Below are 115,343 nucleotides of genomic sequence, written 5' to 3'. Positions count from 1 at the left end.
TTCTGCAAAAGGAACCGGATATCATGGAAAAAACTTTCCTCGGAAAATCCGGAGACTTGACCTGGTATCGTTGTACAACCAAGAAAGCTCTCCCCAAAGAAGGACATACTCTTGCCGAACTACCCATGGCGAAAGTATTCAATGAAACGGGAATCGGTACGATGAATACCTCTTTGGGAGATATAGATAATAATGCCATGTTATCGTTCCGCTCCAGTTCTTATGGTTCCACTTCCCATGCACTGGCCAATCAGAATGCTTTTAATACATTCTATGGAGGTAAAGCCATTTTTTACAGCAGCGGACATCGTACAGGTTTTACAGACGATCATTGTATGTATTCTTACCGTAACACCCGTGCACACAACAGCATTTTGGTAAATGGAATGACTCAAAAGATTGGAACGGAAGGATATGGCTGGATTCCGCGTTGGTATGAAGGAGAAAAAATCGCTTATATGGTAGGAGATGCTTCCAATGCTTATGGTAAAGTGACTTCTCCCCTATGGCTAAAACGTGGCGAACTATCCGGTACGCAATATACGCCTGAAAAAGGATGGGATGAGAACAAACTGAATATGTTCCGCCGCCATATTATCCAACTGGGAAGTAGCGGAGTTTTCGTGATTTATGATGAACTGGAAGGAAAGGAGGCTGTTACATGGAGTTACCTTTTACATACTGTAGAATTACCGATGGAAATACAGGAACTGCCCAATGAGGTGAAAGTAACCGGAAGGAATAAAGCCGGTGGTATCTCTGTTGCCCATCTTTTCAGTTCGGCAAAAACGGAACAGGCAATGGTAGATACTTTCTTCTGTGCTCCGACCAACTGGAAAAATGTAACGAATGCACAAGGAAAAGCTGTGAAATATCCTAATCACTGGCATTTCTCTTCTACAACTATTCCTTGCAAAACCGCCCGTTTCCTGACTGTAATGGATACACATGGAGATAACCGTCCGGATATGCAGGTAGTTCGCAAAGGCAATATCATTCAAGTAGGTGACTGGACTATCACTTGCAACCTTACGGAAAAAGGAAAAGCTGCTATCCACGTTAGTAATAAAGTGGAGAAAGTTTCCTTAAACTACGATGCCGGTAAAAAGGAAGGTGCAACGACGGTAACAGATCAGGTGAAAGGGAAACAGATTAATAAAGTCCTGACAGACTATTTACCGGATTTTGAGATTTAATCTCCCCCCCCAAAAAAACTGTCCCGTTATTCAATCTTCTATAAATTGAATAGCGGGATATTTTTTATAGAGAATAAAAGATAAAGAACAGAGTATAAAGTACATGATCCTATGAATTGTAACCAAGAAGAGTTCTCTCTACAAACATATACTCCTTTAAAAACGTTATATTTGCAGAGTAAAATAAATTAAGAAAGAACAATGAAATATATCGGAGCACACGTTAGCGCCTCTGGTGGCGTAGAGTTCGCACCCATTAATGCGCATGAAATAGGAGCAAATGCTTTTGCGTTATTCACCAAGAATCAACGTCAATGGGTAAGTAAACCTCTAACAGAAGAAAGTATCAGTCTCTTCAAAGAGAATTGTGAGAAATATGGTTTCCAACCGGAATATATCCTTCCACATGACAGTTACCTTATCAATCTGGGGCATCCGGAGGAAGAGGGACTTCAAAAAAGTCGTGCCGCTTTTCTGGATGAAATGCAACGTTGTGAGCAACTTGGATTGAAGCTTTTAAATTTCCACCCCGGTAGCTCTCTCAATAAAATATCAACAGAAGATTGCCTGTCGCTTATTGCAGAAAGCATTAATCTCGCTTTAGAAAAAACAAAAGGAGTAACAGCTGTTATTGAAAACACAGCCGGGCAAGGCAGTAATTTAGGAAGCGAATTCTGGCAATTGAAATATATCATTGATCGGGTAAACGATAAGAACCGGGTAGGTGTTTGTCTCGATACCTGCCATACCTATACCGCTGGTTACGATATTGTCAATGAATATGATAAGGTATTTGATGAATTTGATAAAGAAGTCGGATTCAACTACCTCCGTGGTATGCACTTGAATGATTCTAAAAAAGCATTAGGCACCCATGTTGACCGCCACGACAGCATTGGTGAAGGATTGATTGGCAAAGCTTTTTTTGAAAGATTGATGCAAGATTCCAGATTTGATAATATACCGTTAATACTCGAAACTCCGGATGAAAGTAAATGGAAAGAAGAAATTGCATGGTTAAGAAGTATGGAATAAAAGATTAGAAAATACAAGTTATAGAACATATTTTGAAAAAATATTCAACTATTTTATGGTTGTGTTGAATATTATATATATCTTTGTACCCGTAAGCCTTTGAACTTCAAAGAACTTACGGGTTTCTTTTAAAAACAAAACGAACTAAAGTATCGCATAAACAAAAACTATTAGATATGAGAAGATTTTGGTTAGCATGCACAATGGTAATTGTAGTGGGTATAAGCAGTTGTGTGGATAGTGATAAAGACTTATACCAAGAAGCTCCAGGGGCAGAAATTAACACCTCTAATTTTTCTACTATACAAAAAGTACAAGTAGAAATTGATTATTCCGATTCCGAATCAAGAGTTCCTTTTTCCATTTATGATGGAAATCCATTGATTGAAGGTGAAAACACCACCATTCTAAAAGAAAACGTTCAGGCATTAGATGGTGCATGGACAGATGAACAAGGTAAATTCACCGCAACGGTTGAATTGCCGGCTTATGTATCTAATGTGTATATCGTTTCTACATCACCTTTTGCCAGACAGGCAATACCAGCAAAAATAGTTAATGGTGTTTTGAAAGTATCAGACACAGATGAACAACTTACTACCAGAGCATCTTATAGAGAATCAACCTCATTTGATAAAAACAGATTTAAGAATCTAGGATGGAATACTAATCTCGGTTCATTCGACGATCGCAGTGGAGTTATTAATTACGCTTATAAAGGTAATGATCCTAAACTCACTTTAAGTAAATCTGAAATGAAAGAATTACGTACTACTGTAAGTAAGGTATTGAATACATTAGGAAGTTGTCCAGAGGAATATCGTACTCAAGCCGACTTATATGTAGAGGAAGATGAAACAGCCGTAGTACTAACTGCATTAAGAGGATGGACCTGTTGGAACAGTTCATTAGGCTACTACTATTACAGATACGATCAAGCTCCTGCCAGTCTGAAAGACGTAAAAGTATATGCTGTATTCCCCAATACTCAAATGACCTGGAATAATGGAAGCCTTCAAGCCTCTCCCCAAGGTATAAAAGAAGGTACAGCTGTACAACTAAAATATTTTGATGATCCGGAATATCCAAAAGGCAAGAACTTCCCCAAAGGATACTACATTGGTTTTATTCTCGCTTGCAACGCATGGAACACCTATTTTACAGGTTTCAACAGTTATACTCTAACCGAAGGATTTTATGCCAGTTCCACAAAAGGATTTAGTACTAAAGTTAATAGCGGTATAGATGTACGTACAGCTATGTTTAAAGATAAAAACAGTAACATTGCTATCGCCTTTGAAGATTTCATGGATGATCAGAATTTTACAGATGTTGTATTCTCATTAAAAGCCAATCCTGAAATCACTAATGTTCCTCCTGTAGATGAAGACTTAAATACAACTATTAAAAAGACAGGTGTATACGCATTTGAAGATGAATGGCCTAAAGCTGGTGATTACGATATGAATGACGTATTGGTTCAGTATACTTATCAAAAAGTATTCAATATATTCAATGAAATCTTAAGCGAGTCATTTACATTTAAAACTTTATATAATAAATCGACTGTATTTACTAACGGATTAGGTTTCATTCTTTCAAATGAGGGAAATGCACAGTCAACTGAATACTTTATTAGAAAAGAAAATGAAAAGGACTTTACTGTAGCTTCGGGAGCTGACAAATTTACTCGTGAAAGCAATGCAATTATATTGACAGATAATGTTAAAACAAACCCAAATGCCGAATATAAAGTAACATTCAAATACGGAGATAAAAACTCGAATAAAAAGCAGGAAACATCAATCGATGCATTCATATACCGTCCTAGTAAAGAAGGTAATCGCTTGGAAGTTCATTGTCCTATGAAGAAACCAACTTCTAAAGTCGATACTTCTCTCTTCGGACAATATGAAGACTGTTCTAAACCTAATGAAGGCATTTACTATGTATCGAATCAAGAGAATATTTATCCTTTTGCATTCTATTTGTCAAATGCCAATGCTAATGATATTGCAGAACTAAAGAACTTCGATAAAAACGAGAAGAAGTCTATCAGCGAAATCTATCCTAAATTTATAGACTGGGCTAAATATGGTACAAACGCCGATTGGTATAAGAAAAAATAAGTACTTAATATACTGAAACAAGAATAGCTGGAAGAATCTCTCTTTCAGCTATTTTTGTATATATCAAAGGATAAGAGCCAGACACTTAATAAATATTCGCCATACTGACTAAAGGTTCATACAGTTTCTCTATATCCTGCGAATCCATCTCTATTTGCACCTGATCGCCGGGCATTAATGTCTGCCCTTTAGGAGGCAAATTCTTCCGGTCACGATGAACATTAATTATCACACAACGCTCCGGTAAACGAAGTTCATCTACTATTTTCCCGTCTAAATAAGAGCCGCTCATTATTTCTACAGACAATGTGTAACGCGGTTCTTCCTTAAATGCAGGCGAATGAATCATATCGTCATACAAAATAACATTGAACGGTTTAATTTGAAGCATTTCCGTAAAATAATAAGTTAATCCGCCTACAACAATAGAAGGATAAAAGACTTCCAAATGTCCCGTAATCTCGGTTATTAGTACAATGGCTGTCAAAGGGGTACGGATTACTGCAACAAGGAATGCAGACATACAAATCAACATGATATAACTAATATTCTCATAAGCAATAACACCCTGTTGAACCATAATTAATCCCACTATTTGTCCAAGAAGTCCTCCCGTCACCAGCGTCGGGATAAAACTTCCTCCCGGTAAACCCGAAGAAAAAGAAAAAGTGCTAAAAACAAAATGCAACAACATCATGCCGACAATCCAGAGAATATGCGTGTCCGGATGCATAGCTTGTGATAATAAGAACTGCTCCCCTCCTCCGGTCAGATTAAACTCAGCCATAGAAATCAGAAAAGCTATAAAAAGCAAATACAACATCTTTACGTATTCCGGATGCTTAATAGCAGGGTAAATACGTTTCACTTGAAGAGTGGTGACAGAAAAGAACTTTCCAAAAACAGAAACCACTGCTGCCAGCAAAAGAAACAATTTCACTTGCCCCCAGAAAGTCATCCCCGGTACAACAGCATCAATATGAAAATAAGGATTGATCGGGAAAATCCAACTGGCAACTCCACCTGCCACTACTCCTGCCAAAAGAGTGGTAATAGCTGTTTTAGGTGCATCGAATCGCTCGATAGATTCGATCACCAACAATGATGAAGCCAATGGGGCAGCAAAAGCAGCAGCTAACCCGGCACCGGCGCCGGCAGACAATAGTTGTTTCCGTTCACCACTAAGCACCCTCCCCCATTTGGATACCAAATATCCAACATACGAACCTATTTGCACGGAGGGACCTTCACGCCCCAAAGATAATCCAGTACTTAATGCAAGTATTCCACCTACAAACTTTGCCACCAATTCCAGAAAAGGATGTTTATAATCAACCCTGCCATTGATAACTCCACGTGTTTGCGGAATACCCCCACCGGTAATAAGCGGCATTTTCTTTACCAACCAGGATACGAATACAAGTATTCCCCACATCAAAAGAAAAAGAGGTATGTACCAATACCATTTGGGACGAGAATCAAAGAAATCGTGACGGAGATTAAAGAAAAACTGTAATAAGTAATGATAAGGCACAGCCACAAGTCCTGTCAGTAATCCTACGAAGATACTGACAAAGTACAGTCGGGCATCAATCAACTTCAGTTTAAAAATGCGCCAACGACCTTTATCTTTTATCTTTTTTATCAGTCGAAACATTCAGCCAGCCTTACATTGTTTTTATACGTAGGACATACAACAATCAAAACCCTGCTGTGGTTTTCAAACTAATGAAGATTTAATTTCTAATTATTTTCCCATCATATTCAAACGAAGTATAGCATGCACCATAAAGTAAGAACCTAATGCATTATAATCAGTGTCACGAATGGCAGTAGCGGTTATCGTGCGTATCATAGAAATGTCCTGATGAAGAATATCATATATTTTGAAGCGGATTAGTAACTGTTTCCTCTTCAAAAAGGCTTTTGACAGCTGGCAATTCCACATGAAATTTGCTTTGGCATAACCCTCATAACCATATCCGGTACGAAGGAAATAAGTCAGGTCATTATATAACTCCATCCCCCAGGGAAGATAAAGCTGCAATTCGGTTCCTGCCTGATAATCAAAAGTCTCAGTACGCTTCTCCCGTACATCATTATAAGAATTGTTATAAGTCAGACCAACAAGCCCTGTAAGTTCCATTTGGCGGGTACGATAAGTAATCCGTAGACGCTCACGTCCTGTTAAATGCTGTACGGAAGTTTTCACCGGTTCTTCTTTATTCAAGGTTGTATAGCCATTCTGATTCCGGTATTGCAGATAGGAATAAGTACGAAATATCCAGTTACGATTCTTAAAAGGGGTATTGAGAGAAAAAGAACCCATGGCCCGCCAATTACCATTCATATTGACCGGAGATGTAGTTCGTACACCGGTTTCACTATCATAAGTCACCTGATTGGTTACATTGTTAATAGTATTCTCGAACAAAGCGGTAGCTACGATATTTCGCTGATGTTTGGTATTATAAGAATTGAAATTCAACGTAAAAGTATTCATATATGAAGGCTTCAACGAAGGATTTCCGACACGGATATTCAAAGGGTTGGTACGGTCGGTCACAGGTTGGAGATCACGTATGTTAGGCTGTTTCCCTTTTCCCCTATACACAATTTGCAAACGGGTGCGTTTTGAAAACTTATAGCGGAAATTGACAGTAGGCGAAAAATTCATGACCGATCTTTCCAACTGATCTTCGGGAGCATCAGTCAACAATGAATGGCTAACAGACTTTTGAGGTTCAAAATCAACACCAATATTATAATTGTACTTTTTTTGCGAGGTACGTATCGCAAGATTTACTAAATGATTACTATATTGATTCTCAAAACGGTTACTGGATTCTTCATCAAAATCGGGAGCAAACTCTTCCAATTCCTTATCCCAGTCATAGACAAAGCGATCGGAATTATTCACTCTATACTGATAACTGTAACGTAGTTGCAGGAAATGCCGCCACGGTAATGGCTCTACATACACCAACTGCACCCGGTAATTGAATCCGTCAACATCATCCTCTATTTTCTGATTCTGAATCTTCTTCGTATTATTTTTGAAGTACCGGGTAGTAGAAAGGTTCGTCCGATCCGTAGCTGAAGCATTAGTACCATAGTCTACCTTCAAAGCAACATTTCTCCCCAGACGACTCAATTTCCGACTAAGCTGCAACATCAGTGCCAGATTATACCGGGAATTATGATTAGTGCCGGAGGACTCTCTCTCATTCAGCAACACATCATTCCCCCACCCTTCCTGGGAGCCATTGTTTTCCCTGTCATTGCTCGAGAAGCGATATTGAGGACGGAAAATCAATGTAGTAACAGAATCCATTTTCCATTCAAGAGAAGCATTGGCTACCAGTGCGTGATTCTGCTGCCGGCTATGGCTCATGCCCAGATTGATGGATTTGTCCTCACGGAGAAAGTTGTCGACTGTGGTACGGTTGTCTTCCAAACGATCGGTACCCACATATTGAACATTTGAGCGTAATTTAACGCGCTTCCAGTCATAAGTTGCATTAAGCCCCAATGAGCGGGAAGTAGTCAGTCCCATCCGGCTACGGATATTACCTGTTGAACTGGAAGATTCATTCTGTAATTCCGAGAATCCCTGGTTATTGGTATTATTCAGATTCCCGATAATGGTTAATTGAGAGTTTTCACGAAAACGGTTCAAGGTATTGGCTAATTCATAACGGTCTTTACTTCCATATCCTCCCATAAAATTCTCCATCCAGCCCCGTTTCATATTTTTTTTCACAGACAAGTCCAGAATCATCTCTTCCTCTCCGTCATCTATTCCCGTAAGACGTGCCAAATCTGATTGACGTTCATACGCTCTTAACTTCTCCACCATCTCCACAGGAAGATTTTTAAGAGCGGCTTTCGGATCATCAGAGAAAAACTCTTTACCGTCCACCAAAATCTTTTTTACTTCCTTGCCATGTATCAGCAACTTACCGTCTGCATCTATTTCACCTCCCGGAAGCTGTTTTACCAATTCTTCAAGCATTGAACCTTCGGGAGTACGATAGGCAGAAGCGTTGAATACCGTTGTATCCCCCTCTGTCACCGCCATTGGAGCCTGTCCTACTACCACTGCTTCATCCAAAGCATAACTTTCCGGAGTCAGATTCAGATCCCCCAATTCACAAGAAGAACTTTTGCTGGAAATGGAAACTGGATGAAAAACCTGCTTATATCCGATATATGAAACCTGTAATAATAAAGACTTCGCTTTAGTTGCATGATTAGGAATGGAAACGGAAAGTTGGAATTTACCGATAGCATCCGTAGCACCGCCGCCCAACAATGTACTATCCGGTAAAGCTAAAAGCCGGACCGTAGCAAACGGTACCGGCTGATAGGTTTCAGTATCAATCACACGACCGGAAAAACGCTCTTTGCCGGACTGAGCAAAAACAGTCAAACTAATCAGTAACAAGACATAACAAGTAATCAAACGGTACTGAAAAGAATAAATATGGCTGTCTATGTTCAAATTGTGTTGATTTAGTAAAATAAAACTATAATAAAATAAGCCTAATCTTTATTTCTGGTCCGGACGTGGAGCGCGAGGTCTTTGTCCCTGGTGATGTCCCTGTCCCGGTTTCTGTCCTTTTCTGCGGTCAAACTCTTTCTTAAACTTATTAGCATTCATCTTCTCCTGCTGATAAATCTTCAGAATCTGCTTCTGCGAAAGTATCTTGCTGAATTCATTGTAATACTTTTCACGAACATCCAGCATTTTACGGCTTTGAGTAAACTGATTCCGCAACATGGTCGCAATCTCGTCATCAGTCATGGACGGCCGTTCTTTTTTAGCATTAGCATCTGTTGCCTTAGCTTTTTCTGTTCTCGGCTTGTGATTCATCATACGGCATTCACGCAATTCTTTGAGATATTTTTCATAAACCGGAGTAAACTTGGCAGCTGTTGCATCATCCAGCATCAATGTTTTCACCATCTGGTCCACCTGCATTTGCATCATTTGCTGCTGTGTAGGACGCTGTTTTCTCTCTTTTTTATCTGAATTCTGTGCAGATAAAGTCATCTGGCTTCCCATCAGCAGAACAGCCATAACGACATAAATAAATTTAGTCTTCATAATCTTCACGTTTAAAATAATGATTGAGTTACTTAATTCAAAAATATATCATTTTCAGAGAAGTTGACGAGCTCTTCCAACTCCTCATCCGATAGTTCTTTAATCCATTTATCTACAGGTTCCGTACCATTGGCTAATACTTTCGAAGAAGGTGTTTTAACCTCATCTGCCTGTCTCAAAGATGAAACAAACAGAAATCCGACCCATACTGCTGCTATGGTAATCACCGTAGAAATAATCAGCTTCATGTGAGATTTCCGCTGTTGCTTCACTCCGGCGCGCTCCATCACCTTTCGCTGCACATCCTCGAAGAATCCTTCAGGAGTACGGTAGGGTGTCCGTTTACCAATATCGTCAAAATCAAAATCCTTTTTCATCATTCTATCTGTTTAATATATATTCCTTAATCTTCTCTTTCGCATAGTGGTAATTCACTTTTAGTGTATCCACTTTGCTATCCAGTACACGGGCAATCTCTTCATATTCAAGTTCATCGTAATAACGTAAGTTGAATACAAGCCGTTGCTTTTCAGGCAAACTTAGAATGGCCTCCTGAAACTTCACTGCCAGCTCATTTTCATAATCAATATAATCGGAAGCCTTCAACTTGCCCATCAACTCTTCTTGAACATCTTCTGCAGAAACAACTCCCTCATCTTTACGACCGTTCAGCAAGCGTAAACTCTCATTCGTGGCAATCCGGTAAATCCAGGTTGACAGTGAACTTTCTTCGCGAAACTGATCGATATGCCGGAACACCCGGATAAAGACTTCCTGAAGCACATCCTCCGCATCTTCATGAGATACGACCAGTCTACGGATATAATTATATATCGGTACCTGAAAAGAGTCCATCAACATCTTGAATCCCCGTTCGCGATTCGAGGCACAAGCTTCACGAATTTTATTCTCGTTTATCATCAATTCTTTTTCTGAGCTTTATTAGTTAGAACGAGGAAGAACAAGGAAGTTAAATACAGGAATCCGCATTTTGCATTTATTAACAAAAAGAGTAAGAGAGAAGCTGCGCATAAGATATAAAAAGTGCCTCCATATCCTTTGTAAAGGCGATGAAGGCACTTTTAGTAGTTTATCTATAAGTTGTAAACAAGAAAATGATTACCAGAACTTATTGTGTTCTACACTATATTCAAAGCCCACGGCTTTCAACTGATTCACTAATTCATCCTTGTCCACATTCATATCTTCACAAAGTTCGTCAAGTGAAGAATAACAATCACGTAACTTCATATTGATGACGCTGAACAACATCATCGGATCTTTTGGTAATTCCATAACATACAATCTTTTAAACCGGATGCAAAGGTACAGCAATCTCATTGAATGACAAAACAAATCAATCACCTATTTCTTCTATCTTCAAAGAGATCTTTTCTATCAGTTTACTGATTTCCTCTTCCAATGGGATCACGTTGAAGTCCTTCCAAAAGTTCTCATCATATTTGAAACAGGTGTCGGAGAAGATGGTACGGGTAGGCAATCTGTCTGTACGGGGAAATACGACCACTTGTTCGGTATCCACCTTGCAAGTAATCATCTCAAACCAGATATGAAGATCCCGGCTGCTGAACAGCATTTTTGCCCGTTTCACTTTGAAATGAAGATCTCCACGGATATGGTGTATGTAATAAGTCCCTTGCCACGGTTTGTAAGAAATAGTATATACCACCTTTTGAGGAATCATCCGCACGTTACGCGTACGCCTTTCGACAAACATACCTGCCGCATTCTTCACATATACAGGATGAATTTCCAGACGGGCTTGCAATAGAGCACTTGTCTCGGAATCAAGAAATAGCTCTCCACAAAAAAGAGGTTCGCTGATTCCCTTTTTCTGTTCAAAATGCACCACATTTACAAATCGGTCCTCTAAAAACGTTACTCCTTCTGAAGTATAGTCATAAATACCCTTCTCTACACTAGGAGTCAGGAACTCGGGCATATCTTTGATGATATCCATCTGGATACAGGCCTGAATTCCGGATTTTACTTTTACAAGCAAGCTGTCTTTTGCTTCTACATTACTTAGCCGGCTCATCTTCAACAACTTCACCTGATCCGGTACAGAAGAATATGAGGATGTCTTATAAACCTTAAACACAGCTTCTGACAAGTTTTGAAATTTGTTTTTCAACTGAACTCCTTCACGATAAAAAGTAGTCAGATATACCGGAGTATGCGAATAGTTCTTATTCCGCCGCTCAATCATTTCACGCAAAAGTTTCTTTGGATCACTTCGACGAATCACCACTTCCTGCAAAGGGACAACTTTAGGTTCGAGACTAAGTATATTGTGCCGTCCAATCAGCAAAGCAAACTCTATGTCCTGTGAAAGATAACCTATATGAGAAAAAGTAATCGAATCATTTTTCAAAGAATCGGGTAAAGACAGTTTAAAATCTCCATTCTGATTCGTTATACTGCCAATAGATGTTCCTCGCACTCCAACAGTAGCAGAAGAGATAGGTATTCCTGTCTCCTTATCCAGCAAAGTACCGATAATGACAAAGTTTGTTATCTGTTCCGGAACAAAATCTTGTTGCACACGTACCTTTTTCTCCGAAGGGAGAGTAATCAGGATGTGAGTGCCCATCACTTGAAACTCCAGACTGGTATTTCCTACGATGTCATACACTGCCTGACGAATGGAACGTTCGCCTCCCTTTATCTTCACTACTGCATCATTATCAATGACTTTACTATCATAAATAAACATATATCCCGACTGTTGAGAGACATCACTCAACAATGAATAAACAGTACCTTTTATCTTGGGAAGTCTGACTATACGCTCCAGCACATCACTTCCATCCGCTCTCATCATATCAACGAAGAAGAAGAGTATCAGCAGAATGGACAGATAATGATAAGCCTGTTTCATTTTTCCCAACTTTAATGAGTTCTATTCCGATAATAAAAGAATATCTCCTTGCCGGATACATTGCAGACCGAGCGCACTAGCTATCAGATTAGCTATAACTTCAGAAGATTCGTCAGAGAATTCGACAGTCAGCCGACGTTCCTCCAATGCCGGTGAGACAACTTGTATTTGCAAACTATCCGAATTCAAATTCATGACTTTCAGAATGTTCGCTAACGATTCATCTTTAAATCGTATATGCTTAAAGAAGCTCCCCCACTCTTCATTCTCCTTATCTGTATCCAAAACGACTAATCGTTGTGATCGCACTACTACCGTTTCCCCCGCTTTTACATAACACTCCTGATTTCCTTTTTTTAGAGTAACCTTCACTATCCCTCTTTGTACGGATAAACGGAACGGAGCATTTTCATCACTTTGCACACTGAAAGCAGTACCTAGCACTTCAATCTTAGCTTGCTCCGTATCAATCCAAAAGGGTTGTCCCTGCTTCTTTGCTACGTCAAAGAACGCATTTCCCTGTAGACTCACTTCCCGTTTATCAGCAATAAAATGTTTCGGATATAACAGGGAAGTTTCTTTTGCCAAGAGTACGACAGAACCGTCTTCGAGAGTCGTTGCCAAAGTGGAAACACCTTGATTTTCCTGTGTAAGAAGATGCTGTGCCAGTTCTTTATCAGAACCGGTCACCCAATACAAAGTTCCCCAAATGACGCCTATCAAAACGGCGGCAACTGCTCCGTACCTGATCCATTGTGAATATTTGCGTGTATGGTGGCCTTCATCCACTTTCGCAAGTAAACGGTCATTGTCCAAGCGATTATACAATCGATTCCACGCCTGATCTGTCTTTATTTTATAAATATCTGTTTTCATCACTTCATGTGAATATAAATTTCTACTTCTTCTCGCAATGTCCGGAGGGATTTTGTCATTTCAGCCTCTACTGTCTTAACAGAAAGCGAAAGCTGCGTCGCTATCTCGACATATTTCCGCCCTTCCAGACGATGCATCTCGAAAATCCGCCGTCTGCGAACCGGCAGCTTTTCAAGGGTTCCATTTATGAATCTCTCCAATTCCTCATACTCCATCTGTTGATGAGGATCTGTTGACTGCTCCGGGTTGGAAGTGGTCAATACAGTTTCACGGTATCTGTTCCGAACTTCCTCGTGTTCGCAATACTGCAAAGATTGATTACGAGTCGCTCTATACAAGTAACTTTTAACGGACTGAAAGATCTGTAAGCGCTCTCTTTCTTTCCAAAGTACATAAAAAAGTTCCTCCACAATCTCTTCAGCCACTTCCATTTGCCCGGTAATGCCTGCCGCATAACAGCAAAGAGGAAAATAGTAACGGCGAAAGAGTTCCTCAAACGCTTTTATGTCACCTCCCTTTATCTTTTTTAGTATGAGCAGTTCATCCAGCATACTTGCTTTTCTTTATTTGACCTCAAATATAAGAAAACTATCCCTGTTTCAATTCGATTGCTTTTTTAATTTATCCACTGCGTGCTCCAAAGATTCCGTAGGTTCGATGATATTGTAGTTTCCCCAAAAGTCCGGACTCCAATATTCGTCTACTTTATCATAGAATATTTGATTCAAGCTGAAGGCTTCTTTGTTGGGAATAGTCTCCAACATTCCTTCTCTCTTGTCGGTCACGACCATTTCGGAAGCTACTGTATAGCTTGTGGAAAACAGTTTCTTCTTCCAGTCACATTTGAAACGGATTGTGTTGCTAATGTAATTCAGATAAGTTTTTCCCTCCACATCTTTATAAGTGACCAGGTAGGACAGCTCTTGCGGCTTGAATCTTAAACCGAGAGGTTTTTTATATAGAATGGCAGTGGTTGCCTTCGATTTATCCTGCATGTCCAGACTCATCTCTATACGGGTAAATGACAAGCGTTCACGATCGATATATAATTTGCCATACAAGAGAGCATACATAAGGATTACCTTCGGGCGGAAATTAATAACATACTGCATACGGTTATCTATAAGCATGGATTCCGCCATCCAGAACTCATAATTATTCAATTCTTCCATATCGAGTAATGCTCCCTTGTTCTTCACAACATCCAAAGTGATGCTCAAGTTAGGGCCGCCAACAACCTTGACAGCTAATGTATCACTCGCTTTCTGGCTAAGCAGGCGACGTCCCTTCACCACCCTTACTTTGTCATAATTAGTATTTCTATTAGTGTAGGCTGTTTTGGACACATCGATCACAGCCTCCGATATACCGATATACCGACGCCCTTTCTGTACAGTCTCCCGATAAAATCCCGTCAGCATATCACGCTTATCACTATAATTTAGAGGAATCTTACTGATTGCCTTCTCTACAATCATACGTGGATTTTCAGCAAACACCACCACTTCATTCAGCAGGTTGGCATGAGGTGTCAGCCAAACCGTCAACTTAGAGGGTGTTTCTTTCTCCAGAGAGATATGATTATTTACATAACCTATATGTGAAATCTCCAGTTCGCGCAGCGCTTCTGTTTTTTTGATTTTCAAAGCAAATTCTCCTTCCGCATTCGTCACAGTGCCGATATTACTGCCATGCACAGATACATTTACGTTCTCCAGAGCTTTTTTATTTTGCTTGTCTTTCACCATACCAACGATTGTTAGATAATCTCCGGCATCTCCTTGCGCCCACACAGGAAAGCTACAAAGCAGCAAACAAACTGACAGCCATCCAACCAAGTGTTTTTCTACATTCTTCATACTGATGCTTTTTAAAGGTAAATAAATTACGTTTCTATTTATAAGAGCGCTCAGACTGGAAATACCCTACAGCTTTTACAAAAAAAAGAAAAAGAAATCATATTCCAATATTATATCCGGGAATTAATAGTAAATTTCCCGGCAGATTAATGATAAAAGCAATCGCCATGATACGCAAATTAGACAAGACCGAATATGACCGGGCTACCTCATTAGCATTGGAGGTATATATACAATGTGGAGCGGAAGACTTCGATGAAGAAGGTTTGAATTCATTCAAAAGTTTTATCTTTAGTGAGCAACTTATGAATGAATTAGTGATTTACGGGGCTTTTGACAATGAAAATCTAGTAGGCATTATGGGAACGAAGAATGAAGGGAAGCATCTATCCCTGTTCTTCATCGGAAAAGAACACCACCGTAAAGGCATCGGCAAACAATTATTCAATTTTGCAATCAAGCATTGCCCGGTAAATGAAATGACGGTTAATTCATCCACATACGCTATTCCTTTTTATCAAAGTCTGGGCTTCGATAAAATTGCCGGGAAACAATGTACCAATGGGATAACATATACTCCGATGAAATTTACGATAAGCAACTTCAAAGAATAATTCCCGGTAATCACTGATATAATTGTTAATTATGCTTGTGAATATGTATTTCATATAAAAATAGTTTCTACCTTTGCGGCCGTTATGATGAAGTACATATTTTGTATACTATTAGGCGTATTTCTGTGTTGGGGATTCCATCTGATTTTCAACGAAGCACAAGAGGCATACCGGTTAGAAGCCGGTAGTAACGGCATACAAACCTATTCCTATTCATATACCTCTAAAGCTAGCATTATACAACTGGATCAAGAACAGAAACTAGTCAAGACAAAAGAATACGCCGGAAAGCAAAATTACAATAACGATAACGGCGTTTTAAATCCATTTTCCTTCCGCCACCTCTCTCCCTTAAAAATACTAAGATTCAATATTCCTTCTGTCACTATCCGCATACTAAGCTCGCTAAAGATTCAACTTCCTAAAAATCAATGGACAGGTTTTTCATATTATACCAATCTTTTTAAATATTCCGATAGATATCATATCTATTCATTAGGACACATACTCATTTAGCCATTTTATATCTTTTTTCGGCATAGGACAATTCAAGTCTTTTATGCCCCACTTTCTGTTTGCCTCCACCATTTGAGTGAAAAAAGAATTCACTATGGTCTGGAAGCCTATAACATTCTTTCATTACAATAATAACCAAAGTATATAAAATGGACTTTTTATTGGATTTTATACTTCATATCGATCAATATATGGTGATGATTGTGCGTGATTATCATGCCTGGACATACGCCATCTTGTTTTCTATCATCTTCTGTGAAACCGGATTAGTGGTCACTCCTTTTCTTCCCGGTGATTCTTTACTCTTCGTTGCAGGAGCCATTTCAGCATTACCCGATATGCCCATCAGCGTGCATATACTTGTCATTATCTTATTTGCTGCTGCCGTATTAGGCGATTCCTGCAATTACATGATAGGACATTTCTTCGGCCGAAAGCTGTTTAATAACCCCAACTCCAGGATATTCAAACAAAGTTATCTGGAGAAAACACACGAGTTCTATAAAAAGTATGGTGGGAAAACAATTATTCTAGCCAGATTTGTCCCGATAGTACGCACATTTGCACCTTTCGTAGCAGGAATGGGAAAGATGAATTACTACTATTTTATGATGTATAATTTAGTTGGTGGTGCGCTCTGGGTTGCCGTATTCTGTTATGCTGGTTATTTCTTCGGCGACCTTCCGTTTGTGCAGGAAAACCTGAAATTACTGATTGTAGCCATCATATTTATCTCTGTATTGCCTGCCATTATAGAGGTAGTACGTGCCAAACTAAAATCTTAAAAACAGCAAACTATAATCTGTATTCATTTGTTACTAATATAAATAGAGAAGAAAAAAACAATTTAAAGTTTTTACACTTATGAAAAATTCTTTTTTTAGCCAGTTTACTCCAAAGGAGCCCAAATTTTTCCCTTTACTGAAACAGCTATCAGAAGTGCTCTGCGAAGCATCAGTTGTTTTAATAGAAAGCTTGCAACATGACTCACCTACAGAACGTTCGGACTACTACAAAAAAATCAAAGACCTAGAACGGGAAGGCGACAGACTGACACACCTGATTTTTGATGAATTAGGTACTACCTTTATCACTCCTTTCGACCGCGAAGATATTCATGACTTAGCTTCCTGCATGGATGACGTCATTGACGGAATAAACAGTTGTGCCAAACGAATCTCTATTTACAATCCCCGTCCTATTTCAGAGAATGGCAAAGAGTTGAGCCGTTTGATTCAGGAGGAAGCGATCTATATATGCAAAGCCATGGACGAACTCGAAACATTCCGTAAGAAACCGACTCTTCTCCGTGAATACTGTTCCAAACTGCATGAAATCGAGAACCAGGCGGATGATGTATACGAATTCTTTATCACCAAACTTTTCGAAGAGGAAAAAGATTGCATTGAACTTATCAAAATAAAGGAGATCATGCATGAACTGGAAAAAACGACCGATGCCGCAGAGCATGTAGGTAAGATTCTCAAAAACCTGATTGTAAAGTACGCATAAAGCAAGCCGGAACACATGGAATTATTAGTAACTATCATCATTCTGGCTCTGATATTCGATTATATCAACGGCTTTCACGATGCAGCAAACTCAATAGCTACCATCGTATCTACCAGGGTGCTTACTCCCTTTCAAGCTGTAATATGGGCTGCTTTCTTCAACTTCGTAGCCTTCTTCATTGCCAAATATATAATAGGTGGATTCGGTATCGCCAATACAGTATCCAAGACTGTGGTAGAGCAATATATCACCCTGCCCATTATATTAGCAGGAATTATAGCGGCTATCACTTGGAACCTGGTTACCTGGTGGAAAGGGATTCCGTCTTCTTCCTCACACACCCTTATCGGAGGGTTTGCAGGAGCTGCCATTATGGCAAACGGATTTGAAGCAATTCAGCTTAACATCATTCTTAAAATTGCAGCCTTTATCTTTCTGGCTCCTTTTATCGGAATGGTCATTGCTTTTGGTTTCACCCTGTTTGTCCTCTACATCTGCCGACGCGCACATCCTCACACAGCCGAGCAATGGTTCAAGAGGTTACAACTCGTATCCTCCGCCCTCTTCAGCGTCGGACATGGCTTGAACGATTCACAGAAAGTAATGGGTATTATTGCCGCTGCCATGATAGCCGGCCATTCAATGGGATTGGGCATGGGTATCAACAGCATCAATGACCTTCCCGACTGGGTTGCTTTTTCGTGCTTCACAGCAATTTCACTCGGTACGATGTCCGGTGGCTGGAAAATAGTGAAAACAATGGGAACAAAAATTACCAAAGTAACCCCATTGGAAGGAGTGATTGCCGAAACAGCAGGTGCTTTCACTCTCTACATTACGGAAATGTTGAAAATCCCCGTTAGTACTACACATACTATCACAGGAGCGATTATTGGAGTAGGTGCAACTAAACGCCTCTCTGCCGTTCGTTGGGGAGTAACCCAAAGCCTCATGACTGCCTGGATTCTTACAATTCCAGTCAGTGGACTCTTAGCTGCAGCTATTTATTATATTGTTTCCATCTTTTTATAGATGGAAACATATTATCTATCAGGAATGTTATAATAAATAAACCCACATCTAATGTCACACTTGCCAACTTTGATTGCCGACCTTGCGCTGATATTAATATCGGCCAGTATCATAACCTTGTTGTTCAAATGGCTAAAACAGCCTTTAGTCTTAGGTTACATTATTGCCGGATTGCTGGCAGGTCCTTATATTAATATTTTCCCTACAGTAGGAGATATTGAGAATATCAATATATGGGCAGAAATAGGTGTTATATTCCTGCTCTTTGCACTCGGACTGGAGTTTAGTTTTAAGAAGCTCATGAATGTAGGTTCCACAGCTTTTATAACGGCTATCACCGAAGTAATCAGTATGTTGCTCATTGGATATTTGGTGGGACAATTATTAGGATGGGGCACTATGAATTCCATTTTCCTGGGGGGAATGTTGTCTATGTCGTCCACTACAATCATTATCAAAGCCTTCAATGATCTGGAATTGCGTAACCAACGTTTTACCGGTATCGTATTCGGTACTCTGGTAGTGGAAGACCTGATTGCTATCTTAATGATGGTGCTTCTTTCCACAATGGCAGTGAGTCAAGACTTTGTGGGTGAAGATTTGCTGATAAGTGTGCTCAAGGTCGTTTTCTTTTTAATCCTGTGGTTTCTCATAGGTATCTTCGTTATTCCGGCCTTTCTCAAAAAAGCAAAGAAGTTGATGAATAACGAAACTCTTCTGATTGTCTCTCTCGGTCTTTGTCTGGGAATGGTGGTATTGGCTACTTACACAGGTTTTTCAACAGCGCTAGGAGCATTTATCATGGGATCTATCCTTGCCGAAACCATCGAGGCCGAACATATCGAACATATCATACAACCGGTAAAAGATCTCTTCGGAGCTATCTTTTTCGTTTCGGTCGGTATGCTAGTGAATCCGGCTGTATTGGTAGAATACGCCTGGCCTGTCATCATCATTACACTGGTTACCATTATCGGCAAAGCCATTTTCTCTTCGTTTGGCGTACTCTTATCCGGAGAACCACTGAACACTTCCATCAAATCCGGATTCAGCCTGGCACAAATCGGAGAGTTTGCTTTCATTATTGCCGGACTGGGTGTTTCGCTCAAAGTGCTTGATCCGTTTATTTCACCTATCATTGTGGCTGTATCTGTTATTACCACTTTCACGACTCCTTACTTTATCCGTTTAGCCAATCCTTTTGCCGAATGGCTTTACAAAATATTGCCTACTAAAGTACAGGAGACATTAGATCGTTATGCTTCCGGCAAGAAGACCATGAACCACGATAGTGACTGGAAGAAATTACTAAAAAACATGATTGGGAGAGTTGTCATCTATAGCGTACTGCTCACTGCTATTTGGCTGCTGTCGATACAAATCATTTATCCCGCCATCAGCGAAATGTTTACTCCTATCACTATATGGATCAAACTGGTGATGTGTCTGGGTACTCTTCTGCTTATGACTCCTTTTTTATGGGCGCTCATCTCCAACAAATACAACTCTTCGGAATTATTCCTGAAGCTATGGAGAGACGAGAATTACAATCACGGACGCCTGGTTTCCCTGGTTCTGGGACGTGTATCTGTTGCTCTTTTCTTTATCACTAGTGTAGTCATCAGCTACTTTAAACTAAACTGGGGAATAAGTGTGATTATTGCCATAGCCGTAGTAGCATTGATTCTTATTCTTAGGGAAGACCTCACGCAATATTCACGATTGGAAACAAGATTCCTTGCCAATCTTAACCGACGGGAAGAGGTAGCTAAAAAACGGCACCCGCTAAAAACAAGTTTCAATAGCGAATTCAATGATAAAGACCTTGACTTGACATCTATCCTCGTATCGCCTTATTCCGATTACATCGGCAAGTCTTTAGGAGAACTTTCATTCAGGCAAAATTTTGGAGTAAATGTCGTCGCGATCACTCGTGGCGATCTGAACATATATATACCGAAAAGCTCTGAACACATCTATCCGCAGGATAAATTGACAGTAGTTGGTACAGATACGCAATTGCAGGAATTCAGAAATAGAATAGAAGATGTAAAAAATACATCAGATATGGATGCAGTGGATAAAAAGATAACTCTCCACTCTTTCACGGTAGACGAAGAATTCCGCTTTTTAAATCAGACCATCGCTCAGTCTCATTTAGGAGAGAAGCATGATAGCATTGTTGTAGCTATTGAACGAAATGACGAACTGATTACCTTGGATAAAGACACAACTTTCCAATTAGGGGATCTCGTCTGGATTGTAGGCAACCGGGAAAAGATTAGAGAAATACTGTACTTAACGTAATTTGTATCTAAGCCAGAATGGAATACAAAAGTAAAGTACACCCAATACAACAGCTTTAATGTTTTTGTACAGGCTGTATACTGCAATAAAGTTCTGATTCAAAATAAATACGTTACATATAAAGTCCAGATGAGGCTGAACTCAAAACTAAACTTGAAGTTCAGCCTCATCTGCTTTACTTATCTAACATTCTATTTACAAAGTGAGGACGCGTGAATGGCTTACTTGGTCCTACAGTTGGTTTAGCACTGCGCGTTTGTGATTTATTCTGTAAATCAAATACGGCAAACTCCTCATAAGACATTTGTGTACCCAAACTTCTTTCCATTATTTTATCATATATCGCTTTACGGGAAGGAGCATTAAATCCCTCGGTATTACTATTCATCATACTCTCTTCCGAAGGACGATACGCCCCTTTTATATAAGTACATGCCCCTTCAAATACTCCCAGTTTTTCTGACACATACCGATTATCATTCAAGAAAGCAGACCAAAGTACCTGAGATGGATCGGATGTAAAATCAACATTCTGCGCCCATCCTAATGTCTGCAGATACTGTACATTTTTTATTTCTTTAGAAGAAATAGTCCCATTTTCCTGATAAGCATACTCATCTTCCAATTTGGCAAAACCATGTCCAACAGCCTCGTGTACAAGTACCTGCCTGAAACTTTCACTTTGCAAATCGTATATCACCGGGCAATAAGCAATAGCAAACTCAACCACTTTCGTCTGATTAGTATAACCAAAATAAGTAGTTCCTGCATACGCAGGAGAATTTAGAATTACAACAGCCAATGTTTCACTCATATCTATATTATCCACGCATTGTACATAACGTTGTACAGCATTATCTTCACCGGAAATCCCCGTACTGTTTCCACCCGCCAGTTCACAACCAAGCGCTGTTTCATATCCTGTACCAAAAATATTGTGTTTCGAAACCGCAGTTACTGCATATACATTAAAATAATCTCGAAGTGACTTGATGGGTTCTTCCGTAAAAAGATTCTCAAAAGCTTTGTCCATAACCGCATCATAAGTTCCATCGTTAATTTCAGTATCTATAAATCCATCGCCCATAAGCACAATAGGAAGCCCTTTTCCCAACTTTGCTGTTTGCAGAACACGTACTTTTTTATCTGACGAATAATCAGTAGATTCACTAGCCACTTCCCCCCTTTGTATGATAGTAACCATCTCTACTACGATTGATTCCATATCAGTTACTTTCACAAAGTAGATATAGGCAGTACGGGAAACACCATCAGTATTAGGCAATACAGTCAGATTAAGCATGTAGGAAGAGGATGCACGAGTTTTTGTCTCCTGTGTCAGCCAAGTGCCAGTACCCAAAGAACCATAAATCAACAATTCATCTTCAGCTATATTCGTAGAGAATCTAATATCCAATTCCCCACCTTCAACAGATACATTATATATATTCTGCTCAAGATTCACAAATTCTGCCGATTCCTGCTCTATGGTAATGTCTTGCGTCAATGTCCCAGAAGTTAATGTAAGTGTTGCTGTACGTACATTTCCTGTTATATTCTCACTGATAGCAGTAAGCGTAATATTGCACGTACCCGCTTCTCCCGAAACCGGAGCGATTGTAAACCAATCCGCAACTGTACTCGCCTTCCATTCACGGGTACTCGTAAAACTGATTGTTACCTGCGAACCTTTAGCCGAACCCATCACGACATCTCCGACATTCTCTATCGAGAAGTTAGGATCTACTTCATCTTCAGTACAGGATACTATAAAAAACAAAAACAAGGGAAATAATAGAAGATAAATTGTTCTCATACCCATTACATGTTATTTTGTTATACCAAAGATAAGCTACATTTTCATTACCAGAAAATTTATTCGACAAATCGCCCTAAAAAAAAGACGTACGGACTTTTTTTTGAACTTTCCGATATAGAATAATAGTCATTCAGCAATTTTATTTCACTTCCTCAAAATCAACAGCATCTCTGTATGAGCAACTTGCGTGAACGTGTTGCAAATATAGTGCAAACCCGAAAATAAGCATCCATAAGCAACCACAGCTCTTTACTGCAAAAGTACAGATTTATTTGATAAATATCGTGATATAAACACATAATAATCAAATCAATAGGGTAATTTTAACAAAATATGCAATTCGAATACATACTAATTTAAGAAATCTTTAAGTGTAATAGTTGCAATTCTTAGTCCTTTTGCTTTTACTTGTAAGCCATTATCGGAAGTTAAAAGAATAGGATTTTCATTTTTAAATTTAAGTGCCACCGTTAATATGTTATTATCTGGAGATTTTTTATTAAAATCATTTGGCAATAAATCAGGATCAGAAAGTTCCATTGAGACATTCGGCTTATCCATTGCTTTATTGATCAATCGCAAAGCCGTTTCTACATTTTTTTTGTTTGCCGCATCAAGCTTAATTTTAAGTTTGTCCAACTCGTCTATAACTTTTGCAGACATGACAACTTGATAATGTTCATCAATCTTAGAAATAATATCTGGACAATTAACAAACACATTAGTATCGATGATATATATATTCTTTTGGGTGGTTGACTTAACAGATTTTTGTTTTGAAGTCTCAAATTTTGAGAGGTCTATTTTCCCTTTTAGATGCAAACTTATCCCGTTACCTTCAATTATACTATCTTTAAGTTTATTTGAATACTCATCTATTATTTCTGGTATAATACCAGAAGTTATTTTGATTAAGTACGAACGAACATCTCTATGGCATGATGTATTGAGTATTGATTTATCCGCAACAATTATTGTTAGTTGTTTTGCACGACTTGTTGCAACATTAAACAGTGCTCTATCAAGAGACATTCCAATCATTGTGTTAGGAATATAATAAATACAAACATCGCAAGTCATACCTTGAACTCGTTCAACTGTGTCGATGAGAACATTGTTTTTGCTACCATATTTACTTATAAAACTATTCTGTAACATTCTAACTGCAGCACGAAATTTTGTTAATACTGCAATATTCAATTTAGGATAAGATGATAATAAATCATTAACAATTCTAATAGTGAAATCACAGCTGCCTTTATCTACTTTCTCACCGATAGGCATCTCCTTAGGAATAAGAATTGTACCACCTTCCTTAGGAATATAGTGTATAGTAGTATTTGCTAACTCATACTTAAAGTCAGCTACCGATTTAATAGGTGTATGATAGAAAATACTTGTCAAATCCGCAGATTTTTTCAATAAACGATGTGTTTCTGTTAAAATAAACGACTTGTAGTTAAAGTTCTCACAGAGTGTTGCAAAACCATTTGCAAGCATAGCGAAGTCATTCCTCATAAGCGTTTCTTCGCTTAACAATACAATTGGCTGCATCTGGTTTTGATCACCAATCCATATAACCTTTCTTCCAAGATTTTTACATGCAGCTATCATTCCAAACAAAGCCTGACTTGCTTCATCCATAATTACATAGTCAAACGGTTGTTCATAATAACTTTGTTTAGCCCAACCGCTTGTATTATAGAATGTTGAGAGTGTAAGATTGCCAGAAATACATGTTATTTTTTTACTATCAATAGGACAAAGATTTTTGCAAGTAATAAGTTCATCAGAAGATACATTAGTTTTCATTACCCGCTTATCGGAGAGGTATTTTTTTAGGCTGTCCTTTTCTGCAAGTTCTATCAGTGCTCTGTTAGTCATGGCAGTAACAAGCACACTACTATTTTGGCTCAGCAAATGTGCAACAAGTTCAGCCATAAGATAAGTTTTCCCAGTACCTGGAGGGCCCTGAAATATCAGTTGAGAAGTGGATTCTAACGTCTTGACTATCTCTTCAACTTGTTCTTTATTTGAATTAATATGAATAGGATTCCATACAATAAACTTCTTATCAAAATCCAAAATGTCCTTGGCTACCATATTTGTGTCGTTGTTGTTAACGATATCAATAAGGTTCTGATAATAATCCATTGGTGGCTCTTGAGGGCCAAGGACAATTACACATCCTTCTTTGTTTTCTAGGAATTTAGCCATATCTATTGACAATCCAGTAAAACCACACAGTAGGAAACCATTGTCATCCGTTTTACCCTGCCAGACACAATGTACTTCCGAAAATTCGACTTGGTGACGACGCAAGTTACCCCAACTGATTTCTCCCCAATACCTTAGAATACTCATTTCTTTTTCTAATACGACTGCAGTAAAATATTCATTCTTGCGTGGAATTCCTTTATCCTTCTTAAAACGAAGTATAAGTTGCCCAGATCCCAATACGTTACGGTCTGCATTATTGGAATCAGCCATTTGTAAATCTAGCTTTACAAACTGTGTAACATACACTTCATTATCTGTTAATAATGCAATTGCTTTAGAATTGAGTTTCTTTAGATATTCTTCACTTATTGCTACAAGTTCTTTATCAAGAAATCTCTTATGTTGCTCTCTTGTATAATACATTATATTTTTATTCTAAAAGTCAAACAATTCATCTGTATCAATATTTGTATAAACATCAGAAACTGACATCTTTTCGTCAAGTCCAAAACCATTTATTTGGTCTGAAATAGAATATGTTATATTTTCTATAACGAAGCATGTCTTTTTTGAGTACATATATCTATTAGCTAGATATGCAAATTCTTTAGGAGTTATGATATCCGTGTCAAATATAAGGTTGACATCCTTATTGTCTTTAAAAGTATCATTAAAACTTATACGATGTATCCTTCTATCATAGCCATAATTGAGTAGCAAATTATCTGGATCTATCATTAATTCTGAGAATAATCTAGGATGAAGGTATAGCTTTCGTCCTATAGAACTGGTTACGACTACGGTTATTAATTTCCCTTTAAATTTAATAATACCTTTAACCAAACCATTCCCCAAATTAGGATCCCATCCTGAGCAATCATAATCCTCTAATGAATCAAGGTAATCTTTTGCAGCATTACGTGCTTCCAAATTCATCTCTATACGAGATTCTTTGTCAAGATTATCCCGGTCGGAAACATTGCCGTAACTTTCTTCATCCTCATAATAATCACCGTCTATTCTTTTTTTACTTTTTGTTTCTTCAAGCATTCGCTCAAGTTCTGCTATGCGTTTATCCTTTTCTTGAACAATATCCGCTGATACGAGAAATATCATATTCCAATCCTCTTTAGAAAAAGGACATTTTAATAATGTAGTATTGGAGTATATATCCGCTAGAGAAGATGCTGGTTCTCTATTCGCTGATATATAGATATGTCTAGTGTTTGCAAAATATGTATATTCACCCGCATAACCTTTAAATAAGTAAGTATTATTATAAATGCCTCTATACGGAAGTTCTCCCTCAATTATGTATATTGACATTCTTGAATTCTGTTTCCAATCTAAATACAATTGATTTGACCATTCTGCTGCTTTACAGAAATCATCTTCATAATATGAACCAGTTAGACGTAAAGTTTTGTATAGATTTGACAATATATTTACTTGGCTTTCTGATTCTATCGGAAGTTGGAATGAGTTAGCTACCCAATTAAAGAAAGATCTTATTATGTTAGCATCATTAAGATTCCATATATTCTCTAATTTATTCTCTTTAAATGATTTTCTCCGCAGTATCTCTTTACTTTCTTTGTCATGCAACCCAAGTTGAATCAAGAATTGTTTTTTTTCAAACGTATTAGCCCAGTTCTCAATAAACGAAGGCACTTGTTCTATTGGTAAAGTGAATTCATTACTATCGAAATATGTTCCAACTAATTTATCAAAAGGATATTGAACTCCTCCATTTGTAATAACAGGACTTAATATATCTGCAATATCTAGTGCCATACTCTTGTCAAGTATTTTAATGAAAAGATTCTGATCATTAGCACGAATGCATGATTTTAGCATATTATCGAAATAATTGTAACCACAAAACTTTCTATACACAATAAGAAAACAGAATTGTTCTGCAGTGATTAGTTGAGTTGATGCAGTTAGTTCTTTATATAACTGATTTCGAACATCAGTAAGGTTAACTTCCCTTCGAGCAAATATCTTTTCGAATCCATCTATACTTGAAAACTTTGAACTTACATTGCTAAGTATAGAAGATGATGAATATGCTGGTAGTATTTTCGAAAGCGAGAATGTATAGAGTTTTACACCTATGTTTATTGAAAAATCATCTTTAAGATTATATTCTGACAAACTCTTACCATTAATTGTTATTATTGAGCGTGCATGAGAAACAGCCGTATCGTTGGATAATGCCATCTTCATCCATCTATATTCGAAAGATTTTTTGTCATATTCCAACGTACTTAAAAGTGGCATAGCTTTTATGCTCTTTGCATATGCTACCTGAGTATTAGTATCGGATTGCTCTACAATGCGAAGTAAACTTATTGTAGGTATATTGCTTTTTGAAAACAATGTTATCGTAAATCCGGGTCTCCAATATGACAAGAATGTTTTATGAATATCTGAAATATCTGTAATACTTATCAAGTCATCAATATATGGTTCAATAATGCTTGAATAAATATCTGTTGATACAACAAGGTATCTAGTAATTAAGCTGTTATTTTCTTCTTGCTTTAACATATAATCATATAGCCAAACCGGACAATTGGAATTATACGCAAACATTGAAGATAATGGACTATATTTACCATTCTGATTTTTAAAGATTTTCCATTTTTTTAATGTTTCAACCCCAATATTTTTAAATTTTGCAATATTCACAAATAAATGCAATCTCTCATTAAATGTGAGAGAATCTAAGGATTCTTCCTCTATTTTTTCAAAAATTGCTTTTTCATCTTGGCTAACAATAAACAATGATAATGGGTGTTCTTCAACAGAATGATTAGAACATTTAAAACCAAGTTTTGATAATACTGACTTTATGGTTGAAATCTTCTCTGTTGAAAACAAGAGTTTATCTTCTAACTTAACTTCATTTGTTGTTTTCCACTCTTTCCCAAACATAAACGTGGGAACAAGTGGAATTAGAGAATGCGCTTTTTCTTCTTTTGCCAACCATTCATAGAAAGATGTACGTAACTTATCATCACAAGAATCAATAATCCATTTTTTAAGGGTATCAATATTATTTAATAGAATTGTGATAACAGTTTCTGTAGTAATCTTTTCTATTCCAAATATTTCTTTTGACAATGAACTTGAATCAATAGATTCATGAGGTAAATGTTTGGTTGTACCTATTAGCTTATAGAAATCAGATGCACCAATTGCAGAAGATAGTCCAGAAGCATCAAATATAATATTATCTGGCCCTACGATATCATTATTATCATTAAGTATAAATGCTTTATTTGTTAAAGCATCCTTATATCCACGATTAAACGAATCGACTAGTGTTGCTGTATCCTGACTAAAATAGGTGAGTTCTTTTGTTGGAAGTAAATTAAGATAATTTACATTGAGTTCAGAAGCATAGCTTGAAACCATACTTACAATTTGCTTTCCAATCATATAGAACAAGAAGAAATTCCATGGATTGTCGCTTTGAATTCCTTCTCTATCAGACTTGGGAATAAAATCAGCATTCAAATAAAATGGGAATTTGAATCTGTGCTCATTCATAGGAAGATAAGCATATAATGAGAGATCATCTTCACCGATTGGCGTAACAAGTCCATCTTCGTCAAGCTTGATAGCAAATGAGATAGTTGTTTCTTTAGCCGATGCAATACGGTCTGGAATACCTGCAACTTCTGTTAATTCATTACCATCTTGATCAAGTTTAATAAAGTAGTTTTCTTTTTCACCCCTATTATTAGTTCTTTCTTTTCTTCTGATTTGAATGCCTGCCTTTTTGAATTCATCGTCATTCACTAAAAGATTATCTGACGAATAAATACAAAAATCTTCAAATAAACGATCTTCATTGAAAGAGTTTACAAGCGAAACTATGTTATTCTTTCTATCTATTTTCTTTTGAATAGTAAGACATTTATCCTTATCTATCAATTGCACTCGATTAGTGTTTCTGAGAAATAACATAAATCGTGGTTCAGAAAACACTTCTTTAATCGCCTCATGATATTCAGAAAGTGTTTCTTCATCCATTTTTAATGCAATAGCAACATTTTCTTTTTGATTGAAAATGGAATCATATGGATCAATTTTTAATGATTCATACCATATCGGTAATAACTGCCAAGGAATATCCTTTACACCTTTGAATTCCCTAAAGAATTTTAGATATTTGTGAAGAAATTCTTTCTGTTTTTCCACATCATTCTCAATATCGTTAACATGGTAGTAAAAGGCTTTGAAATCATTATAGATTGGTAAATTTTTATCGAAAGAAAAATTGTAGCCAGCACTTTTAATTAATACAGACTCAGAATTTGTGAATACTGACTTGAACCCAATACCTTTATAGCCTGTTTTCTTACTGCTTGCACTCTTTGTGCTTTTTGCAGCAGATGTAATTGATTCAAAGTCATGTTTATTAAATGCAAATCCATCGTGTGTTACAACAAAATAATTATCGCTAAGTTGTAACTTTACTTTAACGCCATTCTCTGGGGCAGCATCATCGGCATTTTGAAGAAGTTCAAAAAACATTCTCTTTTTACTAGTATAGAGGTTCTGACCTACTTCTTCAAGCAAGTTAGCTACACTTGTATTAGTGTTTGGACTTGTATGTTGCTTAAAAGAAAGGGAAACAGACTCTTTATATGGATTTTCTGCTTCTTTAATTTTATTTGATGATACACAAAACATATAAGGAGAACCTTGTTCCATGCGGTATTCTTTGCGTGGCATGTCAATCTCTATCTCATAATAATTACCAGAAACAAAAAAATTACGCAATCGGTTATCAACGATGGCAATGAGACACTTCCCATTAATTGGATCTACTAGTAATTTGCCATTGTTTTCTTCTTTAACATCTCCTGTAGACATTAAATTTGTGAAAAAATACTTGGAATTAATCTCTATAACTTTGCCAATAAAACGATTGGTTGTTAATCCCATAGTAGCCAGTAAATCTGTAAGACTAAGTTCGTAAAGGCTCTCTTCGTATTTATCTTCAACAAAAAACTTTCTACTAAAAATCAGCTGGCCGTTGTCTTCTCCCATATATGCAACACGGACATGTTCTCCTGGAAAAACTTCATCACTAGCACGAATAACTTTATTTGGTGACAGTTCATCCCTATATATACTGCCTAAGATTCCGGTATTACCAATGTCTATAGTAGCAAATTTATTGTTTATATTCTTAACAATAGCATCAATGATATCGCCCTTATTTAGTTGAGAACGTAACCAATCAACTCTAGCTTTCTTTTCCTCGGCCTCGATTGGACGCATATCCAAGACAACATCTTTTAACTTTTCATTATATTTAATGAAAACAAATTCAAGTTCTTCATCAGTCTCTATTTCATTGTTCAATAGTCTGGTTTTATAAGGTTCAACAAAACGTTTTAAAGGTACAATTACCTTTATCAATCCATCTGCTTCAATAAGAGCAGATGTGGAATTTTCATTTTTAATGATACCCTTAAATAAACATTTTACCCGTTCATTCTCACTATGTACTTTTGCAAAATAATCATGTAAAGCCAACACACTCATCGAAATTTTGTTTCGATGCTTCTCTGGGTCGTAATTGTTGTCAATTACAACACAAGTAATTTCTTCACCTTCTTTGTATTCTATTGTTGGGAGTTCACTTACATGAACAAGTGCCGTGCTGTCTCCTAAGTTTACAATAAGACCGAAACTCTCAACAGATTTTATAATAACCTTGTATATGGTACCTTTTTCAACTGTTCTTGGATTGGGTAGAAGATTTTTTCGGCTTAGATTCAACTTTCCATCTGGTAATTCTTTGATAACTTTTACATCAAGAACATCACCTTCCGATAATGAAGAAAGAGTCACAGACTGATTAGACCAAGATATATCATGAAGTCTTATCAAACCGTCAACTCCATTGGGCATTTTTGCAAATGCTCCGAGATCTGGTTTTATACTGGTAATTTTTACGCGAATAATATCACCAACTGATGGATTATTATATGTTGTCATAAGCAATTTATCTTTTAGTATAACTTTACAATTTTGTTAGTCACTCTGATCTCAAATATTTCAATTAAAAATTAAATCAGATATAAGACATTATCTATCATTCACATATTAGAATCTAACACATGTAACATTATAGTTTCATGCAAAGAGAATTTCTTAATTACAAAAATAGGTATTTTATCATTTTAAATAGAATACAAACACATAATAGTCAAATCAATGGGCTGATTTTAACAAAATATCCGGTTTTATCCTTACCTTTGTGTATGATATTGGGATATTATACCCGAACAACAATAAAGAAACTATGCAGATACATAACAATACATTGATAACAGAATGCTCGGCTTACGATTTCAAGGAAATGTTGGAGCGTAAGAAAGTGAAGTCGTGGCTTAAATCCGTGTCGGCTTTCGCTAATACGGATGGTGGCAGTTTGTTCTATGGAGTGAATGATGACGGCGTAATTGTAGGGTTGGAGAATCCACAAGCCGATGCTGATTTTATCAGTGAAATGATAAAGGCAAGACTTGACCCTGTTCCGGAAGTTCAACTTATTCCGATAGAACACGAAGAGCATACCCTGCTTGAAGTGAAAGTAAAGACAGGAACGCTTACACCTTATTATTACTATCAGGATGGGACACGTACCGCATATGTACGAGTTGGCAATGAAAGTGTAGAATGCAACTCCCAACAATTACTTTCGTTGGTATTAAAAGGCACGCACATGACTTGGGATTCACTGCCTACCGAAGTGGATGCCAGCAAACATTCTTTCATCATCCTTGCCAATACTTTCCGTGAACAAACCCATCAGGAATGGAATGACAAGTATTTGGAATCATTCGGACTGGTAACTCCTGACGGCAAACTGACCAATGCAGGATTGCTGTTTGTGGACAATTGCACAGTATTTCAATCGCGTATTTTCTGCACCCGTTGGACTGGACTATATAAGGATGATGCCATCAGTTCCGTGGAACATCGGGCTAACCTTGTGCTGCTCTTAAAATATGGTATGGATTTCATCAAAAACTATACCATGAGTGGCTGGGTGAAGATGCCAAACTATCGCCTTAACCTCCCCGACTATTCCGACCGCGCCATCTTCGAAGGATTGGTAAACCACCTTATCCATCGAGATTACACCATGATGGGCGGTGAAGTACATATTGACATTTACGATGACCGAGTAGAACTAGTATCACCTGGTGCCATGCTTGACGGCACACAGATTCAAGACCGTGACATATACAAAGTGCCGTCCATGCGCCGCAACCCTGTCATTGCAGATATGTTCACACAATTGGACTATATGGAGAAACGTGGTTCCGGCTTACGCAAAATGCGAGAGCTTACAGAGAAGCTACCCAATTTCCTACAAGGCAAAGAACCACAATATCAAACGGAAGCGACTTCTTTCTACACCACATTCTATAATCTGAACTGGGGTGACAATGGAAGAATACCTGTTGAGGAAGTGGCTAACAGGGTAAACAGTACCCTCGAAAAGTACCCTGAAAACGAAGAAAGTTCGGTGGAAACCTTTGGTGATACGCAAGAAAGTTCGGAGAAAGGTTCGGAGATAATCCCAAAAGGTTCGGAGAAAAAGTTCGGAGATTCGAAAAACAAATCTAAAAGCATTGGGAAAACCACACAAAAGATTATTGATTTCGTCATTTCCGACCCATCAATGTCTGCAGAAGCAATGGCCTATAAAATAGGAATAAGCTCCCGAGCCGTAGAAAAACATATTTCAAAGCTTCGTTCTATGGGAATTTTGTCTCGTGAAGGAGCAGATCATGGTGGCTATTGGCGCATTATTGTTAACCCTCAAACTGAGCAATAAAACTATGGAGACATCTTTCATACCATTCAGTGTAATAATTGCCGTTTTGATTATCGCCTTTTTGTTTGCCTCTTTGCCACAGGTAAACCATAAAACGCGATACAAAGTACTTTATGCAATAGCCATCATCATGTTATTAGCTGTTATCCCTATTAGTGAATATATGGCTGGTGGCATACAAAACTCAAGTAACAATTATCTGCTTGTCCTAATATTCGATATTGCAGTAGGATATTTCTGTATGTATATTGCCGCTTTACTGAAGTTCAATGTTCTTAAACGAAAGAACCAAGCATTAGAAAACGCCTTGACAGAAAAGCAACAAGAAAATGTAGCAATCCTATTGGAGCATCAAAACGAAAAACAACAAGCACTTCAGCAAAGAGAGCTTGAATGGTTAGCTGGGAAAATAAAGATGTTTACCGAAAAAGAACAGGAAGCTATTCTTGCCAGTGCTCTATCATTTGCTGAACATGACTTGATAGTTGCTCCCTCAATAAGCATACAGCCCAAAGAAACATGTAGTCAGCAAGAACTAATGTACTTTGTCTGCTCTGCTTTTTACAATATGGATAAAAGTCGTAGTGAAGTTGTGGGTTTCTTATATAAAGTTTTTCCTCTCTATTTTCCAGCAGGAGAAAGTGCATTGGCTAAAAAGATGCCGGGATTGGAAAAGGTAAAAGAAAGAAGGGAAAAAGAAAACACTCAGAAATAAATATCTAAATTATCAAGAACATGGATAATGTTAAAAAATATACTCATTCTAACTTTTTCACAAATAGAGACAACAATACCCTCATAAAAGAATTTGAGGGCATACTACACCATAATCCTCATATTTGTAATCTTGATGCAGTTGTCGGTTTTCTCAGAGCATCAGGATATTTTTCTTTAAATCTTGCTGGTTGCTCGTAACGTACTGATAATCAACGCTGATTGGGATAATAAAATGACGAAAGAAACAAATTAGGAACAATAAAATCAAGAAACCCCAAAATGAAAGCATGAGAAAACAAAAATTAACACAGAAAACAACGATAATTTTCCGATTTTGGTATTCATAACTCAACTCCAAAAGAAGAAAGTTATAAGTAGGCATATTCTGTTTTCATTTTAACAGAATATAGAGATATGCAAGATAAAGAGGGGAAGAGTCACTGTACATCATGCAAAAATCAGCAAAATTTCTAATTATACAAATTATTTTCTGCTTTTTATAATGATTTTCGGATTTAACAAACGATATTTGGAGAAGAATGAGTATATTTGCAACCGAAAACAATAATAATATACGCAATGGCTGAGAAAAATCTTAATCGTATAAAAGTTATGCTTGCAGAAAAGGGGAAAACGAACAAATGGCTTGCAGAGAAACTTGGCAGAGACCAAGCAACCATTTCCAAATGGTGTACTAATGCTTGTCAACCTCCTTTAGAAGCATTAATACAGATATCTCAATGTCTGGAAGTTGACATAAAAGAACTCATTAGGGTTCCTGAACATAATCCTTATAAAGAATTGTAATGAAAAAAATAAATACTTCATTCTCATTATTTGATTTCAATAAGAAACGTGTGACTTAGAGCAATTTGATGCAAGATCTTAGGTGATTCGGTCTTGATTTTTTTAATCAAGCAGCGAACACTCTGAGATATTCTTTTCTGTTTTTTATCCCAACTGGCTTATAATTCGGAAATTGTATCAAAATTTGTATCAAAATCAAATAAGCATAACAATGGAACCATCTATATACAGTTTTTCACTTTGTACCGCACTGCCGTTAATGTTATTCTTCGGCTTTTATTTTTTGTTTGCAAAGACTCCTGAAAAGAAAATTTTCAAGAATTATCTCCGCTCCCGACAGATTATGGGTATAGCTATGTTGCTGCTTTCAGCAAACTATTCGGTACATTTCTTCTTTGGTATCCGATTCAAAAATGCGGATTCTGCCATATTGATGAACATGTCCACATACTTTCTGTGCTATTCTCTGTTCAGTTCGGCATTGATAATGTTGCTTGATCGTTTTTACATTACCAAACGGCGTGTGTGGACACATATCATTTTATGGATTATATTTTCAACTCTTTCCGGAGTTGTGTTGTTCCTGTTGCCAAGCGGAATCATGCAAAAGTTCTCTTTATTTGCTTTAGCTGCCTGGTTAGTCGTTTTTGGAGTCGTTTTAGCTCGCAGAGTCATAATTGCATATCGTAGAGCCATTCGGATTTTCAATGAAACTCAGGCGGATGATATAGGCGCATATATCGAATGGCTTTCCATATTCACTTATTGGGCACTTATCTTCGGTGTCGGATGCGGATTGCTGACATTTCTGCCAGACGAATATGTTTTTATCTGGATTTTGTCGTCAATACCGTTCTACAGCTATCTTTTCTACAGCTATCAGAACTACCTGCTGTTCTATGAACAGGTAGAAAATGCGTTTGAGCAGGATATACAATCTGAAGAAGAACTTCTGACAAATTCGGAAACTGAACATGAAATAGTTTCTGAGAAAGAAGTTCCTAAGTCCTATACAGAATTTATAGAGAGGGTTGACAACTGGATAAAGACAGACGGCTATGTCCAGCAGGGACTTACCATAAAAGAACTGTCCGAAATACTTTATACGAACCGTACCTATCTTTCAGCTTATATCAAGACTACGTATAAAATGACATTCCGCGAATGGATAACCAGTCTCCGGTTGGAGTATGCGAAAAACATACTGAAGGAGCATCCGGAAATCAATATACAGAAGCTGGCTGAGTCTTCTGGTTTTCTTTCCCAAAGTAACTTTATCAAATTATTTTCCGAGAAAGAAGGATGTACGCCTGCCAAATGGAAAAAATCAAATCGGGAATAATTTGTGTAGTAAAAAACATCGGAAAAGGTCACAGAAACCCATTTCCAAAAAGTGCTCAAACGACAAAAAAGTGCTAATTCGACAATTCAAAAAAGTGCTAATTCGACAAAAAGATGCTCAAACGACATTGTTTATAAAATTTTACAGCAAAAGTTTTTCTAATCTTTTGGGCATAGAATGACATTTATTATCTTTGGAGAGGACAAAGATAATAAATGCAAGTTTATATGAGCAGAAAAATCACTTTTCTTACCTTGTTTCTGTGGCTGATGACGGTAACTTTTCCAGTCATTGCGCAGCAGAAAACAGACACGACCTACACCTTCCGCTTCGTTCCGCAGAAGGACATGTTCTACGTTCCTTGGAATGGCAATGACACTGAACTTGCCCGCCTGTTGGAATGTATCGAAAACAGTAAAGCAACAATTTTTGACGGCAAGTTGCCGCTACTGGTTGACGGCTACTGCAATTCGCTGGGTGGTGAAGCCGAGAACCTTGCAACGGCGAAGATCCGTGCCAATCGAGTAAAATCAGAACTGATTACACGCGCGAAAATCAAGGAAGAAAACTTCATTACCCACAATCATGCGACAGGGGGTGATTTTGTAATCGTACGCCTAACGGTTCCCGCAAAGGAAACAGCCGCGATGGATGCGGAAGCGGAAGCACGACGCAAGGCGGAAGCCGAACGACTGGCAACCGAGAAGCGTGCCGAGCAGGAACGGCTTGCCGAAGAGCAGCGCAAGGCGGAAGAAGCCCGACTTGCCGCTGAAAAGGCAGAAGCCGAGAAAACCGCTCAACAAAACACACTTGCCGACACGCCGTCGGGAACCAAAATCACAAATGATTATCATCTCTCCCTGCGTGCCAACCTGTTGCGCTGGGCTACCCTGACACCCGATTTAGGACTTGAATGGCGCATCTGTCCGTCATGTGGCATTGCCGTAAACGGCTCATGGACTTCTTGGACGTGGAGCGACAAGGACCGCCGCTATGCACTTTGGGAAGTGGCTCCGGAAATACGTTATTACATGGGTGAGAAGAAAGCCTGGTATTTGGGTGCGATGTTCAAGGCCGGACAGTTCAACTACAAGATCTCCGAAACAGGCAAGCAAGGCGACCTGATGGGTGGCGGCATCACCACCGGCTATCAGCTACGGCTGAACAAGGCACTGACTCTTGATTTCAACCTCGGCTTGGGCTACCTGAATGCCGATTTCGAAAAATATGAAGTCATCGATGGTGTGCGCGTGCGCTGTGGCAACGAGACAAAAAATTGGTGTGGCCCCATCAACGCCGGTGTGACATTGGTATGGAAGTTATTCTAATACGGAGGAATAGAGTATGAAAGCAAGACAATATATAAATATGGTAGGAATGGCAGCCGCCGTGCTGCTCTCTTCCTGCGTGAAGGACGCGCTTTATGACACGCCGCATCCCGACTATGGGAAAATTGCGGTGACAGCCGACTGGTCGGCCTGCGGTGAGGGTATCAACATACCTGCCACATGGACGGTCACCATGGGCGACTATACGGGTACGGAGACTTCCACCACCCATGCTCCCGACCATCTGTTTGCTCCAGGCTGCTACGCCCTTGCGGTGTGGAACCCAGCTGAAGGAATCACGGTAAATGGTACCACCGCCACCATTGCCGCAGCCACGGGAAACCGGACAGGCACGGATGCCTTTGTGAACAATGCCCCGGGATGGTTCTTCACCTATACGAAACAGGTGAGCATCGAGAAAGACAAGGATTATCCGCTGACCGCCGCAATGAAGCAGCAGGTACGCGAACTGACGCTTGTCGTCAAACCGACGGGTGATGCCGCCGGACGCATCACGGAGATTGTTGCCCATCTGACGGGTGCAGCCAGAACACTCGATTTCGCTACCGATACCTACGGAGCCGCTTCAAACGTCGTGCTGCCCTTCACCAAGATAACCGAAGGTGACGATGCCGGCAAGTGGAAAGCCACGGTGCGGTTGCTGGGTGTGACCGGTACGGAACAACTGCTGACGGCTGAAATCCGCTATGCGGACGGCAACCCGAGCCCCACCACGTTGAAAAGCGACCTCACAGAAGCTCTCAAGGAGTTCAACACCAGAAAGGGCAAATCGCTGACCCTCGGCGGAACGCTGGTTGAGACTCCCGAAGGCATGGAAGTGGACGGAGCCGAAATCAACGGCTGGGAAGAAGTGAAAGGTGATGATGTAAATGCTGATTTGTAAATAATAAAATTATAGATATAATGAAGACAAGATTTTTTACACTTGCAGCGCTCGCCCTCGCACTGGTAGCCTGCAACAACGACAACGAGAACCTGAACGGTGACCCCGTGGCCGCCCAGTTTACCGCCAACATCGCCCCCGCCACCCGCGCCAGCGGAACCACCTGGACTGGCGGCGACCGTATCGGCATCACCGACATCGGCAACGATTCCCAGTACGGCAACGTGCCTTTCATCCTGAAAAACGGGAAATTTGAGGCAGAAGGAAAGGTTATCTATATCGAAGATGCAAAGACCCATACTTTCCGCGCCTACTATCCGTACAACGCGGCGGGAGGCATCCTCACAGCCACGACCGATGCCACGGCGCAGCAAAACCAGCCTGCCATCGACTTCCTCTTTGCTTCAGGAGCCACGGGAGACAAAAACAACCCGGTAGTAAGCTTCACCGACAAAACCGCCAAAGGCGGTGAAGACAACTCTTTCCACCACCGCATGAGCCAGATAACCCTTACCTTCGAGGCGGGCGACGGCGTGAATTTCAGCGTGGTCAAGCCTGAACGTTACACGCTGGACGGATTGTTACTCACCGGTACGTTCAACACGGCCGACGGTATTGCCACCGCAGACAACGGACTACAGACTGGAGAACTGACCATGAATCTGGCAGACGGCAATCTCACGTCATCGATCATCCTCTTCCCGCAGACAGTTGCATCCCTGCCGTTGGTTGTGAATTACAAAGGTCAGGAATATCATGCCACACTCACCATGCCCGATGGCGCACTGCTGGCGGGCAACAACTATACCTATACCGTCAAGGTACGCAACAAAGTCCTTGAAGTCAGCGAAGCCACCATTGCAAAGTGGAACGATATAGACGGTGGAGATGTGGGTGCTGACCTGTAGGATGTTAATAATTAATCGATTAGAATGAAGAATTATGAGACATAGATTATTTATCCCCGCAGCCACCGCACTGCTGTTCGCCCTCGCCGCCTGCACGCAGGACGAACTTGCTGGCGATAACCGTCTGCCCGAAGGTGAATACCCCGTCGTCATCCGTGCCACCGGATTGTCCGTAGAAGCAACGCCGCTGGCAGCCCCTTCCACCCGTGCCGCTGTGGACGGCGACTGGCAGGGCGTCACTTCCGTGGCACTCAAGATGGGCGATGCGGTAAAGGAATACACCGTAACGGCTTCTACCGATTTCAAGAGTGCCACGCTTTCACGCGAGAACGACCCGTACTACTGGACCAGCCGCGACCCGATTACCGTATCGGCATGGTGGCCCTTCAACAATGCCGACATCACACAGATGCCTGCCGTGAAGGTGGCAGAAGACCAAAGCAAATTGGCTGACTTCCAGAACAGCGACTTCATCTCTGCTGAGAACCGGAAGGTGGAATTTAACAACCCGACTCTTGAATTTACCCACCGCACGGCACGCGTGACAATCGAACTGAAGCCCGGCACGGGATTCACGAGCGTCGCCGGTGCCACGGTGAGCCTCGTGAGCCTGTCAGCCGATAACGGCAACCCGACCGCCATCAAGACTTACAACGCAAGCGGCAACACCTACGAGGCACTGACCGCCCCGCAGACCGTTGTGGCAGGCAAGCCGTTCGTCAAGGTGAAACTCGGCGGCGGCACCTTCTACTTCCGTCCGCAGAACAACGTTGTATTAGAAGCGGGCAGCCGCTATAAATATACCGTTAAGGTGAACACCACCGGCCTGACGTTAGAGGGCTGCACCATCGGCAACTGGGCTGACGGCGGCGGCGAGAGCGGCGCAGCCGAGGATTTGGGCTACATCTACGACAGCAACACCAAGACCTACACGGTCTATAACGCCAACGGACTGATGAATGTAGCCGAATTAGTGAACGGAGGTAAGACCGACATTAACATTTCCCTCACCGCCGACATTGACCTCACCGGCAAAGACTGGACGCCGATAGGCACAGACTACGACAACTCATACACCGGCACCTTCGACGGTGGCGGCCATACCATCACGGGGCTGACCGTTACGACAAATGACAAATATGCGGGTCTGTTCGGCTATCTCGGTAATTTCAATAATGGCGCCGCTACGGTGAAGAATGTGGTGATGGAGGGCATACAGATAACATGCAATCACAGGTTGGGTTATGCCGGCGGCGTGGCAGGATATAGCTGGGGCACCATTGAAAACTGCTCGGTGTCGGGCAGCATTAGCGGCACGGTGAGCGTCGGCGGTGTGGTGGGTGTTCAAAGGGACCGTTCCATCACCGGATGCAGTTCCTCTGCCACAGTGAAGGGAATGGTCCATGTCGGCGGCGTGGCAGGTCAGACGATTTTTGGTGCCACCTTGACCGCTTGCTATGCCACAGGCAACGTGATCATAGAAATAGACCGCACAGAGAATATCTCTGGCGGCGGTCTGGTAGGATTCAACGACGGAATAAGCCTCCTTTCCTGCTATGCCACGGGCAACGTAACCAGTACGGGTAGTAGCACTGGCTATGTACATATCGGCGGCTTTTTGGGAGATAACTACATTACCTTGACCGCCTGCTATTGGAAGAACAATCATGAACAAGGTATCGGCCACAATAAGAGAAGCACCGGAGCCACGAAGGTGGACGGCTCTGTCGTTACCTGGCAGAAAGCCGTTGATGCCATGAACACCGCCTTGCAGAACGCAGGCTCAAAGTGGCGTTACGAACTTAAAGGAGCATTGCCCACGCTAAAGAAACAATAGCTACCCCTAAACAACACGCATCATGAAACGAACAACTATCCATATATCCGCAGCCATCGCCCTGCTGCTCGGTTTTGCCGCCTGCACGCAGGACGAAGCGGGCTTCCTACCGGAAGGGGCGGAAGGCACCCCCATCGTCTTCACCGCCACGGGGCTGAATCCCGTCGCGACAGCCACCGTAGGCACCCGTGCCCCAGCGGACGGCAATTGGACGGGTGTGCAGAGCGTGGCAGTCCTGATGGACGGCACGGTGAAGACGTACAACGTGACGCCCTCCACCGCCGACCCCACCAGCGCCACGCTGACCTCCACCGACCCGTACTACTGGACCAACCACAACGACATCACCGTCACGGCGTGGTGGCCCTACACCGCTGGCGAGACAACTCCGCCTGCGGTAAAGGTAAAAGCCAACCAAAGTACCCAAAAAGACTTTGAGGGCAGCGACCTCATCGTAGCCAACGGACAGACGGTGACCTACGGTAGCCCCACGCTCCGCTTCACCCACCGCACGGCGCGGGTGACCATCGTTCTGACGGACTACACCGAGGGGCTGGCATCCGTGCAGTTGACGGGTCTCTCCACCGAAGGCGACAACCCGGATATAATCGTCCCGTATGACAAGGGCAGCAACACCTACACCGCCATCGTAGCCCCGCAAAGTGTGGCAGCTGGCACGGCCTTCATTACCTGCACCTTCACTAACGGCAAGACCTTCGTTTATAAGATGAAGAATGCTACCGACTGGCAGGCGGGCGGTGAATATACCTACACCGTCTCCCTCGCTGCGGCAAAAGACCTGGGCTATACCATAGAGAGCAACGGCAGCTACACCGTGACCTCCGCCGATGGTCTGATGAATATAGCCGAATTAGTGAACGGAGGTAAGAGCGACATTAACATTACCCTCGACACAGACATTGACCTCACAGGCAAAGACTGGACGCCGATAGGCACAGACTACGACAACTCATACAAAGGCACCTTCGACGGTGGCGGCCATACCATCACGGGGCTGACCTTTACGACAAATGACGAATATGCGGGTCTGTTCGGCTGGCTCAATAGAGCTGGTACGGTGAAGAACGTGGTGATGGAGGGCGTACAGATAACAAGCCATCAAATATATGGCGGCAGTATTGGCGGCGTGGTAGGATCTGGCTGGGGCACCATTGAAAACTGCTCGGTGTCGGGCAGCGTCAGCGGCACGGTGTATGTCGGCGGTGTGGTGGGTGTTCAAATAGGCGGTTCCATCACCGGATGCAGCTCCTCTGCCACAGTGAAGGGAACGGTCGATGTCGGCGGCGTGGCAGGTCAGACGAATTCGAGTGCCACCCTGACCGCTTGCTATGCCACAGGCAACGTGATCATAGAAATGGCCCCCAATAAGAATATCGCTGGCGGCGGTCTGGTGGGAATGAACGCAGGAAGCAGCCTCCTTGCCTGCTATGCCACGGGCAACGTAACCAGTACGGGTAGTAGCACTGGCTATCTACATATCGGCGGCTTTTTGGGAAATAACTACGCCAACGTGATGACCGCCTGCTATTGGAAGAACAATCATGAACAAGGTATCGGCTACAATAAGAAAAGCACCGAAGCCACGAAGGTGGACGGCTCTGTCGTTACCTGGCAGAAAGCCGTTGATGCCATGAACACCGCTTTGCAGAACGCTGGTTCAAAGTGGCGTTACGAACTTAAAGGAGCATTGCCTACCTTGAGGAAGCAGTAAGCCGTTGCGGGCGGAACATTTCCGTCCGCAACGAACATAAACCGAAGTATAACCCCAATAAAAAAGGAGGACGTGATGGAACACACGGAGAATCCACCAATGAGAGTGGTTGTGTCTGCAAATTTTTGTCAGGCACAAACTAAATTCGTACATTCAATTGATAGTAAATTGGATGATTCTTAGAGTAGTATTAATCAATAATTAAAAGTAAAAACTATGAACGAACAGAATTTGCCCGAGAATACTAAAAAAGAAGTAAAGGAAACTGCTGTTCCTGTGGTTTCAAATGACTCTCAAGAAATTAATAATGATTCTCCTCCTAAGTTAAAGGAGAATACCGGCTCCAAAGGAAAGACAAATTCCAATGAAGCCTCCAAATCCGACAGTAAAGGCGATTCCCAATCCAGCATACAGGACAATGGTGGAGCAAGCCTTGCGAGTGAGCCATTCATAGACTTGCTATACAATCAGATAGAAAGCGTAATCGGAGGTGAAAATCCGAATCAGTTTCTTTGTCTGACCCTGCCAGGGCAAGCACTCACAGCCAAGGACTTTGCCTACGACTACAAAAACAATGCGGAAAAAGGGCCGATGGTGGAAGCCAACGAATCGCGTTTAGCCAACAAGCTCTTCGATCCCTGTCGCGTTACAGGCGGTGATAACGGCATGACATTGCCATATCAGTACCGTTCGGCTCTGGATACATTAACTCCTAAATTGAACGAAAAAATCGCAAAAGCGAAAAATCAACTGCGCGAGCTGCTGCTGACCCCATATCCTTATGATTTTGGTGACGAAAATACGAAAAGCTATACGCTTCAGGAGGTATTTTATCGCCTATATGATGACTATGTGGCTGCAGAAAGAGCATGGTCTGAAAAACAAAACAAGAAAAAAGAAGCTTTAAGAAAAATTTATCCTGATACTTCAGAGGAGAACAATATTCATTACAACAATGAATACTTGCAATGGTATGAAGCAGTTGCAAGAGGAGAATCTTTGGAATTGAACGAAAAGCGGGCAAAAGTGTTATCCGTCTTCTCCCCCAACGATATGGACATCCTCAATGGAGTTCTTGACAGCGGTTCAGGTGCGGAGCTGGAGCAGGCCAGAGAGATTTTGGAAAACATTCAGAGGCTGACTCCAGACGGAGGCATTGTCTATCCCGTAAAATTCAACCCCACAAACTGGTTTGAACTGCTGAACACATCCTTCATCCCGTCCGACTTACTTGATTCCCCGGAGTCATTGGCTATGAGATTGCGTAATCTGTCTTCACGCAGGATTACCCTTTCCTCACAAATCTCCAATCTGACAAATCTGATTGATGAAGAAGACAGGAGTAAAGAACTGGAAAAAAACAAAAATGATGCACAAGATGCAAGGGACGCTTTGAATAAAGCTCAAAATGAATTGATCAGCAGTTACGGTGAAGGTGTCAAGACTGTCATTGATACCGCATTTACCATTGCACCGATATTCAGTGGAGGAGTACCTAATAGTATCATCAGCAGACTGGCAAGCGGATTAAAATTTGATAAAAATGACCAAAGTGTAGACAGTTTGATCGATAAAATTACAGCCATACTGTCAAAAAACCAAAAACTTCAAAACGATTATATAACTAAATCGCAACAGTTATCCAATGTCTTGCTGGAAGAGGCGATAAATAAAAACCTCCTGCAACTCAAGCAACTGCTTCCACCAATTCAAGAACAGCTGGAGAGAATTAATACTGAAATCCAGGAAATCTTGGAGAAAATGAAAGTTGCCCAAACGGTAAATTCAGGCAAAGAGACTGAAAGCGTACAGACACCGATTGTTCCTGAAGGATTCACGCAGGTACTAATCGACGTAGCCGCCTCACAGATAGACAAGGAAAGCAACAGCCACTCGTCTGCTTCAAACAGCCCATACGGTGCCAGTTTATGGTTCGCAGGTTACTCAGGGAAGAAAGAAACGAATTCTTCGACCTTTGCAGAGCTATGCCACTCCCAAAATACGTCTGTTCGGGTCGGAATGAATGTGGCAAAAGTGGGCATCGAGAGAGAATGGTTTAATCCTGGGATTTTTGTCTTGACCAAGGATATGTTTAACGTGTCCACCTCACGTGTGTCTCCAATAAAAGATTACAGTGAAATCACAGAAGAAAGGCTTTCAGACATGAGCCGCAGCCATATCCTACCCTGTTATCCTGTGGCCATGCTCGTCGCCAAAGACATTTCCATCCAAGTGGTTACTAGCGACCAGCTCTCGAATACCTTCTCGGCTACCATGGAAGAGCATGTCTCACATGGCGGCGGCTTCCTGCTTTTCAGCGGTGCAAAAAGTAGCAGTTCTTCATTCGGTTCTTCTGGCATCCACACCAGCTCCACGGACAAGAGTTTCAACATCAAGATTACCACTCCTCAGATTATCGGTTACTATCTGCAAGCGACACCAGCAGACAAGAGTACCATCATGGACGAGATATCCGATGATGAAATGGCAGCAGGATTTGTAACTATATCTAAGTTTGTGGAAGACTACAAGAAACTTCTCCAGGCTATGAACAAGAATAATACAGAACAACAGATTTAGTATTAACCATTAAAAATGAAATATAATGTGTTTTGGGAATAAATTAAACCAGAATAGACCTGAACATTGTATAACTCCATTTCCAACCCCCAATAATTTCTGTGGAGGGTTCGCTTTGAATGCGGTCTTGGTGGATCTGGGAAGTGGCACGCGTCCCATAGAGGTTTATATGCGGATACAGGACTATCAGAATAAAGAGATTATTAAACCGTATCCGGAGTCTAAGGCAAGCATATACTTGCTGGGCAATAAATTAAGCGGCACTCTTATGTCTTTGCCATCGGGGATATGCGCTGCATTTAAAGATTATGTAACAGATAGAACCGTTACGGTATGTTATGGCTCAAATTTTGAAAGTGGTCCTTTAAAGAATTTGATATCTGAAGAAATAAGCAGAATAACAGATAAAAGGCTGGGCATGAAAACTCAAGCTTTAGATGACTCTTTAGATGACCTTTACCCTGAAACGACCTGGAAGTATATATTGGTCTTGGTAAATAATAAACATTGGATTGCTGTAAAGCATGTAAAAAAAGATAAATTCGTTTGTTATGACCCAGATGGAGGTAAAGATTCTGATGGTTCCACGATTGGAAAAGCCATTGAAAATTTAAGAAAAGGATATGTAATCAGTGGCTTGTACATCTGTATCTAAAAAAACAATTTAATAGAAATAGTACAATGGCGGTCATTATTGCATGACCGCCATTGTAGTAACATATGCTCCCAAGGCAGAAATAAGGTTCATGATAAAGTCGTTCACAGACCTGTGACGCGAATGTACAATCTGCGCCATGTTCTTCAACATATTGTTTATGGTTTCGATAATGTATCTCTTGCGCAGCATCATTCTTAACATTATGACACGAAGAAGGCAATAAAATTGGTTGATTGGTTATCGAGATAATAATAGTAATCGCCTAACTTTAAGTGCAAACTTAATGTTAGGCAGTAACTCGTCTATCTCATGTATAGTTCTGCGCAATTATCATTCCAACACCTCCTGCAACCACAAAGATACCAAACGTGAAGAAAAACCAGAAGAACCACTGGGCATAGTGACCGAGATAGCAGCCATCATATTCTTTGTATCGTTCACGGACTTTTTTCCGTTCATCAGCAAACATGGAATTGACCTCACGGATATGCGTCTGCATCTGTGCGGTCATCCATTGGCGTTCTTTGGCAAACAGTTCTTGGATTTTCTGCCAGTCAGCATCATTGACATTTACAGACACCTTTAATTTCGTGGGAGCATTATCCAAGACTTTGTCTATGTGCCGATTGATGGTATCAACCTTTTTGCTGATAGTAGTCACAGCACCACCTAATTTTACTTCTGCACGCTGATACTGCTGAATGGCAGATTCCAGTTCAAGTGTGGCATTGATGAAGGTGTTTGTAGCCTTGTCAATGTCCTCACTCAACCGCTTCAACTCAGGAACACGGTTTACAAGTCCCTCCTCAGCTTGCTGCTCCTCAACCTCGTTTTCGACATCATTCAACATGTTGTCGAAGTCAGATCTTTCTTCTGTGTCTATGTTTATCTTGCTTTTTCTGATTGCCATATTTCATTGATTTATCGGTGGAAACTTCTGCTGCGTGGTTTAGGCTTGCACATGGAATGAGCCATCTGTGCGCAACGGTGGGCAAACTTCCAGTCATCTTCATCGTCCTTCTTGCCCCAACAAGAAGAGGGAGCGGAACCGCCACCGCCACATGACTCCGACATGGAAGTGGCTGCGTCAATATACCCTGCAAACAACAGCATTGCTACATGAGCGACATTCTCTGTTGTCGCTATATCATTATCCTCTGGAACCTGAACCTCATTAGTAAAGACATCTTTGACAGAGTTCGGAATCCAAATCTTCTTGACCTCATCGCCAGTATTGATGTTGAATGCCGTTTGTGTAATTTGAGGTTGCGACTTTGGTTGTGATGCAGTTGGAGTCTGAACGACAGGACGAACTGGGCGAGGCGCAGGAGCAACGGATGGAGAAACAGGCTTTGTCTTGACTTGTGTAGGTTTTGGGTGCAGTTTCATCCAGGTGTCTTCAATCTTTGATGCCATAAACTTTCTGCCAATCTCAGAAGCCTTGAACACGGAAGCATTCTTGCCGACAGTATAGCCGACAAGTTTCCGTTGTTTGTCGTAGCGTGGCTTTACCTCATAGCCTTTCATGCGCAACAGATTGAAGTATCTGTCTATGTTGAACTGTTGCATATCTTTGAGAGTATGTTCGCAATCCTCCGCAAGCTCAACTTTCCGCATATTCCGAATCTCCTGCGGTTGTTCCCATCCATGCCGCATATTGATGATTTCCGCAGCCTTCATTGCCCGAAGATGAATATCATGTACATCGTTGGTGTTACCCTCCATATCCACACGACAACAATCAATGTGAAGGTGCAGCGTTCCCGACTTGGAATCAGAGTGCAATCCGCCCAAATTCATTGAATTGGTGAAATTGGTCTTTATCTCATTGGAGAAACCGTTGGGCGTAAGTCCAACAGAATCCAAAACTTCCAATGCTTCGTCTTGGAGGTTTGCCCAATCTTCCATCGTGAAGTTGGCAGATTCCTCCTTTGATGGGGAAAGTACAAAAGTGGTCATGAACCTTTCCAACTTTCTGCCCACCGTCCTTTCCGCCTGATGATACTGGCAATGATGCTTCATCATGTACCAGATGGCGGTAGGGTCAAGACCATCGGGCATATTGTTCACCTTGACCGTCTTTGCATTCTCCTTTTCCAATGCGTACCTTACGGAATTGCCTCCATACGATACTACCTTTGCGAGCATAATCATGAATCCTCCTTTGATTTGGTCTGTACGTTTGTTGCGATATTCTCTTCAATGCTATACCAATGTTGTATAAGTCCTGCAACGGCATCAATCCACCAACGCATGAACTTCTCATTCTTGAAGAACCGAGCCTTTTCCTCAGCCGTTTTCTTGGATAACACGTTGCTGATTTTTATCAAATCCGTCCTTGCGATGGCGAGAGAGTTGAGAGCGTCCACCTCTTCCTTGGTGAGCCTCATGCGTGGACGGTGCTTCAAGCCAGTCTCAACGACATAGCGGCTCAGACTAATTCCACACTCCTTGGCAAGCGTATGGAGCTGCTTCAGCTCTTCTTTCGTACATCGGTAGGTGTGGACTTCCGTAGGCGGTTTCCTTATGATTTTCTTCTTTCTCATTTGTCCTTGTCTCTGATTAAAATGGGATGATTACAAGCACCTTGCAAAGGTGGTCACGACTGCGAGCCTGCGAGTAGTCCGAGAAACTTTTAGGAATACAGAAAGACGGACACGGCTTCTGTATTACAAAAGGATTTCTCGAAAAGTACCTATAAAATGACGGCACTTTTAACAGCGTCCGTCCCCCAAGGCTGCTTAAACGTATAACAGTTTGGCGGTAGCCTATGGCGGTCAATCGTCCTTTGGGATGATTTCTCTGTATGGTTGCTCATAAGCCTCTTTATGCCTTTTGATTGCCGTTATTGTAGCTGTTAGCCTTGTAACCATTGGCATTAGAACCGTTAGACTGTTGTGTTTGTCCTCCTGCCAGATGCTGTGGATATGTGTTGTGTTCTCCCTCATTCTGTTTGGCATCTGCTTCTTGCATGGAAGAAGGATTGCCAACAGATTGTCTGGAGTAATTTTGTTGTGGGGAAATTCCACCAGTAACAGCATCGGACAGATTGCCATTCGTTCCGACCTTACCCACGCTTCTGTTGTCATTAGATGAAGTCGAATTTAGGGAAGAAGAAATATCTGCCGTAGAAGAATTGCCCTTGTTGTCAGTATCGGATATTCCATTGGCAGAATGCCCATCTTCCTTGTCCGACTTTGTATCATCCTCCGTTGTCGTAACAATTACTCTTGCTTGTGGAACTTCCGTGTGGATGATTGCAGAGCCATCAGTATTGCGCTTCAATGAAAAGCCGTTCTTGACAAATCTTCCGTCCACATACCAACCAGAGAGGGAATGCAGGGTAATGATGCGGTTGTCTCCAACTTTTTGTGAAGAGGAAATGCCCACATCCTCCATAGCCTGTAAAAGTTTGGGTACGGTCTTGCGGTCTTTATCCCAGAGTTTGGCAAGTTGGGTATTGTCAACCAGACATTGCCCACACAAGATTTCCACTTGTTGGGTCTTGCTGATAGAAACAAGTGTTGTTTCACGTTCAGCAAGAGAGGCAAGAGACATGAAGCATTCCATGCGGTCAATCTTGTACTTTTTGCAGCGAAGATACTCCATCTGTACATCGGACAGCGTGAAGCAGTAATGTATCTTTTGTTTATCCATGTTCTGTGAATTTTGAATATTATAACCATAACTGACAAGACTGTTTTTCTCAGTAAAGAGAAAATCATCTATGCCATCCTCTCCTTGGGGAAATGTCCTCTGCGATAACATAGAGCTCGCCTTGCAACCTGTCATTAGAATGACTGCTTAATCGTGAAATGCACTCAATGCAAACAGACTGGGCAAGAAGTTTTCTTCTGCCGACAGTTGCTTTATCATTAATGCCCTTGTTGGCTCCGCATTGCTCGGCAAGTCCGTTGAAAGCATCACGCATCCGAAAGTAGCCGTTGCCAGTATTGATGTAGCTCACAGCAAGGTCAGCGACATTCGCCAACTTGCTTCTGTACTCCTCATGGGAAATATCGTCCTTCATCATCGCCATGTCTATTTACAAAGTTCACTCATGTGCTTGGTCGCTGCAGCCTTGGTCTCAGCTTCGGACATACTGCGGTTCTGGCGCATCCAGTTCAAAAGCTCGGACTTCTCAAAGTATATAATCTTGCCGTTGGGACGGAAGAACGGAAGTTCATGCTTGTGTGTCATCTTGTAGAGACTGCTCTTTGATATACCCATGAATAAGGCTGCTTCCTCCAGTGTCAATACTTGCTTGGCATCACGGAGAAGGTTCTCCATTATCCCAATGCGGTGCTCATGTGACTCTACCTTCAAAAGAAGAGTCTCGGTGTCGATAGTTTTGTTCATTATCCTGTAATTTAATTGTTTATGATTTGTTGTATTGCTTGTTTTGAAAGTGCAGTCCCCCAAGGCAGAGAGAAATCCCTGCCCGAAAAATGGGGACTACAAAAGTGAAATTAACTGGTTGTTATCCTGAAAAGTTCCGTTTACTTGTTATCCTGTAAAAAAGTTATTCTGCGTGGATGGGTGTTGGTGGCTGCTGTCCGCTTTGTCCTCGGTATTTGCTTGTTCTCTTCACGCTGTTTGCGACCTCGAAAGGCTTTCTTCGTGTTGTCAACAGCCTTGACCTTTTCATTCGTCAGCACATCTGCATAGATGGAGGTGGATTTGAGTGACTTGTGTCCCATCAGCTTCTTGGTAGTCTCAATGTTACCAGTAACCGCCTGCACCAAAATTCCGAATGTATGTCTGGCACAGTGAAAAGAGATATTCTTCTCAATGCCCACCTTTTTAGCTATCCTTTTAAGGGCTGCATCCACATTAGCCTTGGCAGGAAGGTGAAACACAAAATCATCATTGCCTTTGGGTGGCATCCATGACAAGGCGGTATTGCCGATTGGTACGGCATTGAGAGCCTTGGTCTTCTTTTGGATGATTACAAGCGTGTTTGTTTCCTCGTTCCTCTTGATATCACTCCACCGCAGAGCCTTGATGTCGCTGATACGAAGTCCTGTTAGACAGGCAAAACCAAAAGCTCTCTGTGTCTCTGCAACTCCAGGACTTCTCTCATCTGAAGCCATGAACCTTTTCAGTTCATCTGGAGTGAGATACTGCTTATGTGATGTCTTTGGCTTGGGAAAGATGTCTGACTTCTCCAACTGGTAGAAAGGGTTAGCCTTCAACTTGCCGAACTTGACAGCCTTGTTGAACACCGTCACTATGCGCTGTTGAACATTGTGAAGGGAACCTTCACACAAAGGTTTGGCTTCAACTCGTACATACTTTTGGGGTACATAGTCGTTCTTCAACCAAAGGAAGAAAGCCTTTAACCATTCCTTGTCGAACTTCCTCAGAGTGATGTGAGGTCTGCGCTTGTTGGCAAGGAACTCGCTCATTAGGTATTTCAGATACTTTGATTGGTCAACAATAGCCTTGGAATAGTCTGTGTTGTCGCTCATCCAGTCGATGTAAGTCTGGATCCAGTCCAAGACTTCGGGAGACTCGTCATTGGGGATTTCCTTCACAATCATCAAATGACCTACCTCTGGAATGGTCTCTGGATGAAGAATACGCTCTGCTCTTATCTGGTGAGCACGTTGCAATGTTTCTTCGTTCCTTGCTTTGGTCTCTGCATCAACCTCCGGCAACAAATAGAGGGAAAGAAATTCAAACTTGCGCTTGCCACCATCGTAGATGTCAAGATACAAGCTTATGTTGTCGTTGGCAAGTGCCTTTTGTCTGATAGTTATTGTCATGTCTCTATATGTTTTCGTTGTCAATGATTTATGTGAACATACCGTCAATGAGGTTGATGGCTTCCTCCTTCTTCTTGTCCACGATTTTAGCATAGATTTCCGTGGTCTGAATGTTGGAATGTCCCATCAGCTTGCTTGTGGTAAAAAGGTCTGCACCGAGCGTGAGCATCATCGTTCCGAACGTGTGCCGTGAGCAATGGAATGAGATATGCTTCTCAATCCCTGCCGCTTCCGCCCATTTGTGGAGAGCCCTGCCTATAACGGTCTGTGTGGTCGGAATGTCAAAGAAAGGAATATCATTTCCTCTTGGTTTCGGCAACCAACGCTTAGCCTCTTCCGAGAGAGGTATTATAACAGGCTTCTCCGTCTTTTGCATTTCCATGTCTATGTATTCGCCTTTTCCGTCAGCGGTCTTGAAGATGTGCATCGGCGCAAGACGGTACATGTCGCTTAATCGCAATCCTGTAAAACAAGCGAAGATGAAAGCCTCCTTGACCTCTGGGCGGTAACTATCCGTAGCTATGAGGGTGCGAAGTTCCTCTATAGTAAGGTATTCTTTCTTGCCTTCCTTGGGTTGGATGCGCTCACGTGCATCAAGTTCCTTCATCGGATTGTTTCGGATAATGCCTTGGCGCACAGCGTTATTGAGAGCAGTGGAGAACATTCCGAGGTATCGGCTTGCCGTATTCTCACTGATAGGTCTTGGCTCGCCATACTTGATATGGGAATTTGGGAAGTTACGCAAGAATTTTACATAACCACGGCAGAACTCCGCATTGACCTCTTCAAGGGCAATGAAGCCTTTGTTTGTCTCGTCAAGATACTTCTCCACGGTGTGCAGCATTTCCACACGGCAATGGAGTGTTGACTTCTTGATGCCGACACCACCTTCACAATACTTCTTTATCCAAGTAGTGAGAAGCATTGAACCTTGCTTGACGGTTTCCCAGTCCTGTATGCCATGACCATGCAGGGCTTTGATGCGCTCTGCCTTGATGCGTTCTGCAATCGCCATAGTCTGCTTGTTCTGTTCCTTACAGACGGGATTGATTTCGGGGACGAGATAGAGTTTGAGGTATTCATACTTTCTCACTCCCTTATAGTAGATGTCAAGATAGATGCTCTTGTTGCCATCTGCGAGCGACTTCAACCGAATTTTAATCGGTTCTTTCAGCTTTACATGTTTCTTTGGTCTTGCCATGATGTATAAAGTGTTATTTTGTTTTTGTATTCTGCTGCCAGGAGGGTCTTTCTCCCTCTTGTTGAAAGTTCATGTCAGATATGGTTTCCAATGCTGACATTTGCTTTTCTTTCTCTTCCCTTACTTCGGAAAACTGATGTAAAGATAAGAAAATAAACCGAGAAACGAGAAACAAAACGGAAACAAGAAACAGTCTTTTATGTCTTTTTAAGAGTGAGTTTGGCAAACATTGGAAAATTCAAATTATCGCTTAAAGCATTGATACTTAGTGCATTTACTTTCATTTGCTTTCTTGTCTTTTCAAACGCATTTCGGAGGACTAAGATATTCTTGACGTCCTTTCCTAGACAACATAAATAAGGTTAGGGTCTTAATAGGAATAAATGTAGATAAATACATTGCACAAGCAACAAGGCAAGGAAAGATATTTTTTGGAGCAGAAGAAGAAGTAAAAGAAGAGTGTCTACGTGAAATTCGCCGAGATATAGAGCATTCGCATTATAGCAAAGAGGTCGAAAATGGAATGTTCCAAATGGTGAAAGACCTTATTGATGGTAAATTGGAACTAAGAGCGCATCCTTCAAAAAAAATACATGCCAAAATATACGTACTTTATCCAAACGATTTTAATCAATACACCCAAGGAATGGCTATAACTGGTTCCAGTAATCTTACTGGAAACGGACTAGGCATCACGGAGGAACGTCAGTATGAGTTTAATGTAAAAATGGATAGATATGATGATGTAAAATTTGCCAAAGAAGAATTTGAATTATTATGGAAAGAAGCCGAAGGATGCGAAATTACGGCTGATGATGTAAAAACATCAATAGATCATACATACCTCAAAGGTGATGCTTCACCTTATGACCTTTATATTAAAATGCTCATGGAGTATTTTTCGGATAGAGTCATGGCAACAGACGATAACAATCCATTTGATATGCCGGAAGGGTATAAGAAATATGATTACCAAATGGATGCTGTGGAAGAAGGTTATCAAAAGCTACTGCGTTACGATGGCTTTTTTCTTGCTGATGTTGTAGGTCTTGGCAAGACTGTAATTGCTACAATGATAGCTAAGAAATTCTTGATCGAGAATGGGCGTGACAAAACAAAAATTCTCGTCGTCTATCCACCTGCCGTAGAACACAACTGGAAAGCAACATTTAAAGATTTTGGCATTGACAAGTATGTTAATTTTATTTCCAATGGCAGTTTGTCTAAGATTCTCGATGAAGACAATTATAACTACTGGAATGCTGATGAATTTGACCTTATTTTGGTTGATGAAGCACATAAATTCCGCTCGCATACAACCTCTGCCTTTGAGCAATTGCAGGAAATATGCAAAATGCCCCGTATAGAAAATGGAAATATTCCCGGCTTTAAGAAAAAGGTAATGCTTATTTCAGCAACACCTATGAATAATACACCTGCAGATATATACACAGAAATCCAATTATTCCAAGATCCACGCCGATGTACGATTGATGGTGTATCAAATTTAACGGCATTCTTTTCACCTCTTATTAAAGAATTTAAACAGCTAAAAAGAGAGCCAAATTTCGACATAAGTCGATTCAAGAAATTAGCAGAACGAGTTCGAGACCGCGTTATCAAGCCATTGACGGTTCGGCGTACACGTACTGACATCGAGAACGTGCCTCGATATAATAAGGATGTGAATGGCTTTCCAAAAGTAGAGCGTCCTATAGAAAGTCGATATGAGCTTAATGAGCATCTCGCTGATTTGTTTGAACATGCTATGCTTACTCTTGAAAAGAACTTGACGTACGCTCGTTATCAAGCTATAGCCTACTTGAAGCCTGAAGTGGCACAAGGACTGTATGATAACGCGGAATTAATAAGCCGCAGCTTAGCTGGAATCCGTAAAAACGGATTGGTGAAGCGGCTAGAAAGCAGTTTTTATGCTTTCCAAGTTTCATTAGACAATTTCCGTCAAGCAAACCAAAATATGATAGATATGTTTGACCGCAACAAAGTATTCATTGCTCCGGATCTTGATATCAATATGCTATTAGAATCAGGGTTGAGTGATGAAGAAATTGAGGAGAAACTAAATGCCAAAGCGGAAGATAATCCCAAAAATGCAGTATTCACTGCTGATGATTTTAAGCCTGAATTTATAGAAATGCTTAGAGGAGATCAGAATACACTTGAAATGTTATGTTCAGAATGGGCAGATATAAAAGACGAAGATGATTCCAAGTTCACAAAGTTCAATGAGCTGCTTAAGCATAAGTTGTTCAAATCGGAACGCAATCCTGAACAGAAACTGGTTGTATTTTCAGAATCAGTTGACACAGTAGAGTATTTGGCACGCCGTATTAATCGTAAAGACGTATTGGTAATCTCCGCTGATAATCGTAGTAAGCAGTTCAAAACTATCCGTGAGAATTTTGATGCTAACTATAAGACAAAACTCAATGACTACAATATCATCCTCACCACAGATGTGCTTGCTGAAGGTGTAAACTTGCATCGAGCAAATGTGATTGTAAATTATGACACTCCTTGGAATAGCACCCGACTGATGCAACGTATTGGTCGCGTCAATCGTATCGGTTCTTCATCCAAACATATATACAATTACGTTTTCTATCCATCCCGTGAAGGAAACCGTGAAATCAATCTAAATCAAATCGCATTAAGTAAGATTCAAACCTTTCATTCCACCTTCGGTGAAGACAACCAAATTTACTCACAAGAAGAAATTCTTGACCGCGACTTAAGTAAACTCTTTGATGAAGGCATGAAGAAACAAAAGGAAGAATGTAATCAAGAATTGCCATATTATGAGGAACTCCGTGCACTCTATCAAAACAACCGTAGAGAATATAATCGCATAGCAAAACTCTCATTGCGTAGCCGTACTGGTCGTGAAATGAAAAAAGTAGATGGAGTAACACTTGCAAATGACACTCTTGTATTCCTGAAAACGAATTTCCGTAAGGTATTCTTTTTGGTCTCAGAAACAGCAGAAGAACTTTCTGTGCTTGATGCTCTAAAATATTTCAAAGCTCCCAAAGAAGAACAATCCGCAGAGCGTATAGAGCAACACCATAAGCATATTAATATGGCTTTACGAAAATTTCGCATGATGCAGGATGAAGAAGCACGTTCTCAAGAAACTACCCATGAAGAACAAGGTTCTGTTGGAGTGCAAGTTAGTACCGCTGTAAATTTGTTAAATAATTTCATTCGTGAAATAGACGATAATGAACTATACATAAAAGTAGTTCAGCTCAAAACATTAGCGGAAAGAGGTGTCATCACCTACATAGCTAAACGCTTACAACGCATACAGAAAAACTTGCGTCGCGTAGGAGGTAAAGCCAGAATGACACATGATGAAGCACTTGCAGAAATCATTGATATGGCAAAAAAGTATGCACCATATTATACGGCACAAGAATCTCTGCTTAATGAGCAAGAGACTAATGCAGAAATTATTTTATCAGAATCATTCAATAAACTCTAAAAATAGCAATATGAACTACAAAGAAGTCATCGAATCTAAATATAATCGTGAGGCTTGGCAAAAATTGCTTTATGATATATTCCGAAACAAAATTAGTTTTTGGAACACTCCTTCTGCGGTCCACGTAAGTAGCCGCTTAGCTAAAGAAGCATTGAATCTTGGCAAAATATCTCTTGTAGATGGAGAATCTATAGCCATATACGAAGTGGAATTGAGTGACAAAGTTGACATTGAGCGTAACCGTCGTGGCATTCGTGATATGCTCACTACAGATTGGCGTAATATGGGGTATGCTGGAGCATTTATGTTCTGTTATCGTAAGGATGAAAGCATTCTTAGATTCTCATACGTAAGTGAAACTTGGGGGTTTAACAAACAAGGCGAATATGAAAAGATGTCAACTAATACAAAACGCTATACATATTTGCTTGGCGAAGGTCGTGGATGCCGTACTGCCATAGAACAGTTTGGCACATTGAAAAATAGCAAACAGACACTCAGTGACATAACGAATGCATTTTCTGTCGAGACACTCACAAAGCAGTTCTACAAGGATTTATTCGAATGGTATCAATGGGCTATAGAACCATCATCTAATGTTTCTTTTCCCAATAATACGGGAACTGAAGATGATGACCGTGAGGATTTAGAAACAAAAGTAATTCGACTTATTACCCGTATTATGTTCGTATGGTTCATCAAGCAGAAGGACTTGGTACCACAACGGATATTCGATATTGATTATTTGCAGACTATCCTAAAAGAGTTTGACCCATATAGTCAGACTGTTGGAAACTATTACAATGCAATTCTCCAGAACTTGTTCTTTGCAACACTTAACCGTGCTATTGAAGATGAACAAGGAAACAAACGCAAGTTCGCTACCAATATAAAGAAAGATATCAAAACCCTCTATCGCTATGCCGAAATGTTTAACATCAGCGAGAATGATGTCGTTACCTTATTCTCAGAAGTCCCCTTCCTTAATGGTGGACTCTTTGAATGCCTTGATAAGACCAAGACGATTGACGGTGTTGAACAGGCCTACAATTATGATGGCTTCAGTCGCAACGACAAACGTTTTGCTGATGGGCGCTATCGCAATCGTGCCATTATCCCTAACAATCTGTTCTTCGATTCAGAGAAAGGACTGATTTCAATCCTCAGCCGCTACAACTTTACAATAGAGGAAAATTCACCCGAAGAACAGCAGGTAGCCCTTGACCCAGAATTGTTAGGTAAAGTATTTGAGAATCTATTAGGCGCATACAACCCCGAAACAAAGGAAACAGCGCGAAATCAAAGTGGTTCGTTCTATACGCCCCGTGAAATAGTCAATTACATGGTAGACGAAAGTCTCATTACCTATTTAGGAGATACTCAATTTGTACGTTCCTTATTCAATCCAGATTTCACCCTTGACAGAGAAAAACCAGAAGAATATCAGCGTGTCGCTAAAAGATTAAAGGCTATCAAAATACTTGACCCGGCTTGTGGTTCTGGAGCATTCCCGATGGGATTGCTTAATCGCATGATAGATGTGCTCTGTCGTATTTCTCCAAATGAGAAAGTGTATGACTTGAAATTGGCAATCATAGAAAATTGCATCTATGGCAGCGACATTCAGAGTATCGCAGCCCAAATAACAAAACTACGCTTTTTTATCTCACTGATTTGCGATTGTGAAAAAGATGCTTCTAAACCAAACTTTGGCATACCGACATTACCAAACCTCGAAACAAAGTTTGTCGCTGCCAATTCTTTGATTGCTAAAAAGAAGCAAGCTTCACACTGTTTATTTGAGAATCCGGATATTGAGCCAACAAAACAGAAATTGATAGAAGTCCGTCATGAACATTTTTCTGCAAAAACTGCTAACCGCAAAAGTACCTTACGAGAAAAGGACAAGGTATTACGTGAAAAATTAGCTAGATTACTGGCGGATGACAAAGACTTTGCCCCTGAAGATGCTATACAATTGGCAGCATGGAATCCTTATGACCAAAATACAGTAGCAGAGTTCTTCGATCCTGCTTGGATGTTTGGAGTCAGCGATGGCTTCGATATAGTAATAGGTAACCCTCCATACATCCAGTTACAAAATAATGGTGGTGAATTGGCTAAACTCTATGAACCATGTGACTATAAAACATTCGCAAAAACGGGAGACATATATTGCCTTTTCTACGAACGTGGATGGCAATTACTGAAACCCAAAGGTCATCTTTGTTATATCACGTCCAACAAATGGATGCGTGCCGGATACGGAGAAAAAACACGTGGATTCTTTGCTAAGAATACAAATCCCCAATTGCTTATAGACTTCGCAGGCGTGAAAATATTTGAGAGTGCTACAGTTGATACAAACATCTTACTCTTTTCTAAAGAAGATAACAAGCATAAAACTTTATGCACTGTCACCAATAAACAAAATAAAGATGGCGTTAAGAATTTGAGCGTTTTCGTGCAGCATAGCGGAGCGGTGTGTGATTTTTCTTCTTCCGATTCATGGGTTATCCTATCTCCTATCGAGCAAAGCATCAAGCGGAAGATAGAAGCCGTAGGAACACCTTTGAAGGATTGGGATATTCAAATCAACTATGGAATAAAGACAGGTTATAATGATGCTTTTATCATTGATACGGAAAAACGTGAAGCGATATTGGCGAATTGCCAGACGGAAGAAGAACGCAAAAGAACGGCTGAACTTATACGACCGATTTTGCGTGGCAGAGATATTAGGAGATACGGGTATAAATGGGCTGAATTATGGATTATCAACATTCATAATGGTATAAAAGGTAAATTACCTCGCATCAAAATCGAAGAGTATCCTGCCATAAAAGCTCATTTAGATTTATATTGGGATAAAATATCGAAAAGAACAGACAAAGGAGATACGCCATATAACCTTCGTAACTGTGCTTATATGGAGGATTTTAATAAGCCAAAAATTGTCTATCCCAACATGACAAAATATATGCCGTTCGTATATGATGACAATGCTTATTGTACAAATCAAAAGTGTTTCATTATAACAGGTCAAGCTATAGCATATCTTACTGCATTCTTCAATTCTTCTTTGTTCAAGTTCTGCTTCCGTGATTCATTTCCAGAACTACAAGGTGGAACTCGTGAAATGAGCAAAATTTTTTTTGACAAAATTCCAGTAATGCAGGTGACAGACGAAATGAATGCACGATTCAGGTCTGCTGTTAATGATATTCAGAATGTATATAGCAAGTCGAAAGCCATGGCAATAGATTCCATGATTTTCGACTTATATAATCTATCAGAGAAAGAACGACAAGTTATTGGCTTTGTTGAGATTGAGTAACAAAATCAGTGATGTAGTTGATTTCAGCAGGAGATAAATCGTATAGTTTGAAAGCTAAACGGTTTATTTCCTTTTCTGTTTCTTCCGAGCGATGTTTCAAGACCTCTTCCAGTAAATTTTCAAACAAGCATTCCATATCTTTATTCATCGGTATCAAAATAGGTTCAATGGCTTGTACGCTTACAAGCAAGTCTCCAGTACCAGTCTTGGGAGAATCTTTGAACATATAATGCCCCATAAGAGAATTTAATATGCAGCACAAATAAGCCATGTGTTGCCCTGTGGCAAAGCAGGTACTATCAAGACCAAAATTACCCGTAGTGTCATACGAGAAGCGAAGTATTGACCCTATACGCTTCCATATTATTTTTGGCCGCATAAAATCCTCCCAATAGCTGATGCTGTCTTGTGTTTCAAACCACTTATTGTGAGTCTTCTTGCGAGCCTTGATTTTTTCGCCGTTGATAGAATAGGTCTTGCCTGTCTGCTCCAGTCTTTCTTTGCCAAATGAAAGAAGATGTCGCTTTACGGCAGGGTACAGCTCTATGTCGTAGTGACGTGATGGAAATGTGGCTATGAGGTACTTGTCAGCCCACTCATATTCATACCTCCTAATATCTCTGCCACGCAAAATCGGTCGTATAAGTTCAGCCGTCCGAACACGTTCATCTTCTGTTTGACAATTCGCTAGTATCTCATCACGCTTTTCGGTAGAAATGATAAAAGCATCATTGAAACCAGTTTTTATCCCATAGTTGATTTGGATGTTCCAATCCTTCAAGGGTATTCCCACAGACTCAATCTTCTGCTTGATGCTCTGTTCAATGGGAGACAATATCACCCATGGGATAGAATCTGCAAAGTTACACTTCACGCCTTGTTGCTGCACGAAATCGCTCTGTTTCATTCCGTCAAAAACTGTTTTATAAAACGGTCAAGCGTATTTCTATCAACTTTACATAATTTAGAAATTTTACGCTTAGAAACTTTTGCCTTTAAAAGTTCATGAATAAGATTTTCTTTTCCATGAAGTTTATATTTTTCTACAGAACTTTTTCTTCCCTTTGGTCGTCCCAATGTCACACCTTCAGCTTTTTTTCTTGCCAAAGCCTCCTTCGTGCGCTGGCTAATAAGATTACGTTCAATCTCAGCAGATAGTCCAAAAGCAAAGGCAAGAACCTTACTTTGGATATCATCACCAAGACGATAGTTGTCTTTTATAGTCCACACACGACATTCTTTGGTCATACAAATATTTAATATCTCCATAATCATGAATAGATTTCTTCCCAATCGTGATAATTCTGCACAGATAATGAGATCATCTTTCTGAATCTGTAGTAAAAGCCTACCCAATTCACGTTTATTGTATGATTTCATACCACTAATGGTTTCCTCAATCCAACCATCAATTACAAGTTTATAACGTTCACAGAAATTATTAATTTCAAAACGCTGATTCTCTACTGTCTGCTTATCGCTGCTTACTCTAATGTATCCGTAAATCATAATTTTATTTTTTATTATTTATACTTTATAGAATATCCCATAATAACAAGAAAAATCCTTTTAGCCATATTCTATAAGAATATAAAAGAATAAATCCTTAATAAGCAGTATTTTTTATATGCAACAAATGCTATTTCTTTATTTTGAGTTTCTCCATTTTTTTAATATAAGTTCAGATTGTTCCTTTACAGCCCGATACATCGAATAATACGCAAAGCTTTCTTCCTTATACTTCATACTGCTAACAGAAGCAGTAATAGCCCATGTAACAATAGCGACAATAAAGACCACAACATACTGGAGTTTTATATGATGCCCACGTATAAACATCCCATTAATATTGGGTGGAATAATGGTTACTGGATTTTTCAATTCATTGATTTTTGCAAGTATCTCATCCTGCCGTTTTAATATGCAATCCGTATTTGCTTCAATAGTCATACGATTGAGATTGTAATCGCAAACGTGCCGATAAAGATATTCAAGAAGTTTGGACTTCTGCTTGAATAATTCAATGAGTTTCGGGAACCATAGTGAAAATGGTAAAGTGTTCGGCTGTTGTTTCCAAATATGTTTCTTTACCACAGACAAGGCTTCATTCCAACAAGTGCAGAAACCTTTAGCGACTCCATTATAAATGATCTTTTCGTCAAAGTCCACTTTTACAGATTGTTCCGATTTAGAAACAGTGGCATTCTGTTTTTCAATACATTCTTTTAGCTCACTGATACTTTGACGCAAATTTGCAAGATTCGCAGCTACTACATCTTCTTTCATTATCTTCTACGTTTTGAGGGTTTATAGAAAGGTTCGTTTCTTTGGCTATCCTTGTTTTTATCGTCTCGCCATCCTTGTTCATTGCTTGTTCCTCCACCTCCACTGGAAGTTATGGCCTGATGGGGTTGAATAATCAATTCTGTAGTTACATTGCCCAACGTAACGCAAAGGCTGTTAAAACTCAAATCACAGTCAAGTTTAGAACCTGCAATGCTAAATTCATCCATACAAAAGGATATACCACGAATTTTATCAGAGTTCTCAGCATGATTAAAACGCATATCTATGCCCTGACCTTTGAGAATGCCAAGAAAATCATTCCATGAGCGAGATACAGCCAGTGCATCAAGAGCTGCAGAACGTAGATTATACTTCCGTAATTGATGAGGACGTAAACGGCTCTTATTTCTGGCTTTGCTGTTTTTAAGGGCAAAGTAAAGTTTATATTCTTTGGTTAAAGCTCGACAGACTTTTGCATTTCGTATCCGTTCGTTGCTATCAGAAATGAGATTACCGTCATTATCTATCCGATTGAACACTATATGGCAATGTGGATGTTCCGTATCATGATGCCTGGCTATGATATATTGGGTATTGCTAATCCCCATCTGCTCCATCCATTTCTTGGCAATCTCCACCATAAGTGTATCTCCTTTTTCATCATCGGAAAAACGGATGGTATCTTGCGGAGAGAAAGCAAGTGATACGTGTTTCACCGAACTTTTTACTTTCGGACGCATAGAAGCTTGTATCTGAAAAGAATCGGCTATGGTCTTATTGCTGATGGCACAGACACCTTCGTATGCTAAAAGTATGGCACTCTTTTTCTTGTTCTTTTGATCATTGGCGTAATTTACTATCCCTCCAAAATCGGCTCTTGTTTTAATCTTCGCTATCATGATTGTTATTCTTTACTTGGGTGATAATTCTACTGACTTCTGATATAATAGAAAAACATTGTTGTTTCACGGCTTCCAAACCATAGATGTGCATCTGATGGGCAATCTGGTTGACATTATTGGCTATACCGGAAAGGTCACGGATTGCCGATACCATTTCCGGACTGATACGCTGACCAACTTCACAGCCCATTGCAGCCTGATGGCAAAATTCATTGACAGACAGTCCAGCCTGTTGGGCTTTGGATTGGATATAGATATAGTCGTTCTCGGTAAACATTACCCGGAAACATTTCGTGCGTTTCTGGTAATTCGCTAACTTTGGGCGACCACCAAGTTTCTTTTTCTTCATACTTATCTAAACTTTGATGTGCATAAATTGATTTTTTAAGAGTGGCAGTTCTATCCGCTTGCCGCCTAGGTTTTAGTGACACTAAAACACAAACTTGCCACTCAAAAAATCTTCCTATATTTACCTTGTTCTATTCGGCTTAGTTTGCCATCTTTGATAAAGGCCTCTATCCACTTGTTTGCCGTACTTCCATTCTCGCCCAAAGTTAAAACCGCCGCATCATAATCTTTCTTTGTGAAAGTGTCAGGCAACATATTATAAAGGGTGTTCCTTCGTGCATAAACGCCCGTCTCTTGCGAAGCGGCATTGAATCGCTTAGACTGATTTCCTGACAAATTCTGATAAATGAATACGGCATGATAAAGCAGGGTGTCGCAAATACTCATGGCTATGGAATAGTCAAACTCATGGCAAACCAATTGTACAGTCTCGTCAGAAGAAGATTTGTGAATCACATTATCCAAATGTCGGACAGCAGTCAACACCATCATTATACGATAAGCAATCAGTCCCATCCGTCTGACTACTCCTTGCATCTTGTTATCCACTTCGTCACAACATTCCTCATTCACCCGACTGAGATATTCAATAAAGTGTTCCTGCAAATCAGAGGGAAGAGAAAAGGAATAATTACCCTGCCGTACAAAATTCTCATGCAAATGGCAGAATTTATCTCCCAACAGTTTGAACATGGCATTCTTGGATTGAGAAATGTCGCTTGTGGCAAACACATTTCTTATACCTCGTTTGAAGCGGATAATATAGAAACAAAAGCGACTCATCAATCCGTTCTCCGCATCAGGAATTAATCTTCTTACCTGTTCTGGAGTTCCAGCCAAAGCTACCGAAACTCTCGGATTAGCTACTTCGCAATACTCCCTGTCCTTACGGCGACTTAAACTTACCAGCTCATGATGAAATGCCTTTCGCAACACATCGGAATAATTGCCGTAATCCGACTTTAAAGTCTGGCTTAACGTGTCACCTTCCGATTCAAACAACAGCCCGATTCCGTCATTGTCCCCCAATATCTTCAAGAAAGAACTTGCGCTACTATTGGCAGGAATGACGAGCATACGCATGGGCGGTTCTGTTGGCATAGTCATTTCATCAGTTTTCTTACCTTTGATATAAGCGCTCATCGCTTCTTTGTATTCCTGTTCCATCCGCTTTGAAAGTTCATGCAAATTACGGTTAATGGGAGCTACCAATTCTCGGCATAAGGTCAATGCTCCTTTTCCCATACCGGCATCTGCCACCACGAACAGATATAGATTCGGATAAACAATGCGTTCATCGTACACGCCACAAACATTATGAAAGCATACCGACAAACACACAATAGCCCCGATTAATATCGTATCACGGTCATCTACTGAAATGGAATTATTGACAACCTCATTTAGAAAAGGAGGAAGATGCTCAAACACACATTCAGGAAATACAGGAAGTTCTTCTTCTGATTTTATCCATTTACCCGTTTTTCCATTTTGGATATTTGGTAAAATGGATAAATGCTCTTTACTGAACGGAGCCAATGAGATTCCGGCTTGATTTGCCAAATGGAAGAAAGAGCGGATAGTAATGCCTTGTCCTTTGGAGTGCAGACAATACGTATATTGTTTGTCCGTTTTTTCCCTTTTATAGGCAGGGTAAAACCTGCTGATGCGGTGATAATACTCCCGTCCGTTTTCTCCCAATCCATCCACAAGCGCAAAGCCCAACTCCACCCAATCTTTATAACTGGATGCTATATCAATGGCACGCTGCTCTATCTCCCGAACAACACATTCCACATCTTCCTTTACCTTATTATATATAAGGGTAATACTTGGTGTATGTGCCTGTTGTATTTCAGAAGGGACATTCTCCCAATCTTGGGCGGAAAAGATTTTCTTCGACATCATTTTTGTATTTATGGTTAATATATGCTTGTGGGTCGTAGGGTAAGAAGCATGAACGAGCCACATCACTGCCGGACATATCCACTAATGGCAAACCTGTCGCTTTGATGCAGTTGGCAACAGCCTTGAAGTACCGGGAATGTTTCCAGCCTTTCAAGTCAACAGGTATTATCCACTTCAATCCATTACCGGATGGACTGACAAATAACAGTTCCGTATCAAAATACTCATGGTTGAGTAATTGTTGTTTTAACTCCCCAATGTTCTTCACATGATCGAAATCCAAACACATCAATCCTGAGTGCATAATCAGTTCCTTTTCATTCCGTTTCCGGAATAATCCCGAAAAAGTACAATAGTCAAAATGGGTGGCTTTGTACCTTTTGGCTTCGGGAGAGGACTGCATCTGCCGAAGGTTCTCGGTTTGTGGTTGGGCATAATGTCCGATGATATAACGATACGCATCCACAATACCTATAGCCCTCATCGGTTCGATGTTTTGAATGGGCTTGCGAAAGAATGAAAAACAATAGTCTGTCATTTCCATCATCTGATAATCTTTTTAGATTCGACAAATTGTTTGGCTTCTTCCATTAAGTCATCCTGTGTCTTATGCGATTTGTTCTTCAACCAATCGTCAATCTCAGATTGCAGAAAAGCCAACGCTTTATTTATTTTATGTACGGGAATCTGTTTGGTTGATACCCATCCATAAACCGTTTGCTTGGCTGGATGCGATGGTAGATAAGCGCAAAGCTCGTCTATATCCATCCACTTGGGTGAATTACTTGCCTGCTTATGCTGCAAGGCATTTACTTTGGTTTGTAGTACTTCTACGGACTCAATCAAGTAGGACAACGCATTCGGCATCTCCTCTAACGAATTTACTTTATAAGCCATTTTCTTCGTATTTAAGTTAATACCGCAAAAGTATAGGGATGCTTATAGGTGCTAAATAGGTGCTTGACCGCCACCAATCAACCGTTCATTTACCACTAACAGATTTAAGTTTCATTAATACGAGAATTTATTGGAAGACATAATAAAAGGGGAATAAACGACTGTTTAGACTAACACATTCCTTATCGAAAGCCTCTATGCAACAAAATACCCCTCAAAAAGCCGATGCTTCATGAGGGGTAAACGGTGGTAAGTATATGATTGGTATTACAAAGTCATTGGTGCTCAATGGTGGATACAACCACCACAATCTATAAATCCAAATTTTCTATATGCAGCGTATTGGCGGCTTTCTCTTTTTGTTCGTTTACGATATGCGTATAAATCTGCGTGGTTTTGACGTTAGTATGTCCCATCAAAGACTTGATGGTGTATATGTCAACTCCATTTTCCAGCAACAGCGAAGCGTAGCTATGGCGGCCACAATGGAAGGTGATATGCTTCTTGATACCGGAAGCTTCTATCCAGACTTTCAACGGGCGAGAAATCCAAGAGGCATCAGTCAATCCTTCAAAAACAAGTGCTTCATCATCGTCTGGACGTATGCCGCATAGTTGAAGTGCTTGTTGAATGACAGGCTTGTAATCGGGCCTTTTTGTCTTTTGCTGAATTACGACTGCCTGCCATGTGCCCTTGCTTGTTTGCTGAATTTGTTTCCATTTCAAAGTTTGAATATCACTATGCCGCAATCCAGTGAGAATAGAGAACAAGAACGCACGTTTCAAAACATCATCCTTGCAAGGAGTATCAACCAACATCTGCACTTCATTCATGGTAAGCGCAACACGAGGTTTCTCTATGTTTGTTATTCCCTTTACTTTCGCACTTATATCAACGGTCAGATATTCATCAATGAATGCCTGTTTTAATCCGGCTTTGAGTATAGAGAAATAAGTCGATGCCGTGTTTTGTGAGATAGTACCTTTCTTATTCCCTCCCATTGGGGCACGGAGAAGGAACATCTTTATATCTTCAAGCAGTTTAACGGAAATCGCCTTGAATGGAATTGGCTCCCCTTGTGAATACATTTTCAATAATTCGCCTACACGCCTCCAGTTGACTATAATCGAATCGGAACTATTGGGATGACGTGTGCTTATAATACCATTGAAATACTTGATAAAATCCTGTTCGCTCCGCTCATTCTGTGCAGCGATTTCGTTTTCCTTATCAGTGTAAAGGATGGCACTATCGTATTCGTGTTGGCGTAACTTACGGACATTGTCAGCATAGATACAAGCCTCTTGGTCTATCGTTGAACGGCATTGGATAATCCCATTCAAATCACGCTTAGGCTTATAGTTGAATGTTCCATCTGGCAAAATACGTGCAATGGACGATTTGTCCCAAACAGGCGTGGATATAGTCCGGTTAATAGATTCCACCACACGGCTTGCCCGTTTAGAACCTCGCTTATAAACTGGGTATGATTCTATAATCAGATACCACTCTTCTTTATAATTCGACCTTCTGAGTTTGACGGTCACTTTGGTATTTGGTAATGCTTTCTTCATTCTACTTCTGACTTATATAGATTATCAATTTCTTGCTTGGGTACATACACATAGTTTCCTATTTGTCTTGAGGGAATAGAGTATTTTCTAACATGTGCCCATACTGAACTGTCATTAATATGGTACTTCTCACAAATCTCAGTAATGGTATAGCAATCCTCCGGCTCTAAGCTGTATATTTTAGGAGCAGGCTTTTCTTTCTCCGCAATACTTTCCGATCTGTTTAGAAAAAGCCGTTCCATTTCAGAGCGTTTGATACGTGTGAGCCTTGTACCCATATTGATAGTTGGAATACGTCCCAATTTAATCAGGCGATACAGAGTGCTACGTTCCACCCCGAACATAGCGACGGCTTCCTTTACAGAAATGTACTCTCTGATGTCTGATACTTGTTGGGCAATGGCTTCTAACTTCGCGTTTCTATCCTTTACATCCTTTTTGCGTTTCCAAGCCACTTTACCACATTTAGGGGAACAATAGTGACTGTCAAGTGTTTTTGCGACAAACACTTTGCCGCAGACCTTGCACTTCCGTTTGATTTCAAATCCGATTGTTGGCATGTTATCTACTTTTAAGTATGTATTAGTATGTATAAGTGTGATTAAGTACCACATTATCTACTTTTTTGTCTTGTCGCAAACATGTCGCAAATAAGAGATAAAAAAGCCCATAGAAAACACATAGCAACCATGAACCCCATAAACGCAAAAAGCGTGCAACTCATTGAGCTGCACGCTTTTGCTTATTGTTTATTATCTGTATCCTTATCGGAATCATTTGACTTCCTCGAAGTCAGCATCCTGAACGTTATCTCCGTGCTTGCTGTTATCTTGCTGGCCAGCACCACCATTCATATCAGGACCAGCCTGTGCTCCACCTTGCGCACCGCTCTGTGCATACATTTCAGCACTTGCAGCCTGGAAAGCAGTATTGATTTCTGCCATAGCAGTATCAATAGCAGCCAAATCTTGTGCCTTGTGAGCATCTTTCAATTTCTGCAAAGCAGCTTCAATCGGAGCTTTCTTATCAGCAGGCAACTTATCACCTAATTCTTTCAACTGATTTTCAGTAGAGAAGATTACGCTGTCAGCCTGGTTCAGCTTGTCGATCTTTTCACGTTCTTTCTTATCTGCTTCAGCATTAGCTTCAGCTTCAGCCTTCATCTTTTCGATTTCTTCCTTGCTCAAACCGCTGGATGCTTCAATACGGATAGCCTGTTCTTTACCGGTAGCCTTATCTTTTGCAGATACTTTCAAGATACCGTTGGCATCGATATCAAATGTAACCTCAATTTGAGGAACACCACGACGAGCCGGAGCAATACCTGTCAAGTTGAACTGACCGATTGATTTGTTCTGTGCAGCCATCGGACGTTCTCCCTGTAATACGTGGATAGTAACTTCCGTCTGGTTATCGGCAGCAGTAGAGAATGTTTCACTCTTACGAGCCGGGATGGTAGTGTTAGCATCGATCAACTTAGTCATTACACCACCCAGTGTTTCGATACCCATTGACAACGGAGTAACATCCAACAATACCACACCTTTGATTTCGTCTGTCAAAACAGCACCTTGTACAGCAGCACCAATTGCTACCACTTCATCCGGATTCACACCTTTAGAAGGAGCCTTGCCGAAGAAATCCTCTACCAATTTCTGAACAGCCGGAATACGTGAAGAACCACCAACAAGGATTACTTCATCAATATCAGCATTGTTCAAACCTGCATCACTCATTGCCTTCTTACATGGTTCAAGACAAGCCTGAATCAATTCGTGAGCCAAAGATTCGAATTTTGCACGAGTCAAAGTCTTCACCAAGTGCTTAGGCACACCACCCACCGGCATGATATACGGCAAGTTGATTTCTGTACTTGTAGAAGAGGAAAGCTCAATCTTAGCTTTTTCAGCAGCTTCTTTCAGACGTTGCAAAGCCATCGGATCCTGAGTCAAGTCAGCACCTTCGTCGTTCTTGAATTCCTGTACCAACCAATTGATGATTACCTGGTCGAAGTCATCACCACCCAGGTGAGTGTCACCATTTGTAGAAAGTACTTCAAACACACCACCACCAAATTCGAGGATAGAGATATCGAATGTACCACCACCAAGGTCGAATACAGCAATCTTCATATCTTTGTGAGCCTTATCCAGACCGTAAGCAAGAGCTGCGGCTGTCGGTTCGTTTACAATACGTTTTACTTCCAGACCGGCAATCTGTCCGGCTTCCTTAGTAGCCTGACGTTGAGAGTCGGAAAAATATGCAGGAACGGTGATTACTGCTTCTGTTACTTCCTGACCGAGATAGTCTTCGGCAGTTTTCTTCATTTTCTGAAGAATCATAGCAGAGATTTCCTGCGGAGTGTACAGACGTCCGTCGATGTCAACACGCGGAGTGTTATTGTCACCTTTCACTACTTTATAAGGAACACGAGTCACCTCCTTCTGTACCTGATCCCAAGTTTCACCCATGAAACGTTTGATAGAGAAGATTGTACGTGTAGGGTTCGTAATAGCCTGACGTTTTGCAGGATCACCCACCTTACGTTCACCGCCATCTACGAAAGCGACAACAGAAGGAGTCGTACGTTTACCTTCACTGTTTGCAATTACTACAGGTTCGTTACCTTCGAATACGGCAACACAAGAGTTTGTAGTTCCTAAGTCAATACCAATAATTTTTCCCATGATCGTTATTTTTTTATTTATTATTTATTCATTGATTTCTTTTTGTCCGGTTGTTTCTCCGGCTCTTATCAAGGAGCCTCGTCGCGAACGGACGCTTACTAAAAAGCAAACCGTGTGCCAAAAAGAAATTATACGAATGCATGACATAATATCTGCCAAAAAGACAGTTTTAATAAATAAACACTGCTGACATAGTCATATTCAAAGCCAGTCAGCAACTGTTTCTTTAAACAAATACAGACGACTCTGGTTCGATGAAAGAAAAAAAATATGCCTGTGTCGCACATGACGACACAGGCATATCCTATTATATAGATTGATCTATTTATTACTTTTCCAGCACGATGACCAATGCGCCATTTGCATCATACAAGCCAATGCCGCCACCGGACAACACATCGAATGACTTCACCTCATTGATAGCTTTCAGCACCTTACCTTCTGTTTCCATGTCCGGACAAGCCATCATTGTGCTCGCTACTCCCGGAAAAGAAATTGATTTGGCATTGCTGGTACTGGTTTCAAAACCGCCATTAATCAAATTACATCCGGCATTGCCATGAATTGTCTTTTTCTTCACATCAAAAGCAATGAAAGGTTGTTTTTCCATTCCGGAAGGAATTGCTTCACCATTCACTTCTTTTATTTTCCATTCTCCATTCAAAACCGAAAGTTTCACATCAGCCTCCTTCTTTTGTAGAACGACAACCGGACGGTTGGACGAATTGCAAAGAAACACTTTGTCCTTACCTGCCTTCTTATATCCTTTTACTTGCGCAAAAGCATTCAATACATTATTTTCAGTAGTCATATCCGGACACATCATCCGAGTACTAGCCATTCCTGTAAGTTCGAGACTTCCCGGCTTCGCATTTACATCGAAGCTACCCATCATCCGATTACAGCCGCTATTGCCGGACACACGACCAGTTGCTGTATCAAAAGCGATAAAAGGAAGGGGGGTACTTTCGCCCGGAGTGATTTTCGAGCCATTGACTTCTATGATATTCCATTCACCATTGATAGATGACAGGGGAATTGCCTTCTCAACCGAACGGCACGAAGACATTGCAAGTGCTGCACCAGCAATGCAAATTGAAACAAATACTTTCTTCATATTGTTATAACGTTTAAGTTAAAATCGAGGGCAAAGATATCAAAAAGATTGGGAAATAACATCCAATGCAACATAAAATATATACATTTGCCAGTAAATGTACAACAAACGAACAATTTACATAGTTCACTTAAAGTAAACAAATATGAGAATAATTGTCCTGTCTTTGATTCTATTCTGCTGTGGTACGTCTCCTATCATAGCCCAAAGTGATTACATCGTCACTACTCCTTCTGCACAGGAAATCCCTGTAGGCCAAGAAGAACAGTTTATCAAAAGTAACTTTCCGTTGCTACCGCTGGGCAAATGGACACCCGGGATGAAATTTATGTTCGTTCCATCTCCACGGAGCATGTTCCTTCCCACCCTTTCCAGCTACGAGACCGAGAAAGGGGTAGACAACAGCCTGCTGAAACATAAAATACTCACTTTCACGGGAACTGAAGAGAAAGCTCAGAATATCCCCAACGGGACTAACTACTCCACTCGCTTCATCTTCGAATGTGAGGGAGGAAAATATTATTATGAGATAAAGAATATGCGGCTGGAGGAGATCTCCGAAAAGGCTCCCCGTGCCGGCATCAACGGATTGGTTTATCTGAAAGATGTGGATACTGCTAAAGAGCTGTTGGTAGGAAAAACAGTCTATATACAAGCAGAAAGTGTCCGGATAGACGATGCCAACAATTATTCCGGTTACCGGGATATAGCCATTCCCGTCAATACGGAAGCAACGATTACCGCTATCGGAGTCGGCAGTCAGGCATATCCGGCAAAAATCGTATTCAAAGATACACAGGGACATTCTTATTATCTGGAAGTTGCCCTCTCACGAACAAACTCCGGCATGGACCTGAATGATTTTCAAGGAGAAAAGAGAATGAAATATTTCTCAAATGCATTCAGTTTCACCAATAAGAGTCTAGGCACTATCGAAAGCCTGAAAAATAAATATATGGGAATGACAGTTTATCCTAAAAAGGTGCTGCCAGCCAAAAGAATCGTATCATTTGAAGACAAGCAGACCGAATCACGCGTTCACCTGCCCCGATATACAGTTCTGCAAATCAAAGATATTAGATTATCTCCTCCCGGCAGTCTGGCTATTCTTTCATTAGAAGACAATGACGGAGCGATCTATGAATTGGAAACCGATCTGAAATATGATGTTATCGTCAGAAATGAAAATTATATCGAAGACTTTTTCGGATTCGAAGATATACATAAAAAATATCCGGGTATCACAGAAAATCGTTGGCAGATTATCTCCCGGGGAGATCTGGAGACGGGCATGAGTACAGTGGAATGTCGTTTATCCATTGGCGATCCGATAGAAATCGAGCTGAAAAAAGACAATCGTTTCGAAACTTGGTTCTACAATGGCAAAACACTGGAATTTGAAAATGGAACCTTGCAGCGTTACAAATAAAAAGGGGTAGCTGCGAATGATTATCTGAAAATAATCACGTATATTTGCAAAGCTAACAATTCCAATATTCTTAATATTTTAATTCGCAATTAACGAAATGGGTAGAGTTCTTATTATTGGTGCGGGCGGTGTTGGCACTGTCGTTGCGCACAAAGTGGCACAAAATGCCGATGTATTTACAGATATCATGATTGCCAGTCGTACGAAAGAGAAATGCGATAAAATCGTCGAGGCAATAGGTAACCCCAATATAAAAACAGCTAAAGTTGATGCAGACAATGTAGATGAGCTGGTAGCCTTATTCAACGATTTCAAACCGGAAATGGTGATTAATGTGGCTCTCCCTTATCAGGATCTGACTATTATGGAAGCTTGTCTGAAAGCTGGAGTGAACTATCTGGACACCGCTAACTACGAGCCGAAGGATGAAGCTCACTTTGAATACAGTTGGCAGTGGGCTTACCACGATCGCTTCAAAGAAGCAGGTCTGACAGCTATTCTCGGTTGCGGATTCGACCCGGGAGTAAGTGGCATCTATACCGCTTATGCAGCTAAACATTATTTTGATGAGATTCAATATCTGGACATTGTAGACTGTAATGCGGGTAACCATCATAAAGCATTTGCTACGAACTTCAATCCGGAAATCAACATCCGCGAAATTACGCAGAACGGACGCTATTATGAAAATGGCAAATGGGTAACTACCGGTCCGCTGGAAATTCATAAAGACCTGACATATCCGAACATCGGTCCTCGTGATTCTTATCTTCTTTATCACGAAGAACTGGAGTCATTGGTGAAACATTACCCGACAATCAAACGTGCACGTTTCTGGATGACTTTCGGACAAGAGTATTTAACTCACTTACGCGTTATCCAAAACATCGGTATGGCACGAATCGACGAAGTTGATTACAACGGAGTGAAGATTGTGCCGCTGCAATTCTTGAAAGCTGTATTGCCTAACCCGCAGGATTTAGGAGAAAACTACGAAGGAGAAACCTCTATCGGTTGTCGTATCCGCGGTTTGAAAGATGGCAAGGAACGTACTTATTATGTATACAACAATTGCAGCCATCAGGAAGCTTACCGGGAAACAGGTATGCAAGGAGTGAGCTACACCACCGGAGTTCCGGCAATGATCGGAGCCATGATGTTCTTCAAAGGTGAGTGGAAGCGTCCGGGTGTAAACAACGTAGAAGAGTTCAATCCGGATCCGTTTATGGAACAACTCAACAAGCAAGGTCTTCCCTGGCATGAAGAGTTCGACAAAAATCTGGAATTATAAGAGTAGACTTGTTCATTAAAAAGATAGTTATGATAAACGTAGGAGATAAAGCACCGGAAATCTTAGGCATCAATGAAAAAGGCGAAGAAATCCGTTTAAGTGCTTATAAAGGAAAAAAGATTGTGTTGTACTTCTACCCGAAGGACAGTACATCAGGGTGCACGGCACAAGCGTGTAATCTGCGCGACAACTATTCCGAACTACGTAAAGCCGGCTATGAAGTAATCGGTGTCAGCGTAGACAATGAAAAGTCGCACCAGAAATTTATCGAAAAGAACAATCTTCCTTTTACCCTGATTGCCGACACTGACAAAAGGTTAGTGGAAGAGTTTGGAGTATGGGGAGAAAAGAAACTGTACGGACGTGCTTACATGGGTACTTTCCGCACTACTTTCCTGATTAATGAAGAAGGAATCGTAGAACGGATTATCACTCCCAAAGAAGTGAAGACCAAGGAACATGCCTCACAGATTTTAAATCAATAACTCCATTAATTATATAAGAATAAGGTATGGCAAAGAAAGATGAACTTAATTTTGAAACAGATAATAAAATGGCATCAAGCGAAAAACTAAAAGCCTTACAGGCTGCCATGGAAAAGATAGAAAAGAGCTTCGGTAAAGGTTCTATCATGAAAATGGGTGATGATAGTGTTGAACAAGTAGAAGTGATCCCGACAGGCTCTATTGCCTTGAACGTGGCACTTGGTGTTGGAGGTTACCCTAGAGGTAGAATCATCGAAATCTATGGCCCGGAGTCTTCCGGTAAAACAACATTGGCTATCCACGCCATTGCTGAAGCACAAAAGGCCGGCGGTATCGCTGCTTTTATTGATGCCGAACACGCTTTCGACCGTTTCTACGCATCTAAACTGGGAGTGAACATTGATGATCTTTATATCTCTCAACCGGACAACGGAGAACAGGCTTTGGAAATTGCAGAACAACTGATCCGTTCTTCTGCTATCGACATCATCGTTATCGACTCTGTAGCCGCACTGACCCCTAAAGCGGAAATCGAAGGTGACATGGGTGACAATAAGGTAGGTCTTCAGGCACGTTTGATGTCTCAGGCACTCCGTAAGTTGACAGCTGCTGTGAGCAAGACACGTACGACTTGTATTTTCATCAACCAGTTGCGTGAGAAGATCGGCGTTATGTTCGGTAACCCGGAAACAACGACTGGTGGTAACGCATTGAAATTCTATGCTTCCGTACGTTTGGATATCCGTGGTAGCCAACCTATCAAAGATGGTGAAGAGATTCTTGGTAAACTGACCAAAGTGAAAGTAGTGAAGAACAAAGTAGCGCCTCCTTTCCGCAGAGCTGAATTTGACATCATGTTTGGTGAAGGTATCTCCCACTCCGGAGAAATCATCGACTTGGGTGCTGACTTGGGAATCATCAAAAAGAGCGGTTCATGGTATAGCTACAACGATACTAAGTTAGGACAAGGGCGTGATGCCGCTAAACAATGCATTATGGATAATCCTGAATTGGCAGAAGAACTGGAAGGACTGATTTTTGAAGAATTGAAGAAGAAATAAATAGCTTTAGATCTGTTTATCCGTAGGCTGAAAGCTAAGTAAACAAAGGTGGGAGAAAGTCGTTTACGATCATTCTCCCACCTTTTTCTTTTTTATATCATTCTCTCTTTTATCCCTTATACAAAATAAATGTATGCCAATGTACTCAAGCTGATAATTATCCAAAGCAATATTCCTTGAATCAGAGGTTTAATTCCAACGGCTTTCAAAACATCAATAGAAAGAGAAGCACCGATGAAGAACATAGTTATCGTCAAAGTCTTACGGGCAATACCGTTGATAGCTGCTCCTAATTGTGGCACTCCATCCAGTAAATAAGTATTTACCACCAATGCCAATACGAAGAAGAGGATAAACCATGGAATACTGATCTTTTGTCCTTTGCTCTTGAAAATAAAGGAAGTAGCAAAAGCCATCGGGATAATCCAAAGAGCACGGGTCAATTTGATAGTAGTAGCCACTTTTAATGCTTCTTCACCATAGGCAGCTCCCGCGCCTACTACAGAACTGGTATCATGAATGGCAATAGCTGCCCATGTTCCAAACTGTTGTTGATCCATATTCAATGCATGACCAATGGCAGGGAAAATGAAAAGTGCAATAGCATTCAAGATAAAGATTGTACCTAATGCCACAGACATTTCACTGTCCTTCGCTTTCAACACCGGTCCCACTGCTGCGATAGCACTACCACCACAGATAGCGGTTCCCGAACTGATAAGATAAGCTGTATTCCGATCTATTTTAAACAATTTACGTCCGATGAACCAGCCAATTACCAATGTTCCGATTACTGAAATGACCGTAAATTCCATACCTTCCTTACCGGAAGCTAAAGCAGAATGAAGGTTCATACCGAATCCCAGTCCTACTACTGAATATTGCAACAGATATTTCGATGTTTTCTTATTAAACTTTGGATGTGCTTGTCCGCAAGTTAATGCAAAAATAAGTCCGAGGAACAAAGCAACGGGAGGAGTTACCCAAGCCGACCATGCTTCCAATCCCGGAATATAGTCTAAAAACAGGAAGAAAGTCAGAGTGGAAAGCAGCGCAACATAAATCATCTTATTATTTGCCTGCAAAGTTTTTGTAGCTGTTGAAATCATATCTTTTTGTCTTTAATCGTTTTCCGGGTGCAAAGGTACGGTAAACAATCAAGACCCACCAATAGTTTCTAATTATGCATTATAACTTTTAATTATAAGCATACTCTCTCCCAACTACTCTTACACTGTTACAATGTCTTTCCCAAAAGGCGATAATGCCAAAGATGCCAACTTGAAATGTTGTAATCCAAAAGGGATTCCGATAATGGTAATGCACAATATAGCCCCGAAAACCAAATGTGACAGACAGATCCAAATGCCACCCAGAAATATCCACAGGATATTCATCAATATATAGAGGCAGCCACCGGAACGGTTCCCACTTCTGACTTCTTTACCGAAAGGCCATAAAGCAAGTCCGGCCAACTTCAATGTTTGCATTCCAAAAGGAATGCCGATAATGGTCAGCATCATCAATAAACTCGAAATGAGATATTCGACAGCAGTAAAGATACCACCAAGCAGCAGCCACAATAGATTCATTAAACAGCCCATATAAAATAGTATTAGTTATTATTCCAATTTTCTTTTTGTTGTCTCATCCACTTTACCCTGAAAATAATGGTCGATCACTTGCTGAAACAAATCATCCGAAGCAACTTCATTAAAAAGCGTCATGCATGACAATACTTTCATCGCATCTAACGAACCGAAAACTTCCTGCGCCGTTTTATTTTTCAATTGAAGAAAAACAGACGTTATTTCACGAAGTCTTTCTCCCAAAATTGGATGGGCAAGATATGCTTCAGCCTCTTCTTTGCCGCTAAGACCATAATACTGTGAATTATAACTCATGCCCAATCCTTTCAGTTGAGGAAATATATACCAAATCCAATGGGAATATTTCCGCCCGTTTCTAACTTCTGCAAGGGCTTGTTCATAATCACCTCGCTGGGCATCTAAAAATCGTTGTAAGTTATAGTTGGTCATAGATACTTCTCGCATTTTTTTAAGTTATCATACTTTCAGGAGATAACAGAATCAAATAAGTGATTTATTTCGAATCACAGCACTTTTTTCAATTCTATTAAAGCCGAGACTTCGTTTTCCTTATTAATGTACTTCTCTATTTCATAGGGTTTATATCCTAATTTAGTATATAACAGAAGCCCACTCGTATTAGCATCAAAACAAGACAAATGAAGCTCCGATACATTATATTTCTTTTTCCCAATATCTTCCATAGCATTTATCAGAAATGTGCCAACGCCACGATTACGAAAACAAGGACTTACTATTACATTTCCAATAGCACAATATTGAGATTCTCTTACCTCATAGAAATTTGCAAACCCTACTACTTCATTATTAAATAAAACAACAGTCGAATCAAATCTATCTTTTATTGTATTCTTTAATTGATTGATTGTTAAAGGAAAATCAGCTTTAGGAAACATAAAAAACAGTTCCTGCTTGTTTCGAGGTAATTTACAAACAGTTTCTAAATCGTCAAACGTAAAATCTCTATAAGTAAGTTTTTCTTTTTCCATAATAATCATGCTGATACCCTCCATTTCTTTTCTACATACAATATTATAACCGACTTTGCTATATAGATGCAAAGTATTGGGTGTCTCTTCGCCTGTAAAAAGAGAAAACTTATGACAGTGAGGAAATAACCGTTCTATTTCAGTCATAAGTTCTCTACCTATACCTTTATTCTGAAAATCGGGATGCACTATCAATTTACCAATATGACATACTCTATTTTCATCCATACATCCCCTGACAGAACCTACAATCTGTCCATCATCTGATACGTATTTTAGAATAATGCCTGTCTGATACTCATCACAAATCTCATCCTGATTTTGCAACAAAGGGGGAAGATCGAATTTATTCATTCGTTCGGCCACCACCATAAAAGATTTCTTTTGCAAAGATAAAATGTTTACCAAATCATTTTCTTCAGCTTGCATGATATTAGTATGACTCATAATATTACAAATATACACTTTTCTAAAAACTAACAGAAGCATTGCATCCACTTTTTAGAAAATAATATATTAAGCATAAAATCCCGTTATATCCTTTCTCTTTAATCATCTTCATTCCCTCCCAAACTATTAATAGAAAACTTCTTCTTTATTAAGGATAAACTTCTTTTTGTCAAATAGAAAACTTATCTTTGTATAAGAGTAAACTATAAATGCAAGCTTTGATTATAAAAATGAAAGCTTTGTTTTTATAAACGCAAGCTTCAATTATAAAAACAAAAGTTGCATTTATAGTTTATAATTAATCAAAAGGAACTTTACTATTAGAAGAAAGGAAGTTTGCCTCTAATACAAAAGAACTTATCTATTAATACTTTAAACAATAGATGATATGGCAAGATATATCATAGAGGAGATGCCCGATCTTCAGAAAACAGGCAAAAGAATTACTTATCCTAAATTTGCGCGGATAGATAATACAAGCATAAAAGAGTTAGCGCAACGAGTTGGCGACGTCAGTGGATTCAGTGCAGGAGACATAGAAGGCGTACTACTTCAGACCGCCATTGAAATGGCGCATTTGATGGCAGAAGGGCGCTCGGTAAAGATAGACGGAATAGGAACGTTTACTCCCTCTCTTACTTTAGGCAGAGACAAGGAGCGGGAAGATCCGGAAGAAGGTGGGAGTCATCGCAACGCACAAAGTATCTTTATAGGAGGTGTAAATTTCCGGGTAGACCGAGAAATGGTGAGAAATATCAGCGAAAGATGCCAACTGGAAAGAGCACCCTGGAAAAAGCAACGATCCTCTAATAAATTCACATCGGAACAACGACTGGCATTAGCTCTAAAGTATCTGGATGAACATCCCTTCCTGACCGTTTGGGAATATCGCAAACTAACAGGATTGTTGCAAACAGCAGCAACCAACGAACTAAGACAGTGGGGACATCAACCGGATTCTGGAATAGAAATCACAGGAAGAGGAGCACACAGGGTATATATAAAGAAAAAATAGTCGAACGAAGAGGATAACAGTATGAGAAATACCCCGAAAATAGATGAGAAATAACTGTTTTGAGGCCTATTTCACTAAAGAAACTATGAGAAATAGGCTTTCTCAAAACGTTTCTCATTCAGTAATTACCTGGTTATAAGATTATTATAAAATAATTATGAGAATATGAGAAATGAAAATCATTTTTCTTATTCTGGAGAAGCGATTGCACGAGAGAAAAAGACAAACTTACAGGCTTTTACTATGATGTCCGGCGAAACGCATAAACACCTGTGACAATCCTCCCTCCTGCCCTTGCAGCTGTACAAAGTTAAATTCGCGCAGCATCGGCATTCCTTTTATTTCGACTACACGGAGATTGCCAGCTACAAGCTCTTTATGCACCGAACGGATAGAAACAATTCCCATACAGTCCGTATGTTCCAAAAAAAGCTTGATACTCTCTGTACTACCGAGATACATCAATACATTTAAAGAAGAAAGTTTGAGATTATGTTGCAATAAGGCACGTTCAAACACATCTAATGTACCGGAGCCCCTCTCCCGCAAAACCAAAGGAATATTCAGCAAATCTTCCGGAGTAATCTCATCCGTGACAGCTAATTTACTCTGTGTATGCACCACGGCAACCAGTTCGTCTTGCAAAAATGGAGTATATTTCAGATTAGGTAAGCGGAAGATCCCTTCGACCAGTCCCAAATCAATCCGATGCTCTTGCAAGGCAGCTTCCACTCCCCGGGAATTTCCATTAATCAAAGAAAGATTGATTTGCGGAAACTTGGCTATAAAGTTCGCTAACAGAGGAGGAAGTACATATTGCGCAATCGTAGTACTGGCCCCCAATTTCAGTTCGCCGATATATTCATTATGCAACAGATGCATCTCATATTCTAATTGTTTATAATCGTCCAAGATTTTCTCGCTATGTTTCAACAGCAATTCTCCGGCCTTAGTCAGTGAGATTTTGTTCCCTTGACGGTCGAACAAACGAGCTTGATAGTAAGTCTCCAACTCCTGAATATGTTTGGTGATAGCAGGTTGACTGACAAACAATTCTTGCGAAGCCTTCGTAAAGCTTAGATTCTTCGCTACGCTCTGAAATACTTTTAAACGAAAATCGGACACGGCAATTATGATTAACAGTTAAGAAATCAATGACGAATAATGAATTACAGAAAGAATAAAAGCACAATAGTTATTGCAATTCTTCCGCTTTTATCCCCAACGCCTGCATGACAGGGAAAGCCAGCATATCCCATTTATAATCCACCGGAAGTTCGGGCTCATTCATACGGAATTGAATGACCTCTTTGCCTTTCACTTCATGCAAAGCATCAGTCACTTTCTTTCCATACTCCTCATTGAAAGAAATAACGATCATCCTTTTCACGTCTGCCGAATCGGAAACGATAGAGAGTAAATCCAAAAACAAATCTTCTCTTGACACCATTCCTTCCGATGGAACGCTGGCAAAAGAATATTCACCATAAGGGCTCTGAAACGCAACTCCATTCAATTCTTCCTGCAAACCGGAAGGTTGGCAATATTGCAATCGACTGGATTCTTTATCATACACAAAAAGAAATTGCACCTCGTTCTTCCCTTCTGTAATCCCTGCATCCAAGGTTATATAGGTGGTCAACATCGAAAGGTCTATCTCTTGTAAAGAACGATGCAAAGTTTCTTCAAAATATCCTTTTATATCCGTTATTACAAAATTCAAAAAAGCAGCGTCAATCAACACCACTGTTTCAGCAAGTTTTATTTGGGGCTTATCACTCATATACCATCTATATTATTACAGCGGATAAAGATACTACAATACTTTTATTTATCCACTTTTCAATATTTATTTTCTTTCATCACAGGCTAAGATTACACAAACAAGCGTATCAGGTAACAAATGATATTTTATAGCAAATTCGTCAGTTACTCCCAGATAAAAAGGTCATTTTGTCCTTTAACTCCTTAATACTCATGCTATTTTGTCATATTTTTATACTTGGCAAATCTTTTGCGCCCTCTTAGGTGTTATTAAAAACGTGAAATAAGAAAGGAGAACAAAGATATGAACTTTAACAATTTTACCATCAAATCTCAAGAAGCGGTACAGGAGGCCGTGAACCTGGTACAAAGCCGGGGACAACAAGCCATTGAACCTGTCCACATCATGCAGGGAGTAATGAAGGTGGGTGAAAATGTCACTAACTTCATCTTCCAGAAACTTGGCATGAACGGACAGCAGGTAGCTCTTGTTGTCGACAAACAGATCGACTCCCTGCCAAAAGTATCCGGCGGAGAACCGTATCTGAGTCGTGAATCTAACGAAGTATTGCAGAAAGCAACACAGTATTCTAAAGAAATGGGCGATGAGTTTGTTTCATTAGAGCATATCATACTAGCATTGCTGACTGTGAAAAGTACCGTCTCCACTATCTTGAAAGATGCCGGTATGACGGAAAAAGAATTACGCAATGCCATCAGCGAGTTGAGGAAAGGAGAAAAAGTAACGTCACAATCTAGTGAAGATACTTATCAATCATTGGAAAAGTACGCTATCAACCTGAACGAAGCTGCCCGTAGCGGAAAACTGGATCCTGTAATTGGACGTGATGAAGAAATCCGCCGGGTACTCCAGATATTGAGCCGCCGTACAAAGAATAATCCGATTCTAATCGGTGAACCGGGAACTGGTAAGACAGCAATCGTAGAAGGCTTGGCACATCGTATCCTTCGAGGAGATGTACCTGAAAACCTGAAAAACAAACAGGTCTATTCATTGGATATGGGAGCACTGGTTGCCGGTGCAAAGTATAAAGGTGAGTTTGAAGAACGACTGAAATCAGTTGTCAATGAAGTGAAGAAATCAGAAGGTGATATAATTCTGTTCATTGATGAGATTCATACACTGGTAGGAGCCGGAAAGGGTGAAGGCGCCATGGATGCTGCAAACATTCTAAAACCTGCCTTAGCTCGTGGAGAACTACGTTCTATCGGAGCAACAACCCTCGACGAATATCAAAAGTACTTCGAAAAGGACAAAGCTTTGGAGCGTCGTTTCCAAATCGTACAAGTGGATGAACCGGACAACTTGAGTACTATTTCTATCCTTCGTGGACTGAAAGAGCGTTACGAGAACCATCACCATGTGCGTATCAAAGATGATGCCATCATTGCAGCCGTCGAATTGAGTAGCCGTTATATTACCGATCGTTTCCTGCCGGATAAAGCCATTGACCTGATGGATGAAGCTGCAGCCAAACTGCGTATGGAGGTAGATTCTGTTCCTGAAGAACTGGATGAAATCTCCCGCAAAATCAAGCAGCTGGAAATCGAACGGGAAGCTATTAAACGTGAAAACGATAAACCGAAACTGGAAATCATCGGTAAGGAGCTTGCCGAACTTAAAGAACAGGAAAAGTCCTTTAAAGCCAAATGGCAGAGTGAAAAAACACTGATGGATAAAATCCAGCAGAATAAGGTTGAGATAGAGAATCTTAAATTTGAAGCAGAAAAAGCTGAACGTGAAGGTGACTATGGTAAAGTAGCCGAAATCCGTTACGGTAAACTTCAGGCTTTGGACAAAGAGATAGAAGATACTCAAAAGCAGCTACGTGATATGCAAGGCGATAAAGCCATGATTAAGGAAGAGGTAGATGCTGAGGACATTGCCGATGTTGTTTCCCGTTGGACAGGTATTCCTGTCAGCAAGATGCTGCAAAGTGAAAAGGATAAACTATTGCACTTGGAAGAGGAACTTCATCAACGTGTAATCGGTCAGGATGAAGCGATTGAAGCCGTGGCAGATGCCGTGCGCCGTAGTCGTGCCGGATTACAGGATCCGAAACGTCCGATTGGCTCGTTCATTTTCCTCGGAACCACCGGTGTAGGTAAGACCGAACTGGCGAAGGCATTGGCAGAATTCCTGTTCGATGACGAAACGATGATGACTCGTATCGACATGAGCGAGTATCAGGAAAAGCACAGTGTTTCCCGTTTAGTCGGAGCGCCTCCGGGATACGTAGGATATGATGAAGGCGGTCAGCTGACAGAAGCTATACGTCGGAAACCTTACTCTGTTGTCCTGTTTGACGAGATAGAAAAAGCTCATCCGGATGTTTTCAATATCCTGTTACAGGTATTGGATGACGGACGACTGACTGACAATAAAGGAAGGGTGGTCAACTTCAAAAATACAATCATCATCATGACTTCGAATATGGGTAGTTCTTATATACAAAGTCAGATGGAGAAGTTGCACGGTTCCAATAAAGAAGAAGTGATTGAAGAAACGAAGAAGGAAGTCATGAATATGTTGAAAAAGACGATTCGCCCGGAATTCCTGAACCGTATTGATGAAACGATCATGTTCTTACCATTGAATGAAAAGGAAATCAAGCAGATCGTACTCTTACAAATCAAGGGAGTTCAGAAAATGCTTGCCGAAAACGGAGTGGAACTGAAACTGACGGAAGGAGCATTGGACTTCTTATCTCAAGTGGGATATGATCCAGAATTTGGAGCTCGTCCGGTAAAGAGGGCTATTCAACGTTATCTATTGAACGATCTATCCAAAAAGTTACTTTCCCAAGAAGTCGACCGCAGCAAAGCAATTACCGTTGACGCTGGTGGAGACGGATTGGTATTCAGAAATTAAGAGTTTCCATTTAAATAGAATACCGGTATGCTTGATAAGAAGCATACCGGTATTATTTATATCCCTGAATATGTAAATCTCCGGACTTCCGGTTGGCAATTCGGATGGCTCATTACCAAAACATAGGTACCCTGTTGAGGGATTTCCATAGTCAATAAAGGCAAAGCAAATTTATGTTTGCCTTTTAATTCTCCCTGTGAATCGTAAAGGAATACCATTGTACCTGCCAACAAACCTGTTAGGCATAATGTCCCTTTTTCATTGTCCAAACGGACGTTTACTTCTTTATTTGTTATTGTCTCCATACCCTACATCAAAAACCATCTGCTCCCCTAGAAGGCTATTAAAAATAAAAAGCGTGGGAACTTACTACAATTATCCCCCCTTGACGCTTTAGACATCTACTAGCTAAATCATGCAAAACAACTAATGTTCAACCACATATTTACATACATGGCAGAACACGAGCGTTTAAACATTATTCCTAAGTAGTTCAATATTGTCCAGATCTCAAGTCTTGAATAATATCTTTATAACGCTTTTGTTCTCTATTGTTATTCGCCGTTCACTACTGCTATTCCCAAGAATAGTGAACAGCGACAAAGATACATAAAAAAGCATCATTATTTACAATATAAGTAGAAGATATTTATTTTAGTAAAAGATTACCCAAATAATACTAATTTTTTTCTGAACATACAAGTGTTTATACGAAAAAACATGATAAGCATTTAAAATGCTTATCATGTTCTCTATTTTTGATTAAATAAACGGTACAGATTATTCTGCAGCTGCTTCTTCCTTAACTTCACCTTCCGGTTTAAATTCTGTGATTCCATTAGAAATCAAGATGTTATACCAAGCTACCAATTTCTTAATATCTGCTACATATACGCGTTCACGATCAAAGTTTGGTAATACTTCAGCCAAGTATTCACGCAATTGTTCAGGAGTAGCCTTTTTCGGGTCGATAGAAGCCTGCGCTGATTTCTCTTTCTCTTTTATAGCTTCCAGCACATCATACAAAGGCACTTCTGCATCGTCCGTATACATTGCTATATCGGCCAAAGAAATAATTTTTTCATTACCATAAGCGGGGAAACGTTTCTTCTCAGCATTGACTGATTCAACAATCAACATATTTTTTCCTTGCGAAATAAGTTTGTATAATCCCGGTTTACCTGAGATAGACAAGATAGTCTTCAACATAGTATATATCCTTTTATTTATTAATTATTTTTTGCGGAGCAAAGGTAATGATTATTTTTAGATAGCAAAGAAATAAGCTCCAAAACCTGCGGAATTAACGGTGTTTCATCATCATTGACTATCACGAAATCAGCATGACTTCTCTTAACTTCATCACTCATTTGTGCCTCAATACGCTTCATCACCTGTTCTCTCGATGAACAATCCCGTTTTATGGCGCGCTCCACTCTCACTTCCAGCGGCGCATACACCATAACCAGAAAATCAACTTCACTCCTAAAACCGGCTTCCACAAGTATGGCAGACTCCATACCTACCAATTGTTCACCACCAAACCGGGCAGCCCACCGACGAAAATCTTCTTTCACCTGTGGATGAATAATTTCATTCACTTTCTGCACACGATTCGGATGACCGAACATATAGGATGCCAGCAAAGAACGATTCAACACACCATTTTGAAACACATCCTGACCGACCAGCGCACAAAGTTCCTGACAAATCACCGGATCTGTCTGCGTGATACGCTTTGCTTCTATATCTGAAATATAAACAGGAATTCCCATTATTCCAAATAATCTGGAAACCACACTTTTCCCGCTACCGATACCACCGGTTATACCAATCTTAATCGACATTAGAAGTAATTTGCTCTATCAAGAAGTCTACTTGCTCAGGAACAATACGGATTTGATTGATTCCGCTCGGAAACGACTTCAATTTAACCGTATATTTATCAGAACCGAGCTTCAACAACTCTTCGTAAGAAATATTGATGATAAAATCGCTTGCTTTTATGCTGCGGAACCGCTTTAACCCCACCTGGAAAGTTATCTGAACTTTGGAAGGGAAGGTACGTAATGCCTTATCGGCTGGGAAATTAACTCCGTGCAATGGCACCTCTACTGTTTTCTCCGTATAAATATCTACCGGAAAGGTCATTTCTACCGAAGCCGGAACAAACTTCACTCCTCTTTCAGAATTCAGCGGAATTCGTCGCCGGGTTGTATCTGAAATATTCTCCAGGTTTATCTTTTGAGTATATGCGGTGGTAATAGTATCCAGAATTCCTTCCGGAGCATAAACTAATACAGAGTCCGGATTACAAATCGTATCTGATACATAATATTGAAGTCCGGCTGTCACTTTTCCCTGAAAGCGGACAGGTACTAACTTAGACTTTCCTTCAGAATAGATATACTCTAATGTATCCGGCTTGATTGAAAGTATTTTGGAAGACACATTCAATTGACTCAATATCTTTTTCTCAAAATCAGATGCGTAAATCTTCACATGATTATCTTTTCCTTTATAATCAAGAAAACCTAGATTTACCGGGAAAAAACTTTTCCCCAGCATATAATTGAGCAGCACCGTACCTTTATCTTTCACTCTGACACGAAGTTCAGAAGGCGGTTCCGAAGTCAGCACTACATTATTGGGAACATCTTTTATTCGTACCGGAATGGAGAACTCGGCTTCATAGTCACTATTCAGAGTCTGAAGCAGCCAAAATCCACCGGCTATCAAGAAGAAAAATAAAAAAATTAAGAACTCTCTGCTCTTATCACTGAGCAGAAAATCCTTAATTTTCTTTGATAGTTTTAAATATGTATATTCTATTTTCCTACGATCAAACATAGGCACTTATTTATCAACTATTATTTAGATTGATTGCTAGCAGCTGAAGCATCAGCGAAAATAGAATTCTTGTCTATTTTAATCTTTACATTAGAAGCAATCTCAAGTACTATGTAATCGTCAGTAATTTCCTTGATTGTTCCGTGGATACCACCTGCAGTAATCACATTCTGATTTACCTGAAGAGATTTACGGAAATTTGCTATTTCTTTTTGCTTCTTATTCTGAGGACGGATCATAAAGAAATACATGATAACAAACATAGCTATCAGCATGATCCACATCATACTTCCACCTCCGGCAGCACCGGCAGGAGCTTGCAATAATACAGTCAATACGTTCATAAATAATCTGTTTTAGTTTCTACTATATGGACAAAGGTATCAGTTTTTAGTCAACTTACCTTCTTTTTTTAATTGATTAACTATTCCATCCAGCGTACCGTTGATAAAGCTACCGCTTTTAGCTGTGCTATACAACTTCGCTATCTCTACATATTCATTTAACGAAACACTGACCGGAATGTTCGGGAAACTAAGAATTTCTGCTAATGCAGTCTGCATAATGATAACGTCCATAAATGCAATACGGTCCAGATCCCAATTTTTTGTATTCTCACTAACCAAATGACGGTAATAGTCGGAATTCAAAATAGTACGACGGAACAGACGACGTGCAAACTCTTGATCTTCGTCATCCTTAAATTCCGGAAGCAGTTCCTGGTTGGCACCCTTCTTTTCATCAAAACGTTTGATCGTTTTCAGGACGAATGTATCTACAATTTCTTTGTCATCATTCCAATACAGACTCTGATCTTCCAATACCTGATCGAGAGAATCATTATTAAAGATGTATGTTTTATAGAGTTTTCTCCATAATTCACGATCGGCCTCGTATGAGTGGTCGTCAGAAGCCATATAATCTTTATAGATATCGGTTTCTACAATTTTCTCATAAAGTTCCTTGATGAAGTCCTGGTCGTTTGCCCAGGTTCTTTTTTGATTGGCTATAAACTCTACCAATTGCTTATTGACTTCCAATTGAGCAATAAACTTGTTATCTACGAACTTCCTGTTGGGATACAACTCCTCTTTCGTAGGTGCCAATTTAGCTTTTGCCGCATCAATACGTTTTTGTGCATACTCTGTCAATGCTATCATCAGCATTAGCAAATAATTATAAAGGTCATACGCCTTTGAAAGACTAAAGAATAACTCTTTCTCCGCTGAGTCTAGATTTTTGCTGCCATTTTGATAATAGGCATATACTATCTGTATAATCTTAAGACGAATAAGAACTCTGTTGATCATAATTCAAATTAATACTGTTGTTATCGAACTGCAAAAGTAGATATTTTTAATGAGTTTCCACTAATAAATCACATTTTTTAATGCAGTATTTGATTCTCTGCGCTTTTTCTTTTGACAGTTTAAAAAAAATATCCAATTTTGAGGCCGATTATAAACGGACCGAAAGATATGGAAGATTTAAAAAAGAAAATGAGCGCAGACATGAATGATAAGGAGATTGTATTCTCCAAGTCCATTAAAGCAGGTAAACGCATCTATTACCTTGACGTAAAGAAGAATCGTAAAGATGAAATGTTCCTGGCTATTACAGAGAGTAAGAAAGTGATAACGGGAGAAGGTGACGATTCTCAGGTTAGTTTCGAAAAACACAAAATCTTCCTATATAGGGAGGACTTTCAGAAGTTTATGGCAGGACTCGAAGAAGCAGTCAACTTCATTGAGTGCAGTGATGCGAACGAATACATCGCCCGCCTGAACACCGAAGCGGATGAAGAAAGTGAACAGAAAGCAATCGAAGAAGCCCGGGAAAACAAGTTAGAGAGCGAAATTAAGATCGATATTGACTTTTAAGAAAGTAACTCTTTGATATTTCAAAAAAAAGACGTACTTTTGCACCGCTTTTTTGCAACATCGTGTGATAATCCACATCGTGTGATGGTGAATTAAGCAAGCTAACTTAATTTAGAGTAACACAAATTTTTAAAGAAATGAAATCAATTGAAGTAAAAGGAACTGCAAGAACAATTGCAGAACGCTCTTCTGAACAAGCTAGAGCTTTGAAAGAAATTCGTAAAAACGGTGGTGTACCTTGTGTACTTTACGGAGGTAATGAAGTAGTTCACTTCACAGTGACTAACGAAGGACTTCGTAACTTAGTTTATACTCCGCACATCTACGTTGTAGACTTGGTTATCGATGGCAAAAAAGTAAACGCTATCCTGAAAGATATTCAGTTCCATCCGGTAAAAGATACTATCCTGCACGTTGACTTCTATCAGATTGACGAAGCTAAACCTATCGTAATGGAAGTACCTGTACAGTTGGAAGGTCTTGCAGAAGGTGTGAAAGCCGGTGGTAAACTTGCACTGCAGATGCGTAAGATCAAAGTGAAAGCTTTGTACAATGTAATTCCTGAGAAACTGATCGTTAACGTTTCTCACCTAGGATTGGGCAAGACTGTTAAAGTTGGCGAATTGAGCTTCGAAGGCCTTGAACTGATTAGTGCTAAAGAAGCCGTTGTATGTGCTGTTAAGTTGACTCGTGCAGCAAGAGGTGCAGCAGCAGCCGCTGGCAAGTAATTGAGATTATCCCTGTAAAGAGATATACTTCAAACGCAGATTAATGCAGATTAAAGCAGATGTTCAGTCTGCATTAATTTGTATTAATCTGCGTTTCTCTTTCTATATTAATGAACTGTTTTACGGAAAAACGATGATAAAATATTTAGTTGTCGGACTGGGAAACATTGGTCCCGAGTATCATGAAACCCGACATAATATCGGATTCATGACAGTAGAAGCATTGGCCAGAATTAACAATGCTCCTCCTTTTATGGATGGACGCTATGGATTCACCACCAGCTTTTCCATCAAAGGACGTCAGTTGATCCTGCTCAAGCCATCGACTTTTATGAACCTGAGTGGATTGGCCGTTCGCTATTGGATGCAGAAAGAAAATATTCCATTGGAAAATGTGCTGATCGTAGTAGATGATCTGGCTCTTCCTTTCGGAACGTTACGCCTAAAAGGAAAAGGAAGTGATGCAGGCCATAACGGATTGAAGCATATTGCCGCCATTCTGGGCACTCAAAACTATGCCCGTCTGCGTTTTGGAATCGGGAGTGATTTTCCACGTGGCGGACAAATCGATTACGTACTCGGTCACTTCACTGATGAAGACTGGAAGACAATGGATGAAAGACTGGAGATGGCAGGGGAAATTATCAAAAGTTTCTGTCTTGCCGGTATCGACATCACAATGAACCAGTTCAACAAGAAATGATGAACCTGTTCTATAAAAAATAAAGATAGCAATGAACGGTTAGCGATCAATGATAACGTCCACTAACCGACTAATTATTTATCACTAAATAACTAACTAAAATGGCTGAAGCAAGAATAGATAAATGGATGTGGGCTGTCCGCATCTTCAAGACACGTACGATTGCAGCAGAAGCCTGCAAAAAAGGACGTATTACCATCAACGGTTCGCTGGTCAAAGCTGCCCGTATGATAAAACCGGGTGATGTTATTCAAGTGAAGAAACCACCTATCACATACTCATTCAAAGTATTACAACCGATTGAGAAACGTGTAGGAGCCAAACTGGTATCGGAAATGATGGAAAATGTAACGACTCCCGATCAATATGAATTACTTGAAATGAGCAAAATCAGCGGATTCGTAGACCGGGCACGTGGAACCGGACGCCCGACCAAGAAAGATCGCCGGGAACTGGAAGAATTTACAACTCCAGAGTTTATGGATGATTTTGACTTTGATTTCGATTTTGAAGAATAGGATAAATAGAAAAACGATGAATCGTAAACAATGAACGGTGAACAGACTGCGTTATATCCACAGGCTTGCTCACCGTTCATTGTTTACGATTTGTATAGCTTACCACTTATAGAGTTGCAGTTCGCCCTTTCTTTTTACAGATTCGCTTTAACAGCATCAATCAGTTCCTGATATTCTGCGTCAGTCAGATAAACCTTTCCCGGGTTCATTTGGAATATACCTCCATAATCAGGTCCATCCACATATTTAGGTGCTAAATGAAAATGCAAATGAGACAATTTATCCGAGTAAGCACCATAATTAATCTTTTCCGGCTGGAAAGCTTTTTGCATGGCACGAGTGACACGCGCTACATCTGCCATAAAAGCATTACGGTCTTCATCACTCAATTCATTCAAATCGTTCACATGGTCTTTATAAGAAACAAGACAACGTCCGCGGTAGGTTTGTTCCTTAAACAAAAACACACGTGACACACTCAATTGCGCAATCTCAATCATCAGATTATGCAGCGTTTCATTGTTCTGGCAATACAGACATTCTTTCGGATCACTCTTCATGATATTATTATTTTAAGTTTTTATCGTTGCAAAAATAAGTATTCCATTCTTATCCGGCTTGTACTTTTTCGTTTTTTTGATCGACTAATTGGTACACATCCTCTTTTTCGCCTACCACCCAAACAACATCGCCTTCTTCGAGCGGAGCATTTACATCAGGAACCATCAGTGTACCGTCTTCACTTTCAACACCGGCTATCATACAATGATATTTGTCGCGGATACCCGATTCACGAATCGTTTTACCCAGAAAAACAGAATCACTGTCAATGATAAACTGCTTCAAAGCCATCTCGCTCTTTTCATAAACCTCCCAGTCTATCTTCGCTCCGTTTTGCATCGCCTCATTAAACACACTTAATTGTTCATCCGTCCCTATCACCTGTATCTTATCCATTGGAAACAGACGAACAGAACCACCGGGGATATTAATCCTCCTCTTTCCACGAAGAATAGAAGCAACATGAACTCCAAACTTCTTCCCCAAGTTCAGCTCCATCAATGTCTTTCCCGCCCAACTGGATTCACCCGGAATTTCCATATCGGCAAGATGCAAATCATGCGACAACAAACGACCGGCATACTCCGGCTTTTTCTCTCCCAGATACTCTGCACGTACATCTCTGGAACGGAGATTCTGGAAGAAACGACGTTCAATCAATATCGATTGCTTTTTCAAACGGCGAGACCATACCATCAACAATACAATAAGTACAGCCACTCCAATAATCAATCCGATAGACGCCTTAAATAATCCGGAAATAACAAAGATGACAAAAAGTGCCGCTATCATAATACGAATCACGATTGTCGATACCAGCGGCGCGCGGTTGGCACGGCTATCATGCCATAAGGTCATAAACTCAACCGAATGATTTTTCTTCACCATAATGGCACGCAAGAAAGGAGCAATACACAGAATCATAAATACCGCTCCCAACAACGATGCCCAGAAATGAGGCAGATTCTCTTTAAAGAATGGCACAACAAAACGAAAAGAAAGTGCAATAATCGACATACTGACAATTGAATAAACAACTGTTATACGTACCATTGACAAGATTAGCTTCTTCCACAAATTCTCGTGATTCAGAGCTGTTTGCGAACCGGAAGAATAACGCATCATTATTTTTTTCCATGATTCCGGAAGATGAGCATCCACAAAAGTAGAAGCCGGCTCGGCAAAACGAATCATATAAGGAGTCAGGAAAGTAGTAATCACAGAAACCGCTACCACTATCGGATACAGAAAATCACTCGTTACATGCAAAGAGACTCCCAAAGAAGCAATAATAAACGCAAATTCGCCGATCTGCGTTAAACTAAAGCCGCATTGCATAGCCGTCTTTAAAGGCTTTCCGGAGAGAATAACACCGAATGTACCAAAAACGGCCTGTCCCAAGATAACAGCCAAAGTAATAACTATAATAGGTACGGCATATTCTACAATCATTGCAGGATCCACCATCATACCGACCGATACGAAAAAGATAGCTCCAAAAAGATCCTTTACCGGTTTCACCAGCCGGTCTATGGATTCCGCCTCGATTGTTTCCGCCAGAATAGATCCCATTATAAATGCACCAAATGCAGCAGAAAATCCTGTATGAGCCGCCATCACTACCATACCGAAACAAAGTGCCAACGACACAATAAGCAGAGTCTCCTCTCCCATCAATTTCCGGCAGCGTTTCAAGAATTCAGGAATCAGATAGATACCGACAACAAACCACAGAATAAGGAAAAACAATAATTTCCCGATACTCTCCAACATCTCGGTACCTTCAAAATGTTGGCTTACCGCCATAGTGGAAAGCATCACCATTAATACAATAGCCAAAATATCTTCCAAAATCAAGATACTCAACACAAGTCCGGTGAACTGCTTCTTCCTTAATCCTAAATCATCAAAAGCTTTATAAATAATAGTAGTAGACGACATCGCAATCATACCGCCCAAGAACAGACTGTCCATCCTGTGCCAGCCGAAACCCATGCCGACTCCTATTCCCAACAAAATCATACAAAAGATGATGGTACAGGCAGCAATGATGGCAGAACCACCCACCTTGACAATCTTCTTAAAACTAAATTCCAAACCAAGAGCAAACAGCAAGAAAATAACACCAATATCCGCCCAAGTCTTAATATTGGCAGTATCCATCACTGAAGGAGTATACGGCATATGCGGACTTGCCAGAAATCCGGCAACTACATATCCCAAGACCAGAGGTTGTTTCAACTTCTTAAACAACAAAGTCATAACACCGGCACAAATCAATATAAGTGCGAGGTCAGCTATAAGAGTAGGTAATTGAGACATTATTTTATCGTATTTGATGACAAAATTATATTATTTCTATGGGATAAACAACATATTTACGGATATGTTTTGCAATAACCATCATAAAATAAGTTAGCCCCGGATAGAGTCGTAACTTATCCGGGGCTATACACAATAACAAGCTTATTTTTTACTTTCTAAAAGGCGGTTTCACTACCACAGCTTTCAATTTCCGACCACGCATATCGATACAGATTTCCGTACCCACCTTACTATATTCCGGTTTCACATATCCCATACCGATACCAATCTTACGGGTAGGCGACATCGTACCGGAGGTCACCACTCCCACTTTCTCGCCTTCATCATTCACCAGTTCATAGCCATGACGGGGAATTCCGCGATCAACCATTTCAAAGCCAACCAGTTTACGGGTAACACCTTCCGCTTTCTGTTTTTCCAGCATCGGACGGTTGACAAAATCCTTGCCCTCCACAAACTTAGTGATCCATCCCAATCCGGCTTCTATCGGAGAAGTCGTATCATCCAGATCATTGCCATACAGACAGAAGCCCATTTCCAACCGGAGCGTATCACGGGCACCCAAACCGATAGGTTTAATGCCATACTCTTCACCAGCTTCAAAAATAGCCTTCCATATAGAATCAGCCGCAGACGGATAGAAATAAAGCTCAAAACCTCCCGCACCGGTATAACCCGTATTGGAGATAATCACATTCTCTTCACTTGCAAACGTTCCAACCTTAAATGTATAATAAGGAATAGTAGCAAGATCAATATCCGTCAACTTTTGCAGAACCGAAATAGCCTTCGGACCCTGTATAGCAAGTTGAGCTATGTTATCCGACGAATTTTCCAACTCGGCTCCCTCCGTATTGTGAGAAACACACCAGTTCCAGTCTTTTTCCATATTGGAAGCATTCACCACCAACATGTATTTTTCCGGTTCATACTGATAAACCAGCAAATCATCTACAATCCCCCCATCCTCATTCGGAAAACAAGTATATTGTATTTTACCCGGAGCCAGTGCCGCCACATTGTTAGATGTTATTTTCTGCAGAAAGGCCAACGCTTGCGGTCCTTTCACCCAAAATTCTCCCATGTGCGATACATCAAATACACCGACACCTTGACAAACAGTTATGTGTTCATCAATGATACCGGAGTATTCAATAGGCATATTATAACCTGCAAACTCGTGCATTTTAGCACCAAGTGCTATATGTTTCTCTGTAAACGGAGTGGTTTTCATTATTTTAAAGTATTAAGTTTTAAGTATCAGGTATTAAGTATTACCGGAGCTTACCGTCTTTTTATTTGGAAGCCACCAGTTCTGCTATTTTTACGATCACTTTCATTGCTTTCTCCATATTCTGGATAGGCACAAATTCGTAACGACCGTGGAAATTCAGACCACCGGCAAAGATATTCGGACAAGGCAATCCCTTAAAAGAAAGCTGCGCACCATCCGTACCTCCACGAATCGGTTTTACATTCGGTTTCACACCCACGGCTTCCATAGCTGCAAAAGCAGTATCGATGATGTGCATTACCGGTTCTATTTTCTCACGCATATTATAATACTGGTCGCGCAGTTCGAGTGTCGCAGTACCAGCTCCATATTCAGCGTTCATTTGAGCTACCAGACGTTCTATCTCTTTTTTACGGTTCTCAAATTTTGCACGGTCATGATCGCGGATGATATAAGACACAGTGCTTTGCTCCACATCCCCCTGAATACCAATCAAATGATAGAATCCTTCATAGCCGGTCGTATGTTCCGGTCTTTCCTGTGAGGGAAGCATCGTAATAAACTGATTGGCAAGATAGATAGAGTTAATCATCTTATCCTTGGCATATCCCGGATGCACATTACGTCCTTTAAAGGTTATTTTTGCGGCAGCAGCATTAAAGTTCTCAAACTCCAACTCCCCTACTTCACCTCCATCCATCGTATATCCCCATTCACAACCGAATTTCTCTACATCGAATTTATGAGCACCTTCACCGATTTCTTCGTCAGGATTGAAGCCGATACGGATTTTACCGTGTTTGATTTCGGGATGTTCCTTCAGATAAACCATCGCTGATACAATTTCCGCGATACCGGCTTTGTCGTCGGCACCGAGCAACGTTTTTCCGTTGGTTACAATCAAGTCTTCTCCCTTATGATCCAGCAATTCCGGGAATTGTGATGGAGAAAGGACTACATTCTCTTCAGCACAAAGCACAATATCCGAACCGTCATACTTTTCCACAATGCGCGGAGTGACATCTTTACCCGTCATATCAGGACTTGTATCCATGTGGGCAATAAACCCGATAGTGGGTACTTCTTTATTTATATTGGCAGGAAGTGTAGCAAAAAGATAGCCATGCTCATCCAAAGTAATATCTTCCAATCCCAAAGATTCCAACTCTTTTTTCAAGTATTCAGCAAAAATCATCTGCTTCGGAGTACTTGGAGTAAGCCCTGTCGATTCATCAGATTGTGTATCGAAGCTTACATACTTTAAAAATCTGTCTACTAAAGTCATATTGTTTTAATTACAAGTTACTAATTACAATTTACAAATTGATAGTTTATAGTGCCGTAAAGGTAAAAAAAGAGCCGTGAATTACAAAGCAATTCACGGCTCTTTTTATTGTATACTTTTATCCGGATACTTAAATATCCTATTTGACTACTTTAAAAATGGCTGCTACCATCAAAGCAATGTGTACAAACCTTGCATTTAGGTAATCCGATAGCCTCAATCAGCGTTTCCAGTGTATTAAACTTCAATGAACTGAGACCGAAACGCTCTGCAATAATACTAACCATCTTATCGTATTCCGGAGAACCGGTAGTAGCATATTTCTCCAGGTTCTTATTCTCATCCCCTTCCAGTTCCTTGATAATACGACGGGTAATCAACTCCAATGCATTTTTAGAAGCCGAAAAACCAACAAACGGACAAGCATAAATCAATGGCGGACAAGCGATACGCATGTGCACCTCCTTTGCTCCGTAATCATACAGAATCTTCACATTGTCACGTAATTGAGTTCCCCGCACGATTGAATCGTCACAGAACAACAAACGTTTATTTTGCAGCATGGCACGGTTGGGAATCAACTTCATCTTAGCAACAAGCGAACGCATCTCTTGATTGCTCGGAGTGAAGCTACGAGGCCATGTCGGTGTATATTTTGAAATAGCACGATGGTAAGGAACCCCCTTTCCTTCAGCATATCCTAAAGCCATACCCACTCCCGAATCAGGAATACCGCAAGCACAATCCACTTCCGATTCATCTGTCTGTCCCATTTTCAATCCGCTGGTGAAACGCACTTCCTCTACATTCTTTCCTTCATAACAAGAAGTCGGGAAACCGTAGTACACCCACAAAAACGAGCAAATCTGCATATCCTCATTGGGCTTGCGAAGCTGGTCAACATGATCGTCATACATACGGACAATCTCACCGGGACCTAAATATCTCTCAATCTCATAATCCAGATTCGGAAAACTGGACGATTCGCTCGTTGCAGCATAAGCACCGTCTTTCCTTCCAATCACCACCGGAGTACGTCCCCATCGGTCACGGGCAGCGATGATACTACCATCTTCCGTCAGAAGCAACATCGAACAAGAACCCTTAATGTGCTTAAACACATTTTCGATACCTTCCACAAAAGTTCTGCCTTGTATAATAAGTAATGCGATAAGTTCCGTCTGGTTGGTGTTGCTCGAACTAAGTTCGGCGAAGTGCATGTTTTGACTGAGAAGTTCTTCTTCCAATTCCTGGATATTGACTATTTTAGCGACTGTGACAATGGCGAAGCGCCCGAGGTGAGAATTGATGATGATAGGTTGTGCGTCTGTGTCGCTAATGATGCCGATGCCGGCGTTTCCTTTGAATTTGTCCAGTTCTCCTTCAAACTTGGTTCGGAAATAAGTACTTTCCAAATTGTGAATGGAGCGTATAAAACCTTTTTCCTCACTGTATGTTGCGAGTCCTCCTCGCTTGGTACCCAGATGTGAGTTATAATCTGTGCCGTAGAATAAATCAGTCACGCAGCTAGTTTTCGAGACTGTTCCGAAAAAACCTCCCATGTTGTTCTCTTTATTGATGATGTTTTAAAAAAGATGGCGCAAAAGTACAAAAAAGAATTCGTCCTATAAAAAAAGCGCTCCGCAAAGTTTTAGTTTTCTTTGCGAAGCACAACTAATATTTATTAAAAAGCGGGGAATCCGGAAACAATCTTTTTACCGGAATCTTATTTCCATTTCTTGATCGTTTTCAAGTCAGCGGGAGTTGCTTCAATCAAACTTACTGCAAATCCTCCGCTACGTGCCAGCTTCACAGACATCTTATTCTTGTTTGTAACAAGTCCTTTTTTTATCTGGTAAGAAGTAGGATTCTTTTCAAAATCCGCCTCCTTTCCGTCAGCATAAAGAGTAGCTACATATTGTTTTCCCGGTTCGAGAAAATCAAGTGTAAAAGCAGAAGTACGGGGATTCTCATCGGTGATACCACCTACAAACCAGTTATCAGTACCTTTTGCCTTACGTGCTACGGTAATATAATCTCCCGGTTCCGCTTCCAGATACTTGCTGTCATCCCAATCAACGACTACATCCTTGATAAATTGAAATGCATCCATGTGACGTTCGTAACTCTCCGGAAGGTCGGCTGCCATTTGCAAAGGACTGTACATCGTTACATAAAGTGCCAACTGTTTTGCCAAAGTTGTACGTACAAAACTGTGGTCGCCTGACAGGAAAGAAAGTTTTGTATCAAAGATACCCGGTGTATAATCCATCGGTCCACCAATCTGACGGGTGAAAGGAAGCAAGGTGGTATGGAACGGCTTATTCCCTGCAAAGGCTTCATATTCCGTGCCACGAGCCGATTCATTACCGATCAGATTCGGATATGTGCGACATAATCCTGTCGGACGGGTTGCTTCGTGAGCATTTACACAGATCTTATATTCGGCCGCTTTTTCCACCGCATATAAATAATGATTGTTCATCCACTGTCCGTAATGATGTTCTCCACGCGGAATAATATTACCTACATACCCGCTCTTCACAGCATTGTATCCGTTATCTATCATAAACTGATAGGCTTTATCAAGATGACGCTCGTAGTTACGTACAGAAGCGGAAGTCTCGTGATGCATCATCAGCTTCACTCCTTTTTCCTTTGCATACGCATTGAGCATCTTCACGTCAAAATCAGGATACGGAGTTACGAAATCAAAGACATAATCCTTCGAATTTCCGAACCAGTCTTCCCATCCTTCATTCCAGCCTTCCACTAAGATCTGGTCGAATCCATGCTCTGAAGCAAAGTCAATGTAACGCTTCACTTTGTCATTATTGGCTGCATGACGCCCGCTCGGTTTTGTTTGGGAATAATCCGTCTGTCCCAGTTTCACAGAATAAACATCATCCGTGTACGACCAGGAACTTTTTCCGGTAATCATTTCCCACCACACACCGATGTATTTCACCGGCTTAATCCAGGAAACATCTTCGTAGGCACAAGGTTCATTCAAGTTCAAAGTCAATTTGGAAGCCAGAATATCACGAGCATCATCACTGACAATCACCGTGCGCCAGGGTGAACGGCAAGGCGTTTGCATATAACCTTTATCCCCTTTTGCATCAGGAGTCAGCCATGATTCAAAAATCAGGTTCTGATCGTCAAGGTTCAGATGCATACAAGAATAATCAACCAAAGCCGCTTCATGCAGATTGATATACAACCCGTCGGCTGTCTTCATTTGCAAAGATGTCTGCACACCTGTTGGTGAAAAAGGAGTTTGAGAAGCATTTGGAGTAATTGCCCCTTGCAACAATCCGCGAATCTCTGAAAGCTTGGATTCGGTATAGTCATATTCCTGCGTATCATAATCGCCTGGAATCCAGAATGCCGTATGATCGCCGGCCATAGCAAACTGCGAATGTTCTTCTTTTATAACGAAGTAATTCAGATTCTTTTGCTGCGGGAACTCATAGCGGAACCCCAAGCCATCATTATAAAGACGAAAACAAATAATCAGATTACGATCTTGCGCCTTTTGATTCAGGGTAACAGCCATTTCATTATAATGGTTGCGGATCGATTTCACCTCTCCCCACACCGGTTCCCATGTTTCATCAAAAGCAGAAGTTTTAATATCGGCCAGAGTGAATCCATTTATCAGTCCGGGATCATTTTTCAATTCCAGTCCCAGTTTCGAAGGTTTAATCACCTCTTTTCCTTTATAAGAGAGTTCATACACCGGTTCTCCTTGCATGTTGACAGAGAAATTAAGTTTTAATTGTCCGTCAGGAGAAGTGATACTTTCGGCCTTTGCTGATGTGCCGAAGAAAAAAGAGAGCAACAGGCAGACCCATATTGCAGTTCCTATTTTCATGTTCTTCATGATATAAATGAGTTAGTTAATAATCGTATGGCAAAGATAGACAGGAAACTATAGAGGTGTTTTTCTTTATAAAGAAAATATAGAAGGATATAGAAGTTGAAACGGGATAAACATTTAAATATAAAGCAGATAACAAATCCAGAAGCTAGAAAAAATATAGTGTCTATGGTGAAGAAATTAAAAGGATTAAAGACGCATATTACATAATCTTTCTATATTTGCAACGTATTATCCCAACTATATCAATAAACACTTTACTATTTAGAATATGGCACAGCACCTTAAATTGATCGCTCTATTGATTTTCACATTGTCCGCCAGCTACACTTCCGCGCAGTCTTTACGTAAACTGCTGGAACGTCCATACGGTATCATCGAGTCAAAATGGGAAAAAGATGCTCAGGGAACTACCGAACTCAATTACTACAATGAAGACTATTGCGACTATTATCTGTATCGTGCCAACGACCGTTCCTACAATTTAAGTAACGGAAAAAACACTATATTTAAAATAGAAAAGAACGCACAGGTAGACAATCCGTTTAAAAGTGCCTCTTCTTATACGTTCTGCCGGGGCAAATTTCCTAAAGATTTCAATATTCAGACTCCTTATGCCTTACCCGTAAAGAACAATCAAAAGACAGCCTGGAAAACCGATCCGCGTGAACCATTCAAGACCTTGAATTTTCACATCAAACAAGGTGATACAATCTACGCCACCCGCAGCGGAATAGCCTGTAAAACCACCAACCCGCAACAGCTGCTCATCTATCATCCCGATCAGACTTTTGCAGCCTATCTGGTGATGAACGAGAATTTTATCGAACCGGGCGAAGAAGTACAAGTTGGACAAGCCATAGGAAAGGCAGGCCCCACAGGTGCTGCCATCTCTTTCTTTTTTCTGGATGAAAATAAGTTCAAAGGAGGATTATCATCCGGATACCCTTACTCCCACTTTATTCCTGTATTCCGCACAACTGAAGGAGATGTGAAACCGGAAGAGAAAACCATCTATCAGGCTGTGACCGACCATGACCTTATCATGCAGGACATGAGTAAACGTGATAAAAAGAAATATATGAAGCTACACAACCTGAAATAATAGATGTATCATGCGCATATTTTTACTTTTCTTCCCGGTCTTCTTTTTCTGCGGTTTGCTTCATGCCCAAACCGTAAAAGTGGAATATGGCGGTGACCCGCTTCCCGACAAAGACCGGAAGAAGATAGAACAGTTTCTTCAACATGAGGTTGATTTCTATTCACAATTCGGACTGCCCGATACGCTGAGCCTCCAACTATATGTATTTGAAAATAGAAGAGAAGCAATCGATTACTTAGAAAGTATCAATGTGTCTCTGCCTATCAAGGCAAGTGGTGCATACTCACCTAAGCTACAAAAGGCAGTCATCTTAGGACGGGAGAATGGACGGGAGAGAAGTCTTGCCATTATCTATCACGAACTGAGTCATCATTTCGTTTCGCAGATTCTCGGCAAGCGTCCTCCAAGCTGGCTTAACGAAGGACTGTCGGAGTACTTCGAACATTGCACCATTCACAAAAAAGCAGTCCGCCACACATTTACCGAATACGAACAAGGGAGAGTTCGGACGATGTATATGCTGGGAGAAGTAAACCTTCCTACATTTTTAAATAGCAGCCAGGGCAAATTTATGAAACAGCAAATGACGGACGAGCAATACTCTTATATCCTTTCGCATGCGCTTGTCACTTTCTGGATAGAGAGCGTTCCCCGCGAGATATTCAAAAAGTTCATATCCGTTCTGCAAAACAAAAATGATCCGTCAACCGTTTCAGAACAAATCAATCTTGTTTATCCCGGAGGCTTCCAGCAATTCGAAAAAGATTTTGAAGCCGCCTACAAATAATATCAATCTTTCAATCAAATGAGTAAAGAAGTTATCTATATCTTTATCGGTGGAGGAACCGGTAGTGCACTGCGTTATTTCATCCAGTTGTTAATGCACGAACGAATCGTCCCTTATCATTTTCCATGGGCCACTTTCACGGTCAATCTTCTCGGCAGTTTTCTCATCGGCCTGTTCTATGCCCTTTCAGAGCGATTCCACCTTCCGTTCGAGTTCCGTTTGTTTCTGACAACGGGTTTATGTGGAGGTTTCACAACGTTCTCTACTTTCTCCAGTGACGGCGTAGGTCTGCTGAAAGGAGAATTTTACGGAGCATTTGTTCTATATACATTATTAAGTATAGGAATAGGATTAGCCGCAACGTTAGCCGGCGGATATGTGGGAAAACAGATTTAATAATTCGAATATAAATCCTACCTTTACGCCATGATTAAAAGAAGCCCAACCAAACCCGTCCGCGTTGTTCCTCCCATGATGGAAGAACAGGAAGTCAGTACTATTACCCTACAGAAATGGCTCGACAGAGAAGAAACCGTCTCTCATCTTTTATTCTGCAAAGGAAAAGAAGAAGGCATCGACAAATCTTATAAAAGTTTCAAAAACTGCACCTTTCAGCATCAGACATTCAGCGAATGTAAATTCCGTTCCTCCCAACTGACCGATGTCAGGTTCGAGAACTGCGACTTATCCAACATTTCTTTCGCTGAAAGTTCGCTCTACCGGGTAGAATTCATTTCCTGCAAGCTATTGGGTACCAATTTATCGGAAACAACAATGAATCACGTCTTGCTGCATGACTGCAACGCAGGTTATATCAATCTGGCTATGAGTAAAATGAACCAGGTACGTTTTGCACACAGCCAGCTCCGCAACGGAAGTCTGAACGACTGCCGTTTTTCATCCGTCGCATTTGAGAGTTGCGATCTCGTAGAAGCCGATTTTTCACACGCTCCGCTTCGCGGAATAGATTTGCGCACTTCCCGTATCAGCGGAATCACGCTTAACATCAGCGATCTGAAAGGGGCTGTCATCACTTCCCTGCAAGCAATGGATTTGCTTCCACTGTTAGGGGTTATTATCGAAGATTAAAATCCTGCAAATTCACCCCGCCGCACTCAAACAAAAAGCATCGTCCCGTTGTTATAGTATAAGGTCGGACTAACGACATATAGGGAATAGGCACAAAAAGAATACCTATTTATAGTGATTTCTCACTCCCCGTCAAGTCCGTACTTTTGCAGAAATCTTATTCAAAAACAATAGAAACGATGAAAATTGAAAAAATTGTAGCTCGAGAAATTCTCGATTCAAGAGGTAACCCCACAGTAGAAGTTGACGTAGTATTGGAATCCGGCATTATGGGACGTGCATCTGTGCCGTCAGGTGCTTCCACAGGTGAACACGAAGCATTGGAACTTCGCGATGGTGACAAACAGCGCTATGGTGGAAAAGGAGTACAAAAAGCGGTTGATAATGTAAATAAAATCATCGCTCCGAAACTGATTGGTATGTCTTCACTCAATCAGAGAGGTATCGACTACACAATGCTGGCATTGGACGGCACTAAGACTAAATCGAATTTAGGTGCTAACGCTATTCTCGGTGTATCTCTTGCCGTAGCTAAAGCTGCTGCCAACTATCTGGATCTTCCTCTATACCGCTATATCGGTGGAACAAATACGTATGTAATGCCTGTACCGATGATGAACATCATCAACGGTGGTTCACATAGCGATGCTCCGATCGCATTCCAGGAATTTATGATCCGTCCCGTAGGTGCTCCTTCTTTCAGAGAAGGTCTGCGCATGGGTGCTGAAGTATTCCACGCTTTAAAGAAAGTTTTGAAAGACCGTGGCCTTAGCACTGCTGTAGGTGATGAAGGTGGTTTCGCACCTAACCTCGAGGGTACGGAAGATGCTTTGAACTCTATTCTGGCCGCTATCAAAGCTGCAGGATACGAACCGGGCAAAGACGTTATGATCGGTATGGACTGTGCTTCTTCCGAATTCTACCACGATGGTATTTACGATTATACCAAGTTTGAAGGTGAAAAAGGTAAGAAACGCACTTCCGCAGAACAAGTTGACTACCTGGAAGAACTAATCAACAAATTCCCTATCGACTCTATCGAAGACGGTATGAACGAAAACGACTGGGAAGGCTGGAAAAAGCTGACCGAACGCATCGGCAACCGTTGCCAGTTGGTAGGTGACGACCTGTTCGTAACCAACGTAGATTTCCTTGCAATGGGTATCGAAAAAGGCTGTGCCAACTCTATCCTGATTAAAGTAAACCAAATCGGTTCGCTGACAGAAACACTGAACGCTATCGAAATGGCTCACCGTCATGGATACACTACTGTTACTTCTCACCGTTCGGGTGAAACAGAAGATGCTACTATCGCCGATATCGCAGTAGCTACTAACAGCGGACAGATCAAGACAGGTTCTTTAAGCCGCTCAGACCGTATGGCTAAATACAATCAGTTACTCCGCATTGAAGAGGAACTGGGAGATTTGGCTGTATATGGTTACAAGAGAATTAAATAATTCAATATTCTCTTACTTGAATAATTCATCCCCGGACAATTAGATTATCCGGGGATTTTTACATATTAACCATTCACTAAATCTTTTTGCATTGTAAGAAAACTAGCTTCACTAAGCATCAATAAATATCTCCAATATTTTGCGAATTGAATTAATAAGGCTACATTTGCAACGTCTAACATATTAACAGACGGTGGGGAAACCTGCCTACTATCGCAGCGAGCATTTTTATGTTCGTATGTGAACTCTTATATGGGCGGTTTCGTACCCCCATAGAGAGTGTTAATGCACCTCTAAACCTGCCGTCGGTATGTTAGACAATGGGACAGGCGAAACCGCTTTTTTATTAGCACTTCTTCCTCTCCCATCAATCTATTATTCATCTTTTAAATTCTAATGATTATGGAAAACAGTCAATTAAAAGACTTACAGGAAGAGGTTTCAGAAGCTACGAAACAGTATATCCTGACTACATTCAATTCTGAAAATGGAATGAAAACGTATTATTTGCAGATGTCAAACATAATACGCTCTGCGCACATTAATCCTCCCATTGACACCGAATACAACAGTTTAAAAAAGCTAAGCAAAAAGCTCAAGCAATATTGTACTTTCATTCAAACACTTGGCGAACATGAATGGGACAAGGGAATAGCCGATATTCAGAAAGCATTAGGCATTTATCTAATGCAAAATAACATCGAAAGTAAAGAACGCAAACAAACGAACCAAGAAATTGCCTCTCAACTGCAATTCATCGTTTTTCTCTCCGGGAATATAAATATCATCAAGCAACTTCATGGAATATTGCAACGCCATTTATCCAATGTGATGCTTTTACTCAGATCCTATCCTGAGCATAATATACAAGAATGAATAACAATAATGAATCAAAAAGAAACTATAAATATTTGCTTTTCTTAAAAATGGAATATTACAACAATTAGGGAAAAACCAAAATTCATCAAAGCTTCAAGAAGAACAGAAAGCTTATCAAGCTTCATATTATCAACACTTTATCAGTTTCCGAAATACACAGTTCCGAACTGGTCATTTCAGAACTGTGTATTTCGATAATATGCAAATATATAAAAAAAGCATCCAGACTAATACCTGAATGCTTTTTTCTTGGATTTGTTATATATCCTTTTTTGAGCCTCTTGTCGGATTCGAACCAACGACCCCGAGATTACAAATCACGTGCTCTGGCCAACTGAGCTAAAGAGGCGGGTGGGTAAGCTATCTATATCGCGCCGCTACAACCAACTACCTTTGCTGCGATCAAGCCCTGGAGGATTCGAAGGGAGCTGGCCGTATAGGACTTACCCGTTTTGCGGTTGCAAAGGTAGACATTTTTATGTATTCTGCAATAGCTGCAGACAACTTTTTTACTAACAAAAGACTAACAGGCTACATTTCAGGCAATTAAAATTGCAAAAAAATATTCAGACAGCAACTTCCTCTGCTTTATTAACTTTAACAACCAGATTTCCCCTACCAACCGATATTATTTGTACCTTTGTGCGCAATTTATAAATGAAGATGACAGAGAACAGAAGCTATTTACAAAAATATGCCATGCATTTTGGCACGTATATGGGAATCTACTGGATATTGAAGTTCATATTATTTCCGCTGGGATTCCACATACCTTTCCTTTCGCTCTTATTTGTAATCCTGACATTATCCGTACCTTTCATCGGATATCACTATGCGAAAATGTACCGGGATAAGATTTGCGGAGGAAGTATCCAATTTTCACATGCCATGCTCTTTACCATATTTATGTATATGTTTGCTTCTCTGCTGGTAGCTGTGGCCCACTACGCCTATTTCCAATTCATCGATCATGGATTTATCATCAACTCTTACATCCAGTTGTGGGACGAACTGATGACCAACACCCCGGCTCTGATAGAAAACAAAGAAGTTATAAAAGAAACGATAGATACCGCCCGTTCACTTACTTCCATCAATATCACCATGCAACTATTGTCATGGGATGTATTTTGGGGAAGTATCCTGGCCATTCCCACCGCATTGATGGTAATGAAAAAGGCCAAACCGGAAAATGACGGAATGTCTCAATCGTAATTTGTAATTCGTAAGTAATTAGTAATTAAAAAATGGATATATCAGTTGTAATCCCATTATTCAATGAAGAAGAGTCACTACCCGAACTCTATGCTTGGATAGAACGGGTAATGCAAGCCAACGGATTCTCATTCGAAGTGATTTTCGTTAACGATGGAAGTACCGACCATTCATGGGAAGTGATCGAAAAGCTTAAAGCTCAATCGGAACATGTAAAAGGTATCAAATTCCGCCGTAACTACGGTAAATCACCTGCACTCTACTGTGGATTCGCTGAAGCGGAAGGAAACGTAGTCATAACGATGGATGCGGACCTGCAAGATAGCCCAGACGAAATCCCCGAACTTTACCGGATGATTACAAAGGATGGCTACGACCTGGTATCCGGCTGGAAGCAAAAGAGATATGATCCAATTTCAAAGACACTGCCCACCAAGTTGTTTAATGCTACTGCCCGCAAAGTATCAGGCATCAAAAACCTGCACGACTTCAACTGCGGATTGAAAGCCTATCGCAAAGAGGTCGTAAAACATATCGAAGTGTACGGTGAGATGCATCGTTATATACCTTATTTGGCAAAGAACGCCGGATTCAAGAAAATCGGTGAAAAGGTGGTACACCACCAGGCGCGTAAATACGGCACAACAAAATTCGGACTGAACCGTTTCGTAAACGGGTATCTGGATTTACTCTCTCTTTGGTTCCTCTCCAGATTCGGCATCAAGCCGATGCATTTCTTCGGACTGTTGGGATCATTGATGTTTCTGATCGGAATGATTTCTGTCATCATCGTAGGTGCCAGCAAACTATATGCCATGTACAACGGTCTCCCCTACCGACTGGTGACCGACTCTCCCTATTTCTATTTGTCACTTACGGCAATGATTATAGGTACGCAATTATTCTTAGCCGGATTCCTTGGCGAACTCATCTCGCGCAATGCACCGGAACGGAATAACTATCAGATAGAAAAGAAAATTTGATTCACATTCAATAAACTGACTATGAAGAATTTAATTCGTATCTTTCTCATATTGACTATCATTGGCGGTGCAGTCAGCTTACACAGTGCCTGCTCGGATGAGAACGATTGCTCATTGGCAGGACGTCCGATGATGTACTGCACAATATATACCATTAATCCGGATAATCCTACTATTGCATTAAAAGACACGCTTGATTCATTAACAATCACAGCATTGGGCACTGACTCTATCATTCTGAACAATGAAAAGAATGTGCATACCCTGATGTTGCCACTACGATACACAAGTGACACTACTGTGTTCATATTCAGATACGATCCCAAACGTAGAGAAAAAGATGTTGACACATTATACATTGTACAACAAAATACTCCTTATTTCCAGTCCATGGAATGTGGTTATATGATGAAACAAAATATAATCAGCGCTAAATTTGGAAAACCGGGAAGACCGGGTAACCCTCCTCCCTATGGCAACGGGCAGCCGGACCAGATAGATTCTCTTCATATAAAAAATAAAGAAGCCAATACAAATGAAATCGAGAACTTGCAGATATTCTATAATTATCGGCCAGAACGCACACCTGATGAAACGACTAATTAGTCTGCTTCTGCTCTTTTGCATTGGGCTTCCGTTGCTGGCACAACAGCAACGTCCGGCGCAAACGCCCAAAAGAGATCAGAAGAAAAAAGAGGTTGCCGAGATAGATACCATTCCGCTCTACAATGGTACGTATGTCGGTGTGGATTTATATGGCATTGGAAGCAAGCTGCTGGGAGGCGACTTTATGAGTTCTGAAGTCAGCGTAGCCGTTAACCTCAAGAATAAATTCATCCCTACTATTGAGTTTGGTATGGGAGGAACAGATACCTGGAGCGAAACAGGCATACACTATAAGAGCAAAATGGCCCCATTCTTCCGAATCGGTGTGGACTACAACACCATGGCAAAGAAAAAAGAGAAGAATAGCTACTTGTATGCAGGACTTCGCTATGCATTCAGTTCATTTAAATATGATGTTTCCACAATGCCGGCAGATGATCCTATCTGGGGAGATGTAATAGGTAACCCCAGTTTGGAAGACGGTTATTGGGGAGGAAGTGTGCCATTCAGCCATCTGGGTATGAAAGGATCGGTGCAATGGCTGGAAATCGTTTTAGGCGTCAAAGTACGTATTTACAAAAACTTCAACATGGGGTGGTCGGTACGTATGAAATACAAAACCAAAGCATCTACCGGAGAATATGGAGACCCATGGTACGTGCCCGGTTACGGAAAGTTTAAATCAAATAACATGGGAATCACTTATTCCCTTATTTATAAATTGCCTCTTTAGAATACAATGACAGGACTAGAGATTTGGCTGCTTGCAATAGGTCTGGCGATGGATTGTTTCGCTGTCTCAATTGCAAGCGGTATTATTTTGAAACGTACCCGTTGGAAACCCATGCTAATCATGGCTTTTGCTTTCGGCTTTTTTCAGGCAATCATGCCATTTATCGGATGGATGTGTGCAAAGACATTCAGTCATCTTATAGAAAGTGTAGACCATTGGATTGCTTTCGCAATCCTTGCCTTCTTAGGCGGACGAATGATTTTAGAATCTTTCAAAGAAGAAGAATGTTGTAAACTGTTCAATCCGGCAAATCCGAAAGTGGTATTGACCATGGCAATAGCCACAAGTATTGATGCATTGGCAATCGGCATTTCCTTTGCCTTTCTGGGAGTTCAGGATTATACCGAAATCCTCCCTCCTATCAGCATTATCGGATTTGTTTCATTTGTCATGTCACTCATCGGTCTGATCTTTGGTATCCAATGTGGCTGCGGCATCGCCCGGAAACTGAAAGCTGAGTTATGGGGAGGTATCATTCTAGTCATTATCGGACTAAAGATATTAATTGAACATTTATTTCTTCAATAAAACGAGTTTTCTCATCAAATAGAAGAGCGTATGAAAACAAAAAAAAGTTTCCTTTGGCTGGCTTTCCTGATTTTGGCAACTATCTGGATATTAGTCAGACATAATCAACAAGTTGGCTATTACAGTGTCAAAGGTTTGGTGTTTGGGACAGTATATAAAATTACTTATCAGCATGACGGTGACTTAAAACCGGAAATAGAAGCTGAACTGAAACGCTTCGACCAATCTCTATCTCCATTCAACGACAGTTCTGTTATCAGCCGCGTCAACCGCAATGAAGAGCTGGTGACTGATAGTTTTTTCCAGAAATGCTTCCATCGCTCGATGGAAATTTCCCGCGAGACAAAGGGTGCTTTCGACATTACAGTAGCCCCTCTTGCCAATGCTTGGGGATTCGGTTTCAAAAAAGGTGCTTTTCCTAATTCATTAATGATAGACAGTCTGTTACAAATCACCGGATATGAAAAAGTGAAAATGGATAACGGCAAAGTTATCAAACAGGATCCTCGTACTATGTTAAGTTGTAGTGCCGTGGCCAAAGGGTATTCGGTAGACGTAATTGCACAACTGCTCGACCGTAAGGGAATAAAAAACTATATGGTAGATATAGGAGGCGAGGTGGTAGTGAAAGGGAAAAATCCTTCCAAAGGCTTGTGGCGCATTGGAATCAATAAGCCCGTCGACGATTCACTGGCTGTAAACCAAGACTTACAGACAATTCTTGAGATAACAGATTTAGGCTTGGCAACTTCCGGAAACTATCGTAATTATTATTATAAGGATGGGAAGAAATACGCCCATACGATTGACCCTAGAACTGGCTATCCGGTACAACACAATATCTTGTCCTCTACGGTAATCGCCAAAGACTGTATGACTGCCGATGCCCTTGCCACCGCCTTCATGGTGATGGGACTGGAAGAAGCGGAAGCTTTCTGCAAAGCGGATACAACGATTGACGCCTACTTTATTTATAGTGGAGAAAATGGAGAGTTCAAGACTTTCTACACGGAAGGAATGAAAAAATACATAGCGAAATAAGGTTCGCTTCTTTTCTTTCATTCCCTTTACATGAGGACAAGTCTCAAGCTATCAACCGTTTCGTGTGATTACTCAAAGAAATATGCTTCTTCACATCCTTCACAGTCATTACCGTGAAGGATGTGCCGCATCTCTGGATACGCCATAATAACCGGGAGCAGGCACATACATCGGCTGATTGCGCAAACCGATATTCACCAGTTTTCCTTCTCCACGCAAACGTACCAAATGCATTTTAGCTGTAGTACGTGCCAAACCACACACTTCCTGAAAATCACGGCGGGTCATCATCTGATGTTCGGAAAAATATTCTTTCAACAGCATATCAATCTCCACCTCTGACACCTTCTCCGAATGGCGGACATACTTGGACTGACTGGCACGAACACCCACAAAATATCCTTTCAGATTACTATCAAGGCGAAATCGAACAGTTTTGAAAGCCACCTTATTAGTCTTATGCGGAGTGCTGCGAGTCACTTTCCCCGTAGCCTCCAAAGTGGGATAAAAATAACCGATCCCCTCGATATGTACTTCTTTTCCCTCACGCAACGACTCACCGAGAATCTTCGATAAGTTATCAAGCACATTCTTTACATCGCCCACAGTCAACGAACTGTAGTCATGAATCTTGTAACAAAGAGTATCCGTATCTACCTTTCCATTCATAAAGATACGCGGATGCAACGCAGCTTCTTCTTCCGAAGAATCATTAGGATTTTCATACCAATCAAACACAATAGCCATTACTTCTTATCAATTTAAATGTGTAACTTCATCATAGGACAACTTTAATCGGCTATTCGGACGACTGGAATCGGCTGTTCAGTCAACTATTGTCAGCCAACCGGACAACTCCAGTCGGCTTTTCCTAAACAAGCACTAAACCAGGGAAAACGCATTATACTCTTTCCTTAATCTTTTATACATTTATCTTACACCAATATTGTCTTTTCATCTTATTAATAAGATATTTATCTTTCATTTACAATATTATTTGAGTACATTTACGTGATTATAAATCACAATTAAAATGAAGCAAGAAACTAAAAGAAAGATTGAGATCAGCAACCTACATGAATTTGCTGATTCATTAATATTGATAGATAACCGGATAGACCGTTGTAAAAAACATCAGGCCAGTACCATTGTTCTTATTGCAATTTCTGCTGTTATATGTGGCGCTGATACTTGGAATTCAATAGAAGACTTTGGTAAAAGTAAAGAATCTTTTTTTGCAGCCAAGCTTTCCAATTTTAATGGTATCCCTTCCCATGATACATTTAATCGCTTTTTCTCGGCATTAGATCCTTTAAAATTTGAAGAATCTTATAGGCAATGGGTCCAAAGCATTCTCAAATGTTATTCGGGGCATATAGCCATTGATGGTAAAACCATACGAGGAGCCTATGAATCCGAACAGGACAAGCGTCATCGTAAACAAGGAGTGCTTCCTGATTCGAATACGGGAAAGTACAAATTGCATGTCATCAGTGCATTTGCAACAGAACTGGGAATCTCCCTTGGACAGTTATGTACACAAGAAAAGGAAAATGAGATAGTTGTCATTCCTGAATTATTAGATATGTTGTGTATAAAAGATTGTATTATTACAATTGACGCTTTAGGATGCCAGCGTACAATTGCAGAGAAAGTCATAAAGGGAGAAGGTGACTACATTTTTATAGTGAAAGATAATCAACCGAAATTAAAGGAAATAGTACTGTCAGTAACAGAAAGTATTGTATCAAAAGGTACAACAGTACGATTTGACAAATATGAGACGCATGAAGAAGGACATGGCAGGAATGAGTCGAGAATCTGCTATTGCTGCAACGATCCTGGTTTTCTGGGAGCAGATATTAGAAAGAAGTGGAAAAATATACAGTCTTTCGGATATATAGAGAATACCAGAAATACAAACAAAGGCACTACAGTGGAAAAAAGATGTTTTATATCTTCCTTGGAACCTGATGCGCAGAAGATACTTAAAAATAGTAGAGAACACTGGGAAATTGAGAATAATCTACATTGGCAGCTAGATGTCAATTTCCATGAAGATAATACCAGAAGAAGAAATATATCAGCATTAAACTTCTCCGTACTGGCGAAAATTGCATTGGCTACATTAAGAAACAACAAAAGAGAGATACCAATCAATAGAAAAAGATTAATAGCAGGGTGGGATAATGAATTCTTATGGGAACTTATTTTACATGATTTATAATGCGTTTTCCCTGAGCACTAAAGATACGACAAAGTAACGATATATCAGCATAAGAAAGCTTGTTTTTCATTTCAGAAGAAAATAAACATTTTCTTAGTTAAATACTTGCAAACCCCATATTTCATGTTATACCTTAGCAGCATCAACCGGTCGAAAAAACAACATTTATTCATTTAAAAAACAAGAAAAATATGAAGACATTAGAATATCACTCGAAACGTTTGGCGAAAAAAATACGAGTATTGATGAAAGAATCGTCAAACGTCATCGTTTCAACGAATACGTCAAAGAACGTACCGAAAATGCAAGAAATAGATGAACAGGAAGCATATAAGCAAGAAGTACATAAACAACCCGTCCTTCTAACACAACAAGTGATTGACTTTTTAAAAGAGCGATATGACTTCCGCTACAACCTGCTCACTGAAGAAACCGAATTCCGACCATCCGGACAACGAGACATTCCTTTCTGCCGCATAGACAAGCGAGAACTGAATACTTTCTGTCTGGAAACTCACAAAGAAGGTATCAACTGCTGGGACAAGGATCTTCAAAGATATATCTATTCTACCCAAGTGGAAAGTTACCACCCTTTCCGGCTTTATATGAACGAACTACCTGCCTGGGACGGAACAGATCGGTTAAAGCCCTTAGCGAAGCGGATATCTGACATTCCTCTATGGATAAAAAGCTTTCATACCTGGATGCTCGGACTTGCCGCCCAATGGCTGGGAGTAACTCAAACACAAGCAAACAGCGTGGCTCCGATACTTATCAGTGAAGAACAAGGACGCCACAAGTCTACTTTCTGCCGTATGCTGATGCCACCACAACTAGCCCGTTATTATTCGGATAATCTGAAACTAACCGCACAAGGCAATCCCGAACGTCTCCTTGCCGAGATGGGATTACTAAACATGGACGAATTTGACAAATTCGGAGCACAAAAGATGCCATTACTGAAAAATCTGATGCAAATGTCCAGCCTCAACATCTGCAAAGCCTATCAGAAAAATTTCCGGTCGCTACCTCGTATCGCTTCGTTCATCGGAACGAGCAACCGAACTGACTTACTATGTGATCCGACAGGCAGCCGCAGATTCATCTGCATTGAAGCGGAACATGATATAGACTGTACCGGAATTGAACATTCACAAATCTATGCCCAACTGAAAGAGGAACTGCTTGCAGGTGCCCGCCACTGGTTTAACAAGGAGGAAGAACACGCCTTGCAATGTCATAACATGGCATACTATCATGTCAACCCTATAGAAGACATTGTGCGCAACACATACGCGCCTGCCACATTGAATGAGTCGGATTGTCTGTCACTCTCCGCCGCTATTATTCATCAGGAATTAAAAAAGAGATTTCCCGCCGCACTACGAAGTTGTACACCTATCCAACTGGCTCAAATTTTTACCGCAACAGGTATCAGCCGACAGCATACGAGATTAGGAAATGTGTATTTGGTGAAGAGGGTGAAGGATAGTGAAGAATGAAATTACCACAGTTTATTCACAGAAGGCATCTATGAATCATCAGCTTAGTATTATGTGAAAAAAAGAATATGTCAATAATCAAGGATAGCTAGTTTTATTTTGAAATAGAGAAAGTGGCAAGTACAAGGCTGATTTGTCACTTCCTCCATTTCTTATTCCAATAATACAAAAAAGCAGTAAATTATATATTTAAATCTGCCTTATACAATGTGAGCCCGTCTTCGTTAAACTCGCAAAAGTACACTGAACGGCCATTATTTGATAGTCCATAATAACCATTTTTTCTATCTGGCAAATCAAACTTTTTGATTGGGTTTAACTGCCAGTCAAATACAAATATTGCTTCTTTCATTAGTTTTGAATCTTTATCCTCTTCGCTAAAATAGCCTTTAACATCACATAGAATATATTTATCATTAAGTTTCATTGATTCAATTCCTATATGTTTTTCATTCATCGTATTAAGTGACGCAAATGTTTTACTTCTTACCTCTTCGCGCTGCATTTTCGTGTATCTTTTTTCACCTACTACCTTTCCATTCTTGACATCAAATATATACAATATAAACTGATTACTTGCATAAAAAACAGCCATATCATTTCCTTTTACTTCAATAGAACCATCAGCGTAAGCACATTTTATTAGATCATTTGCAGACAGTTCCATATCTTTTGCTTTTCCAATATCAAAACTTTCATAATTTATTGTTTCATAAAATTTTGCTTCCTTATTATTAAATATAGCAATCGATTTCTGATTAAATTCGTTCATTTCCACTTTTTCGCTTTCAGAAAAAGCTGGCATTAAGGTTGCAAGGACAAAACCAT

At 40.5% G+C, this 115,343-nt stretch carries 99 protein-coding genes, 1 tRNA gene and 1 pseudogene (2 of these 101 cut by a window edge); 46 read left to right on the top strand and 55 right to left on the bottom strand.

Going from position 1 to position 115,343, the window contains the following annotated elements:
• The 3 genes from Bovatus_RS23800 to Bovatus_RS23790 all read left to right on the top strand — a co-directional run.
• Positions 1-1,196 carry the 3' end of a DUF4962 domain-containing protein gene (locus Bovatus_RS23800; RefSeq protein WP_004302182.1) on the top strand. The gene continues 1,426 nt to the left of window position 1, outside the view, so 1,196 of the gene's 2,622 nt are visible here — the last part of the coding sequence; its start codon lies off the left edge, out of view; it ends in the stop codon at positions 1,194-1,196.
• A gap of 201 nt (positions 1,197-1,397) precedes the next feature.
• Positions 1,398-2,231 (top strand): deoxyribonuclease IV, encoded by an 834-nt coding sequence (nfo, locus tag Bovatus_RS23795; RefSeq protein ID WP_004302181.1) that lies wholly within the window; start codon positions 1,398-1,400, stop codon positions 2,229-2,231.
• Between the two features lie 176 nt (positions 2,232-2,407).
• Positions 2,408-4,360, top strand: a complete 1,953-nt coding sequence (locus Bovatus_RS23790; RefSeq protein ID WP_052588027.1) for an LruC domain-containing protein — start codon at positions 2,408-2,410, stop codon at positions 4,358-4,360.
• Positions 4,361-4,445: 85 nt separating this feature from the next.
• On the opposite strand, the gene Bovatus_RS23785 is transcribed toward Bovatus_RS23790, so the two are convergent.
• The 10 genes from Bovatus_RS23785 to Bovatus_RS23740 form a co-directional block, all read right to left on the bottom strand.
• Entirely contained in the window at positions 4,446-6,017 is a 1,572-nt protein-coding gene (locus tag Bovatus_RS23785) for a ClC family H(+)/Cl(-) exchange transporter (RefSeq protein ID WP_004302179.1), read from the bottom strand.
• Between the two features lie 90 nt (positions 6,018-6,107).
• Positions 6,108-8,864: an outer membrane beta-barrel protein gene (locus Bovatus_RS23780; RefSeq protein WP_052588026.1), complete on the bottom strand. Its 2,757-nt coding sequence runs from the start codon at positions 8,862-8,864 to the stop codon at positions 6,108-6,110.
• Positions 8,865-8,912: 48 nt separating this feature from the next.
• Positions 8,913-9,470 carry a hypothetical protein gene (locus tag Bovatus_RS23775; RefSeq protein ID WP_004302177.1) on the bottom strand — a complete coding sequence of 186 codons (558 nt, stop codon included), beginning with the start codon at positions 9,468-9,470 and terminating at the stop codon, positions 8,913-8,915.
• Between the two features lie 32 nt (positions 9,471-9,502).
• Positions 9,503-9,847 (bottom strand): hypothetical protein, encoded by a 345-nt coding sequence (locus Bovatus_RS23770; protein WP_052588046.1) that lies wholly within the window; start codon positions 9,845-9,847, stop codon positions 9,503-9,505.
• A 4-nt stretch (positions 9,848-9,851) separates the two neighbouring features.
• Positions 9,852-10,391: an RNA polymerase sigma factor gene (locus Bovatus_RS23765; RefSeq protein WP_004302175.1), complete on the bottom strand. Its 540-nt coding sequence runs from the start codon at positions 10,389-10,391 to the stop codon at positions 9,852-9,854.
• Positions 10,392-10,589: 198 nt separating this feature from the next.
• Positions 10,590-10,766: a DUF4250 domain-containing protein gene (locus tag Bovatus_RS23760; protein WP_004302174.1), complete on the bottom strand. Its 177-nt coding sequence runs from the start codon at positions 10,764-10,766 to the stop codon at positions 10,590-10,592.
• Between the two features lie 61 nt (positions 10,767-10,827).
• The gene (locus Bovatus_RS23755; RefSeq protein ID WP_004302173.1) at positions 10,828-12,372 is read right to left on the bottom strand and encodes a carboxypeptidase-like regulatory domain-containing protein; all 1,545 of its coding nucleotides are present in this window, start codon (positions 12,370-12,372) and stop codon (positions 10,828-10,830) included.
• Between the two features lie 21 nt (positions 12,373-12,393).
• A complete protein-coding gene (locus tag Bovatus_RS23750) occupies positions 12,394-13,248 on the bottom strand; it encodes a FecR family protein (protein ID WP_004302172.1) in 855 nt (284 codons plus the stop codon).
• Entirely contained in the window at positions 13,248-13,799 is a 552-nt protein-coding gene (locus tag Bovatus_RS23745; RefSeq protein ID WP_004302171.1) for an RNA polymerase sigma-70 factor, read from the bottom strand. The genes Bovatus_RS23750 and Bovatus_RS23745 overlap by 1 nt, the downstream gene beginning before the upstream one ends.
• 48 nt (positions 13,800-13,847) lie before the next feature.
• Complete coding sequence (locus Bovatus_RS23740) at positions 13,848-15,107, bottom strand: carboxypeptidase-like regulatory domain-containing protein (protein ID WP_004302170.1); 1,260 nt, start codon at positions 15,105-15,107, stop codon at positions 13,848-13,850.
• A gap of 167 nt (positions 15,108-15,274) precedes the next feature.
• On the opposite strand from Bovatus_RS23740, the gene Bovatus_RS23735 reads away from it, so the two are divergent.
• The 6 genes from Bovatus_RS23735 to Bovatus_RS23710 all read left to right on the top strand — a co-directional run bounded on the left by Bovatus_RS23735 (position 15,275) and on the right by Bovatus_RS23710 (position 21,088).
• Positions 15,275-15,721, top strand: a complete 447-nt coding sequence (locus Bovatus_RS23735) for a GNAT family N-acetyltransferase (protein WP_032843206.1) — start codon at positions 15,275-15,277, stop codon at positions 15,719-15,721.
• Positions 15,722-15,805: 84 nt separating this feature from the next.
• Positions 15,806-16,237 (top strand): hypothetical protein, encoded by a 432-nt coding sequence (locus Bovatus_RS25750; protein WP_004302168.1) that lies wholly within the window; start codon positions 15,806-15,808, stop codon positions 16,235-16,237.
• Positions 16,238-16,386: 149 nt separating this feature from the next.
• Positions 16,387-17,022: a DedA family protein gene (locus Bovatus_RS23725; RefSeq protein WP_004302163.1), complete on the top strand. Its 636-nt coding sequence runs from the start codon at positions 16,387-16,389 to the stop codon at positions 17,020-17,022.
• Between the two features lie 79 nt (positions 17,023-17,101).
• Positions 17,102-17,749: a DUF47 domain-containing protein gene (locus Bovatus_RS23720; protein WP_004302161.1), complete on the top strand. Its 648-nt coding sequence runs from the start codon at positions 17,102-17,104 to the stop codon at positions 17,747-17,749.
• A 15-nt stretch (positions 17,750-17,764) separates the two neighbouring features.
• Positions 17,765-18,781 (top strand): inorganic phosphate transporter, encoded by a 1,017-nt coding sequence (locus tag Bovatus_RS23715; protein ID WP_004302159.1) that lies wholly within the window; start codon positions 17,765-17,767, stop codon positions 18,779-18,781.
• Between the two features lie 51 nt (positions 18,782-18,832).
• Positions 18,833-21,088, top strand: a complete 2,256-nt coding sequence (locus Bovatus_RS23710) for a cation:proton antiporter (protein WP_004302157.1) — start codon at positions 18,833-18,835, stop codon at positions 21,086-21,088.
• Positions 21,089-21,263: 175 nt separating this feature from the next.
• On the opposite strand, the gene Bovatus_RS23705 is transcribed toward Bovatus_RS23710, so the two are convergent.
• The 3 genes from Bovatus_RS23705 to Bovatus_RS23695 form a co-directional block, all read right to left on the bottom strand.
• Positions 21,264-22,910: a M64 family metallopeptidase gene (locus tag Bovatus_RS23705; RefSeq protein WP_004302155.1), complete on the bottom strand. Its 1,647-nt coding sequence runs from the start codon at positions 22,908-22,910 to the stop codon at positions 21,264-21,266.
• Between the two features lie 348 nt (positions 22,911-23,258).
• The gene (locus Bovatus_RS23700; protein ID WP_004302153.1) at positions 23,259-25,550 is read right to left on the bottom strand and encodes a PIN domain-containing protein; all 2,292 of its coding nucleotides are present in this window, start codon (positions 25,548-25,550) and stop codon (positions 23,259-23,261) included.
• Positions 25,551-25,562: 12 nt separating this feature from the next.
• Positions 25,563-31,151: a S1 RNA-binding domain-containing protein gene (locus Bovatus_RS23695; protein WP_004302150.1), complete on the bottom strand. Its 5,589-nt coding sequence runs from the start codon at positions 31,149-31,151 to the stop codon at positions 25,563-25,565.
• Between the two features lie 307 nt (positions 31,152-31,458).
• Here Bovatus_RS23695 and Bovatus_RS23690 point away from each other — a divergent pair, with 307 nt between their 5' ends.
• The 11 genes from Bovatus_RS23690 to Bovatus_RS23630 all read left to right on the top strand — a co-directional run bounded on the left by Bovatus_RS23690 (position 31,459) and on the right by Bovatus_RS23630 (position 45,813).
• Positions 31,459-33,003 (top strand): ATP-binding protein, encoded by a 1,545-nt coding sequence (locus Bovatus_RS23690; RefSeq protein ID WP_052588025.1) that lies wholly within the window; start codon positions 31,459-31,461, stop codon positions 33,001-33,003.
• 4 nt (positions 33,004-33,007) lie between these two features.
• Positions 33,008-33,718 carry a hypothetical protein gene (locus tag Bovatus_RS23685; RefSeq protein WP_005809780.1) on the top strand — a complete coding sequence of 237 codons (711 nt, stop codon included), beginning with the start codon at positions 33,008-33,010 and terminating at the stop codon, positions 33,716-33,718.
• 581 nt (positions 33,719-34,299) lie between these two features.
• Positions 34,300-34,527, top strand: coding sequence for a helix-turn-helix transcriptional regulator (locus Bovatus_RS23675; protein WP_004302144.1), 228 nt, complete (start codon positions 34,300-34,302; stop codon positions 34,525-34,527).
• A gap of 259 nt (positions 34,528-34,786) precedes the next feature.
• Complete coding sequence (locus tag Bovatus_RS23670) at positions 34,787-35,869, top strand: helix-turn-helix domain-containing protein (protein ID WP_004302142.1); 1,083 nt, start codon at positions 34,787-34,789, stop codon at positions 35,867-35,869.
• Between the two features lie 227 nt (positions 35,870-36,096).
• Positions 36,097-37,197: a DUF3575 domain-containing protein gene (locus Bovatus_RS23660; protein WP_052588045.1), complete on the top strand. Its 1,101-nt coding sequence runs from the start codon at positions 36,097-36,099 to the stop codon at positions 37,195-37,197.
• A gap of 16 nt (positions 37,198-37,213) precedes the next feature.
• Positions 37,214-38,101 carry a hypothetical protein gene (locus Bovatus_RS23655; RefSeq protein WP_004302139.1) on the top strand — a complete coding sequence of 296 codons (888 nt, stop codon included), beginning with the start codon at positions 37,214-37,216 and terminating at the stop codon, positions 38,099-38,101.
• Between the two features lie 20 nt (positions 38,102-38,121).
• Complete coding sequence (locus Bovatus_RS23650) at positions 38,122-39,009, top strand: fimbrillin family protein (protein WP_004302137.1); 888 nt, start codon at positions 38,122-38,124, stop codon at positions 39,007-39,009.
• Between the two features lie 34 nt (positions 39,010-39,043).
• A complete protein-coding gene (locus Bovatus_RS23645; RefSeq protein WP_004302135.1) occupies positions 39,044-40,846 on the top strand; it encodes a fimbrillin family protein in 1,803 nt (600 codons plus the stop codon).
• A gap of 22 nt (positions 40,847-40,868) precedes the next feature.
• The gene (locus Bovatus_RS23640; RefSeq protein ID WP_004302133.1) at positions 40,869-42,578 is read left to right on the top strand and encodes a fimbrillin family protein; all 1,710 of its coding nucleotides are present in this window, start codon (positions 40,869-40,871) and stop codon (positions 42,576-42,578) included.
• Between the two features lie 216 nt (positions 42,579-42,794).
• Positions 42,795-45,158 carry a hypothetical protein gene (locus Bovatus_RS23635; protein WP_004302130.1) on the top strand — a complete coding sequence of 788 codons (2,364 nt, stop codon included), beginning with the start codon at positions 42,795-42,797 and terminating at the stop codon, positions 45,156-45,158.
• 25 nt (positions 45,159-45,183) lie between these two features.
• Positions 45,184-45,813 carry a cysteine peptidase family C39 domain-containing protein gene (locus Bovatus_RS23630; RefSeq protein ID WP_004302129.1) on the top strand — a complete coding sequence of 210 codons (630 nt, stop codon included), beginning with the start codon at positions 45,184-45,186 and terminating at the stop codon, positions 45,811-45,813.
• Positions 45,814-45,849: 36 nt separating this feature from the next.
• On the opposite strand, the pseudogene Bovatus_RS25100 reads toward Bovatus_RS23630, so the two are convergent.
• The 9 genes and pseudogenes from Bovatus_RS25100 to Bovatus_RS23590 form a co-directional block, all read right to left on the bottom strand.
• Positions 45,850-46,011: pseudogene (locus Bovatus_RS25100) on the bottom strand (transposase); the annotation flags it as partial.
• Between the two features lie 112 nt (positions 46,012-46,123).
• Entirely contained in the window at positions 46,124-46,726 is a 603-nt protein-coding gene (locus Bovatus_RS23625; RefSeq protein ID WP_004302125.1) for a hypothetical protein, read from the bottom strand.
• A gap of 11 nt (positions 46,727-46,737) precedes the next feature.
• Positions 46,738-47,970, bottom strand: a complete 1,233-nt coding sequence (locus Bovatus_RS23620; protein WP_004302123.1) for a relaxase family protein — start codon at positions 47,968-47,970, stop codon at positions 46,738-46,740.
• Positions 47,967-48,362: a plasmid mobilization protein gene (locus Bovatus_RS23615; protein ID WP_004302121.1), complete on the bottom strand. Its 396-nt coding sequence runs from the start codon at positions 48,360-48,362 to the stop codon at positions 47,967-47,969. Before Bovatus_RS23615 ends, Bovatus_RS23620 begins: the two co-directional genes overlap by 4 nt.
• A gap of 280 nt (positions 48,363-48,642) precedes the next feature.
• Positions 48,643-49,473 carry a hypothetical protein gene (locus tag Bovatus_RS23610; protein WP_004302119.1) on the bottom strand — a complete coding sequence of 277 codons (831 nt, stop codon included), beginning with the start codon at positions 49,471-49,473 and terminating at the stop codon, positions 48,643-48,645.
• Between the two features lie 64 nt (positions 49,474-49,537).
• Positions 49,538-49,849 carry a hypothetical protein gene (locus Bovatus_RS23605; RefSeq protein WP_224440804.1) on the bottom strand — a complete coding sequence of 104 codons (312 nt, stop codon included), beginning with the start codon at positions 49,847-49,849 and terminating at the stop codon, positions 49,538-49,540.
• A gap of 8 nt (positions 49,850-49,857) precedes the next feature.
• A complete protein-coding gene (locus Bovatus_RS23600; RefSeq protein WP_229097227.1) occupies positions 49,858-50,106 on the bottom strand; it encodes a helix-turn-helix domain-containing protein in 249 nt (82 codons plus the stop codon).
• 209 nt (positions 50,107-50,315) lie between these two features.
• Positions 50,316-51,584: a site-specific integrase gene (locus Bovatus_RS23595; protein WP_004302113.1), complete on the bottom strand. Its 1,269-nt coding sequence runs from the start codon at positions 51,582-51,584 to the stop codon at positions 50,316-50,318.
• A gap of 28 nt (positions 51,585-51,612) precedes the next feature.
• Positions 51,613-52,785, bottom strand: coding sequence for a site-specific integrase (locus Bovatus_RS23590; RefSeq protein ID WP_004302111.1), 1,173 nt, complete (start codon positions 52,783-52,785; stop codon positions 51,613-51,615).
• 523 nt (positions 52,786-53,308) lie between these two features.
• Between Bovatus_RS23590 and Bovatus_RS23585 the strand changes: the two genes are divergently transcribed.
• Entirely contained in the window at positions 53,309-56,290 is a 2,982-nt protein-coding gene (locus Bovatus_RS23585) for a helicase-related protein (protein WP_004302108.1), read from the top strand.
• A gap of 10 nt (positions 56,291-56,300) precedes the next feature.
• Positions 56,301-59,627, top strand: a complete 3,327-nt coding sequence (locus Bovatus_RS23580) for an Eco57I restriction-modification methylase domain-containing protein (protein WP_052588042.1) — start codon at positions 56,301-56,303, stop codon at positions 59,625-59,627.
• On the opposite strand, the gene Bovatus_RS23575 is transcribed toward Bovatus_RS23580, so the two are convergent.
• The 12 genes from Bovatus_RS23575 to Bovatus_RS23520 form a co-directional block, all read right to left on the bottom strand.
• Positions 59,602-60,534 (bottom strand): TaqI-like C-terminal specificity domain-containing protein, encoded by a 933-nt coding sequence (locus Bovatus_RS23575; protein WP_004302105.1) that lies wholly within the window; start codon positions 60,532-60,534, stop codon positions 59,602-59,604. The genes Bovatus_RS23580 and Bovatus_RS23575 overlap by 26 nt on opposite strands.
• Positions 60,531-61,136 (bottom strand): master DNA invertase Mpi family serine-type recombinase, encoded by a 606-nt coding sequence (locus Bovatus_RS23570; protein WP_004302103.1) that lies wholly within the window; start codon positions 61,134-61,136, stop codon positions 60,531-60,533. Before Bovatus_RS23570 ends, Bovatus_RS23575 begins: the two co-directional genes overlap by 4 nt.
• 138 nt (positions 61,137-61,274) lie before the next feature.
• Positions 61,275-61,913: a hypothetical protein gene (locus Bovatus_RS23565; RefSeq protein ID WP_004302096.1), complete on the bottom strand. Its 639-nt coding sequence runs from the start codon at positions 61,911-61,913 to the stop codon at positions 61,275-61,277.
• The gene (locus Bovatus_RS23560; protein WP_004302093.1) at positions 61,913-62,812 is read right to left on the bottom strand and encodes a relaxase/mobilization nuclease domain-containing protein; all 900 of its coding nucleotides are present in this window, start codon (positions 62,810-62,812) and stop codon (positions 61,913-61,915) included. The genes Bovatus_RS23565 and Bovatus_RS23560 overlap by 1 nt, the downstream gene beginning before the upstream one ends.
• Positions 62,796-63,164: a MobC family plasmid mobilization relaxosome protein gene (locus tag Bovatus_RS23555; protein WP_004302091.1), complete on the bottom strand. Its 369-nt coding sequence runs from the start codon at positions 63,162-63,164 to the stop codon at positions 62,796-62,798. Before Bovatus_RS23555 ends, Bovatus_RS23560 begins: the two co-directional genes overlap by 17 nt.
• 101 nt (positions 63,165-63,265) lie before the next feature.
• Complete coding sequence (locus tag Bovatus_RS23550) at positions 63,266-65,068, bottom strand: DUF3987 domain-containing protein (protein WP_032575825.1); 1,803 nt, start codon at positions 65,066-65,068, stop codon at positions 63,266-63,268.
• Complete coding sequence (locus Bovatus_RS23545) at positions 65,019-65,618, bottom strand: BT4734/BF3469 family protein (protein ID WP_004302089.1); 600 nt, start codon at positions 65,616-65,618, stop codon at positions 65,019-65,021. The genes Bovatus_RS23550 and Bovatus_RS23545 overlap by 50 nt, the downstream gene beginning before the upstream one ends.
• A complete protein-coding gene (mads1, locus tag Bovatus_RS23540) occupies positions 65,615-65,968 on the bottom strand; it encodes a methylation-associated defense system helix-turn-helix domain-containing protein MAD1 (protein ID WP_004302088.1) in 354 nt (117 codons plus the stop codon). Before mads1 ends, Bovatus_RS23545 begins: the two co-directional genes overlap by 4 nt.
• 311 nt (positions 65,969-66,279) lie before the next feature.
• Entirely contained in the window at positions 66,280-67,542 is a 1,263-nt protein-coding gene (locus Bovatus_RS23535; protein ID WP_004302087.1) for a site-specific integrase, read from the bottom strand.
• Positions 67,539-68,102, bottom strand: a complete 564-nt coding sequence (locus Bovatus_RS23530) for a helix-turn-helix domain-containing protein (RefSeq protein ID WP_052588023.1) — start codon at positions 68,100-68,102, stop codon at positions 67,539-67,541. The genes Bovatus_RS23535 and Bovatus_RS23530 overlap by 4 nt, the downstream gene beginning before the upstream one ends.
• A 213-nt stretch (positions 68,103-68,315) precedes the next feature.
• A complete protein-coding gene (gene dnaK / locus Bovatus_RS23525) occupies positions 68,316-70,229 on the bottom strand; it encodes a molecular chaperone DnaK (RefSeq protein ID WP_004302085.1) in 1,914 nt (637 codons plus the stop codon).
• Positions 70,230-70,557: 328 nt separating this feature from the next.
• Positions 70,558-71,346: an META domain-containing protein gene (locus Bovatus_RS23520; RefSeq protein ID WP_004302082.1), complete on the bottom strand. Its 789-nt coding sequence runs from the start codon at positions 71,344-71,346 to the stop codon at positions 70,558-70,560.
• A 145-nt stretch (positions 71,347-71,491) separates the two neighbouring features.
• Between Bovatus_RS23520 and Bovatus_RS23515 the strand changes: the two genes are divergently transcribed.
• From Bovatus_RS23515 to recA, 4 genes are all read left to right on the top strand, one after another.
• The gene (locus tag Bovatus_RS23515; RefSeq protein ID WP_004302081.1) at positions 71,492-72,775 is read left to right on the top strand and encodes a hypothetical protein; all 1,284 of its coding nucleotides are present in this window, start codon (positions 71,492-71,494) and stop codon (positions 72,773-72,775) included.
• A gap of 97 nt (positions 72,776-72,872) precedes the next feature.
• Positions 72,873-74,066 carry a saccharopine dehydrogenase family protein gene (locus tag Bovatus_RS23510; protein ID WP_004302080.1) on the top strand — a complete coding sequence of 398 codons (1,194 nt, stop codon included), beginning with the start codon at positions 72,873-72,875 and terminating at the stop codon, positions 74,064-74,066.
• 29 nt (positions 74,067-74,095) lie between these two features.
• The gene (gene bcp, locus Bovatus_RS23505; RefSeq protein ID WP_004302079.1) at positions 74,096-74,551 is read left to right on the top strand and encodes a thioredoxin-dependent thiol peroxidase; all 456 of its coding nucleotides are present in this window, start codon (positions 74,096-74,098) and stop codon (positions 74,549-74,551) included.
• A gap of 26 nt (positions 74,552-74,577) precedes the next feature.
• Positions 74,578-75,612 (top strand): recombinase RecA, encoded by a 1,035-nt coding sequence (gene recA / locus Bovatus_RS23500; protein ID WP_004302078.1) that lies wholly within the window; start codon positions 74,578-74,580, stop codon positions 75,610-75,612.
• Positions 75,613-75,728: 116 nt separating this feature from the next.
• On the opposite strand, the gene Bovatus_RS23495 is transcribed toward recA, so the two are convergent.
• The 4 genes from Bovatus_RS23495 to Bovatus_RS23480 all read right to left on the bottom strand — a co-directional run bounded on the left by Bovatus_RS23495 (position 75,729) and on the right by Bovatus_RS23480 (position 78,640).
• On the bottom strand, positions 75,729-76,721 hold the full coding sequence (locus tag Bovatus_RS23495) for a YeiH family protein (protein WP_004302077.1): 993 nt from the start codon (positions 76,719-76,721) through the stop codon (positions 75,729-75,731).
• A 120-nt stretch (positions 76,722-76,841) separates the two neighbouring features.
• A complete protein-coding gene (locus Bovatus_RS23490) occupies positions 76,842-77,216 on the bottom strand; it encodes a YccF domain-containing protein (protein ID WP_004305673.1) in 375 nt (124 codons plus the stop codon).
• 18 nt (positions 77,217-77,234) lie between these two features.
• Complete coding sequence (locus Bovatus_RS23485; RefSeq protein WP_004302075.1) at positions 77,235-77,666, bottom strand: DUF1810 domain-containing protein; 432 nt, start codon at positions 77,664-77,666, stop codon at positions 77,235-77,237.
• A gap of 59 nt (positions 77,667-77,725) precedes the next feature.
• Positions 77,726-78,640 carry a GNAT family N-acetyltransferase gene (locus tag Bovatus_RS23480; protein WP_224440808.1) on the bottom strand — a complete coding sequence of 305 codons (915 nt, stop codon included), beginning with the start codon at positions 78,638-78,640 and terminating at the stop codon, positions 77,726-77,728.
• Positions 78,641-79,049: 409 nt separating this feature from the next.
• On the opposite strand from Bovatus_RS23480, the gene Bovatus_RS23475 reads away from it, so the two are divergent.
• Positions 79,050-79,676 (top strand): HU family DNA-binding protein, encoded by a 627-nt coding sequence (locus tag Bovatus_RS23475; protein ID WP_004302073.1) that lies wholly within the window; start codon positions 79,050-79,052, stop codon positions 79,674-79,676.
• 228 nt (positions 79,677-79,904) lie between these two features.
• Here Bovatus_RS23475 and Bovatus_RS23470 read toward each other — a convergent pair whose 3' ends face one another.
• Together Bovatus_RS23470 and Bovatus_RS23465 are read right to left on the bottom strand one after the other, a co-directional pair.
• Positions 79,905-80,801 carry a LysR family transcriptional regulator gene (locus tag Bovatus_RS23470; RefSeq protein ID WP_004302072.1) on the bottom strand — a complete coding sequence of 299 codons (897 nt, stop codon included), beginning with the start codon at positions 80,799-80,801 and terminating at the stop codon, positions 79,905-79,907.
• A gap of 70 nt (positions 80,802-80,871) precedes the next feature.
• Entirely contained in the window at positions 80,872-81,459 is a 588-nt protein-coding gene (locus Bovatus_RS23465; RefSeq protein ID WP_004302071.1) for a DUF6621 family protein, read from the bottom strand.
• 285 nt (positions 81,460-81,744) lie between these two features.
• On the opposite strand from Bovatus_RS23465, the gene clpB reads away from it, so the two are divergent.
• The gene (gene clpB / locus Bovatus_RS23460) at positions 81,745-84,333 is read left to right on the top strand and encodes an ATP-dependent chaperone ClpB (RefSeq protein WP_004302069.1); all 2,589 of its coding nucleotides are present in this window, start codon (positions 81,745-81,747) and stop codon (positions 84,331-84,333) included.
• Positions 84,334-84,389: 56 nt separating this feature from the next.
• Here clpB and Bovatus_RS23455 read toward each other — a convergent pair whose 3' ends face one another.
• The 6 genes from Bovatus_RS23455 to nusB form a co-directional block, all read right to left on the bottom strand.
• The gene (locus Bovatus_RS23455) at positions 84,390-84,638 is read right to left on the bottom strand and encodes a hypothetical protein (RefSeq protein WP_004302068.1); all 249 of its coding nucleotides are present in this window, start codon (positions 84,636-84,638) and stop codon (positions 84,390-84,392) included.
• Positions 84,639-85,113: 475 nt separating this feature from the next.
• Positions 85,114-85,542: a DUF5606 family protein gene (locus tag Bovatus_RS23450; RefSeq protein WP_004302066.1), complete on the bottom strand. Its 429-nt coding sequence runs from the start codon at positions 85,540-85,542 to the stop codon at positions 85,114-85,116.
• A 20-nt stretch (positions 85,543-85,562) separates the two neighbouring features.
• Entirely contained in the window at positions 85,563-86,180 is a 618-nt protein-coding gene (gene coaE, locus Bovatus_RS23445; protein WP_004302065.1) for a dephospho-CoA kinase, read from the bottom strand.
• Positions 86,170-87,183, bottom strand: coding sequence for a CdaR family protein (locus tag Bovatus_RS23440; protein WP_004302064.1), 1,014 nt, complete (start codon positions 87,181-87,183; stop codon positions 86,170-86,172). The genes coaE and Bovatus_RS23440 overlap by 11 nt, the downstream gene beginning before the upstream one ends.
• A gap of 20 nt (positions 87,184-87,203) precedes the next feature.
• Entirely contained in the window at positions 87,204-87,527 is a 324-nt protein-coding gene (gene yajC / locus Bovatus_RS23435; protein ID WP_004302063.1) for a preprotein translocase subunit YajC, read from the bottom strand.
• Between the two features lie 39 nt (positions 87,528-87,566).
• Positions 87,567-88,493: a transcription antitermination factor NusB gene (gene nusB, locus Bovatus_RS23430; protein WP_004302062.1), complete on the bottom strand. Its 927-nt coding sequence runs from the start codon at positions 88,491-88,493 to the stop codon at positions 87,567-87,569.
• 168 nt (positions 88,494-88,661) lie between these two features.
• On the opposite strand from nusB, the gene Bovatus_RS23425 reads away from it, so the two are divergent.
• The 4 genes from Bovatus_RS23425 (at position 88,662) to Bovatus_RS23410 (ending at position 91,012) form a co-directional block, all read left to right on the top strand.
• Positions 88,662-89,063 carry a PUR family DNA/RNA-binding protein gene (locus Bovatus_RS23425; protein ID WP_004302061.1) on the top strand — a complete coding sequence of 134 codons (402 nt, stop codon included), beginning with the start codon at positions 88,662-88,664 and terminating at the stop codon, positions 89,061-89,063.
• A 137-nt stretch (positions 89,064-89,200) separates the two neighbouring features.
• Positions 89,201-89,791: a 50S ribosomal protein L25/general stress protein Ctc gene (locus tag Bovatus_RS23420; RefSeq protein ID WP_004302060.1), complete on the top strand. Its 591-nt coding sequence runs from the start codon at positions 89,201-89,203 to the stop codon at positions 89,789-89,791.
• A gap of 136 nt (positions 89,792-89,927) precedes the next feature.
• Positions 89,928-90,494, top strand: a complete 567-nt coding sequence (gene pth, locus Bovatus_RS23415; protein WP_032849357.1) for an aminoacyl-tRNA hydrolase — start codon at positions 89,928-89,930, stop codon at positions 90,492-90,494.
• Positions 90,495-90,595: 101 nt separating this feature from the next.
• Positions 90,596-91,012: an RNA-binding S4 domain-containing protein gene (locus Bovatus_RS23410; protein WP_004302058.1), complete on the top strand. Its 417-nt coding sequence runs from the start codon at positions 90,596-90,598 to the stop codon at positions 91,010-91,012.
• Between the two features lie 134 nt (positions 91,013-91,146).
• Here Bovatus_RS23410 and Bovatus_RS23405 read toward each other — a convergent pair whose 3' ends face one another.
• The 6 genes from Bovatus_RS23405 to Bovatus_RS23380 form a co-directional block, all read right to left on the bottom strand.
• On the bottom strand, positions 91,147-91,572 hold the full coding sequence (locus Bovatus_RS23405; protein WP_004302057.1) for an HIT family protein: 426 nt from the start codon (positions 91,570-91,572) through the stop codon (positions 91,147-91,149).
• Positions 91,573-91,621: 49 nt separating this feature from the next.
• Positions 91,622-93,895, bottom strand: coding sequence for a cation:proton antiporter (locus Bovatus_RS23400; protein ID WP_004302056.1), 2,274 nt, complete (start codon positions 93,893-93,895; stop codon positions 91,622-91,624).
• 151 nt (positions 93,896-94,046) lie between these two features.
• On the bottom strand, positions 94,047-95,132 hold the full coding sequence (gcvT, locus tag Bovatus_RS23395; RefSeq protein WP_004302054.1) for a glycine cleavage system aminomethyltransferase GcvT: 1,086 nt from the start codon (positions 95,130-95,132) through the stop codon (positions 94,047-94,049).
• A 61-nt stretch (positions 95,133-95,193) separates the two neighbouring features.
• Positions 95,194-96,417 carry a peptidase T gene (gene pepT, locus Bovatus_RS23390; RefSeq protein ID WP_004302053.1) on the bottom strand — a complete coding sequence of 408 codons (1,224 nt, stop codon included), beginning with the start codon at positions 96,415-96,417 and terminating at the stop codon, positions 95,194-95,196.
• Positions 96,418-96,569: 152 nt separating this feature from the next.
• The gene (locus Bovatus_RS23385) at positions 96,570-97,979 is read right to left on the bottom strand and encodes an amidophosphoribosyltransferase (protein ID WP_004302052.1); all 1,410 of its coding nucleotides are present in this window, start codon (positions 97,977-97,979) and stop codon (positions 96,570-96,572) included.
• Between the two features lie 164 nt (positions 97,980-98,143).
• The gene (locus Bovatus_RS23380; protein WP_004302051.1) at positions 98,144-100,303 is read right to left on the bottom strand and encodes a glycoside hydrolase family 97 protein; all 2,160 of its coding nucleotides are present in this window, start codon (positions 100,301-100,303) and stop codon (positions 98,144-98,146) included.
• A gap of 268 nt (positions 100,304-100,571) precedes the next feature.
• On the opposite strand from Bovatus_RS23380, the gene Bovatus_RS23375 reads away from it, so the two are divergent.
• The 6 genes from Bovatus_RS23375 (at position 100,572) to Bovatus_RS23350 (ending at position 105,617) form a co-directional block, all read left to right on the top strand.
• Positions 100,572-101,405 (top strand): M23 family metallopeptidase, encoded by an 834-nt coding sequence (locus tag Bovatus_RS23375; RefSeq protein ID WP_004302050.1) that lies wholly within the window; start codon positions 100,572-100,574, stop codon positions 101,403-101,405.
• A 10-nt stretch (positions 101,406-101,415) separates the two neighbouring features.
• Positions 101,416-102,192 (top strand): hypothetical protein, encoded by a 777-nt coding sequence (locus tag Bovatus_RS23370; protein WP_004302049.1) that lies wholly within the window; start codon positions 101,416-101,418, stop codon positions 102,190-102,192.
• Between the two features lie 18 nt (positions 102,193-102,210).
• Positions 102,211-102,588 (top strand): fluoride efflux transporter CrcB, encoded by a 378-nt coding sequence (gene crcB, locus Bovatus_RS23365; protein ID WP_004302048.1) that lies wholly within the window; start codon positions 102,211-102,213, stop codon positions 102,586-102,588.
• 30 nt (positions 102,589-102,618) lie between these two features.
• Entirely contained in the window at positions 102,619-103,281 is a 663-nt protein-coding gene (locus Bovatus_RS23360) for a pentapeptide repeat-containing protein (protein WP_004302047.1), read from the top strand.
• A 179-nt stretch (positions 103,282-103,460) separates the two neighbouring features.
• Entirely contained in the window at positions 103,461-104,741 is a 1,281-nt protein-coding gene (gene eno, locus Bovatus_RS23355; RefSeq protein ID WP_004302046.1) for a phosphopyruvate hydratase, read from the top strand.
• A gap of 402 nt (positions 104,742-105,143) precedes the next feature.
• Complete coding sequence (locus Bovatus_RS23350) at positions 105,144-105,617, top strand: hypothetical protein (protein ID WP_004309775.1); 474 nt, start codon at positions 105,144-105,146, stop codon at positions 105,615-105,617.
• A gap of 278 nt (positions 105,618-105,895) precedes the next feature.
• Here Bovatus_RS23350 and Bovatus_RS23345 read toward each other — a convergent pair.
• Positions 105,896-105,969 (bottom strand) — tRNA-Thr (locus Bovatus_RS23345).
• Positions 105,970-106,277: 308 nt separating this feature from the next.
• Between Bovatus_RS23345 and Bovatus_RS23340 the strand changes: the two genes are divergently transcribed.
• From Bovatus_RS23340 to Bovatus_RS23315, 6 genes are read left to right on the top strand one after another with little or no spacing between them, the layout of a single operon-like run.
• Positions 106,278-106,835 carry a DUF4199 domain-containing protein gene (locus tag Bovatus_RS23340; protein ID WP_004302042.1) on the top strand — a complete coding sequence of 186 codons (558 nt, stop codon included), beginning with the start codon at positions 106,278-106,280 and terminating at the stop codon, positions 106,833-106,835.
• 32 nt (positions 106,836-106,867) lie between these two features.
• Positions 106,868-107,818, top strand: coding sequence for a glycosyltransferase family 2 protein (locus Bovatus_RS23335; protein WP_004302041.1), 951 nt, complete (start codon positions 106,868-106,870; stop codon positions 107,816-107,818).
• A gap of 21 nt (positions 107,819-107,839) precedes the next feature.
• Positions 107,840-108,424 (top strand): DUF6452 family protein, encoded by a 585-nt coding sequence (locus Bovatus_RS23330; RefSeq protein ID WP_004302040.1) that lies wholly within the window; start codon positions 107,840-107,842, stop codon positions 108,422-108,424.
• A complete protein-coding gene (locus Bovatus_RS23325) occupies positions 108,408-109,157 on the top strand; it encodes a DUF6048 family protein (RefSeq protein WP_004302039.1) in 750 nt (249 codons plus the stop codon). The genes Bovatus_RS23330 and Bovatus_RS23325 overlap by 17 nt, the downstream gene beginning before the upstream one ends.
• Positions 109,158-109,163: 6 nt before the next feature.
• Positions 109,164-109,745: a manganese efflux pump MntP gene (locus Bovatus_RS23320; RefSeq protein ID WP_004302038.1), complete on the top strand. Its 582-nt coding sequence runs from the start codon at positions 109,164-109,166 to the stop codon at positions 109,743-109,745.
• A gap of 30 nt (positions 109,746-109,775) precedes the next feature.
• Entirely contained in the window at positions 109,776-110,786 is a 1,011-nt protein-coding gene (locus Bovatus_RS23315; RefSeq protein WP_004302037.1) for an FAD:protein FMN transferase, read from the top strand.
• A 108-nt stretch (positions 110,787-110,894) separates the two neighbouring features.
• Here Bovatus_RS23315 and Bovatus_RS23310 read toward each other — a convergent pair whose 3' ends face one another.
• Positions 110,895-111,533, bottom strand: a complete 639-nt coding sequence (locus Bovatus_RS23310) for an HU family DNA-binding protein (protein ID WP_004302036.1) — start codon at positions 111,531-111,533, stop codon at positions 110,895-110,897.
• A gap of 286 nt (positions 111,534-111,819) precedes the next feature.
• Between Bovatus_RS23310 and Bovatus_RS23305 the strand changes: the two genes are divergently transcribed.
• Positions 111,820-113,013, top strand: a complete 1,194-nt coding sequence (locus Bovatus_RS23305; protein ID WP_004296414.1) for an ISAs1-like element ISBaov2 family transposase — start codon at positions 111,820-111,822, stop codon at positions 113,011-113,013.
• Positions 113,014-113,204: 191 nt separating this feature from the next.
• Positions 113,205-114,515 carry a VapE domain-containing protein gene (locus Bovatus_RS23300; RefSeq protein WP_004302035.1) on the top strand — a complete coding sequence of 437 codons (1,311 nt, stop codon included), beginning with the start codon at positions 113,205-113,207 and terminating at the stop codon, positions 114,513-114,515.
• 181 nt (positions 114,516-114,696) lie between these two features.
• Here Bovatus_RS23300 and Bovatus_RS23295 read toward each other — a convergent pair whose 3' ends face one another.
• Positions 114,697-115,343, bottom strand: the 3' portion of a protein-coding gene (locus Bovatus_RS23295) for a BF3164 family lipoprotein (protein ID WP_004320308.1). 304 nt of this gene lie beyond the right edge of the window; 647 of the gene's 951 nt are visible here — the last part of the coding sequence; the start codon falls outside the window, past its right edge; it ends in the stop codon at positions 114,697-114,699.

Source organism: Bacteroides ovatus (assembly GCF_001314995.1).
Lineage (GTDB): Bacteria > Bacteroidota > Bacteroidia > Bacteroidales > Bacteroidaceae > Bacteroides > Bacteroides ovatus.
The sequence above is the reverse complement of the archived record's forward strand: the minus strand, read 5'-3'. Positions and strand labels throughout refer to the sequence as shown.

What these genes read in the sequence shown, in the direction of transcription:
- Bovatus_RS23350 (WP_004309775.1), top strand. Translation starts at nt 105,144, where the DNA reads ATGGAAAACAGTCAATTAAAAGACTTACAGGAAGAGGTTTCAGAAGCT.
- Bovatus_RS23735 (WP_032843206.1), top strand. Translation starts at nt 15,275, where the DNA reads ATGATACGCAAATTAGACAAGACCGAATATGACCGGGCTACCTCATTA.
- Bovatus_RS23480 (WP_224440808.1), bottom strand. Translation starts at nt 78,640, where the DNA reads ATGCAAGCTGAAGAAAATGATTTGGTAAACATTTTATCTTTGCAAAAG.
- Bovatus_RS23560 (WP_004302093.1), bottom strand. Translation starts at nt 62,812, where the DNA reads ATGATAGCGAAGATTAAAACAAGAGCCGATTTTGGAGGGATAGTAAAT.
- Bovatus_RS23715 (WP_004302159.1), top strand. Translation starts at nt 17,765, where the DNA reads ATGGAATTATTAGTAACTATCATCATTCTGGCTCTGATATTCGATTAT.
- Bovatus_RS23495 (WP_004302077.1), bottom strand. Translation starts at nt 76,721, where the DNA reads ATGATTTCAACAGCTACAAAAACTTTGCAGGCAAATAATAAGATGATT.
- mads1 (WP_004302088.1), bottom strand. Translation starts at nt 65,968, where the DNA reads ATGGCTTATAAAGTAAATTCGTTAGAGGAGATGCCGAATGCGTTGTCC.
- Bovatus_RS23765 (WP_004302175.1), bottom strand. Translation starts at nt 10,391, where the DNA reads ATGATAAACGAGAATAAAATTCGTGAAGCTTGTGCCTCGAATCGCGAA.
- Bovatus_RS23775 (WP_004302177.1), bottom strand. Translation starts at nt 9,470, where the DNA reads ATGAAGACTAAATTTATTTATGTCGTTATGGCTGTTCTGCTGATGGGA.
- Bovatus_RS23450 (WP_004302066.1), bottom strand. Translation starts at nt 85,542, where the DNA reads ATGTTGAAGACTATCTTGTCTATCTCAGGTAAACCGGGATTATACAAA.
- coaE (WP_004302065.1), bottom strand. Translation starts at nt 86,180, where the DNA reads ATGTCGATTAAGATTGGTATAACCGGTGGTATCGGTAGCGGGAAAAGT.
- Bovatus_RS23655 (WP_004302139.1), top strand. Translation starts at nt 37,214, where the DNA reads ATGAAAGCAAGACAATATATAAATATGGTAGGAATGGCAGCCGCCGTG.
- Bovatus_RS23745 (WP_004302171.1), bottom strand. Translation starts at nt 13,799, where the DNA reads ATGCTGGATGAACTGCTCATACTAAAAAAGATAAAGGGAGGTGACATA.
- Bovatus_RS23485 (WP_004302075.1), bottom strand. Translation starts at nt 77,666, where the DNA reads ATGCGAGAAGTATCTATGACCAACTATAACTTACAACGATTTTTAGAT.
- Bovatus_RS23690 (WP_052588025.1), top strand. Translation starts at nt 31,459, where the DNA reads ATGCAGATACATAACAATACATTGATAACAGAATGCTCGGCTTACGAT.
- Bovatus_RS23725 (WP_004302163.1), top strand. Translation starts at nt 16,387, where the DNA reads ATGGACTTTTTATTGGATTTTATACTTCATATCGATCAATATATGGTG.
- Bovatus_RS23455 (WP_004302068.1), bottom strand. Translation starts at nt 84,638, where the DNA reads ATGGAGACAATAACAAATAAAGAAGTAAACGTCCGTTTGGACAATGAA.
- Bovatus_RS23755 (WP_004302173.1), bottom strand. Translation starts at nt 12,372, where the DNA reads ATGAAACAGGCTTATCATTATCTGTCCATTCTGCTGATACTCTTCTTC.
- Bovatus_RS23790 (WP_052588027.1), top strand. Translation starts at nt 2,408, where the DNA reads ATGAGAAGATTTTGGTTAGCATGCACAATGGTAATTGTAGTGGGTATA.
- Bovatus_RS23620 (WP_004302123.1), bottom strand. Translation starts at nt 47,970, where the DNA reads ATGATTATGCTCGCAAAGGTAGTATCGTATGGAGGCAATTCCGTAAGG.
- Bovatus_RS23535 (WP_004302087.1), bottom strand. Translation starts at nt 67,542, where the DNA reads ATGAAGAAAGCATTACCAAATACCAAAGTGACCGTCAAACTCAGAAGG.
- eno (WP_004302046.1), top strand. Translation starts at nt 103,461, where the DNA reads ATGAAAATTGAAAAAATTGTAGCTCGAGAAATTCTCGATTCAAGAGGT.
- Bovatus_RS23385 (WP_004302052.1), bottom strand. Translation starts at nt 97,979, where the DNA reads ATGGGAGGTTTTTTCGGAACAGTCTCGAAAACTAGCTGCGTGACTGAT.
- Bovatus_RS23400 (WP_004302056.1), bottom strand. Translation starts at nt 93,895, where the DNA reads ATGTCTCAATTACCTACTCTTATAGCTGACCTCGCACTTATATTGATT.
- Bovatus_RS23410 (WP_004302058.1), top strand. Translation starts at nt 90,596, where the DNA reads ATGGCTGAAGCAAGAATAGATAAATGGATGTGGGCTGTCCGCATCTTC.
- Bovatus_RS23785 (WP_004302179.1), bottom strand. Translation starts at nt 6,017, where the DNA reads ATGTTTCGACTGATAAAAAAGATAAAAGATAAAGGTCGTTGGCGCATT.
- Bovatus_RS23705 (WP_004302155.1), bottom strand. Translation starts at nt 22,910, where the DNA reads ATGGGTATGAGAACAATTTATCTTCTATTATTTCCCTTGTTTTTGTTT.
- Bovatus_RS23490 (WP_004305673.1), bottom strand. Translation starts at nt 77,216, where the DNA reads ATGGGCTGTTTAATGAATCTATTGTGGCTGCTGCTTGGTGGTATCTTT.
- Bovatus_RS23565 (WP_004302096.1), bottom strand. Translation starts at nt 61,913, where the DNA reads ATGAAAGAAGATGTAGTAGCTGCGAATCTTGCAAATTTGCGTCAAAGT.
- Bovatus_RS23760 (WP_004302174.1), bottom strand. Translation starts at nt 10,766, where the DNA reads ATGGAATTACCAAAAGATCCGATGATGTTGTTCAGCGTCATCAATATG.
- Bovatus_RS23440 (WP_004302064.1), bottom strand. Translation starts at nt 87,183, where the DNA reads ATGTTTGATCGTAGGAAAATAGAATATACATATTTAAAACTATCAAAG.
- Bovatus_RS23520 (WP_004302082.1), bottom strand. Translation starts at nt 71,346, where the DNA reads ATGAAGAAAGTATTTGTTTCAATTTGCATTGCTGGTGCAGCACTTGCA.
- Bovatus_RS23750 (WP_004302172.1), bottom strand. Translation starts at nt 13,248, where the DNA reads ATGAAAACAGATATTTATAAAATAAAGACAGATCAGGCGTGGAATCGA.
- Bovatus_RS23595 (WP_004302113.1), bottom strand. Translation starts at nt 51,584, where the DNA reads ATGACAATAACTATCAGACAAAAGGCACTTGCCAACGACAACATAAGC.
- Bovatus_RS23310 (WP_004302036.1), bottom strand. Translation starts at nt 111,533, where the DNA reads ATGGCTATTGTGTTTGATTGGTATGAAAATCCTAATGATTCTTCGGAA.
- Bovatus_RS23615 (WP_004302121.1), bottom strand. Translation starts at nt 48,362, where the DNA reads ATGAGAAAGAAGAAAATCATAAGGAAACCGCCTACGGAAGTCCACACC.
- nfo (WP_004302181.1), top strand. Translation starts at nt 1,398, where the DNA reads ATGAAATATATCGGAGCACACGTTAGCGCCTCTGGTGGCGTAGAGTTC.
- Bovatus_RS23330 (WP_004302040.1), top strand. Translation starts at nt 107,840, where the DNA reads ATGAAGAATTTAATTCGTATCTTTCTCATATTGACTATCATTGGCGGT.
- Bovatus_RS23425 (WP_004302061.1), top strand. Translation starts at nt 88,662, where the DNA reads ATGGAAGATTTAAAAAAGAAAATGAGCGCAGACATGAATGATAAGGAG.
- Bovatus_RS23515 (WP_004302081.1), top strand. Translation starts at nt 71,492, where the DNA reads ATGAGAATAATTGTCCTGTCTTTGATTCTATTCTGCTGTGGTACGTCT.
- Bovatus_RS23700 (WP_004302153.1), bottom strand. Translation starts at nt 25,550, where the DNA reads ATGTATTATACAAGAGAGCAACATAAGAGATTTCTTGATAAAGAACTT.
- Bovatus_RS23320 (WP_004302038.1), top strand. Translation starts at nt 109,164, where the DNA reads ATGACAGGACTAGAGATTTGGCTGCTTGCAATAGGTCTGGCGATGGAT.
- Bovatus_RS23370 (WP_004302049.1), top strand. Translation starts at nt 101,416, where the DNA reads ATGCGCATATTTTTACTTTTCTTCCCGGTCTTCTTTTTCTGCGGTTTG.
- Bovatus_RS23380 (WP_004302051.1), bottom strand. Translation starts at nt 100,303, where the DNA reads ATGAAGAACATGAAAATAGGAACTGCAATATGGGTCTGCCTGTTGCTC.
- Bovatus_RS23475 (WP_004302073.1), top strand. Translation starts at nt 79,050, where the DNA reads ATGGCAAGATATATCATAGAGGAGATGCCCGATCTTCAGAAAACAGGC.
- Bovatus_RS25750 (WP_004302168.1), top strand. Translation starts at nt 15,806, where the DNA reads ATGATGAAGTACATATTTTGTATACTATTAGGCGTATTTCTGTGTTGG.
- yajC (WP_004302063.1), bottom strand. Translation starts at nt 87,527, where the DNA reads ATGAACGTATTGACTGTATTATTGCAAGCTCCTGCCGGTGCTGCCGGA.
- Bovatus_RS23640 (WP_004302133.1), top strand. Translation starts at nt 40,869, where the DNA reads ATGAAACGAACAACTATCCATATATCCGCAGCCATCGCCCTGCTGCTC.
- Bovatus_RS23720 (WP_004302161.1), top strand. Translation starts at nt 17,102, where the DNA reads ATGAAAAATTCTTTTTTTAGCCAGTTTACTCCAAAGGAGCCCAAATTT.
- clpB (WP_004302069.1), top strand. Translation starts at nt 81,745, where the DNA reads ATGAACTTTAACAATTTTACCATCAAATCTCAAGAAGCGGTACAGGAG.
- Bovatus_RS23740 (WP_004302170.1), bottom strand. Translation starts at nt 15,107, where the DNA reads ATGAAGAATGTAGAAAAACACTTGGTTGGATGGCTGTCAGTTTGTTTG.
- Bovatus_RS23550 (WP_032575825.1), bottom strand. Translation starts at nt 65,068, where the DNA reads ATGTCGAAGAAAATCTTTTCCGCCCAAGATTGGGAGAATGTCCCTTCT.
- Bovatus_RS23685 (WP_005809780.1), top strand. Translation starts at nt 33,008, where the DNA reads ATGGAGACATCTTTCATACCATTCAGTGTAATAATTGCCGTTTTGATT.
- Bovatus_RS23580 (WP_052588042.1), top strand. Translation starts at nt 56,301, where the DNA reads ATGAACTACAAAGAAGTCATCGAATCTAAATATAATCGTGAGGCTTGG.
- Bovatus_RS23360 (WP_004302047.1), top strand. Translation starts at nt 102,619, where the DNA reads ATGATTAAAAGAAGCCCAACCAAACCCGTCCGCGTTGTTCCTCCCATG.
- Bovatus_RS23675 (WP_004302144.1), top strand. Translation starts at nt 34,300, where the DNA reads ATGGCTGAGAAAAATCTTAATCGTATAAAAGTTATGCTTGCAGAAAAG.
- Bovatus_RS23710 (WP_004302157.1), top strand. Translation starts at nt 18,833, where the DNA reads ATGTCACACTTGCCAACTTTGATTGCCGACCTTGCGCTGATATTAATA.
- Bovatus_RS23570 (WP_004302103.1), bottom strand. Translation starts at nt 61,136, where the DNA reads ATGATTTACGGATACATTAGAGTAAGCAGCGATAAGCAGACAGTAGAG.
- Bovatus_RS23335 (WP_004302041.1), top strand. Translation starts at nt 106,868, where the DNA reads ATGGATATATCAGTTGTAATCCCATTATTCAATGAAGAAGAGTCACTA.
- Bovatus_RS23670 (WP_004302142.1), top strand. Translation starts at nt 34,787, where the DNA reads ATGTTATTCTTCGGCTTTTATTTTTTGTTTGCAAAGACTCCTGAAAAG.
- Bovatus_RS23645 (WP_004302135.1), top strand. Translation starts at nt 39,044, where the DNA reads ATGAGACATAGATTATTTATCCCCGCAGCCACCGCACTGCTGTTCGCC.
- nusB (WP_004302062.1), bottom strand. Translation starts at nt 88,493, where the DNA reads ATGATCAACAGAGTTCTTATTCGTCTTAAGATTATACAGATAGTATAT.
- Bovatus_RS23375 (WP_004302050.1), top strand. Translation starts at nt 100,572, where the DNA reads ATGGCACAGCACCTTAAATTGATCGCTCTATTGATTTTCACATTGTCC.
- Bovatus_RS23510 (WP_004302080.1), top strand. Translation starts at nt 72,873, where the DNA reads ATGGGTAGAGTTCTTATTATTGGTGCGGGCGGTGTTGGCACTGTCGTT.
- Bovatus_RS23465 (WP_004302071.1), bottom strand. Translation starts at nt 81,459, where the DNA reads ATGAGTGATAAGCCCCAAATAAAACTTGCTGAAACAGTGGTGTTGATT.
- Bovatus_RS23575 (WP_004302105.1), bottom strand. Translation starts at nt 60,534, where the DNA reads ATGAAACAGAGCGATTTCGTGCAGCAACAAGGCGTGAAGTGTAACTTT.
- Bovatus_RS23405 (WP_004302057.1), bottom strand. Translation starts at nt 91,572, where the DNA reads ATGAAGAGTGATCCGAAAGAATGTCTGTATTGCCAGAACAATGAAACG.
- Bovatus_RS23605 (WP_224440804.1), bottom strand. Translation starts at nt 49,849, where the DNA reads ATGATGAAGGACGATATTTCCCATGAGGAGTACAGAAGCAAGTTGGCG.
- bcp (WP_004302079.1), top strand. Translation starts at nt 74,096, where the DNA reads ATGATAAACGTAGGAGATAAAGCACCGGAAATCTTAGGCATCAATGAA.
- pepT (WP_004302053.1), bottom strand. Translation starts at nt 96,417, where the DNA reads ATGACTTTAGTAGACAGATTTTTAAAGTATGTAAGCTTCGATACACAA.
- Bovatus_RS23545 (WP_004302089.1), bottom strand. Translation starts at nt 65,618, where the DNA reads ATGATGGAAATGACAGACTATTGTTTTTCATTCTTTCGCAAGCCCATT.
- Bovatus_RS23770 (WP_052588046.1), bottom strand. Translation starts at nt 9,847, where the DNA reads ATGAAAAAGGATTTTGATTTTGACGATATTGGTAAACGGACACCCTAC.
- Bovatus_RS23340 (WP_004302042.1), top strand. Translation starts at nt 106,278, where the DNA reads ATGAAGATGACAGAGAACAGAAGCTATTTACAAAAATATGCCATGCAT.
- Bovatus_RS23315 (WP_004302037.1), top strand. Translation starts at nt 109,776, where the DNA reads ATGAAAACAAAAAAAAGTTTCCTTTGGCTGGCTTTCCTGATTTTGGCA.
- dnaK (WP_004302085.1), bottom strand. Translation starts at nt 70,229, where the DNA reads ATGGGAAAAATTATTGGTATTGACTTAGGAACTACAAACTCTTGTGTT.
- Bovatus_RS23585 (WP_004302108.1), top strand. Translation starts at nt 53,309, where the DNA reads ATGTTCCAAATGGTGAAAGACCTTATTGATGGTAAATTGGAACTAAGA.
- Bovatus_RS23300 (WP_004302035.1), top strand. Translation starts at nt 113,205, where the DNA reads ATGAAGACATTAGAATATCACTCGAAACGTTTGGCGAAAAAAATACGA.
- Bovatus_RS23590 (WP_004302111.1), bottom strand. Translation starts at nt 52,785, where the DNA reads ATGGCAAGACCAAAGAAACATGTAAAGCTGAAAGAACCGATTAAAATT.
- crcB (WP_004302048.1), top strand. Translation starts at nt 102,211, where the DNA reads ATGAGTAAAGAAGTTATCTATATCTTTATCGGTGGAGGAACCGGTAGT.
- Bovatus_RS23305 (WP_004296414.1), top strand. Translation starts at nt 111,820, where the DNA reads ATGAAGCAAGAAACTAAAAGAAAGATTGAGATCAGCAACCTACATGAA.
- Bovatus_RS23325 (WP_004302039.1), top strand. Translation starts at nt 108,408, where the DNA reads ATGAAACGACTAATTAGTCTGCTTCTGCTCTTTTGCATTGGGCTTCCG.
- Bovatus_RS23695 (WP_004302150.1), bottom strand. Translation starts at nt 31,151, where the DNA reads ATGACAACATATAATAATCCATCAGTTGGTGATATTATTCGCGTAAAA.
- Bovatus_RS23600 (WP_229097227.1), bottom strand. Translation starts at nt 50,106, where the DNA reads ATGGAGAACCTTCTCCGTGATGCCAAGCAAGTATTGACACTGGAGGAA.
- gcvT (WP_004302054.1), bottom strand. Translation starts at nt 95,132, where the DNA reads ATGAAAACCACTCCGTTTACAGAGAAACATATAGCACTTGGTGCTAAA.
- Bovatus_RS23555 (WP_004302091.1), bottom strand. Translation starts at nt 63,164, where the DNA reads ATGAAGAAAAAGAAACTTGGTGGTCGCCCAAAGTTAGCGAATTACCAG.
- recA (WP_004302078.1), top strand. Translation starts at nt 74,578, where the DNA reads ATGGCAAAGAAAGATGAACTTAATTTTGAAACAGATAATAAAATGGCA.
- Bovatus_RS23660 (WP_052588045.1), top strand. Translation starts at nt 36,097, where the DNA reads ATGAGCAGAAAAATCACTTTTCTTACCTTGTTTCTGTGGCTGATGACG.
- Bovatus_RS23635 (WP_004302130.1), top strand. Translation starts at nt 42,795, where the DNA reads ATGAACGAACAGAATTTGCCCGAGAATACTAAAAAAGAAGTAAAGGAA.
- Bovatus_RS23630 (WP_004302129.1), top strand. Translation starts at nt 45,184, where the DNA reads ATGTGTTTTGGGAATAAATTAAACCAGAATAGACCTGAACATTGTATA.
- Bovatus_RS23530 (WP_052588023.1), bottom strand. Translation starts at nt 68,102, where the DNA reads ATGCCAACAATCGGATTTGAAATCAAACGGAAGTGCAAGGTCTGCGGC.
- Bovatus_RS23610 (WP_004302119.1), bottom strand. Translation starts at nt 49,473, where the DNA reads ATGGATAAACAAAAGATACATTACTGCTTCACGCTGTCCGATGTACAG.
- Bovatus_RS23420 (WP_004302060.1), top strand. Translation starts at nt 89,201, where the DNA reads ATGAAATCAATTGAAGTAAAAGGAACTGCAAGAACAATTGCAGAACGC.
- Bovatus_RS23625 (WP_004302125.1), bottom strand. Translation starts at nt 46,726, where the DNA reads ATGGCAATCAGAAAAAGCAAGATAAACATAGACACAGAAGAAAGATCT.
- Bovatus_RS23650 (WP_004302137.1), top strand. Translation starts at nt 38,122, where the DNA reads ATGAAGACAAGATTTTTTACACTTGCAGCGCTCGCCCTCGCACTGGTA.